Source organism: Halopseudomonas maritima (assembly GCF_021545785.1).
Lineage (GTDB): Bacteria > Pseudomonadota > Gammaproteobacteria > Pseudomonadales > Pseudomonadaceae > Halopseudomonas > Halopseudomonas maritima.
The window spans coordinates 345,782-461,124 of sequence record NZ_CP079801.1; the positions used below are offsets into that span (position 1 = coordinate 345,782).

The following is a 115,343-nucleotide window of genomic DNA, read 5'->3' on the forward strand; positions in this document are numbered from 1 at the left end:
GCGCTTTTTCTCCCAATGCGGCTCACTGTGGCTGGTCTTGACCAGGTGCCCGGCCAGTGGCTCAACCCAGGTCGGATCAATCTTGGCGGCCAGGCGACCATAGAGGCGCCGGGTTTCGGTCAGCTCAGCCACCATGACCCAGGCAGGCTTCTTCTTCGCCAACCCGGAGGATGGATGCAGCAAAAAGCGGCGCTGGCGCGCGCCCAGAAAATCGCCCTCTTCGGTCTTGTTACCCAGGTGGCTGAGCAAGCCGGCCAGCAACGCCTTGTGGACCGGCTCATGGGAGGCCGGCTGGCGGTTCTCTTCCAATCCCAGGTCGCGGCAGGTCAGACGGATCTGGCGATGGGTTTCGCGCCACTCGCGCAGGCGCAGGTAGTTGAGAAAGTTACGCCGGCACCAGCTGCGCAGCTGGCTTTGCGTCAGCGCCTGGCGCTGGGCCTCAAAACCGTTCCACAGGTTGAGAAAAGCGACAAAATCGGTGCCCTCCTCATTCCATTGGGCGTGCGCCTGATCAGCCGCCTGCTGCTTTTCCAGCGGGCGCTCGCGCGGGTCCTGCACGGCCAGTGCCGAGGCAATCACGGTGATCTCGGCCAGCGATTGCTGGGCAGCGCCCTCCAGCAGCATACGGCCAATACGCGGGTCGACCGGCAGGCGCGCCAGTTGGCGGCCGATATCGGTCATCGCACCGCTGCGCTCCACCGCTCCCAGCTCCTGCAGCAGGGTAAAGCCGTCGCTGATCGCGCGCCCGTCCGGCGGCTCGATAAACGGAAAGTCCTCAATCCGGCCCAGACGCAAATGCAGCATCTGCAGAATCACCGAGGCCAGGTTGGTGCGACGAATTTCCGGGTCGGTAAACTCCGGCCGGCCGTTAAAGTCATCCTCGCTGTACAAACGCACGCAGATACCGGGCGCCACCCGGCCGCAGCGGCCCTTGCGCTGATTGGCGCTGGCCTGCGACACCGCCTCCACGGGCAGCCTCTGCACCTTGGAGCGCGGGCTGTAGCGGCTGATACGCGCCTCACCCGGATCAATCACATAGACGATACCCGGCACCGTCAGCGAGGTTTCCGCCACGTTGGTGGCCAGCACCACGCGCCGTCCAGCGTGGGAGGCAAAGATCTTCTGCTGCTCGGCGGCGGACAGCCGCGCATACAGCGGCAAGATTTCGGTGTGTTTGAGATTGGCCTTGCGCAGATACTCGGCGGTGTCGCGAATCTCCCGCTCGCCCGGCAGGAATACCAGCACATCACCCGGCGTCTTGCTCTGGCTGCGCTCAAACTGCTGAATCTCGCTCAGCGCGGCGACGATGCCCTGGTCAATGCTCAGGTCGTCCTCAACGGTATTACCTTCCTCATCGCGCTCGGCACTGAGCGGTCGATACCAGACATCCACCGGGTAGGTACGACCGGACACCTCGATCACCGGCGCCTTGTCAAAGTGCGCGGAGAAGCGTTCCAGGTCGATGGTCGCCGAGGTAATAATGACCTTGAGATCAGGACGTTTGGGCAGAATGGTTTTGAGGTAGCCGAGCAGAAAATCGATGTTCAGGCTGCGCTCGTGGGCCTCATCGATAATCAGCGTGTCGTAGCGGTTGAGGTAGCGGTCGTGCTGGGTTTCGGCCAGCAGGATACCGTCGGTCATCAGCTTGATCAGCGAGCGCTCGGAGGTCTGATCGGTAAAGCGCACCTGATAGCCAACCAGCTCGCCCAGCGGCGTCTGCAGCTCTTCGGCAATACGTGATGCCACACTGCGCGCCGCCAGCCGACGCGGCTGGGTGTGACCAATCAGACCATGCGTGCCGCGCCCCAGCTCCAGGCAGATCTTGGGTAACTGGGTGGTTTTGCCCGAGCCGGTTTCACCGGCAATCACCACCACCTGATGTTCGGCAATCGCCGCCTTGATCTGCTCGCGCTTGTCAGCAATCGGCAACGCATCGGGATAGATGATCTTGGGGATCAGCCGCGCCCGTTCAGCCACCCGCTCGCTGGACGCGTTGAAACGCTCCAGCCAGGCCGCCGCTGCCTTGCCTTGGTCATCGGCCGGCAGCTTTCTGAACTGCTGCTGCAAACGATGACGGTCATTGGCCATGACCTGGCTAAAATCGGGCGCGTTGGCGTTTTTGGCTGACATACAGAATCCTGTGGCATGAAAAACCCCGCCCGGCAATGCCGGGCGGGGCTCTATTGTCGCAAAATCGCGCGGGCTGTTGCAGCTTACTGCTTGCCGAGTTTCTTCAGCTCTTCGTCACGCAGTTCGCGGCGCAGGATCTTGCCGACGTTAGTGGTGGGCAGGCTGTCGCGGAATTCGACGTACTTGGGCACCTTGTAGGCTGTCAGGTTGCTACGCATCTGCGCCTTGACGTCCTCTTCGGTCAGACCGGAATCGGCAGTCTTCACCAGGAACACCTTGATCGCCTCACCGGACTTCTCATCCGGCACACCAATGGCGGCGCACTGTTGCACACCTGGCAGGGCGGCCATCACGTCTTCCAGCTCGTTGGGATAGACGTTGAAACCGGAGACCAGAATCATGTCCTTCTTGCGATCCACAATACGCAGGAAGCCGTCCTCCTGGATGATCGCGATATCACCGGTTTTCAACCAGCCTTCAGCATCCAGAATCTCGTTGGTAGCTTCCTGGCGCTGCCAGTAGCCCTTCATCACCTGCGGGCCCTTGACGCACAGCTCACCGCGCTCACCCAGCGGCAGCTCGTTGCCGTCTTCGTCGATCACTTTGCACAGGGTCGAGGGCACCGGAATACCGATGGTGCCGAGCTGGATGTTGCTGATCGGGTTGACGGTGGCAACCGGGCTGGTTTCGGTCATGCCGAAACCTTCACAGATTTCACAGCCTGTGACCTGCTTCCAGCGCTCGGCGGTCGCCAGCTGCAGCGCCATACCGCCAGACAGAGTGACCTTGAACTTGCTGAAATCAAGCGCGCGGAAGCTGGCGTCATTGCACAGGGCAACAAACAAGGTGTTCAGGCCAACAAAGCCAGTGAACTTGAACTTGGACAGTTCTTTGACAAAGGCCGGAATATCACGCGGGTTAGTGATCAGCACGTTGTGGTTGCCACTGACCATCATTGCCATGCAATGGAAGGTGAACGCGTAGATGTGATACAGCGGCAGCGGACAGATCACCACTTCTTCGCCGTCCGTCATGTTCGCGCCCATCAACGCCTTGGCCTGCAGCATATTGGCCACCAGGTTACGGTGGGTCAGCATGGCGCCCTTGGCAACGCCCGTGGTGCCGCCGGTGTACTGCAGCACGGCAATATCGTCGCCCTTGGGCGCAGCTTCGGCCAGCTTGAGACTGCGGCCCTTGGCCATGGCATCGTTAAAGCGGACCATGCCGGGAATGCTGTAGGGCGGCACCATCTTCTTCAGATACTTGACCGCAGAGTTGATCAGCACGCGCTTGAGCGGCGGCAGCATGTCACCAACTTCAGTGACAATGACCTGCTTTACGCTGGTCTTGGGCACGACTTCTTCGGCCAGGTGGGCCATGTTGGCCAGACATACCAACGCCTTGGCACCGGAGTCGTTGAACTGGTGCTCCATCTCGCGCTTGGTATACAGCGGGTTGGTGTTAACCACTACAAAGCCGGCACGCATGGCGCCGAACACAGCAATTGGGTACTGCAGCACGTTGGGCATCTGAATGGCGATGCGATCACCCGGCTGCAGACCACTGTTGTGTTGCAGGTAAGCAGCAAAATGGCCAGATAAGGTGTAAAGCTCGCCGTAGGTGAGGGTTTTGCCGAGGTTGGTAAAGGCGGGCTTGTTGGCGAACCGTTGACAGGAGTCTTTCAGGACCGCGAGAACGTTGGGGTATGAATCGGGGTCGATCTCTGAAGAAACGCCCGCCGGGTATTTATCCTTCCAGAAATTTTCAAGCATCTAGCCTGCTCCTGAGTCTGCTGCAGTGGGTACGCTGCTGTCTTATCGTTAGGTGCCTTTGGCACTCTTTATGTCGGTCCTGAAACGCCCTTTGCAGGCGCTTCACGGAAAGCAAAGTGCTCGAAGACTAGCAGCTTTTACACAGGCAAACCAGCACCCCGGACCGGGCTCCGGAGCGCGTCAGGGCTGGCGTTGCGGGTGACTGCAAGGTCACCCGCAAACCTTTGCGGTCACTCGTCGCGCAGTTCGCGGCGCAGGATTTTACCCACAGCAGACATGGGCAGAGACTCGCGAATCTCGTACTGCTTGGGCACCTTGTAACCGGTGAAGTTGGCGCGGCAATACTCCTTCAGCTCGTCGACGGTCAGGCTCTTGTCATTGGCCACAACGAACAACTTGACCGCCTCGCCGGACTTCTCGTCGGGAATACCGATTGCCGCTGCGTTGGCGACCTTCGGGTGCGCGGCAACCACGTCCTCGATCTCGTTGGGGTAGACGTTGAAACCGGAAACGATAATCAGGTCCTTAATGCGATCCACGATGGAGACAAAGCCGTCCTCGTCAATCACAGCCACGTCACCGGTGCGGAACCAACCCTCTGCATCCAAGACCTCATCGGTCGCTTCCGGGCGATTCCAGTACCCCTTCATCACCTGCGGGCCCTTGACGCACAGCTCACCGCGCTCGCCAATGCCCTGCTCCACGCCATTCTCGTCGATCACTTTCAGCGAGGTACCCGGCGCCGGCAGACCGACCGATCCGATACGCGCCAGGCCGTCTCCAGGGCTGGAGGTGACTACCGGGGAGCACTCGGTCAGGCCGTAGCCTTCACCAATACGGCAGCCCGTGCGCTTTTCCCAGCGCTCGGCCGTTGCCTTGACCAGCGCGGTGCCGCCGGAACCAGTGCTCTTGAGACGAGAGAAGTCGAGTTTGTCGAAGTCCGGGTGCTCCATCAGCGCCACAAACAGGGTGTTCAGGCCCACCACCGAGGAAAACTGCCACTTTTTCAGCTCGGCAATAAAGCCCGGGATGTCACGCGGATTGGTGATCAGTACGTTATGGTGACCGGCGATCATCATGCACATGCAGTTAACGGTGAAGGCAAAGATGTGGTACAGCGGCAACGGCGCGATAATCACCTCACCCGGCTCACCGGCGAGGGTTTTGCCCTCACGGTCAACCTGCTGCATGTTGGCGTGAACCTGCAACATGTTGGCCACCAGGTTGCCGTGGGTCAGCATGGCGCCCTTGGCGACGCCCGTAGTGCCGCCGGTGTATTGCAACACGGCAACGTCTTCCAGGCTGCGGGTGACGGCGGTCGGGCGCTGGCCCTTGCTACGCTTGAGCGCCGCCTTGAACGGCACCGCCTGGGGCAGCGAGTAGCTCGGCACCATCTTCTTGACGTGCTTGACCGCCGCGTTGATCAACGTGCCCTTGAGACCCGGCAACAGATCGCCCAGCCGCGCCTCAAAGAGAAACTCGATTTCGGTATCCGGCAATACCTGCTCTACCAGATGACCAAACATGTTCATGTAGATAAGCGCCTTGGCACCGGAGTCCTTGAACTGGTGACGCATTTCACGGGCGGTGTACAGCGGGTTGGTGTTGACGACCACCAGGCCGGCGCGCATGGCACCAAACACCGCAATGGGGAACTGCAACACATTGGGCATCTGAATAGCGATGCGGTCACCGGGTTGCAGGCTGGTGTGCTGCTGCAGGTAGGTAGCAAAAGCAGCGGAGTAGCGATCCAGATCCGCGTAGGTCAGGGTTACGCCCATGTTGCTGAATGCCGGCAGCTGAGCGTGTTTGACACAGGCCTGGTTGAATACATCGATAATCGAGCTGTACTGGCTCAGATCGATATCATTCGGAATACCCTGCGGCCGCTTGTCCGCCCAGAAAGACGCATCCATCTTGTTCTCCTTTTCCCCGTTGTGCTTGTTCTTGTTCCGGCGTTGGCCGGCGGCCCTCGTGGGAGCCAGTTACTAGCATGCTAGCGTGACATAAACCTATCAGGCGTCGAGGTAAACACAAAACCCCGGAGTGTTTCATTTGATTTGTGAATGTCGCAGTCTGCGCAGTATGCTGACTCACCACTCACCTGCAGTCATAACAACAACACAAACGGGACAAACGCCCATATGCAGCCTTCCTCCTACCCGCAAACCCTGAGCACCACCGACGGCGCTAACCTGGCTATTCACCAGTGGACAGCCGACGACACCGCCTGCGCGCAACTGGTCATCTGTCACGGCATGGCCGAGCACGGCGCCCGCTATGCCGCTCTGGCTAAGGCGCTGAATGCCCAGGGCATCAGCGTGCAGGCACTGGACCTGCGTGGCCACGGCGCCAGCACCCCCGAGCTGCCGCGCGGCGTACTACCGGCCAGCGCCAGCTGGAGCAGTCTGGTAGCCGATGTTGCCCTGCTGCTGCAACGCACCAAGGCCGCACACCCTGCTCAACCGGTCATTTTGCTGGGACACAGCATGGGGTCGTATCTGGCGCAGAGCGTCTTGATCGAGCACAGCGACCTGGTGGACCTGGCCGTGCTCAGCGGCAGCCACGCCCAACCCGCAGCGCTCAGCATGGCCGCAGGCCTGATTGCACGCATCGAAGGTCTGCTGCGCGGCGCCCAGGCGCCAGCCAAGGTGCTCGATCGACTCTCCTTTGCCCAGTACAACCGCGTCTTCGCTCCCAACCGCACCGCCTTTGACTGGCTCAGCCGAGACCACGAGCAAGTTGACCACTATGTGGCCGACCCCCTGTGCGGTTTTGTACTGAGCTGTCACTACTGGCGCTGCCTTGCACAGGCGCTGGTAAGCATCCAGGTGCCGCAGAAGCTGGCCGCCATACGCCCGGATTTGCCGTTGCTGATTATCGGCGGTGATGCCGACCCCATCAGCGCCGGCGGCGGTCTGGAGAAACTGCAGCGGCGCTTGCGCGCTGCCGGACTGAGGCAGGTAGAATTGCGGCTTTATCCTGGCGCCCGCCACGAGGTTTTCAACGAGACCAATCGAGCCGAGGTTATCGACGACCTTCTCGCGTGGCTGGCCCCTCATCTGACCGCCCTTTCGCAACGGAGCAGCACCCATGCAGAACCTTGAAAACCGCACCTACGAAGAATTGGCCATCGGCGAGCGCGCCAGCCTCAGCCACCAGGTAGAAGAACGCGACCTGCTGCTGTTTGCCGCCGTCTCCGGTGACGTCAACCCGGTGCACCTGGACGAGGAGTTTGCCGCTGCCACCCCGTTCAAGGGGCGCATCGCGCACGGCATGTTCTCCGGCGCACTGATCTCTGCCGCCATCGCCTGCGAGCTGCCCGGGCCAGGCACCATCTATATCGGTCAGGAACTGAGCTTTCTGCGCCCGGTACGCCTGGGCGATACCGTCACCATCGAGTTGGAAATTCTGGAAAAGCTGCCGAAGAATCGGGTGAAGATTGCCACCCGCGTGCTCAACCAAGACGGCAAGCAGGTGGTCGACGGCACCGCCACGGTGATGGCGCCGACCGAGAAAGTCAGCATCCCCCGCCCGCAAGCACCCGCAGTGCAGTTGGGGTAAGCGGCTTGGCCGCAGTGCAAGCTACAAGCAAAAGCTAATGTGCCGAATCAGCCGCCTCAAGCTAGCCCCTGCAGGGACTGCTTGCGGCTTATAGCTTGCAGCTTGACGCTGCGGCGACGAAGTCGCCGCCTACTTGCTGAGATACTTCATCCCGTCTTCCAGACCCTGCAGGGTCAACGGGTACATCTTGTCTTCGATCAGTTCACGGATCAGCTTGGTAGACGAGGTGTATTCCCAGGCGTCCTTAGGATACGGATTGATCCAGATAAGCTTCTTGTACTTCTCCATGAAGCGCTGAATCCAAACGTAACCGGCCTCCTCGTTCCAGTGCTCTACGCTACCGCCAGGCTGAGTGATCTCGTAGGGCGCCATGGCCGCATCGCCGACAAACACCACCTTGTAGTCCGGGCCGTACTTGTGCAGCAGGTCCAGCGTCGAGGTGCGCTCGCTGGTGCGACGCATGTTGTTCTTCCAGACTGACTCGTAAATGCAGTTATGGAAGTAGTAGTACTCCAGGTGTTTGAACTCGGTACGACACGCGGAGAACAGCTCCTCACACACCTTGATGTGCGCGTCCATCGAACCGCCGATATCAAACAGCAGCAGCAGCTTGACCGCATTACGCCGCTCCGGGCGCATCTGAATGTTCAGCAGGCCCGCATCCTTGGCGGTGTGGTCGATGGTGCCATCGATATCCAGCTCATCGTGCGCGCCCTGACGCGCGAACTTGCGCAAACGACGCAGCGCCACCTTGATATTGCGCGTGCCCAGCTCCACCTGATCGTCCAGGTTCTTGTACTCGCGCTGATCCCAGACCTTGACCGCCTTGCCCTGGCGTTTGCCCGCCTCACCGACGCGAATACCCTCAGGGTTGAAGCCGCCAGACCCAAACGGACTGGTGCCGCCGGTGCCGACCCACTTGTTGCCGCCCTCATGGCGCTCTTTCTGCTCTTCGAGGCGTTTCTTGAACTCCTCGATCAGCTTGTCGAGACCACCGAGGGTCTGGATCTTGGCCTTTTCTTCCTCGGTCAGCATGCGCTCAAACTCCTTGCGCAGCCAATCGTCGGGGATCATCGCCTCGATCAGTTGGTCGAGGTTTTCCAACCCCTTGAAGTAGGCACCGAAGGCACGGTCGAATTTGTCGAAGTGCCGTTCGTCCTTGACCATGACCGTACGCGCCAGATAGTAGAACTCGTCCATATCGGCGAACACCACGTGGTGTTTCAGCGCGTTGATCAGGTCGAGCAGCTCACGTACCGAAACCGGCACCTTGGCTGCACGCATTTCATTGAACAGGCCCAATAACATCGGGCACCCCCTTGGCAGGTTGTTGAAACGCAGATGGGGCGGCGCACCTCAGGCATAAAGCCGGGTAACAGTGCCCACGCTGCGCAAGTCGATTATCAACCGCCTGCTAGCGGTTCTGGCGACGGGTCATGAAGGCCAGGCGTTCCAGCAGCTGCACGTCTTGCTCATTCTTCACCAGCGCACCGTACAGCGGCGGAATGGCTTTGGTCGGGTCGCGGTCACGCAGCACGGCCTCGGGGATCTGATCGGCCATCAGCAGCTTCAGCCAGTCGACCAGCTCGGAGGTAGACGGCTTCTTCTTCAGGCCCGGCACCTTGCGCACATCAAAGAAGATATCCATGGCTTCGGACAGCAGCGCGCTCTCGATTTTCGGGAAGTGCACGTCCACGATCTTCTTCATGGTGTCGCGGTCGGGGAAGGCAATGTAGTGGAAGAAGCAGCGACGCAGGAAGGCGTCGGGCAGCTCTTTCTCGTTGTTCGAGGTAATGATGATGATCGGGCGCTGCTTGGCCTTGATGGTCTGATTGGTCTCGTAAACGTAGAACTCCATCTTGTCGAGCTCTTGCAGCAGGTCGTTCGGAAACTCGATGTCGGCCTTGTCGATTTCGTCAATCAACAGAATGGCGCGCTCTTCGGACTCGAACGCCTCCCACAGCTTGCCCTTTTTGATGTAGTTGGCAACGTCATGGACCTTGTCGACGCCCAGCTGCGAGTCACGCAGACGGCTGACCGCGTCATACTCGTACAGACCCTGGTGCGCCTTGGTGGTGGACTTGATGTGCCAGGTAATCAGTTTGGCGCCCAGTGACTCGGCCAGCTGTTCGGCCAGCATGGTTTTACCGGTGCCCGGCTCACCCTTGATCAGCAGCGGGCGTTCCAGTGTGATGGCAGCGTTGACCGCCAGTTTCAGGTCGTCGGTAGCGACGTAGGACTGAGTACCTTCGAACTTCATCGGATATTCCTTGGGCCGGAGCCGTGTTGAACCAAAAAAAGATCGAAAACTATAGCCTGTGGCCATTTGTACTGTAAACGCAGGGGCGGAAACCAAAGGCCGGCTGATGCCCTGTCATCAGCCATGCCGAGATAGGCGTGGGTACTCGTCAGTTGCGGAACATAGAGATCGACCTCGGCGACGATGGCGCCGTGCTCCCAGAACGGACACGGGCGAATTTTGATGTCGGTGCGTTGCAAGCGCACAAGGGGCACTTGCTGCTCACCGTCAGTCTTGGCGATATTGAGCTGATTGAGGCGATAAGCGCCATACCACAGCATGCCTTGGCTTCAGCCAATTGACGTCGATAGTAGCCAAGCATAGGCTGATTGACCCACCCTGCTGCCATTGTTTACAAGGAGTCACTAGCATGAGCCGCGTTTTCGCAGACAACTCGCAGGCCATCGGCAATACGCCGCTGGTGCGTATCAACCGCCTGGGCCCCAAAGGCGTGACCATCCTCGCCAAGATCGAAGGGCGCAACCCGGCCTACTCGGTCAAGTGCCGCATCGGTGCGAGCATGATCTGGGATGCCGAGTCCAGCGGCCGCCTGAAGCCCGGCATGACCATTGTCGAGCCTACCTCTGGCAACACCGGCATCGGCCTGGCCTTTGTTGCCGCCGCTCGCGGCTACAAGCTGGTGCTGACCATGCCCGCCTCCATGAGCCTGGAGCGCCGCAAAGTACTCAAGGCACTCGGCGCCGAGCTGGTGCTGACCGAGCCGGCAAAAGGTATGAAGGGCGCGATCGAGAAAGCCCAGGAACTAAGCGCCCAGCACCCCGACAAATACGTTCTGCTGCAACAGTTTGAAAACCCAGCCAACCCGGCCATTCACGAAAAAACCACTGGCCCGGAAATCTGGAACGACACCGACGGCGCGATTGACGTGCTGGTATCCGGCGTCGGCACCGGCGGCACCATCACCGGGGTATCGCGCTACATCAAGCAAAGCCGCGGCAAGCAAATCGTCTCTATTGCGGTAGAGCCCAGCAGCTCGCCGGTCATCACCCAAACCCTGCAAGGCGACGAAGTCAAACCCAGCCCGCACAAGATTCAGGGCATCGGTGCCGGCTTTGTTCCAGCCAACCTGGATTTGAGCCAGATTGACCGCGTCGAGCAGGTCAGCGATGACGAATCCAAGGACATGGCCCTGCGCCTGATGCGCGAAGAAGGTATTCTGGCCGGCATCTCCTGCGGCGCCGCCATGGCCGCTGCCGTGCGCGTTGCTGAGGAGCCCAGCATGCAGGGCAAGACGATTGTCGTCATCCTGCCCGACTCCGGCGAGCGTTATCTGTCGTCCATGCTGTTCACCGATCTGTTCAGCGAACAGGAAAACGTGCAGTAGTTAGCCCCCTGCGAGACACCGTCGTCACTGCGACGGTGTTGCCGCCCGGGCAACCAACTGGCTATGCTGCGAGCATTCGACCCACAGCTCGCAGGCCCTCCATGTCCCACTCCGCAAACCAGATCGCCCAGCAGATTCTGTCCGGCTTTGACCGCTATCGCCGTATATTCCGCGACCTCACCGCTGGCGCCCGTGCGCGCTTCGAGCAGGCCTGCTGGAATGATATCCAGGAAGCGTCCACCCTGCGCATCAACGCCTATGAAGAGCAGGTACAGCAAACGGCAGATGCCCTCGCCGCCAGCGAGCTGGCCCGCCAAGTAAAAGATGCCGCCGCCTGGCCTGCCATTCGCCTGGCCTACATTCAGCTGATCGACCAGCGCTTTGATGACGAGCTGGCCGAAACCTGGTTCAACTCCATTTTTTGCAGCCTGCACCAGCACGATCAAATCAGCGACGACACCATGTTCGTGCATAGCACCCGGCCCGTCACCCGCCCGCCGTCACGTATCGCCCTGACACGCGGCTTTATCTCGGACGGCTCGCTGCACAACCTGGCCCACCAGATTCTCAGCGAATACAGTTTTGACGTTCCCTGGGAAGACCTGACCCGCGACGTTGAGATGATTGTCGCCGAGCTGCAGCAGGGCCTGCCCGACTGGGCGCAGATGGATCGCGGCCTGACCGCCGAAATGGTGCAGAGCGTGTTCTACCGCAACAAGGGCGCCTACCTGGTAGGCCGGCTGATCAGTCAGCAGGAGCAGTGGCCCTTCGTCCTGCCCCTGGTGCACCGCGAACACCAGGGCATCAGCGTAGACACCGTTATCACTGACGAGTCTGAAGTCTCGATCATCTTCTCCTTCACGCGCTCGTACTTCATGGTTGAAAGCGCCGTACCCAGCGAGCTGATCAGCTTTATCAAGCGCCTTATACCGGGCAAGCACCTGGCTGAACTGTACACCGCCATCGGCTTTTACAAGCAAGGCAAGTCCGAGTTCTACCGCGCATTGATCGCCCACCTGGCCAACACCGACGACCGCTTTATCATGGCGCCAGGTGTACGCGGCATGGTGATGAGCGTATTCACCCTGCCGGGCTTCAACACCGTGTTCAAGATCATCAAGGACCGTTTTGCACCGTCCAAGAACATTGACCGCGCCACCGTGATTGAAAAGTACCGCCTGGTTAAGCGCCACGACCGCGTCGGGCGCATGGCCGACACCCAGGAGTTTGCCGATTTCCGCTTCCCACGTGAGCGCTTCGAGCCTGAGTGCCTGAAAGAACTGCTGGAGGTTGCGCCATCTACGGTAATAGAAGAAGGCGATACCATCCTGATTCGCCACTGCTGGACTGAACGGCGCATGACCCCGCTGAATTTGTATGTAGAAAGCGCCAGTGACATCCAGATCGAACAGGCGCTGTTTGACTACGGCAAAGCCATCAAGGAGCTGGCCGCAGCCAATATTTTCCCGGGCGACATGCTGTTGAAGAACTTTGGCGTCACCCGCCACGGCCGCGTGGTGTTTTACGACTACGACGAAATCAGCTACCTGACCGAAGTGAACTTCCGCGTCATCCCAGAGCCCCTGTACCCCGAACAGGAGCTGGCCTCAGAACCCTGGTATTCGGTCGCGCCCAACGACGTTTTCCCGGAGGAGTTTCCGGTGTTTCTGTTTGCCAATATTCGCCACCGCCGGCAGTTCGCGGGAATGCACGGCGACCTGTTTGAAGCGGACTACTGGAAAAGCCTGCAGAGACAGATAGAAGCAGGCCAGGTCATCGACGTTTACCCCTACCGCAGAGCGGCTGCAGCGCCCTGAAACCGGGGCTTTGCGTGGCCGGAAATTTTTTTTGAACAAGGGTGTGATTTTCTGAATCTGACGTATACTCAATGCTGTTTATTCGCGTCCAAGGACGGCTGTCAAGATCCCTTGACTTGTTGTACTGAAAGGCGCAGAGTGAGCGCGTAGGTTTTCAAGAGATAGAGTTGTAGGCTGCAAACGCACTTCCCAGTACGTAAGTTTGTCATCTCGTAATCTTTGATTCCCACGCTTAATTGAGTGAAAGCTCAAGTATTTCAATCTGATAGGAATTAGCTGAAATGGCAACTGGTACAGTCAAGTGGTTCAACGACACTAAAGGTTTTGGTTTCATCACTCCGGACGGCGGTGGAGACGATCTGTTCGCCCACTTCTCCGAGATCAAGGTTCAGGGCTTCAAGTCTCTGGCCGAGAACCAGAAAGTGTCTTTCGACGTGACCACTGGTCCGAAAGGCAAGCAGGCTGCAAACATTCAGATCATCGGCTAATCCGATGCGCTGAAAAAACCCGGCTCAGGCCTAATGCTGTTCACTTAAGCGGAGCAGCCTTGCGATTTACCGGGTAGCGGGTTTTGGAAATCTTCACCGTCCTTGGTCTTGCTGGCCTTGGGCGGTGATCCAAAAATAACCCTCCGACCCCGCCGCGCAGCTCCGATAGCCTTCTACCTGTTGCCGATACCGGATTCGCTGCAGCCATGACGATGAGCTGGACGGCGATGTACTGACAGGCCGGTTTGAAGCGTATGTCCGAGGGTGCTCGACCAAAGGCCACAGCCGCTTGACTAGCCTCTCGCCGAATGATGTTGTATGCCAGCAACAGCCCCCAGACCTCCTGGTAAACCAGCTCAACCTTCTTGCTTCGCAGTGTTACCGCGTTCTGCTGCATCGAGCTTTTGATGTCGCGAAAGCCGAGTTCAATCTCCCAGCGCTCCAAGTACAGCTCAGCGACGGCCTTTGCGCTGTAGCCCTCGACTGGCAACGAGGTGAGCAGTGACCTGATGTTCCCATGGCTTTTATAGCTGACCTCTCGTACCTCCCAATGCGTAGGTAGACTAGGGTTCCGCTTGCGGGCCTGAGGTGAGACTTTCATCCGAACACGGCGATCGTATTCGCTATAACGCTCGACTTCCTCCATCACGACGTTCTTGCGGGCTGGCGTCAGCCAATGCCGATTGTTGCCTCCATCCACCACGCTTAGCAGCAGATCAGCGCCCCAGAAGCCTTTATCGAACAATGTGACTGAGTTGTCCGGAATCTGACTCAGGAAGGTCTCGGCCAAGCGCATTTCGCTGCCGCGATACGGGCTGAGTTGGGCATCCAGGATCACGTGTGAGCGTACGTTCATCAAGGCAACGAGCCGTAGCATCGGAAAAGGCGTTTGGCGTTCAGTACCTGTGTTGCCAGAGCCAAAGTGCTCCCTCAACTCGGGCGAGTCGGGGGTTCGCAGCAGTGCGCCATCCACCGCGAATACCTGCAACCCTTTCCAGTCATCGCCTTCGTATCGCTCGCATCCCCATTGCTTGGCGGTCTGGCGGAACAGGTGCTCAACCGGATCTGCCCCCAAGCGCTTACGTGCTTCAGTTACGCCGCTTCGAGCCAGCAACTGATCAGAGGCCAAACCTTGGGCGCAAATGTTCAGTCGCCTAGCAACCTCATGCACTGGCTCGTCGCGAAACAGGGCCATACCCAGCACCAGCCAAAGTACTTGGTCACTGGGTAGGCGCCGACGCCTGATGGTGGCTTGCGCCGATAAATTGAGCGCGCTCGCAACCCATTCAACAGGGATGTTCTGAGTGAAGGTGCTGAGGTCAGAGAAGTTGAAGAGCTCGCCGAGGTCGAGCAATTGCTGCTGAATGGGCATAAAAAAATCCGATACCAGAGGACTGATATCGGATTTTCTAGAAACCCCGCCATGGACTCAAATGCTTAAGTGAACAGCATTACGGCTCAGGCCGGGTTTTTTATTGCCTGCACGCCAGAGACGCGCCAAGCAGGCTGCCCCCTCGTTCAGTCATTCGCGGTGTTACAGATAACCAGCGCTGCACGGACGAAATAGCAACATTCCCTTCCCAAAAACCACTCGCCTCCTGTGCCCCAACGGGCTACCCTATGCGCTATTGCATCGGCCATCCAACCCACCCCGGGCAGCCCAGGATGCCGCAACCAGATTACCTCTACACCCTCGCCCCGTGACCTGACCGTCAGCGGCGAGCAGGACAGTCCTTCACAGGGGGTCAGCAGTGGAAAGCACGGTCAGCAGTCAGAACCCGGACGCTCTCAAAGTCATCATTTTCCGCGCCGCGGAAGCCATCGTCAGCGAGCTTGGCGCATCGCAACTCACCTTCGCCAGTTTGAGCGAACGCAGCAAGATTGAAGAAGCCACGCTGCAGCAGATGTTCCCCGACCGGGACGCATTGCTGACCGCCATGATCGAGTATCGACTGGAGCGTTTTCGCGTGCGCTGGGGTGCCTATGAAAGTGTACTGCCAGATGAACCCATGCGCGAACTCAAGGCGCTGCTGTTGAGTAACATGAGCGAGTCGAGCGAAGAGAAAAACCTGGATTCGGCCATTTTCGCCGCCGCCGCCAGCAACCCTGCACTCCTGCAGACCAGCGCCGATGACGTCGAGGGCTTGTTCGACATCCTCGAAAAGTCACCCCTGGGTCTGGCTCAGGCGGCAATTCTGTTCTTTTCAGTACGCGGCTATCGCCTGTTTGAACAGCTGGGTATGTGCCCGATGACGGACGCCCAGCGCACCGATTTTCAAGAGCAGATCATGCGCCTGGCGCGCATGATGCACGAACAACGCAACGGCGACTAACTGGCCTCATCGGCCGGATGGGTACGGCGCCACCAGCGTGTCGCCACCACCCTAACGGCCGCGTAAACCAGCCAGCATACGGCCGCAACCGAGAGCGTTATGCTGATTTCGGCCAGGGCACGGGGGCCATTGTCCCCGGTCGACAGGATGGTATCGAGAAGATAGATGAGAAAGGCCGGTGCATACCAGCCACCGCCCTGCTCCACGGCCATCGGCGTAAACAGCAGCACGGCCATGATCACGCACAACGGCTCCCGCACAAACCACCAGCGCGTCAATGCGGTCAACTTCCACCAGACCAGCCAGCAGCCTGCGGCGGCAGCGATGTAGACCCACCAGACTGACTGATACTCTGCTTCATTGAACATTGGCCGGCACCTAACCCAAAAAATGACCGCGCCATCATAACGGTTTTTACAACATGCGTCCTGAACTGCAAGCCCCTCAAGCACGCCGCGACCTCGGCGGCGACCCCTACCAATGGCTGGAGCAACGTGACAACCCTGAGGTTGTCGCTTACCTGGAGGCCGAGAACCGCCATACCGAAGCCTGGTTCGAACCGACAAACGCCCTGCGCGAGCAACTGTTTGAAGAGATTCGCGGGCGCATTCGCGAAACCGACCTTGGCCTGCCCAGCGTGCGTGGCGACTGGCTGTATTACCAACGCACCGAAGCCGGCGCGGAATACCCACGTTACTACCGCTGTCCGCGACCAGCAGACCAGAGCCTGTGCATTGACGAAAGCAACGAGCAATTGCTGCTCGACCCCAACCAACTCGCTGCGCAGGAAGACTTCCTGGAGTTGGGCGACTTCAGTGTCAGCCCGGATCAAAATTGGCTGGCCTACAGCCTCGACACCCAGGGCAACGAAGTTTATCAACTCCATGTCCGCAGCCTGATCGACGACCAGGCGTACAGTCTGCCGCTGGACAATGCTGCCGGAGACCTGTGCTGGGCCAACGATAACCGCACCCTGTTCGCCATCAGCCTGGACGCCAGCGCCCGCCCCGCCAAATTGTGGCGCCTGCAGCGCGATGCAGCGCCAGAACCGGTGTTCGAAGAAGCCGACCCACTCTTCTATCTTCATGTCTACCGCAGTAGCTCCGAGCGCTATATCTGCGTCGCCAGCGCCAGCAAGAACACCAGCGAGCTGCAATACCTGCCCGCCGATCAACCGAAAGCGCACCTGCAGTGCCTGGCAGCGCGTCGCACGGGCCACGAATATGATGCCGACCACGGCGATCAGGGCTTTGTCATTCGCAGTAACAGCCTGGGAGAAAACTTCGCGCTGCTGCTCTGCGATCCAACCACTCCCGGCGAGCACCACTGGCAGCTGCTGCGTACCGTCGATCAAGCGCGCACCCTCGAAGGCGTGGAACTACAGCGCAGCGCACTGATTCTGCAGTACCGCAACGCCGGCTTGATTCAGTTGGAGGTGCAACCCAACGACGCGCCGAGCTATCTGGTGCAGATGCCGGATGCGGTCTACAGCCTGCACGTTCAAGGCGGCGAAGAGTACAGCAGCGCGCGGGTACGCTTGCGCTACGAGTCACTCAATCGGCCCGCCGAGATCCGCGCACTGACGTTGGCAGATGGTGACCAGCACGTGCTCCGCACCACCCCCGTAGAAGGCCACTTTTCACCGGACGATTACCGCGTGGAGCGCCTGTGGGCAGTCGCCAAAGACGGCGCACACATCCCCATCAGCCTGATCGAGCCACTAGGCGTTGAAGGCACCGGCCCCCTTTACCTGTATGGCTACGGCGCCTACGGCGCCAGCATGGATCCCTGGTTTTCCCACGCCCGGCTGTCACTGCTGCAACGCGGCTGGCGGTTTGCAATTGCCCACGTGCGTGGCGGTGCCGACATGGGCGAGCACTGGTATCAACAGGGCAAGCTGGAACACAAGGAAAACACCTTTAGCGACTTTATTCGCTGCGCCGAACACCTGATTGAACAAGGTAAGACTGACCGTCAGCAACTGGTCATTGCAGGCGGCAGCGCTGGCGGACTACTGATTGGCAACGTGATTAATCGGCGCCCCGAGCTGTTTGGTGCAGCCGTGGCAGACGTCCCTTTTGTCGACGTCTGGAACACCATGAACAACCCCGAGCTACCGCTGACGATCGGCGAGTACGAAGAATGGGGCGATCCGTCCGAAGCTGACGTGGCTGCACGCATCAAAGGCTACGCGCCCTATGAAAATGTTCAGCCACAGGCCTACCCTGCCCTGCTGGTGACCGCTGGCTACCACGATGTACGCGTACAGTACTGGGAGGCCGCCAAGTGGGTCGCTCGCCTGCGCGCCACCCGCAGCAACCACGCTCCGCTATTGCTGCGCACCCAAATGAGTGCCGGCCACGGCGGCGCCAGCGGGCGCTATCAGGCGATGCGAGAAGTGGCGGAGGAGTATGCGTTTTTGTTGAGCGTTATACCCTCAGCACGCGATTGATCCTACAGAAAAACCACAAAACTGCTTTACAGGTAAATGGGGAAGCGCCCGCCGACTGATGGCTTTGCATCGAGCCGTTGCCGAGTCGGCCTTTCTCCTTTTACGGCGAGCCAAGGGGGGCTGCTTGCCCAGCCCCCCTTAGCGATCCCCCGGGGCACCCGACTACGCGGCCCTTCGGGTTCGCTGCGTTGCTCGGTCTGACGGGGAGCGGCAGAACTCGTCGCTTCGCTCCTCAGACATGCTGCCGCTCTTTTTCCCGCCAGCCCTGCGCTACTCGCCCGCGTAAACGGGACCAACCCCTGGTGCACACTCCACCATGGAATAACGGCAGCCATTTGGAAGAAAAGCCTGTGACCTCGGCACTGGATAAAAATCACAAAAAAGCCCGCCCGGTGCATCGCACCGAGCGGGCTTTTTATCCAGTCAGACGTTAAAAGCGCGACTTCATATCGTCAAACTGTGCTTCTACCTGCGCGGAAGGTGCAGGTGTCAGCAGGGTGACAACCACAATGGCGATAGTCGCCAGGATAAAGCCCGGGACGATCTCATACAGGCCACTGCTGTCGACCTGCTTCCAAACCACCACAGTCACGCCACCGACAATCACACCAGCCAGGGCGCCAAAGCGGTTCATACGGCGCCAGTACAGCGACAGGATAACCGCCGGACCAAAGGCCGCGCCGAAACCAGCCCAAGCGTAGGACACCAGACCCAGTACGGTGCTGTCAGGGTTAAAGGCCAGCATCAGCGCGATAGCTGCGATACCCACGACCGCCACACGACCCACCCAGACCAGCTCCTGCTGGGTTGCATCGCGGCGGAACAGCGCCTTGTAGAAGTCCTCGGCCAGCGCAGAGGACGATACCAGCAGCTGCGAGTCCGCGGTCGACATGATGGCCGCCAGTACAGCCGCCAGCAGAATACCGGCAACCAGCGGATGCATCAGTGCCTGCACCAGCGACAGGAAGACGGTTTCAGCATCGGCCAGACCTTCTTCACCGAAGTAACCGATACCTACCCAGCCGATGACCAGCGCCGCCAGCAGGCAGACACCGGACCAGAGCACGGCGATACGACGTGCGGTCGGCAGCGCGGCGTCGCTTTCAACCGCTTTGAAACGAGCCAGAATATGCGGCTGGCCAAAGTAGCCCAGCCCCCACGCCAGCAGCGAGACAATGGCGATCACGCCAAGCGGCTTGCCTTCCACATCGGTCCACATATTCAGCAACTCGGGGTTGCGGGCCTCCATGGCACCATGAACCGCTTCCCAGCCGCCCATGATATTGAGCGCCATGACCGGCACCACAATCAACGCAGCCGCCATCAGCAGCCCTTGAATCACATCGGTCCAGGATACCGCCAGGAAACCACCAAAGAAGGTGTAGGAGATGATCGCAAGCGTGCCGACGATAACGGCAATGCTGTAACCAAAACCAAAAGTGCTTTCAAACAGCTTGCCCGCCGCCACCAGGCCAGAGCTGGTGTAAAACAGGAAGAACAGCAGAATGAATACCGCCGAGATCACCCGCAGCAGACGACTGCTGTCCTCGAAGCGATTTTCAAAGTAGGCCGGCAGGGTCAGCGAGTCGTTGGCCACATGCGAGTAGACACGTAGCCGGCGCGCCACAATCAGCCAGTTGGCCCAGGTGCCGGCCAGCAGGCCCATGGCAATCCAGGAAGCCTCGTAGCCGGCAGACAGTGCATAACCCGGCAAACCGAGCAGCAGCCAGCCGCTCATGTCCGAAGCACCGGCAGACAACGCCGCAGTACCCGGGCCCAGCGAGCGACCACCGAGGATGTAGTCCGACAGGTTGGTGGTGCGCTTGTAGGCGATATAACCTAGCGCAAGCATCACCCCGATATAGACGATGAACGTCGCCGTAACGACTGCAGTATTTTCCATTTTTGTTCTCTCTCTCAGAGATGCGTGGTGTCTTCCCGCTAGTAGGCGGCGGGTTGCCACTATTGTGGCAACCCTGATTCAACCTTGCATCCTCGGTTGCTGAACTATCCCTGCTGCTGATTCGTCCCTGTTGCTGCTCTGCCTGTCTCCCGGTGCCTCAAGGCTCCCCATCACCGAGGGACAACAGACTGGCGTTACCACCCACAGCGGTGGTGTTGATAGTACGGGTGCGTTCGGTCACAAAGCGCAGCAGGTAATGCGGGCCGCCCGCCTTGGGACCGGTGCCGGACAGGCCCTGACCACCAAATGGCTGCACTCCGACAACCGCGCCGATCTGGTTGCGATTGATATACACGTTACCGATGCGAACCCGTGCATCAATGTGCTCGGCGGTGTCTTCATTGCGGCTGTGCACGCCCAGAGTCAGACCAAAGCCGGTCGCATTGATGTCGTCGATGACCTTGTCCAGATCGCGGTTACGCCAGGTAACCACGTGAAGAATCGGCCCAAAATGCTCCTGGGTCAATTCGTTGATACTGTCCAGTCGGAAGGCGACCGGAGCAATAAAGTGACCATCCAGGCCCGGCGGAATCGGCGTCTCGGCAATCAGGCGCCCTGCCTGCTTGAGCTCGCGCACGTGCGCCAGCAACCCTTCACGCGCTTCGGCATCAATCACCGGACCTACATCGGTATCGCGACGCGCCGGGTCGCCGACATGCAGCTCAGCCATGGCGCCCTTGAGCAGTTCGATAACGCGCTCGGCGATGTCTTCCTGCACAAAGAGTACGCGCAAGGCAGAGCAGCGCTGACCCGCACTCTGGAACGCGGAGTGCACCACATCCTTGACGACCTGCTCCGGTAGCGCGGTGGAGTCGACAATCATGGCGTTCTGGCCGCCAGTCTCGGCAATCATCGGCGCAATGGCACTGTCGCGCGCAGCAAGGGCGCGGTTGATGATATGCGCGGTCTGGGTCGAGCCGGTGAAGGCAACCCCGGTTATCCGCGGATCGGAGGTAACCACACTACCCACCTGCTTGCCGTCACCGGGCAGCAGCGCCAGCACATCGCCCGGCAGCCCCGCTTCGTGCATCAGTTCAACGCAGCGCACCGCCACCAGGCTGGTTTGCTCGGCCGGTTTGGCGACCACCGTGTTACCGCATACCAGCGCCGCACTGACCTGGCCCAGGAAAATCGCCAGCGGGAAGTTCCACGGGCTGATACAGGCGAATACGCCGCGGCCTTGCAGATAAATCTCGTTGCTCTCGCCGGTTGGCCCCGGCAAGGTAATAGTGGCAAAGCGCTGACGGGCCTGCGCCGCGTAGTAGCGGCAGAAATCCACCGCCTCGCGCACCTCATCAATACCGTCCTGCAGCAGCTTGCCCGCCTCCAGCGTGCACAGCGCCATCAGCTCGGGCATGTGCTCTTCCAGCTTGTCGGCCGTGCGCTCCAGGATCGCAGCGCGCTGATCTACCGGCGTGGCATTCCAGCGCACAAAGGCGCTGCTCAGGCCGTCGATAGCCTCGCGGGTCTGCTCGGCACTGGCCCAGACCACCTCACCCACCTGGTGCGAGAGCTGGTACGGGCACATGACCGGACGAACGTCACCACTCAGGCGCTTGCCGTTAACCAGCGGCGCGCCGCTCCAGCGGCTGTTCCACCAGCTATCGAGCTGCTCCTTCAACGGCAGCCACTCGCACAGCACGTTCATGTTGACCCCACGGGAGTTACGACGCCCTTCACCGTAAATAGCCGGCGGCAACGGGATACGCGGGTTGGCCAGCACGCTGTGACGCTGCAGAGTGGTCACCGGATGCGCAGTCAGCGTCTCAACCGGCACACGCGGATCAACCAGCTTGTGCACGAAGGACGAGTTGGCACCGTTCTCCAGCAATCGACGTACCAGGTAGGGCAGCAGATCCTTGTGGGCACCGACCGGCGCGTAGATGCGCACAGCACAGCCGGCCTGCTCGATGACAGTGTCATACAGAGCATCGCCCATGCCGTGCAGGCGCTGGAATTCAAATTCGCGGCCATTGGCCATGGCCAGAATGCAGGTCACGGTGTGCGCATTGTGCGTCGCGAACTGCGGGTAGATCTGGCCGTCAGTCACCGGGCTGAGCAGAAAGCGCGCGCAGGCCAGGTAGGAAACGTCGGTGGCTTCCTTGCGGGTAAACACCGGGTAGTTCGACAGGCCGGCCTGCTGCGACCACTTGATTTCCGAGTCCCAGTAGGCGCCCTTGACCAGACGTACCGGAATGCGATCGCCCTGCGAGCGCGCCACGAGGGTCAGCCAGCACAGCACCGGCAGCGCACGCTTGGAATAAGCCTGAACAACCAGACCAAAGTTACCCCAGCCCTGCACGTCAGGATGGCGATAAACCTTCTCGAACAGCTTGAGCGACAGCTCCAGGCGGTCTGCTTCCTCGGCATCGATGGTGATACCCACATCACCCTTGCGCGCCTGGCGCACCAGCTCCAGCACACTTTCACCCAGCTCTTCGATCACCTGCTCTTCGCGGGCAACCTCGTAATGCGGGTGCAGCGCCGACAATTTGATGGAGATGGTGGGCTTGGGGCTTGAGCCCTTGTACTTGTCATCGACCAGCGCAGCGATGGCCTTGCTGTAATCGGCAAAATACTTGGCCGCGTCCGTGCGCGTCAGGGCCGCCTCACCGAGCATGTCGAAGGAATAGGTGTAACCCTGGTCACGCTGCGGCTTGCCGTTCTTCAACGCTTCAGTGATGGTGCGGCCAAGGACAAACTGGCGGCCCATGATCTTCATAGCCTGCATCATGGCGCTGCGGATCACCGGCTCGCCGCTGCGCTTGACCAGGCGGCCAAGCACGGTGCCCGGCGTGCCATCGTGGCGCTTATCCAGGTTAACCACCTTGCCTGTCATCACCAGACCCCAGGCGGCAGCGTTGACCAGGGTGTGCTCGCTCTGCCCCACGTGGCGGTCCCACTGGGCGGCATTGAGTTTGTCACGGATCAACGCATCAGCGGTGTCAGCATCCGGCACGCGCAGCAGCGCTTCGGCCAGGCACATCAGCATGATGCCTTCCTGGGTATCCAGACTGTACTGCTGCAGCAGCGCGTCAATGCTGTCAACCGCGTTGTCCCGCTTGCGCACATCAATGATCAGCTGGTTGGCCTTGCGCGAGAGAGCCGCAAGGTCCTGTGCTTGTGCCAGCTCGATCAACTCGCGCAGGTAACTGTCTTCATCAACGGCGTAATTGGCACTGACGGTGTGCAGAAATTCACTGGGCTGGCTGCGCAGGAAATCACCCTGCAGCGCCTGGCTGGCTTTAAACATTCTGGCATGCTCCCGGATCGACCCGCGCTCTGCAGTGAGCCATCGGGCTGTGAATTCGCCTTACTACAACCCTAGACCATCAGGGCGCGTAGGACGAACCATCCACTTTGTTGTGATGTAATTTCGCCACTGCCAGAGCGGCAGGCGCGATCGTCGACTGTAGAAGCAGAACTCGCAGGAATCTTGCAGAAAACTCTGGTCTTTTTGCGAAAAACTCGGAAATCAGCCGCCAATACGCAGCGCGCGCGGTGTCTGTCCAAGCTGGCGGCGCAGCGCGTGGGTCAGCGCACTTTGACTGGAGAAGCCGCAGCGACTGGCCACCTCGGCAACCGGCAGCGTGCTGTCACGCAGCAAGTGGGCGGCCTCGCGCACCCGCAGGGCCAATACATGCTGGTGTGGCGTCATGCCGGTTGCCTGACGGTACAGGGCGTGAAAATGACTGCTGCTGACGCATACCTGAGCGGCCAAAGAGGCAACGCTAAGCGGACGATCCAGATTGGCCAGCACATAGGTTTCTAAGCGCTGCAGCTCCTCTGGGCTGAGCGCGCCGCGCGCTCGCTGCGCGCCCGCATCAACACCCAGACGCCGCTGCAAGGCGGCCAGCAGCACGCCACCCAGATGCCAGTTGAGACCGTCCTGCTCAAGCTGCGGCGTGGCGACCGCATACTGGGCAAAGTCCAGCAGCCCCTGAAGCTGGTGATCCAGCTGGACAAAACGCGGCCGCTCGAACAGCCGCTCCGCAGCATTGCCACCCAAGGCCCCGGCCGCCGCACTCGGCAGGTCCATGATCAGCATGTGGTTATGCCCCCGACCGGAAAAGGCGTGCGCCTCCCCACCGGGCACCACACAGGCGTGCAAGCGGTTGACCGCCCCGCCCTGCCCCTGCACCTCAAAATCCGCACAGCCACGCAGCCCGATCACCAGCTGGTGCTCAGGGTGGGCGTGGGTCGCGGTTTGAACCGGCAGATCGAGAATGCGTGTGCGCATGCAGGGCCATCCATCAAAGCAGACGCCCATGCTGCCACAAGCGCTCAAAAAAAGCCGCTATTGAAATCGCTCACGGCCGCCGCAATCTCTGCAGCATGAACCACTGAAAAGGCCACACCATGAGCGATCAGGATTCAGACTACATAGAACACAACGCAGAGGTCTCCAGTCAGGCCAATAGCACCGGTCTGGCAGTGCCGGACCAGCAGTTGCCCAAGACATTGCATCTACTGCCCATCAACAACCGCCCCTTCTTTCCTGCCCAGGTCATGCCGGTGGTGGTCAACGAGCAGCCTTGGCATCAGACCATTGAGCAGGTGGCTGGCACTGAGCACAAGGCGCTGTCGCTGTTCTATGTCGATGGCCCGCTAGACGCCGACGGCCGCCTGGACCCACAACAGCTGCCCGATACCGGTTGCGCGGTGAGAATTCACCATGCCGTGCGGGAGAACGGCAAGATCCAGTTTATCGCTCAGGGCCTGACCCGAGTGCGCATTACCCGCTGGCTGAGCGACACACCGCCGTACCGCGTCGAGGTGGAGTATCCCAAGGCACCAGCCGATGAGCGCGATGAAGTGCGCGCCTATGCCATGGCACTGATCAACGCGATCAAGGAGCTGCTGCCGCTCAATCCGCTGTACAGCGAAGAACTGAAAAACTACCTCAATCGCTTCAGCCCGAACGACCCGTCACCGCTATCCGACTTTGCCGCCGCGCTCACCTCAGCCAAAGGCGACGCCCTGCAGGATGTGCTGGACACCGTCGGCATTCTGCGCCGCATGGAGAAGGTACTGGGCCTGCTGAAAAAAGAGATCGAGGTGGCCCGACTGCAAGGCGAGATTACCGCAGAGGTCAACCGCAGCATCAGCGAGCACCAGCGCGAGTTCTTCCTGAAAGAGCAGTTGAAAATCATCCAGAAAGAACTCGGCCTGTCCAAGGATGACCGCACCGCAGACATCGAGCAGTTTCGCGAACGGCTGGACGGCAAAACACTGCCCGACGATGTCAGCAAACGCATCGACGAGGAGCTGAACAAGCTCTCGGTACTGGAAACCGGCTCGCCCGAGTACGCCGTCACCCGCAACTACCTGGATTGGGCCACGGCCCTGCCCTGGGGTATTACCCATCCTGACCGGATCGACCTGGCCCATGCACGCAAGGTACTCAATCGGGACCACGACGGCCTTGATGACGTCAAGGCGCGCATTCTGGAGTTTCTGGCGGTGGGCGCCTTCCGCGGCTCGGTAGCCGGCTCGATCATTCTGCTGGTAGGCCCGCCCGGCGTTGGCAAGACCAGCATCGGCCGCTCCATCGCCGAGAGCCTGGACCGCCCCTTCTATCGCTTCAGCGTCGGCGGCATGCGCGATGAGGCAGAAATCAAGGGGCACCGCCGTACCTACATCGGCGCCATGCCCGGCAAGTTTGTGCAAGCGCTCAAGGATGTTGGCGTGATGAACCCGGTGATCATGCTCGATGAGATCGACAAGCTCGGTAGCAGCCACCAGGGCGACCCGGCTTCGGCCCTACTGGAAACCCTTGATCCGGAGCAGAACAGCCAGTTTCTCGACCACTATCTGGACCTGCGCCTGGATTTGTCGAAGGTACTGTTCGTCTGCACCGCCAACACGCTCGACAGCATCCCCGGCCCATTGCTGGACCGCATGGACGTGATCCGCCTATCCGGTTACATCACCGAGGAGAAGCTCGCCATCGCCAAGCATCACCTCTGGCCGCGCCAGCTGGAGCGCGCCGGGCTGCGCAAGAGCCAGCTACGCATCACCGACAAGGCGCTGCGCGAGGTCGTCGAGGGTTACGCCCGCGAGGCTGGGGTACGCAACCTGGAGAAACAGCTCGGCAAGTTGGTGCGCAAATCGGTAGTGCAACTTCTGGAGGAGCCGGACCAGCGCATCAGCATCAGGCCTGCCGATCTAAAGGCGCTGCTGGGCACACCCGCCTTTCGTACCGAGAAGCAGCTCAAGGGCACGGGCATCATCACCGGCCTCGCCTGGACGTCGATGGGCGGCGCTACCCTGCCGGTCGAAGCTACCCGTATTCACACCCTCAACCGCGGCTTCAAGCTAACCGGGCAACTCGGTGATGTGATGAAGGAGTCGGCAGAAATTGCCTACAGTTACCTGTGCGCGAATCTGGCGATCTACAAGGCCGACCGCAGTTTCTTCGACGAGGCGTTCGTACATTTGCACGTTCCGGAGGGAGCCACGCCGAAAGACGGCCCCTCCGCCGGCATCACCATTGCCAGCGCATTGCTCTCACTGGCACGTCAGCAGGCGCCACGCAGCGGCCTGGCGATGACCGGTGAAATCACCCTGACCGGCCACGTGCTGCCCGTTGGCGGCATACGTGAAAAGGTCATCGCCGCACGTCGTCAGGGCATCCACGAGCTGATTCTGCCAGAGGCCAACCGGGGCGACTTTGAGGAACTGCCTGACTACCTGCGAGATGGCATGACCGTGCACTTTGCCAAGCACTTCCGGGACGTCGCGAAGCAGCTTTTCAGCTGAACCTGAGGCACAAAAAAAGGCGACCCGCATGGGTCGCCTTTTTTTTATCCAGCACGCTTAGCGCTTGGAATCTTCGCGCTCCAGATGATTGAACGAGTGGTGCTCGTCCAGCTCCTCAATTTCCGGAAACTCGTGCAAACTGCTCTCGAAGGGCTCATTGTCCATCGCCTCATCTGCCCCTTTACCAGCCTTGCGTGACGGCGCCGGGGTCAGCCCCTCAATCAGATCCCAGTCCGGGTCCAGGGTGAAATCGTTGAGGTTCATCGGCGTGTCGCCAGCATCCAGGACATCACCCTGCTCGGCGGAGCCCAGCTCACCGTCAGCCAGCACATCCTCAACAGTGTCCAGCGGCGCGCCACTGGACGTTTCAAGTTGCGGGTAGCGCGCTTTCAATTGATCAACACGCTGCATGTCGCCATCCAAACGCGCAATAGCCGACGCCTGCTCAGCAAACCCCTGGGCATCTCCCAGCTCACCGGTCACACGTGCCTGCTTGAAGCGCAGTTCCAGGTTATCCGGGTCATCGGCAATCGTCTTGTCCAGCAGCTCTCGCGCCTCAGCAAAGCGACCGTAGGTGATGTAGAGATCGACACCCTCAGCACTGTCTTCAAACGCCCCACCGGCGGAGGCGCCGGCAACGCCGGCGGCAGCCGCAGCGCTGACGCTGGTCACGGGAGCATCACGGCCGGATAACGGCGCAGTGCTGCCTGGCGCCGGTGCTGACGGCCGCGGCTTGCCGCGCAGGCGAGATACCGCCCAACCCACCAAAAACGCCAGCAGACCAACCAGCAGAGACCACCACAGCATGCCGGAGGACTTGGACTCTTCCGCGGCCGCAGGCATTTCAGCCGCGATGGCCCCAGCGGCCGGATCGTCGCTACCGTAGGGGGAAGCATCAGAACCGCCACCACCACTACCAAGGGAGCCGGCTGCGCCGGCCAGGGCCGCAGCCTGCTCCTGCTCTGCCTCACGCGCCGCGCGCAGCACTTCCAGCTCAGCCTGAAGCGCTGCAATTTGACGATCGCGGGCATCCAGCTCGCTCAGCAGCGCATTGAATCTGCCCTCCAGGTCAGTCAGGCGGCTCTGCAACTGCGCTGATTCAACTTCTGCTTCGCTCACGTCGTCTTCTTCAATGCGCAGACGGGCTTCACTGTGCTGCGCTACCTCTAGTGCCGAGGGGCCCTCATTCTGTGATGCCCCATCAACCTGTTCACCAGTGCTCGCCTGACTGCTTTGCAACGCCATGCGCTGCTGCGCTCCGGCATCGCCATCAGCGGCATCGGAAGCCTCAGCAAGGCTGGCGGGAGCCTGATCACCCGCGCCGCCGCCCAACTGCTCGGCCGTAGGCAGAATCAGGGTCTGGCCGAGCTTGAGACGGTCGATATCGCCATTAACAAAAGCACCGCGGTTCAAGGAATGGATCGCGGTCATGGTCTGGTTAATGGAGACGACCGGCGTCGGGCGGGTACGTTCAGCGATAGTCCACAGCGAGTCGCCAGATACCGTGGTGTAGCTATCAGCACCTGGCTGCGGCGTGAGGTCGGGCAATGTGGCGGCTTCTGGGCGCGGAGCGGACTCCGCGGGGCGAGCGGCCACGCGGGAACGTGGCGGCGGTGCGCTGACTACCGGATTGACGGCCACCGGCGCAGCTTCGGAGTACAGCGGCGGGTCAAGCAGCACCGTATACTCACGCAGCAGCGTGCCACTTGGGCGTCGCAGTTCAACGAGGAAATTCAGGTACGGCTCGCGCACCGGCTGGGTCGAGCTGACACGCACCGTCAACTGCCGATTTTCCACCACCGGAGTGAACTGCAACCCGGTCAGGAAATAGGGACGGTCGATACCAGCCGCATCAAAGGCAGAGGAATCCGCCAGTTTGATTACCACGTCGGTCGGCCCCAGGCCTTCTGCCCCTTGCAAGGCAATCACCGCATTCAATGGCTGGTTCAGAGCTGATTTTAACTGGATCTCCCCGAGGCCCAGCGCATTTGCAACTCCGGCGTAGAGTACCGCTAACGAAGCGGCCCCAAGAACTATTTGGCGTTTGGCAGCCATACCCTTTCCTCGTTTGCCTGTGGGTAACAGAGCTGAAGCTCTTTCACCCGGTGCGTCCATTGCTATTAGAATCAGCGGTTGAGCCCGTGCAGTCCGGGGCAGGTGCCGCATATGTCGGCATTATGCCACCAGCCTTGCGCAAATCGAATGGCACAAACCACCCTGCAGTCAAAAAAACAGTGAAAAAGATCAGCCCAGACTCGCAAAGCCAATAATTTGGCCATGTGACACAGTGCGCATTTCTCCGGTCAGTCAAGCAACCTACCTGCCATCCTGTCAAGCCTGCTAGAATGCGCGCCCCAGCCAGCAACACGGAAATTCGACATGTCTGAGGTCGACAACCTGTTCGCCAACCCCTTTAGCAAGGTCAACGATTTCACGTTTGACCATGCTGTGGCGCGCGTTTTCCCGGACATGATCAAGCGTTCCGTGCCCGGTTACCCAACCATTATCGAGAGTATCGGGGTAATCGCCGGACAATATGCCCAACCGGGCACCCTGATCTATGACCTTGGCTGCTCACTGGGGGCAGCCACCCAGTCGATGCGCCGCCAATTGCCACAGCAGGGCAATCATATCCTGGCTGTGGACAATGCCGAGGCCATGGTGGAGCGCTGCCGTGAATACCTGACGGCGCAGGACGCCATGCTGGAAGAGCGCATTCCGACCGAGGTGGTCTGCGCCGACATCACCGAGCTGGAGCTGCAACCCTGCTCGCTGGTGGTGCTCAACTTTACCCTGCAGTTCGTGCCGCCAGCCCAGCGGCTCGCGCTGCTGGCGCGCATTCGTCAGGCGCTTTTGCCCGGCGGCGTGCTGATTCTGTCTGAAAAGCTGACCTTTACCGACAGCCAGACCCAGAACAGCCTTGAAGCCCTGCATTACGCTTTCAAGCGTGCCAACGGGTACAGCGAGCTGGAGATTGCCCAAAAGCGCACGGCTATCGAAAACGTGATGCGTCCCGACCCGCTGGAGGTACATCAGCAACGCCTGGATGAGGCTGGCTTCAGCCACAGCCACCTCTGGTTTCAGTGTCTCAACTTCTGCTCGATGATTGCCCACGCGTGATTGATTACAGCCCCCTGCTCGACACCCTGGTCCGCTCGCCGCTCGCCCATTGGCACACTCCCTTGGCCGAAGGCCTGCAGGCCCGCCTGGAAGGACTGCACCACGGAGACCTGGAGCGCTGGCAGCAGAGCCTGCACAGCCTGCCGCCGGTTGAAGGCGTCATCTGCGACCTCAGCCAGGGCGTTAGCCTGCGCAGCGCCGAGCCGCTGGATGCCAGCACCAGTGCCCAACTGCGCGATGCCCTGCAAGGGCTGCACCCCTGGCGCAAGGGGCCGTTCGATCTCTTTGGCGTACACGTGGATACCGAGTGGCGCTCGGACTGGAAATGGCAACGGGTGGCGCCGCACATCGACCTGACCGGCAAGCGCGTGCTGGACGTTGGTTGTGGCAACGGTTACCACATGTGGCGCATGTGGCAGGCCGGTGCAGAACTGGTGATCGGCGTCGATCCGAACCTGTTGTTTCTCAATCAGTTTGAAGCCGTAAAGCGCTATTTACCGCAGGCGCCGGTATGGCAACTGCCCTTCACCCTGGAAGACCTGCCCGAACCCACGGCGGCGTTCGACACCGTGTTTTCCATGGGTGTGCTCTATCATCGCCGCTCGCCAGTCGACCACCTGCTGCAGCTCAAGGCATGCTTGCGCCCCGGCGGCGAGCTGGTTCTGGAAACCTTGGTGATCGAAGGCGACGAGCACCACTGCCTGCTACCCGAAGACCGGTATGCACAGATGCGCAACGTCTGGTTTCTGCCCTCAGTCCCTATGCTGGAGCGCATGCTGCGCCGCGCGGGCTATAGCGACGTGCGTTGCGTGGACCTGAACCGTACCAGCGTCGATGAGCAGCGCAGCACCGACTGGATGCGCTTTCAGTCGCTACCGGCCTTCCTGGACCCGGCCGACAGCAGCAAGACCATTGAAGGCTACCCGGCGCCATTGCGTGCTACCTTGGTGGCGCGGAAGTAAAGGGCTGTTCGCGAAGAATAGCGAGAGAAGGCTCTCCACTGGATGGCGCTCTTTCGTTCTCGCGCTAAGCCAATCTGGTGGACAACAGGCAGCCGTTATATGTCTCCACATTGCGTTGCCAGCAAGTCCGCCTTTCGCCTTCCCGGCGAGCCAAGGGGGGGGCTGCTTGCCCAGCCCCCCTTAGCAATCCCCCCGGGCACCCGACTACGCGGCCCTTCGGGTTCGCTGCGTTGCTCGGTCTGACGGGGAGTCGCAGAACTCGTCGCTTCGCTCCTCAGACATGCTGCGACTCTTTTTCCCGCCAGCCCTGCGCTACTCGCCCGCGTAAACGGGACTAAATTCCGTGCACACTCCACCATCCGAGCAATCAACAAACTCTCGCTCAACCCAGCCCTCGCACAATTTCCCGAGCAACCCGGTCAACCGTCCCTGCCAGCAGAGCGTCAGATGCTGGATCACCCGAACACCGTAACCGTCTGGCGACTGATCGCCACCAGCTCTCCAGCCGGGTTCCAGATCATCGCCGAGCAGTGGCCGTAGCCGTCACGTGCGTGCTCGATGCTCGCCTTGTATAGCAGCCAACCATCCGCCCCGACCGGCGGCTGAGGCTGAACAAACTCGATGGTCCAGGTCAGGGAACTGGCCGGTGCCCGCTCTTTCAGGTGCGGCAGTACCGCTGGCGGCCACACATCGACGAGCCCCACCAGATGCACCTCGTCAAAGTGCTCAAATTGCTCATCAAAGCGCATCCAGCCGCCCATTTCGCGCTTGCGGCTATTGGTGCAGGGGTAGTCACCAAAGGTCCAGCGGGTATCGAAGTAACGTAAGAAATTGGGCAGCACGCCCTCAACGAAGGGAGCACGCTGGCATGCCTCAGGCGCAGGCGCGCTGGGCGCCGGTTCAGCCGCCACATCCACACTGGAAGGCCGCCCCGCGCCAAAGCTGCCTTGCACGATGCACATGGTCTGGCCATTTTGCACCGCACGGCCCAGCACCTGGGTCACGGCGCGCCCTTCACGAAGGATCTCGGCCTCTACCTGCAGCGGCTCACCAGGCTGCACCGGACCGACAAAGGTAATTGCCAGTGAACGCACCGGTCGCGGCTCGCTGAGACTAGCCCGCATCCCGCGCAGAACCAGGGCAGCAACCAATCCGCCATAACCGGCGCGGCCCTGGGCCCACTCTGGCGGAATGGTCAGACTGCGGTCAGGGGATTGGTCAAAGGCGGCAAGCAGAGCAGCAAAATTCATGGTCGTTTTCCAGGCAAGCAAACAAAGCCGGCCATTATAAGCGATCTCAGAAGCCTATTGCCGCCTCCTTATCCCGTCAGTGGGGCGCCTGATGCTGCAGGCGTAAGCCACATAGCCAACCCAGGGCAAGCCAGGCCGGCGGCATGTCCGGCCAGTCTGCCGCGCCAATATTCAACAACTCGAAGCCAGGCTCGCCAGCTCGCGCCATCAGCCTCTCGTACCACCAGACCAGATAAAACCCCTGCCCGGCCGCATGCTGACCGGCCAGCTGAGCCCGCAGGCGCATGGGCAGCGAGGCAAACAGCAACTCATCCAGGGCGCTGAAGATACGTTGCTCATTCTCCAAGTAAGCGGCCTGGGCGGCGGACTGCAGACCCATTTGCGCGGCCAGAATGACCAATTGAGCCGCGTACTCGCGGTGCGTTGCCAAGGGGTTGAGCTGGCTGCGCCAGTCCAGCTGGGCGCGTTCGATGGCTTCCAGCAGGGTATTTGGCCCCGCGCTGGGAGCATCCAGTAACGCCGCCAGCCAACGGCGCTGAAAACCCGGCAATTGCCCTATCCACACCAGCAGTTCCGCGCTGCTTGAGCCAGCTTGCGGCTGCCAGTTCACGGTTTCCTGTTCGCTCAGCTCGGCTACCCGCTGCATGCGCCGCTGCCAGCTGGCCGGCAGCAACTGCTCACGCAATGCGTTCCAGCGCGCACCAAGTTGCGCTTGTTTGTCCGCCAGCCAGCGCTCTGCCAGCCAACGCCGTCGCGACTTATAGGCGCCCATCGTTCAGTTGCCCCAGTCGTTCTTTCATCATACGAATAATGCCCTTGTTATCCTCAACCAGCATCTGCGCCTCGGCTACCGGCACCGCGCGACACAAGTCCAACGTAAAGTGCCCCAGCCGCGAGCTGTACAGACCAACCCCAACGCCCTGCCCTACCCGCGCCGCCAGCTTCTCCAGCAAGCCCGACAACAGCGAGTCACTGAGCGCACTGACCGCCACCTCGGTGCCGCCCGCCAAGGCGATATTACGCAACACATGCCGTGCCAGCCGCCAGCGACTGAGGCGGCCGATCGGCAGTCCGTAGCACACCGCCACCCGTTGCATCAGACGAATATTGCGCCACACCACCAGCAGCAGATCGACCGCAACCCATGGGCTGGACGCCACCAGCACGCCGGTGCTGACCGACTCCTGGCGAATGATTTGCCGGGCACGCTGGTCGATCGGCTGATAGAACTGCAGATTCAGCCGCTGACTGATCTCACGCGCGTCGTGGGAGCCATCCAGATCGGCGCAGGCACGGGCCAATAGCGGGGCAAGCGGGCTGTCCGCGTAGACACCCTGCAGGCGATCCAGCCAGTCCACTGCTACCCGCTGGCCGGGCTCACGCAACGCCTGCTGCATTTCGCCACGCAGTTGCTCCAGCTCACTCAGGCGATGGCGCTGGCGCCGCAGATCGCGCCAGGCCAGCAGCCCGCTGCCCGCTAACGCGACACCCACAGCGCCCACCAGCGCGCCCCATAGGGGCTGCCATTGCCAGGCCTGCCAGGTCCACTCACCCCACTGCAGGGCAGCGCCCCCCAAGGCTACGCCCAAGCCCAGCCCCCACAGTCGGCGTGGCCACCGACTCGGCGGTGGCGCATTGAGCGTAGACGGCAGCTCAGGTACGTCCCGGGGTTGCTCGCCGGGCAAGGCATCGGCGGCGCCCAGCAGCTCGGTGCGGCGCGTCGGGTCTTCAGTAGCGCTCTGCCAGGTATCGAGAATCCGGGTCTTCTGGTCACTACTCACGGCTCGGCTCCTTCAATCAACCAGGCAATCAGGTCGTCCATACGGTAGTGCGGGAACGGTTCGGCACGGTGCAGTCCTGGCGGCGGACGCAGCGGCAGCAGGTCCGGGCTGCTGACTTGCAGTGACTGCGGCAGGTGCGCAGGAATGTCACCGGGCCGGTAACGCACCCAGCCCTCCTCCCCCTGCAGGCCTGCCACCAGCGCCTCGCCCTCCTGCCGCGTCGCGCGAATCGCTGACAGCGGCAGGCCACGCACCTCAACACCGCCGTGCCGCACGTCAGCCAGACGGTCCACCATCAGGTCCTCCAGGCATTGCTGCACTGCCCGCTGCTGTTCGGGGCTGACCTTATCGACCTTGGTGGCACAAAACGCCAGCCGACCGATACGCGGCCGAAAGCGAAACAAGCGGGCAAGCAAGCTGCTACGGCCGTAATCAAAACTGGTGAGTACCGCCTCCAGGGCGTCGCGCAGATCGGTCAGCGCCGCCTCGCCGGCGTCCATGGGCCCCAGCATGTCAACCAGCAAAATCTGCTGATCAAGATGCCGAAAGTGCTGCTCGAAAAAGCCACGCACTACGAAATCACGGTAGTAATTAAAACGCGCCTGGCACACCGCCCACCAACTGCCCTGCTCGCCCGCGCTGTGCCGATTGGCCTGTAGCAAGGGTACAAACTGCAGCATCTGCGGCGCGACATCGCTGCCCGGCTGCAGAAAGCGTGCCGGCTGATTGCGCGACAGGCCCGCCTCGCTGCGACAGCGCTGCAGAAACTGCCGCCACTGCTCGGTCAGCTCGGCAAGCAGCGCAGGGTCCTCCGGCGCCGCAGGGTCCAGGTTCATCAGGGTGTCGCGCAACGGGCCAGCGAGCGAGCGGCGGGGCTCAGCCTCCAGCCATTGGCGCATCTGTTCACACCACTGGCCATAGTCCAGCTGCAGTAGCGGCAAATCCAGCAGCCATTCGCCGGGGTAGTCAAGAATTTCCAGACGTAATTGGCGGGTTGATTGCAGCTTGCGCAGCAGCCCTTGCGGGCGAAACCGCAAATCGATCACCACCCGCGACAGGTCGCTGGTGGACTCCGGCCAGCGCGCCGGCTGGGCCGACAAGGCGCCGAGCGACTCCAGATAGGGAAAGGCGCGCTCCACATCATCGCGCTGCCAACGTACCGACTCGAGCCGGTCAAAGGGTGCACGCCGGGCCAACAGGCCCTTGCTGTGGTTCTCCAGCTGGTTAATCAGACTGGTGATAAAAGTCGTCTTGCCGGCCCCGCTGAGGCCGGTGACGCCAATGCGCAAACGCTGCTGACCCAGGCTCTCGGCACGTTGTGCCACTTGCTTGAACCAGTTCGCAGAATTATTTGCCACGCTGCAGGCACTCCAGAAATCATTTATGGTCTATGACCAGTATTACACAACCACCCAATGCAAAGAGGCACTCTAATGGCGTATTCGGACTCCCACAGCAAGGCTATCGGCTACCTTCTCTGGATTTTCGGATTCATGGGTGCACACCGCTTCTATTACGGCAAACCCTGGACGGGCACCCTGTGGTTTTTCACTCTGGGGCTGTTCTTCATCGGCTGGATCATCGATCTGTTTCTGATTCCGAGCATGGATCGCGCCGCTGACCGCCGCTTCCGCACCGGGCGAATCAATTTCAATCTGAGCTGGATCCTGCTGACCTTTCTCGGCATCTTTGGCGCCCACCGCCTATACATGGGCAAATGGATCACCGCCATCATCTACTTCTTCACCGGCGGCCTGCTGCTGGTCGGCGTGCTCTATGACTACTGGACCCTGAACGAACAGATCTCGGTCGAAAATATGCGTCGCGAGTGGTAGCTCCTTCCGCGCAGGACACAAAAAAGCCGTCGTTTAACGACGGCTTTTTTGTGTCCAACCCGCCTTACAGTGGGTCGTTGCGGGTCAACAGCTCCTCGGGCAGGTGCTGAATATAGTCTTCCTGCTGCGGCGGCATCTGCACGTGGAACCCTTGAGACTGCAGGTTTTCCAGCACCTTGAGAACATCCTCCTGGGCCAGCTTGCGCTCGGGCCCCAGTTCCAGGTCCAGCGCATGTTCCAGCCTGCCGATGTAGTGGCGCAGCCCCTCCGGCAGCTCATCCAACACCTGGTCCCGCAACACGTACAGATACATGCCCTGGCGTTTGCAGCTGCGATAGACCGAGCAAGGCAGCGTCATTCTGTTACCTCCACAACATTATTGGCAGCATTCAACAATGCCTCTCCCAGTAGCTCACGCCGCCACCCGGTCAACTCGTCAGGAAGCCGATAGGGGCCGTCCGGGTAGCCAGTGCGCACCATCGCTTCCAGCACCTTCTTGCGCAACATGATCTCAGGGGCGATGCCCCGGCGCTCAGCTTCGAGTTGTCCTACCTTTCTCAGCCGCTTCAGCAGTCGATTGGCGGCCGCGGGCAAGGGCTCGGGCAACCGCGCCGGATAATCGGCCGGCGCCACGTTTTGCCCTTCACGGATCAATTGCAACAGCCTCTCGCCCTCTTGCCGGACCGTACGCGGGTGCATGTCCTCAATGCGCGACAACGCCTGGGTCGTATCCGGACGACGCTGCGCCAACGGGCAAAGCGTGCGTTCGCGCAGCAGACGGTTGCGCGCTACGTCCCGCGCACGGGCTTCGCGCTCGCGCCAGGCCGCAAGCACCTGAACAATCGCCAAATCGGCAGGCTCCAGACGCCACGCCTGTTTGACCTGCTGATAGGCCAGCTCAGGCTCAGTCACCTGCGTGCTGGCCGCAACCTGCTCGGCGGTGTCGGCCAACAGCCAGTCCGTCAGCCCGGCAGCGTCCAGCCGTGGTGCCATGATCTGGTAGAGCTCGGCCAGGTGCTGAGCATCGCGGGCGGCGTACTCAATTTGCGCGGAGCTCAACGGGCGTTGCAGCCAATCGGAGCGGGTTTCATCCTTGGGCAGGTCAATACGCAGCAATTCGCTGACCAACCGGGAATACCCCATTGAAAAGTCCATACCCAGAAACGCGGCGGCCAACTGAGTATCAAACAACGGGGCCGGCAGCGCGCCGCACAGGCGGGAAAACACTTCCAGATCTTCGCTGCAGGCGTGCAGCACCTTTACTACTGTCGGGTCTTGCAGCAACGTAACCAGGGGTGTCCAATCACCGATTGCCAACGGGTCAATCAGAAAGGCGCGCTCACCATCTCCGACCTGAATCAGGCCGGCAATCGGATAGAATGTTTCAGTGCGAACAAACTCAGTATCAACCGCAACAAACGGCAGGGTTTGCCAGTGCGCACAGCAACGAGCCAGTTCGGCGTCGCTATCAATCATCAGGGGTTTTGCCAACGGCGTAGTCATGGGTGACCTTATTTGTAAACTGCGCGCAGTATAACTGATCAACTACCGCTCTGCCGCGCCTGACAGAGCGCTTCAAGTTTGACCGCAATCAACCGATATAACACAAAGACAACGGATACTGGCGCCTCAATGGGGCCAGTCTGCCGACCGCTTCCGTTCCCATCGTGCTCTGGAGTATGCATGCGTTTTCTTCAAAACCTGCCACTGAAATACAAGTTTTGGGCAGTCAACGGTGTCGCTTTTGTCGCTACACTGGCCTTGGTCCTGGTTGCTCTCGGGGTTGAGCAGCGCAGCATCGAACAGCAACGGCAACAGTTGGCTCAGGCCATCGCGGCCAGCCCGAGCACCCAGGCCCAGACCGAGGGCATAGAGTGGATCACCGCCCCGGGCGGACAAACCGGCAGCACTCGCTGGCTGGACGCCAGTCAGCTCGGCGCCCAGGCAGAGCGCTATACCGGCGCGTGGCTGGCAGGTGACGGCAAAGCCCTGGCGGTAGAGCGCCAGGATTTCACGCACTTGCTGCTGGCCAGAGCTCCCCTGTACGCCGCAACGGTATTGGTGCTGATGCTGCTGGTGCTGCTGGTGTCGCAACTTCTTATCACCTTTATCACCCGGCACATTCTGGCACTGCGGGATGTGATGATTGCGGTGCAGAACAGTGGCGATCTGACCCTGCGCGCGCAGTCTGACTCACAGGACGAAGTCGGCTCCATGGCGCGAGCCTTCAACGCCATGCAGCAGGCTCAGCAGCAGGTAGTATCCTCTGTACGCCAGGCCGCGCTGGAGCTGGATCAGGGCGCGATGGCGCTGGCCGGCCTGATGAGCCAGGTACGCGATGGCATGGTCTCCCAACAGGGAGAAACCGACCAGGTGGCTGCAGCCGTTAACGAAATGAGCGCCACCGTGCAGGACATCGCCGGCAGCACCGCGCTGTCACGCGACCAGTCCACCCAGGCCAACAGCCTGGCCACCCGCGGACGTGATCAGGTGCTGCAAGTACGCCAGACCATTACAGGTCTTGTCACCAGTATCGACCGCTGCACCGAACACATGCATCAGCTGTCGAGCCACAGCCAGGAAATCAGCGGCGTAGTACGCGTGATTAGGGAAATCGCCGAGCAGACCAACCTGCTGGCCTTGAATGCCGCCATCGAAGCCGCCCGAGCGGGCGAGTCGGGCCGTGGGTTCGCGGTGGTCGCAGACGAGGTGCGCGCACTGGCGCAACGGGTACAAAGCTCGACCGATGACATTCAACGAATGATCGAGGCGTTGCAAAATGGCACTGAAGTGGCGGTTGAAGACATGCAGGCCAGCGCCGGCCTGACACATGCATCAGTTGAACAGGTGGCCGATGCCGGCGAATCACTGCAAGAAATTGCCGCTGCGGTCAGCCAGATCAGCGAGGGCAACAGCGAGATCGCCTCGGCGGTCGAGCAGCAAAGCCAGGTCGCCGATGCCATTACCCAAAGTGTGGTAGAGATTCGTGACGTCACCGAGCGCACCGTAGAGCAAACCGTCTCCAGCGCAGCAACCAGCGAGCAGCTGGCTCGCCTGGCGCACCAGTTGACCGAGGCAGTCAGCCGCCTGCGCAGTTGAGGAAGCGAAATTAATCAGTGCTTCTTTAAAGCGCATCGGGCGGCGCACGCAGCCCGATGCAGCTACCCGCCTATTCGAGCACAATGCGTTCTGCGTTGTTACTCAGGGTGCTGGCGCCGATCCCCTTTACCGCCGCCAGTGACTCTACCGAGCCAAAGGCGCCATGCTCATCGCGATAGGCGACGATAGCTTCGGCCTTGGCCTCACCTACGCCTTGCAGCACCTCGGCCAGCTCAGCCGCACTGGCCGTATTGATGTTGACGGTTGGGCCTGCCCCCTCTTGCGCCCAGGCTGGCGAAACCAGCAGACAGCTCATGGCCAGCGTCATTGCAGTCAGCAGTTGTCGCATCTTCACTTCCTCCATGTGGTTGATTAATGCCGCACTGAAGGAACAGACTTCAGCCACTATCCCTGCGGCCTCCGAAAACTAGAATAAAAAAGACCGCAGAGCGATACGCCCTGCGGCCTTGGTGTGACCTGACTCGCAGCTTGCCTTGCAGATTACCCTTGAGCGTCAAACCCCCGCTGCAAATCAGCCTTCAGGTCATCGACCTCCTCCAGCCCGATAGCCAGACGAATCAACCCGTCACGAATGCCCGCCGCCGCACGCGCCTCAGGCGTCAGCCGCCCGTGGGTTGTGGTGGCTGGATGGGTAATGGTGGTCTTGGCATCGCCCAGGTTTGCCGTGATCGACACCAGGCGAGTGGCATCAATAAAGCGCCAGGCTGCATCGCGACCGCCCTTCACTTCGAAGCTGACGACCGCGCCGAACGCCGATTGCTGCGCCTTGGCCAGCGCATGCTGGGGGTGTGACGGCAAGCCGCTGTAATAAACGTGCTCCACCTCAGGCCGCTGCTCCAGCCACTCGGCGATTTGCTGGGCCGCCTCGCAATGCGCACGCATACGCAGGCGCAGGGTTTCCAGCCCCTTGAGAAAGACCCAAGCATTGAAGGGGCTCAGGGTTGGACCCGCTGTCCGCAGAAAGCCAACCAGCTCCTGCATATGCTCACGGCGCCCAACCACTACACCACCGAGGCAGCGTCCCTGCCCGTCGATGTACTTGGTTGCCGAATGCACCACAACATCCGCCCCCAGCTGCAGGGGCTTTTGCAGCGCAGGCGTACAGAAGCAGTTGTCGACCACCAGCAGTGCACCCTGCTCGCGCGCCAGCGCGCCCAGCGCGCAAATGTCCGCCAGCTCGGCCAACGGGTTGGACGGCGACTCGATAAACAGCATGCGGGTGTTGGGCTTGAAGGCGGCGCGCCAGGCATCCAGATCAGAAAGCGGCACATAGTCCACTTCTATGCCAAAACGCTTGAAGTACTTGTCGAACAGACTGACGGTCGCACCAAATACGGCGCGCGAGACCAGAATATGATCCCCTGCCGAGCACAGGCTCATGACAGTCGCCATGATGGCCGCCATGCCCGAGGCTGTTGCTACCGCCTGTTCGCCGCCCTCAAGCTGCGCCATGCGCTCTTCGAAGGTGCGTACAGTCGGATTCATGTAGCGCGAGTAAACATTACCCTCTGCTTCACCCGCAAAGCAGGCAGCGGCGTCGCTGGCACTACGAAAAACGTAGCTGGATGTCAGAAACAGGGCCTCGCCATGCTCCGCTTCAGGGGTGCGCCGCTGGCCGGCACGCACGGCCAGGGTGTCGAAGCCGGCACCGTCCAGGTCACTGTCCAGGCGGCCGGGCTGCCATTGATCACTCATCTAAAAACCTCTGTGTGCAGCGGCCCGCGCCGCCGCTCTCAATTGTTGTGCAGGTCGATGATGGCGCTCACGCGCTCTACCGTCGACTTGGCGGCATCGTTGCGCGCCTGCTCGATGCGGTCCAGATACTGCTCATTAACGTCGCCCGTGACGTACTGGCCGTCAAACACTGCGCAGTCAAAGGCGTCGATCTTGATCTTGCCACCACCCACGGCCTCTTTCAGGTCATCCAGATCCTGATACAACAGCCAGTCTGCGCCAATCAGCTCAGCGACTTCTTCGGTGGTACGCCCATGGGCAATCAGCTCGTGGGCGCTTGGCATGTCGATGCCGTAGACGTTGGGATAACGCACCGCAGGTGCCGCCGAACAGAAGTAGACCTTCTTCGCACCGGCTTCACGTGCCATCTGAATGATCTGCTTGCAGGTGGTGCCGCGCACGATGGAATCATCCACCAGCATCACGTTCTTGCCGCGAAACTCCAGATCAATCGCATTGAGCTTCTGACGCACCGACTTTTTGCGCGCGGCCTGCCCCGGCATGATGAAGGTGCGGCCGATGTAGCGGTTCTTGACGAACCCCTCGCGGAACTTAACACCCAACTGGTTGGCCAGCTCCAGCGCCGAGGTGCGGCTGGTATCGGGAATCGGGATCACCACGTCAATGTCATGCTCGGGACGCTCACGCTGAATCTTTTCAGCCAGCTTCTCGCCCATGCGCAGACGTGCCTTGTAGACCGAGACGCCGTCCATCAGAGAGTCCGGACGCGCCAGATAGACATGCTCAAAGATGCACGGCGAGTACTGCGGGTTCTCCGCACACTGGCGGGTGAACAGCTGGCCGTCTTCGGTGATATACACCGCCTCGCCGGGCGCCAGATCGCGGATCAGGGTAAAGCCAAGCACGTCCAGCGACACGCTTTCAGAGGCGATCATGTACTCAACGCCCTGATCGGTATGACGTTGCCCGAAGACGATCGGACGAATGCCGTGCGGATCACGGAAGCCGACGATACCGTACCCGGTGATCATGGCTACAGAGGCGTAGCCGCCGACACAGCGACGGTGCACCTGGCTGACTGCAGCGAATACATCCTCTTCGGTCGGCTGCAGTTTGTTGCGTACCGCCAGCTCGTGGGCAAAGACGTTAAGCAGCACCTCGGAGTCCGAGGTGGTGTTGACGTGACGCAGATCCGACTCGTAGATCTCGCGAGACAGGCGCTCAACGTTAGTCAGGTTACCGTTGTGCGCCAGGGTAATGCCGTAGGGCGAATTGACGTAGAACGGCTGCGCCTCGGCGGAACTGGAGCTGCCCGCGGTGGGATAACGCACATGGCCAATCCCCATGTTGCCAACCAGGCGCTGCATGTGGCGCTGCTGGAAGACGTCCCGGACCAGGCCGTTGTCCTTGCGTAGAAACAGCCGACCATGCTCGCAGGTTACAATGCCGGCGGCGTCCTGGCCGCGATGCTGCAGGACGGTCAAGGCATCATAGAGCGCCTGATTGACGTTCGACTTGCCCACTATGCCAACAATGCCACACATGCCTGAGTACCTTCTTGATTAGGAGGCGGTGCCGTCCGGGACACCCGGATCAGCGTCCCGCCATTTGCAGAATGAGGTTTTTCGACCAGTCCGCGACCAGCAGAAAATGCGGAATGACGACGGACTCGCGCCACCAGATGTCAGCTTCGACTGGCGCCAGACTCAGCAAGCCCACCGCCACCACCACCAGCAACGCGCCACGTGCGGCGCCGAAAACCATGCCGAGAAAACGGTCGGTGCCGCTCAACCCGGTCACTTTTACCAACTGACCGATCAGGTAGTTGATCAGCCCGCCGAGCAACAGTGTCATGACAAATAAGATGGAACAGGCGGCAATGACGCGCAGCGACGGCGTTTCGATGTAAGGAACAAACAGCTCGGCCAGCGCACCGCCAAACAGCCAGGCTACCAGGCCGGCGATCACCCAGGTCAGCAGCGACAGGGCTTCCTTGACGAAACCTCTGGTCAGACTAATCAGGGCGGAAACCACAATGATGGCGACGATTGCCCAGTCAACCCAGGTCAAAGACACGATGAAATACCCTGCTCAACAAAGGCCGACATTCTAACAGAGCTGTCCGCGCCATCGAAACAGGCAAACACCAGCGCCTGTTACCTATTTGCCTGCCTGACCGCCGCCTCCAGGCTTAGCCGCGCCCGCTTTCCGCGTCATACGCCACTACCAGCCCTTTGCTACCGCGCTTGCGCTCTAGCTCGTCGCGCAGCCGATTGGCCGCCTCCCGGGTCGCCAGCGGGCCAACATACACTCGGGTAATGGATTTGCCTTGCACCGTGGCAGCGTGGGTATAGGCATTATAGCCCTGGGTACGCAGGGTCTGGCTCAACCCTTCGGCGTTGGCCGCGCTGGAAAAGCTACCCAGCTGAATCACCCAGTCGCCGGCAGCAGGTGGCGTGGCCGGCGCGGGCGCAGCCGGCTCAGGCTCAGCTACCGGTTCCGGCTCGACGACCGGGGCCGGGGCGGGTGCCACGGCAGCGGTTTGCGGCGCGGACACCTGCGGGGCCGGCTCCAGCGTCTGCGGCAGTTCGGCTACCGTCGGGGCCGGCGGCAGCTCGGCGGGCTGCACCGGGGCAATAGGCTCACGGTCTAGCAGCGGCGCCTCAGGCACCTCTACCTCAACCTGCACGGTTTCATCCTGCCCCGACAGCAACATCGGCAGGAAAACCACGGCGGCAACAATCAATACGACAGCACCAATGATGCGCTGTTTCAGGCGTTCATCCATCCCGCGATACCCCGGCTAATTACGATAGCCAGAGTATGGCGTCGGCGACGCAGAAAAACGACCCGAAAATGACAATTTCAGTATCGGCAGAGGTGTCGATCAGCGCCTGCTCAAGCGCAGCAGCGACCGAGGGCGCAGTCTTGACGGTAGCGCCCTGCTGCTCAAGTACCCGCTGCAGCTCAGCAGCCGAGCGGCTACGCGGACTTGGCAAGGGGGCAACAAACCAGCCGTCAAACAGATCAAGCAGCGGAGCCAGCACACCTTCCAGATCCTTGTCTGCCAGCAGGCCGAATACCGCCACCCGCCGGCGCGCACCTTGCTGGCGAAGGGACTCGGACAGAAATGCGGCCGCGTGCGGGTTGTGCCCCACATCCAGCACCAGCTCACGCTGCGCACCTTGCCAGTCAAGTGAGCGTGACTCCAGGCGGCCGGTGGCCGAGGCAGCCGCCAACGCCTCACCCAAGGCCTGATCGGACATATCCAGCCCGGCTGCCCAGAACGCCTGCAGAGCGACAGCAAGGTTGTCGCGCGGCAGGCGCACCGGCGGCAAACCGAGCGCGCGAGACGCCCCTAACCCGCCCTGCCCGGTAAGACGCCATTGGCCGTCGGCAAGCACATCAAGTCTGAAATCACGTTCGCGCTGCACCAGCGGGCAACCGAGGCGCTCGACCACCTGCACAAAGGTCTCCGGCAACGCCCGTTCGCCGCTGATCACCGGGCGGCCCGCTCGCAGAATACCCGCCTTCTCGGCCGCTACCGACTCGCGAGTGCTGCCAAGGTACTCCTGATGATCAATGCCGATACTCGTAACTACGGCGACACTGGCATCCACAACGTTCACCGCGTCCAGCCGGCCGCCCAGCCCCACTTCAAGCACCACGGCATCAAGCCCGGCGCGCTTGAACAGCCAGAGCGCCGCCAGGGTGCCAAACTCGAAATAGGTCAGGGAAATATCGCCGCGCGCCGCGTCAATGGCAGCAAAGGCTGCGCACAAGTCTTCGTCGTCGGCCAACTGGCCATCCAGGCGAACGCGTTCGTTGTAATGCACCAGATGAGGTGAGGTATAGCAGCCAGTGCGCAGGCCGGCATGGCGCAGCAGCGAGTCCAGCGCGGCGCAGGTTGAGCCCTTGCCGTTGGTACCTGTTACCGTAAAAACCAGCGGGGCTGGCGCGAGTACGCCAAGTCGCTCGGCAACCACGCGTACCCGTTCCAGCCCCATATCGATTTCGCTGGGGTGCAGCCCCTCCAGCCGAACCAGCCAATCGGCCAGACTGCGTGCACTCATGTCAGGCCTCGTCAGCCTCCGCACTGTCTTCCTTGGCCGGTGCCGGGGCGCCGGTCAACATGGCCAGAATGCCAGCCAGACGATCTCGCATCTCGCTGCGCGATACAATCATATCGAGCGCGCCGTGCTCCAGCAGGAACTCACTGCGCTGGAACCCGGGCGGCAGTTTCTCACGTACCGTCTGTTCGATCACGCGCGGGCCGGCAAAACCGATCAGCGCATTGGGTTCAGCGACATTCAGGTCACCCAACATCGCCAGACTGGCAGAAACGCCGCCATAGACCGGGTCGGTCATAACGGAGATAAAGGGAATACCCTCTTCACGCAGGCGGGCCAGTGCGGCGCTGGTCTTGGCCATCTGCATCAACGAGAACAGCGCTTCCTGCATGCGCGCGCCGCCGGAGGCAGAAAAGCAGACATAAGGGATGCGCTCTTTCAAGGCAATCTCGGCGCCACGCACAAAACGTGCACCGACGACACTGCCCATCGAGCCGCCCATGAAGCTGAACTCAAACGCACTGGCTACGATCGGCGATCCTTTGAGTGCACCCTGCATCACGACCAAGGCGTCTTTCTCACCGGTTTCCTTCTGCGCAGCGGTCAGACGGTCCTTGTATTTCTTGCTGTCGCGGAACTTCAGACGGTCAACCGGCTCTAGTTCGGCGCCGATTTCCTGGCGACCCTCGGCGTCGAGGAAGATATCCAGGCGGCGACGCGCACCAATACGCAGGTGATGGCTGCACTTGGGGCAGACATCCAGATTTTTCTCCAGCTCCGGCCGATACAGCACCGCATCACAGGACGGGCACTTGCGCCAGAGCCCTTCGGGTACGCTGCTTTTCTGTGCTTCGGAGCGCACAATGGAGGGAATCAGTTTGTCCACCAACCAGTTGCTCATCGCCTTTCCTTCTTTGTTGTCAGCTCAGTCAACGCTGCCTGCGGGCAGCGGACGTTGTTCAGCGGTCCATAGCGCCGCGCATATCGGCGATGATCGCCGAAATCGCCTTGCGCGCTGCGTCTGGATTGTCGGCATTGGCCGCAATCTGATTGACCAGCACAGACCCGACCACCACGCCATCGGCCACCTCGGCAACCGCTGCGGCTGAAGCGCCATCGCGGATGCCGAAACCAACGCCAATCGGCAAGTCGGTTACCGTACGCAGCATGTCCAATTTGTTTGCTACATCGGTGACGTCCAAAGCACTGGATCCGGTCACACCTTTCAGAGAAACATAATAGACATAGCCGCTGGCCTGCTGACAAATCGAGCGCGCGCGCTCGGCCGTGGTCGTTGGCGCCAACAGGAAAATCGTATCCAGCCCTCGTGCCTTGAACAGCGGCACTACCTCAGCCGCCTCCTCCGGCGGCAGGTCGACGGTCAGCACACCGTCAACACCCGCCTCGGCCGCCTCACGGGCAAATTCATCATAGCCCATGCGCTCGACCGGGTTGAGATAGCCCATGAGTACAACCGGCGTTTCGTTATCACGCTGGCGAAACTCGGCAACCATCTCCAACACCTGCCGCAGGCTGACCTCATGGGCCAGGGCGCGCTCCATCGCCAACTGGATGACCGGACCATCTGCCATCGGATCGGAGAACGGGATGCCCAGCTCAATAACGTCGGCGCCGGCGGCGACCAGGTCATGCATCAGTGGCAGGGTAACCGCCGGGGCAGGATCACCGGCAGTAATGTAAGGGATCAGCGCCTTGCGGCCAGCGGCCTGCAGGGCGGAAAAACGGGCTTGAATTCGGCTCATGGATAACAACTCGACTAGATGCTGATGCCGTCGATGCCGGCGACGGTGTGAATGTCCTTGTCGCCGCGACCGGACAGGTTGATCACGACAATCTGCTCAGGGCTCATGCTGGCAGCCAGCTTCATGCCATAAGCAATTGCGTGACTGGACTCCAGCGCCGGCATGATGCCTTCGACGCGGGTCAGCTCGCGGAACGCGTGCAATGCCTCATCGTCTGTGGCATCCACGTATTCAACCCGACCGATATCCTTGAGCCAGCTGTGCTCAGGGCCCACGCCCGGGTAATCAAGCCCGGCCGATACCGAGTGGGTTTCGATGATCTGACCGGCTTCATCGGACATCAGATAGGTGCGGTTGCCGTGCAGCACACCCGGCTGCCCAGCGCTCAACGGCGCCGCATGCTCGCCAGTAGCGATGCCGTGGCCACCCGCCTCAACCCCGTACATGCGTACGCCTGCATCATTCAGGAATGGGTGGAACAGACCGATGGCGTTGGAACCACCACCGACGCAGGCGACCAGCGCATCAGGCAAGCGGCCGGCCTGGGCCAGACACTGCTCGCGCGCTTCGCGGCCGATGACGCACTGAAAGTCACGTACCAGCTCAGGGTAAGGATGCGGGCCTGCGACGGTGCCGATGATGTAGAAGGTATCGTCGATGTTGGTGACCCAGTCGCGCATGGCCTCATTCATCGCATCTTTGAGCGTACGCGAGCCAGAGGTGACCGGAATGACTTCGGCACCCAGCAGCTTCATGCGGTACACGTTCAGCGCCTGACGGCGAACATCCTCGGCGCCCATGTAAACCTGGCACTTCAGGCCCAGACGCGCAGCGACCGTCGCCGTTGCCACGCCGTGCTGTCCGGCACCGGTCTCGGCGATCACGCGCGGCTTGCCCATATGCTTGGCCAAGAGCGCCTGACCAATGGTGTTGTTCACCTTGTGCGCGCCGGTGTGGTTGAGATCTTCGCGCTTCAGGTAGATCTGCGCGCCACCCACTTTTTGCGTCAGCCGCTCGGCCAGATACAGCGGCGATGGACGGCCAACGTAGAAAGCCAGATCCCGGTCAAACTCAGCCTGAAAAGCCGGGTCATCAGAGAGCTTGCGGTACAGACGCTCCAGCTCATCCAGCGCGTCCATCAGCGTCTCGGACACAAAGCGACCGCCGTAGGGGCCAAAATGCCCGCGCGCATCAGGCACTGCGGAAAAATCGATGGGGTTGGACTCAGACACGCTTCACCTCTTGAACAAACGCGTTAATTTTTTCCAGATCCTTGATGCCCTTGGCCGCCTCAACGCCACCGCTGACGTCTACCGCCCAGGGCTGCATTTCATCAATCGCCTGACGCACGTTGGCAGCCGTCAGGCCGCCGGCCAGTACCAGATTCCAGTCGCGCTCGCGCGGCACCAGGCGCCAGTCAAATACTTCACCAGTGCCACCCGGCACGCCCGGCTTGTAGCTGTCGAGCAAAATACCACTGGCACCAGGCCACTGGGCAGCCACATCCTGCAGTTGGTCAGCGCTGCGTACCCGCACCGCCTTCAGATAAGGACGGCCGAACTGACGACAGTAGTCGTCACTCTCCTCGCCGTGAAACTGCAACACATCTAGCGGCACCTCAGCCAGCACCGCACGCACCGCGTCGGGCTCAGCGTCAACAAACAGGCCAACGGTGGTCACAAATGGCGGCAGGGCAGCGACTATGCGGGCAGCCTGGCGGGCGTCGACGGCGCGGGGGCTCGGCGCGTAAAACACCAAACCAATGGCATCGGCACCCGCAGCCGCTGCAGCGAGCGCATCCTGCTCACGAGTGATGCCGCATATCTTGATTCGAGTCATTGCCTGCGCCGTTTCAAAGGGAGTCGATGTTAGCAGATAGGGCCACAGGCGTCAGTCCAGCACATCCGGCAACGCGGACAGAAAGTGCGGCCCCAGATAGCGCTGCGGCAGCTCAAAATGCGCCGGGTAGGTCACATCGACCAGGTACAGGCCGTAGGCCGGCGCGGTCAGACCGCCCTGGGCTCGGTCACGGGCAGCCAGCACCTGAGCCGCCCAATCTACCGGCTGCTCACCACAGCCAATCTGCATCAGCACACCCGCGATATTGCGCACCATGTGGTGCAAAAAGGCGTTGGCGCGGATATCCAGCACGATAAAACGGCCAAACTCGATCAGCTCAAGGTGATGAATGGTCTTGATCGGTGATTTGGCCTGACAGCCGACCGCCCGGTAGGAGGTGAAATCATGCGTGCCCACCAGCACCTTGGCCGCCGCGCGCATGCGCTCGAGATCAAGCGGGCGATAGTTCCAGGTCACCTCGTGAGCGAGGTGGGCCGGCCGTATCGGGTCGTTGTAGATCACATAGCGATAGCGCCGCGCCTCGGCAGAAAAGCGTGCGTGAAAGTCCTGACCGATAGGCATTACCCAACTGAGCGAAATGTCCGGCGGCAGATTGGCGTTGGCACCGTGGATCCAGTTACGCGGCGAGCGCACCGCATCACTGTCGAAATGGATCACCTGGCAGGACGCGTGCACACCGGCATCCGTGCGACCGGCACAGAATATCTGTACTGGGTGGTTGGCAACCCGGCTGAGGGCTTTTTCAACCGCCTCTTGCACACTGGGCACCCCTTTCTGCTGGCGCTGCCAGCCGCGATAGGCGCTGCCGCGGTATTCCACGCAAGCGGCGACCCTTGAAACAACAGCGGCCGCCCCGGGGGCGGCCGCTTGGCTTACTGCGTTGTCTACCATCAGTCAGTCAGGCGCTCCATCATGCTGCGCGCTTCCTGCTGCTGCTGCTCAGTGCCTTCCTCAACAACCTCGTTGAGAATGTCACGAGCACCTTCCTGGTCACCCATATCGATATAGGCACGGGCCAAGTCGAGTTTGGTGGCACATTCGTCGGTGCCCGACAGGAAATCAAACTCATCGTCTTCATCCAGAGAATCGCCCACTGCTTCCTCCGTAGCACTGTCAATCGGGGTGAGATCAGCGTCGCTGAGCTCGGGCAGCTCGAACGCATCCAACTCCTCGCTCGACTCATCAGCCGCAGGAAACTCCAGATCATCCAGGGCGTCAGTGGGCGACAGTTCAGCGTCCAACGAAGCCAGCTCGGTGTCTGACAGCGCCAGCGACTGCTCAGCCGCCGGCTCGCTGTCGACCTTGGCAGGCTCGTCCATCGCCTCAAACTCGGCAATCAGGTTATCGGCCTCAAGCTCTTCGGTCATCGACAGATCAAAATCGCTATCCAGCGCCGCGCCTTGCGGTGCTTCCGGCGACTCCGGCAAGTCAAGGCTGTCGGTGTCCAGCTCAAAGTCCGACAGATCAAACTCGTCGGCACTCCCAGAGGTCAGCGGCTCGGGTTCTACCGGCTCAGTCACGGTGGTTTCCGCGGCCGGCTCGTCCAGATCAAAGTCCAGATCAAAGCCGTCGTCGCTGCTTGTGCTTTCTTCTGCCGGCTGTTCTACCGGCGCCTCAGCCAAGACATCTTCCAGGGGGACCGCCGCCTCGGACCCGCTGGCGTCATCACCCAGATCAAACTCGCTGAAGTCAAAATCCATGTCTTCTTCGACAGGTGCCGGCTCAGCCGACGGCTCAGGCGACAGCAGCAGCTCGTCGTCATCCTCCAACACGACAGCCGCGACGCCCGCCGCGGCCGCAGCCATCAGCGGGAAGCGCGCGTCCAGCTCGGCAATGCGATCAGCCTGGTTACCCTGGGCCTCCAGCACTGCACGCTGCTCACGGTAGCTCTCAGCGTTTTCCAGCAGGCCTTCGACTTCCATCAGTTTCAGGCGCAGGTCGCTACGCTCGGAGTCGGCCGCAATGGCGTCCACCAGTACGTCGCGGGCTTCCTGTGGCTTGCCATAGGCCAGCAGTGCGTCCGCTTCAACCAAGGGATCAGCAGCCAAGCTCAGGTCATCCTGGTCACCATCTTCAATACCAGCCAGCGCTACGTTGAAGTCATCCGCCTCCTGCGCATCCAGATCCGACTTGTCGTCGGCGGCGTTAGCAATGAAGTTATCGGCCATTTCAGCTTCACGTCGTGCGTTGCGACGCGACAGCGACATCAACACCAGCAGCAGTAGCAAAATCGCGACGACACCGCCGCCGATCAACACCATCTGGTTCTGCATCAAACCTTGCAGCACGGAGGCAGGATCCTTGGGAGCTGCGACGGGTTCTGCCGGCGTGGCGGGCTGCTGCGGCTCAGCCTGCTCTGGCTCAGCGGGCGCTTCGGTGACAGGCGCTACCACGGGCGTCTCGCTGATGTCAGCCTCGGCCTCTGTAGCCACCTGCTCTTCGCCCAGCGCATCGCCCTGTTCAAGCTCGGCAGCAGTTTCAGCCGCGTCGGCTTCAGCAAGGTCTTGCGCGGCATCTGCGGCGGCATCGCTATCAAGCTCGGCAGCAATCGCGTCGAGCGCTGCCGCTTGCTCCTCGCTGTCAACGATGTCTTGCAGATCAGCCTGCGGCTCGGGCGTCAGCTCGGTGTTGTCACCACCGTCAGCGACCTGCTCCTGCAGGGCTGCCAGTTGGGCGTCCTTCAACTCCAGCAGGCGCTGCAGGGTTTCAACCTGGCCCTGCACGTCGCCAAGACGATCATTCAACTCGGCCTTTTCACGCTCGGCTGAATCCAGTTGCTCCTTGGCGCGATCAAGCGCGTCACGCAGCTGGGCGTCTTCGGCAGCATTACCAGCGGCAGCATCACCGCCGCCATCGGCCGCATTGTCATCAGCACCTGACACCAGGCGCAGGGAGTCTTCTGTATTGACCGCCTCGGGCGCAGCGCCTGCGCTCTCACGCGGACGAGCGTCCAGCTGGGGTGCGCTGGCCTCAGCCGCGGCCGGAGCACGCCCCTCACGCCAGGCGCGGTTTTGCGCGGCAACCTCGGCCACCGCTTCGCTGTTGCTGCGACGGCTGGCCTGCTCGGCTGACGGCATGGTCAGGGTCTGCCCAGCCTTGAGCTGGTTAATGTTGCCGTTGCTGAAAGCCCCGGGGTTGAGATCCTGAATGGCCAGCATGGTCTGATGGACACTGGCGCCCTGAGGGCGATTGCGCAGCGCCAGATCCCACAACGTGTCAGAACGGCCTGTGCGCACCTGACCGTCACTGGCTGGGGCCGGTGTGCGGCTGGCAGTACTTTGCGTAGCCGGTGCTGACACCGCAGCGGCAGACGCCAAGCCCGCCGCACTGGGCCGCGCAGGAGCTACTCGCGGCGCAGGCATTGCACCGCTGCTGGACGGCGCACGCACCGAACTGCTGCTTATAACGGGGGTAGGCTGGTACAACGGCGGATCAAGCAGGACGGTAAACTCACGCAGCACCTTGCCAGAGGGCCAGCGCACTTCCATCAGGAAATTGAGGAAAGGTTCGCTGACCGGACGATTGGAGGTCACGCGGATGACCGAACGGCCATTGGGTTTGACGATGGGCTGAAACTTGAGGTCAGTCAGAAAAAAGGGGCGCTCAATGCCGGCCCGCCCGAACTCATCGGGCGAAGCCAGAACAGTGCGAATTTCGTCGCTGGAGAGGTCGCGGACTTGAACCAGATCGATTTCCGCTTGCAGCGGCTGGTTCAGTGACGATTGCAGATGGATATCGCCTACCCCCAACGCGTGAACCATTCCGGACGACATCACGGCACTTGCTGCGGCGACAGCGATAACCAATTTGCGAACCATAGCGAAAATCCTTTGCTTTTATCGTTTTTTCACGCTTCGACGTACCTGTTGCGACAAACCGGCCACTTGTTCTATTTCCCCACCCGGTCTGTGCTTGGTGCAGTCACGACGGCCAAACGGTTTCAGTTCCTGCAAACCTAACCTGCTTGATACAAAAACACTAGCAAGTATCGATTACAAATAGCCTTTTATCAACAAGTCGGCAACCATCAGACTGTTAAGTGCGACACCTTTACGCAAATTATCAGACACAATCCACAAATGCGTAGTGTTCGCCTGGTTGGCGTCCTGGCGCACACGCCCCACCCACACCTGATCGGACCCTGTGGCGTCGGTCACCGGCGTCGGATAGCCACCCGCCTCAGCCTTGTCCAACACCTTGATGCCCTTGGCTCGGCGCAGCACGTTAATGACCCGCTGGCTGTCCAGCGGCTCGGCGGTAGTCACCTGCATCATCTGCGCAGTGCCGTAAAACAGCGGCACCATGACACAGTTGGCCAGCACCGGCAGCGACGGCAGGCCCAGCACCTCGGTAATACCCGCCACCAGATCGCGCTCTTCGCGACTGGCGCCCGTCTCGTCCAGGTCACTGACGCAGGGCTGCAGGTTGAATGCAGACTGCTTGGCCAGCGCACCACCCTTTTCGATCGGCTGACCATTGAGCAAACGGCCTGTTTCCATTGCCAGCCCCTCAACCGCAGGCTTGCTGTGGGTCGACATGGATTGATAGGTCGCCACGCTGACGCGCTGCACCGGCGACATGCCATCCAGCGCCTTGAGCACCAGCGCGCTCTGCAGCACCTGGCTGTCCGGACAGGCAACGACCCGTCGCTGCACCGCATCAGCCAACACCTGCGAATTGACCTCGGCAACAACCGTGGCGCCCTGGCCAGTCAACAGCCCGGTGGTATCGACCACCAGTGCGCCAGCCTCACGAATAGCGCCGATACACTGCAGACCAAAATCACGATCGCCGGCCACAATGGCCAGCTTGACGCTGGCAAAGTCGAAGCTGCTCAGCGCCTCTACCCGCACACTCTGGCCATTGATCATGCGGCGCTCGCCGGCCTCGTCATCCACGTCCACCAGACGCACCTGACCAAAGGGGTAGCTGTGCTCTTCCAGCACGTTGACCAGCATGTCACCGACCAGGCTGCTTACCCCTACAATTGCTATATCCGCTACGTTGCTCATTGCCCTGCCCTGCATATTCATGTTGCGCAAATACAAAGGGCACCCCGCCACCGGCGGGATGCCCTGTTTAACATCAGCCCAGAGGCCTCAGCCTTCCTGCAGAATCCTCAGCATCCGGCGCAGCGGCTCGGCCGCGCCCCACAGCAACTGGTCACCCACGGTGAAGGCGGACAGATACTGCGAGCCCATGTTGAGCTTGCGCAGGCGGCCAACCGGCACGCTCAGCGTGCCAGTCACGGCAGTCGGCGTCAGGCCGGCCAGGGTGTCTTCCTTGGTGTTGGGGATCACCTTGGACCACGGGTTGTGCTCGGCCAGCAGCGATTCGATATCCGCCAGCGGCACATCCTTGTTCAGCTTGATGGTCAGTGCCTGGCTGTGGCAACGCATGGCGCCAATGCGCACACAGATGCCATCTACCGGGATCGGCCGGCCGCTACGACCAATGATCTTGTTGGTCTCGGCCTGTGCCTTCCACTCTTCACGGCTCTGGCCGCTGGGCAGCTGCTTGTCGATCCAGGGGATCAGGCTGCCGGCCAGCGGCACACCGAAGTGCTCCGCCGGAAAGCTGTCGTCACGCAAGGTGGCGGCCACGGTACGGTCGATGTCCAGAATTGCGCTGGCCGGGTCGGCCAGTTGATCAGCAACCGAGGCGTTGATGGCGCCCATCTGGCCAATCAGCTCGCGCATGTTCTGGGCACCGGCACCGCTGGCTGCCTGGTAGGTCATGGCGCTCATCCACTCGACCAGCCCCTGCTCGAACAGGCCACCCAGGCCCATCAGCATCAGGCTGACAGTGCAGTTGCCGCCAACGAAGGTTTTCACGCCATCACGCAGCGCCTGATCGATATTGCGACGGTTGACCGGGTCCAGGACGATGACGGCTTCATCTTCCATGCGCAACGCCGACGCGGCATCGATCCAGTAGCCCTTCCAGCCCTCGGCACGCAGCTTGGGATACACCTCTTTGGTGTAATCGCCACCCTGGCAGGTAATGATGACGTCCATCGGCTTGAGAGCTTCAAGGTCAAAAGCGTCCTTGAGCGCAGGAATATCCTTACCAATATCCGGACCCTTGCCACCTACGTTAGAGGTGGTGAAAAACACCGGATCGATATCGGCAAAGTCATTCTCATCGCGCATGCGTTGCATCAGCACAGAGCCGACCATGCCACGCCAACCAACCAAACCAACTTGCTTCATAACAACACCCCCCGTGGGGTAACAGATTCAAAGACACATACGCCCGGCCGAAGCCGGGCGCAAATGGATAATCAGACAGATTACAGGTTTTTCAGAGCCGCGACCACGGCGTCACCCATTTCCGCAGTGCCAACCTGACGGCAACCTTCGGACTGGATATCACCGGTACGCAGGCCCTGATCAAGCACCTGGCTGACCGCCTGCTCAATCGCATCGGCAGCCGCCACCTGAGCAAAGCTGTAGCGCAGCATCATGGAGACCGACAGGATAGTCGCCAGCGGGTTGGCGATGCCCTTGCCCGCAATGTCCGGCGCGCTGCCGTGACAGGGCTCGTACATGCCCTTGTTGTTCACATCCAGCGAGGCAGACGGCAGCATGCCGATCGAACCGGTCAGCATGGAGGCCTGATCGGACAGGATGTCGCCAAACATGTTGTCGGTGACAATCACGTCAAACTGCTTGGGCGCACGCACCAGCTGCATCGCCGCGTTGTCGACATACATGTGCGACAGCTCGACTTCCGGGTAGTCCTTGGCCACCTCTTCGACCACTTCACGCCACAGCTGGCTGGAGGCCAGCACGTTGGCCTTGTCGACCGAACAGAGCTTTTTGTTACGCACCATCGCCATGTCGAAACCGACCTTGGCAATGCGGCGCACTTCGCTCTCGCTGTAGGGCAGCGTGTCGTACGCCATGCGCTCGCCGTTTTCCAGCGTAGTGCGCTCGCGCGGCTTGCCGAAGTAGATACCGCCAGTCAGCTCACGCACGATCAGGATATCCAGGCCAGAAACCACTTCCGGCTTGAGCGTGGAGGCTTCAGCCAGTTGCGGGTACAAGATCGCCGGGCGCAGGTTGCCGAACAGGCCCAGCTCAGAGCGAATTTTCAGCAGGCCGCGCTCAGGGCGCAGGGCCGGATCGATAGTGTCCCACTTGGGGCCACCAACGGCGCCCAGCAGCACCGCATCGGCTGCGCGAGCACGCTCCAGGGTTTCGTCTGCCAGCGGCGAGCCGTAACGGTCGTAGGCGGCGCCACCCAAATCATCGAAGCTCAACTCATAGCCCAGACCAAACTTGTCATTGGCCAGATTCAGCACCTTGACGGCCTCGGCCATGATCTCAGGACCAATGCCGTCACCCGGCAGAATCAGAATCTGTTTGCTCATTACATTCCTCGTGATGTGCATGCGCAGGACATTGCCCTGCGCCGAATAAAAAACGCCTCAGGCCTCGCGGAACAGCCAGGGCTGCCGCTGGCGATGACCGTCTTCGAAGGCGCTGATGGCATCGCTGTCCTGCAGCGTCAGACCAATATCGTCCAGGCCATTGAGCAGACAATGCTTACGGAAGGCATCCACCTCAAACGCGTATTGTTTGCCGTCCGGGCGCGTTACCGTTTGCGCAGCCAGATCGACCGTCAACTGATAGCCCTCGGTCGCCTCGCACTGGGCAAACAACTCGTCCAGCACCTCATCCGGCAGGATGATCGGCAGCAAGCCGTTCTTGAAGCTGTTGTTGAAGAAGATGTCGGCAAAGCTCGGGGCAATCACCGCGCGGAAACCGTATTCGTCCAGCGCCCAGGGGGCGTGTTCACGGGACGAGCCGCAGCCGAAGTTTTCCCGCGCCAGCAGCACGCTCGCACCCTTGTAGCGCGGAAAGTTCAGTACAAAGTCTTCGTTGATCGGGCGCGTCGAACAATCCTGATTCGGCTGACCGACATCCAGATAACGCCACTCATCAAACAGGTTCGGACCAAAGCCGGTGCGCTTGATCGACTTGAGAAACTGCTTGGGGATGATCTGGTCAGTGTCGACGTTGGCACGATCAAGCGGGCAAACCAGGCCAGTGTGTTGGGTAAAGGCTTTCATCGGGATGCTCCTCAGGCCTGCATCAATTCACGGACATCAACAAAGTGGCCGGCGACCGCAGCAGCGGCGGCCATGGCCGGGCTGACCAGATGGGTACGACCACCATTGCCCTGACGCCCTTCGAAGTTGCGGTTGGAGGTAGAGGCGCAATGCTCGCCACTTTCCAGGCGGTCCGGATTCATCGCCAGACACATGGAACAGCCCGGCTCGCGCCATTCAAAACCAGCGTCGATAAAGATCTGATCCAGGCCTTCCTGCTCGGCCTGCGCCTTGACCAAACCGGAACCCGGCACCACCAGCGCCTGTTTCACGGTCGCAGCCACCTTGCGGCCCTTGGCAACGGCAGCCGCTGCGCGCAGGTCTTCAATACGCGAGTTGGTGCAGGAGCCGATAAACACGCGGTCCAGTTTGATATCGGTGATCGGCTGATTGGCCGTCAACCCCATATATTTCAGGGCGCGCACGATGGAGCCGCGCTTGACGGCATCAGCTTCAACCTCTGGGTCCGGTACGTTCTGATCGACAGCCAGCACCATCTCCGGAGACGTGCCCCAGCTAACCTGCGGCTTGATGTCTTCAGCGCGCAACTCGATCACGGTGTCGAAGTGCGCATCGGCGTCAGACACCAGATCCTTCCAGGCTTCAACAGCGCGATCCCAGTCCGCACCCTGCGGTGCAAACGGGCGACCTTTGACGTAATCGATGGTCTTCTCGTCAACCGCGACCATGCCGACCCGCGCACCCGCCTCAATGGCCATGTTGCACAGGGTCATGCGGCCCTCGACCGACAGCTCACGAATCGCGCTGCCAGCAAACTCCATGGCGTGACCGTTACCACCAGCGGTGCCAATCTTGCCGATCACAGCCAGCACGATGTCCTTGGCTGTTACGCCGAACGGCAGTTGCCCCTCAACGCGCACCTGCATGTTTTTCATCTTCTTGGCGACCAGGCACTGGGTCGCCAGCACATGTTCAACCTCGGAGGTACCGATGCCGTGGGCCAGCGCACCAAAGGCGCCGTGGGTGGAGGTGTGTGAATCACCGCAAACCACCGTCATGCCCGGCAGGGTTGCGCCCTGCTCCGGGCCGACCACGTGCACGATGCCCTGGCGCACATCGTTCATCTTGAATTCGAGGATGCCAAAGGCGTCGCAGTTCTCGTCCAGGGTTTTAACCTGAATCCGCGACACCTCATCGGCAATCGCCTCCAACCCGCCCTGACGCTCGGCTTTGGTGGTCGGTACGTTGTGGTCCGGTGTGGCGATATTGGCATCGATACGCCACGGCTTGCGGCCAGCCAGACGCAGCCCTTCAAATGCCTGCGGCGAGGTCACTTCATGGAGGATGTGACGATCGATATAGATCAACGCAGAACCGTCATCCCGCTCTTTTACGAGATGGTTGTCCCACAATTTGTCGTACAGCGTTTTTGCAGACATGGGTAACTCCTGGCATCAGACTCTGGCCACCGTCCCCTGCGAATACAGGCCCTGCGGCGGCTCTTCTAGGGGCACAGAATAAATTTTGCCCGAAGATAAAACAAAGGAATATTATTCATAAAACAGATAACCAACTGGAATTCGAGATGGACACAGCAAATCTGCAAGCCTTCTTAGCGGTTGCCGATACCGGCTCGTTCTCGCGGGCGGCCGAACAGCTGCATCTGACCCAGCCAGCGGTCAGCAAGCGTATTGCCATGCTGGAACAGCAGCTGGATGCGCGCCTGTTCGATCGCATCGGCCGTCACGTCTCGCTGACCGAGGCCGGCCTTGCCCTGCAACCAAGGGCCCAGCAGGTGCTCAGCCTGATGCATGATACGCGCCGCGCCTTGAGCAATCTATCGAGCGAGGTGTCCGGCCGTCTGAGTATCGCCACCAGCCACCACATCGGCCTGCATCGCCTGCCACCGGTGCTGCGCGAGTTCACCCGCCGCCACCCGCAGGTGTCCTTTGACATCCAGTTTCTGGATTCGGAGGTCGCCTACGACAAGGTACTGCATGGCGAGATTGAACTGGCTGTGATCACTCTGGCACCGGAGGTTGCACCACCGGTGATGAGCGAACTGATCTGGGATGATCCACTGGATTTTGTCATCGCGCCGGAACACCCGCTTGCCCAGCAGCGCAACCTGCAACTGTCCCAGCTGGCGGGTTACCCAGCGGTATTTCCGGGCACCAACACCTTTACCCACAAGGTGGTGAGCGACCTGTTCGAGCAGTATCACGTCCAACCACAAATCAGCATGAGTACCAACTATATGGAAACCATCAAGATGATGGTCGCCATCGGCCTGGCCTGGAGTGTGCTGCCGCGCAGCATGCTTGATGCCCAGGTCAGCGTGCTCGACCTGCCAGACATCCGCTTGGAGCGTCGCCTGGGCTGCATCTGGCACAGCGGACGGACTCAGTCCAACGCGGCGCGGGCATTGATCGAGCTACTACGCGCAGCCCGCACCAGTGATCAGAACAGCAGTTAACCACTCGGCTGGTCGACCAACGGCACCGCCACCTCACCTTGTTGAGCCGCCCACCAGCGACTAAGGTTAACAGGTAGCGCTGCCCGTCAGCGGGCGCCCCAGTGCGTGCGCCAGGGGGGCCGGCACCGCGCAGCCAGGACAGGCAGCGCCTGCCCGCATACAGGACGATGCCAGGTGCATGCGTGCAATGATTCGATGCACTGCGCACAAGGAAACAGCCGGGCAACGAGGTCGCCACCTAACGGGGCTTTGCCTGGCAACGAGGGGTGCCACTCAGGCACTCATAATGGACAAGGACCTCATGCCAGGCACAACCGACGTCGCATCTCCGGACGCCAACCGTGACGGAGACTCTTCCTTCCAGCTGCTATTTCACGGCATGCCCGGCCCTGCGCTGCTGGTAGACACGCAAAACGAACACATCCTCGACCTCAACCCGGCCTTTGCCCAGGCCCTGCAATACGACCGCGACGCGCTGCTGGGACAGCACGCGGGGCGTTTTCCTTTTTGGGGGCACCCACGCCGCTGGCGAGCCCTGATCCGCAGCCACAGCCGACAAGGCCCGCTGCACCAGCACCCTATTGACCTGCTGCGCCGGGACGGCACCCTGTTGTGCTATCACCTCAGCACCATCAGCCTGAGTGGCAGCGGCCGCGCCCGCCTGCTGATGTGCCTGCAGCCGCGTACCGAAACCGACGCCGACCATAAAGCCGCGCAGCGCTACCACCAGGCCTTCATGCACAGCGGCGAAGCCCAGTTGATCGTTGACCTGAACAGTCGCCGTCTGCTGGAAGCCAACCCTCGCTTCGAGCGCCTGACCGGACTACCGGCCAGCCAGCACCGTCTGCGCACGCTGGACGAACTAGGCTTCCTGCCAGCCGACACCAGCGATTCGCTATTTCACCGCGTGCTTGCCGAAGGCGCCCTGGAGCACGAGCAGATCCGCGTGCAGCTGCCCGGCGGCCGGGCCTTCGAGGTGCTGTTGTATGCACGCATCGTACAACTCGACGGGCGCCGCTGCCTGCTGATTACCGCCCGCGACATCACCCATCAGCTAACACGCGACCGTGCGCTGGAAGAAAGCCGCACGCGCCTGAAGATGGCGCTGGATGCAGGACAGATGGGCATCTGGGACTGGCAGATTCGCAGCGACTCACTGCACTGCTCTGCCCGCAGTGCAGAGCTGCACGGCTACGCCGCAAACGACTGGGACGGCTCATCCGGCCACTTTCTACGCAGCGTTTTGCCCGAAGATCGGCGCGCCATTCGCCGCGCCTACGTTGCCATCTGCCGCGGCGGACAACCGCGCTACCAGCTCACCTACCGGGTGCTTGCCGGCCAACAACTGCGCTGGTTGCAAGCCACTGCCACACTACACCTCGATGAGCACGGCCGGCCGGCCCGCATGGTCGGCACACTGATGGACATCAGCGATCAGCGCCGCAACCAGACCGCCCTGGTAGAAAGCGAAGCCAAATTCGCCATGCTGTTTCAGAACGCCCCCGACCCCTACTGCCTGGTCCAAAGCCAGGGCCAGCGAATCATCGAGGTCAACCAGAGTTTCGCCCGGACCTTTGGCTACCCCGCTGCCAGCCTGATCGGCCGCACCCCCGAAGACATTGGCCTGTGGAGCCACCACCCAGCGCACCAGAACCTGCAGATGGCAGCACGCGGCGAGCGGGAACTGCGCGACTGCGCGGAGACTTTCGCCACCAACAGCGGCCGCGTGCTGCTCTGCGAGATCGCCACCACTCGCCTGCGCATCAATCATCAGCAGTGTGTGCTATTCAGCTTTCGCGACATCACCGCTCGCACCCAGGCAGAATCAGCGCTGCGCGCCTCCGAGGACAAGTTTGCCCGTGCCTTTAAAGGCAGCCCCGACTCAATCAGCATCAGCGAGCTGAAAACTGGCCGTTACCTGGAGGTCAACGACGGCTTCTGCCGCCTGAGTGGCTATCAGGCAAACGAAGCCATCGGCCGCACCTCCCTGGAGCTCAACCTGTGGGCCGATAGCTCCGAGCGCAAGGAGCTGGTACAGCTGATGGCACAGCATGGCAGCGTACACCACCGCGAGATGCGCATGCGCGCTCGCGACGGTCATCAGTTGATGGTCGCGGTGTCCGCCCAGCCGCTAACCCTGGACGGCCTTGACTGCATGCTATTGACCGTGCGCGACATCACCGAGCAAAAACGCATAGAAGCCCGCGTCAAGCACCTGGCCTACCACGATGCCCTGACCAACCTGCCCAACCGCCTGCTGCTCAGTGACCGCCTGAGCCAACTCAACGCGCTGTATCAGCGGCACGCCCTGCGCGGCGCCTTGCTGTTCTTTGACCTGGACCATTTCAAGCACATCAACGACTCCCTTGGCCACTCCTGCGGCGACGCCGTGCTGCAGGAGGTGACACGTCGTCTGCTCAGCCGGGTACGAGCCGAAGACACGGTGTCGCGCCTGGGGGGTGACGAGTTCGTTGTGCTGCTCAGCGGCTTCAGTAGCAGCGGTGCCGCTCTGGCGCAGGAGGTGGAGCGCGCCGCCCGCGAACTGCTGGTTGCCATCTCGGCCCCCATGCAGGTCGAAGGACACACCCTGCAACTGAGTGCCAGCATTGGCATCGCCCTGATTCCCGACCATGGCGACAGCGCAGAAGACCTGCTCAAGCGGGCTGATATCGCGCTATACCGCGTCAAGGAGCGCGGCCGCGACGGCATCGCGTTCTTCGAGCAATCCATGCAGGTGGCCGCCAGCGAGCGCCTGGCCATTGAGTCCGAGCTGCGTCGCGCCATCAGCGAAGGACAGTTCTGCCTCTACTATCAGCCACAGTTCGACTACCGAAACCGCCGTATTCAAGGCGCCGAATCACTGCTGCGCTGGAACCATCCCAAGCGCGGCCTGATTGGCCCCGGCGCCTTCATTGATGTACTGGAACAAAGCAGCCTGATGCTGGAAGCCGGTCGCCAAATCCTCCACCAGGCCTGTGCCTTCATCTCGCGACTGCTGGACCAGGGCCTGATCGACTCGCAGTTCAGCCTCAGCGTCAACATCAGCCCGCGTCAGTTCCGTCACGCCAGCTTTGTCGACGACGTGCTGGGCGCCATCAATGAGTACCAGGTGCCTACCAGCTGCCTGAATCTGGAAATTACCGAAGGCATCGTCATCGAGAACATCAACGACACCATCGACAAGATGAATGTGCTGCGCAGCCACGGCGTGCACTTTGCCATCGACGACTTCGGTACCGGCTACTCATCGCTCACTTATCTCAAGCGCCTGCCGGTCGATTTGCTGAAGATAGATCAGTCCTTTGTCAACGAATGTACCCACAACGCCAACGATGCCGAGATCATCCGGGCCATCATCGCCATCGCCTCAAGCCTGCACCTGGGGCTGATCGCCGAAGGGGTTGAAGAGCAGGCACAACTGCATTTTTTATACAGCCAGGGCTGCGAGCAGTTCCAGGGCTACCTGTTTGGTCGGCCGATGGAGGCCGAGCAGTTCAGCCTGCTACTGAGCAACCCACCGGACTACGATCAACTGTGAAGGAAAGCCTGATGAATTGCGCAGACCCGCTGACCTTCATCAGCGCCGTCTGAATCGCCAACCGGATCACAAAGCCGCCCGACGCGGCAGGTGTGGCGGAACCGCCTGCACACTTTTGTGTCCATAGATGCATGGACCGCAGCAGCGTGCTGCGGCATCAGGTCATAGACACAATAGGAGCAATCATCATGAACAAGTCTATGTTGACGGGTATTCTGGTCGGTGCCGCCGTCGCCACGGCTGGCGGTGCCATTGCCGGTTACACCGCCTTTGCGGATAAAACCCCTACCGAGGCTGAAGTTCTTGATGTCGCCGAAATCAAGGAAACCCAGCGCACTCCGCGTGAGGTCTGCAACGACGTAGCCGTCACCCGCCAAAAGCCGGTGCAGGATCAAAACCGCATTCTCGGCACCATCGCCGGGGCGGTAGTGGGTGGCGCCCTGGGCAACCAGGTTGGCGGTGGTAGCGGCAAGAAGATCGCCACCGTAGCTGGTGCCGCCGCAGGTGGCTACGCCGGTAACCGCGTGCAGGAAAACATGCAGAACAACAGCACCTACACCACCACAGAGCGCCGCTGCGAAACCGTTTACGACAGCCACGAAAAAGTGGTTGGCTACAACGTCCAATACCGCATTGGCGATGAGACCGGCAGCGTGCGCATGAGCCACGATCCGGGCAGCAGCATCCCACTGCGCGATGGTCAGCTGGTGCTGAGCAGCAACTGATCAACTGAGTGCAACAGAAAAGCCGTGGCGCGAAAACGCCACGGCTTTTTTGATTGCGACAAGAGCACACCGCCCAACACCCCTGCCCCACGCAGGCGGCCCCTCCTTCCGGGCCGCGAAAAGCCTGACTACTCCAACGCCTCCGCACTCTCGCGACACAACTGCAGCCAGCGCTCCACACCCGCACTGCGAAACTTCTGTCGGTGCAGGGCAAAGTAAAAACGACGGTGAAAGTTACGTTGCGGCACCGGCAGCGGCACCAGGCGCCCACGATTGAAAGCGTCCACCAGCGTGATCTCAGACAGACACCCCAGCCCCAACCCAGCCTCCACTGCACGCTTGATCGCCTCGGTATGCTGCAGCTCCAGCTTGATATCCAGACTGGACAACAGCCCGTGCATGGCCCAGTCGAAGTGCTGACGTGTGCCGGAGCCAGACTCGCGGACCACCCAGGCCGCGCTCAATAAATCCTCATCAGACAGCCAGGGCTTGCCGGCCAGCGGATGGTCTGGCGCGCAGAACACCACCAGCTCGTCATCGCGCCAATGCACCATATCCAGATCAGGATGGCGGCTTTCTCCTTCGATCAGGCCAAGATCGAGTTCAAAGTTAGCCACCTTGCGCACAATGGCCTCGGTGTTGCCCACCTCCAGCTCGACACGGGCGCCCTCTTGCTCGCCCATGTAGCGCGCCATGATTTCTACAGCCAGGTAGTTACCGATGCTCAGGGTCGCCCCAACCCTCAGGTGCCCCGTGCCCTGATGCCGGGCCAGCGCACCTTCGAGGTTGCGCGCCTGTTCCAGCAGCGCCTGGGCCCGGGGGCGGATACTTTCCCCCAGAGCGTTGAGCTGCAGTCGCTTGCCAACCCGATCAAACAACTGCACGTCGAACTGGCTTTCCAGATCCTTGAGCGCGCTACTGGCCGCGGACTGCGACATCGACAGGCTGGCGGCAGCCCGCGTCAGGTTTTCGTAATGCGCCGTGGCCAGAAAAATCTCCAATTGGCGCAAGGTGTATTTCATAATCGATTTTACCGAATAGCTATATAAGAATAATTCTCTTTAACACAAAAGCGTACCGCGCGTAGACTCGCCTCCCAAGAGATGTTCACTTCTGGAGGCGTCATGGCAGGTTTCAACACCGAAAAGGTACTTAGTGTGCACCACTGGACAGACACCCTGTTCAGCTTCAAGCTCACCCGTGATCCAGGTTTTCGTTTCAAGAACGGACACTTCATCATGATTGGCCTGGAAGTGGAAGGTCGCCCCCTGATGCGTGCCTACAGTATCGCCAGCCCCAACCACGAAGACACCCTGGAGTTCTTCAGCATCAAGGTACAGGACGGCCCGCTGACCTCGCGCCTGCAGAACATTCAGGTGGGCGATCAGATCATGATCAGCCGCAAGCCCACCGGCACCCTGGTGCTGGATCATCTGATTCCCGGTCGCAACCTGTATCTGCTGAGCACCGGCACGGGCCTTGCGCCCTTTATCAGCATCATCCAGGACCCGGAGACCTACGAGCAGTACGACAAGGTAATCCTCACCCACGGTTGCCGCAACGTGCGCGACCTGGCCTATGAAGAGCTGATTACCGAGACGCTGCCGAACAACGAGTTCTTCGGCGATCTGGTGCGTGAAAAGCTGATCTACTACCCCACCGTCACCCGCGAACCGTTCCGCAACGAAGGCCGCCTGACGGATCTGATGAGCAACGGCAAGCTGTTTGAAGATATCGGCCTGCCGACGTTCGATCTGGAGCAGGACCGCTTCATGCTCTGCGGCAGCCCCAGCATGCTCAAGGACTGCTGCGAAATCCTCGACGCCCACGGCTTCCAGGAAGCCCGCCACGGCGACCAGGGTCACTACGTGATCGAGCGCGCCTTCGTCGAGAAGTAACCCCCGCGTTAATACAAAAGGCCCGGTGCGTATCTCACGCACCGGGCCTTTTTGCTAACTGCAGCCAACTAGGAGGTACTGCTCTTGGGCCCGGCCACAAACCAGATAATCAACCCCAGCAGCGGCAGCAGCACCACCAGCAAAATCCACAGCAGCTTGGCGCCGGTACTGGCACCACTTTGCAAAATGTTGATGATGGCCCAGATATCGCCAATCAAAATCAGCAAACCAACCAGCCCACCGCCCGTATTGAAGTTCATGCAGCCCCCTCTTTTTTATGTGTCGCCCCAGTATAGGAAGCAAAAACCAATCTCGCCGTCAAATTTCCAAGGGCGCCAGGTTTACCAGCGTCGACACCGCAACGGGGGCATAGATCAACGCGTTTTCGTTGTCGGCAGTATCCACCCAGCAGCCTGTCTGGCCTGGCGTCGGCAAGATGCACTGCTGCAGGCCAGCCGGCAGTATCAAGCGGTCGCCCGCCCCTAGCGCAAGCAGCAGCACCCAGCCCTCACTAGCCAGGCAAAGTCGCACATGCCCCTGCTCTATCCGACGTTCCAACGCGCCGCAAGCAAAGACCTCGGCAGCGTCGATGCGCTCATCCGGCTGCTCATAGGCCGGCGCACCACGGCGCTCGTGCCGCTGCTGAACGCCAACCGCTGCCGGCGCCCCGTCCGCCAGCAAGGTGATGCCGTTAGCGGACAACTCAGCCCGGATATCCTGCTCGTGAGTCAGTACTCGGCGCGGACAGAACAGATCATCCGCGCTATAGACCGCCAGTATGCTCATCCAGCCCCCTTGGTTGATTGGTCACGCAAGCGCATCAGCAACAACAGCATGCCGGCGAAGGCCGCCAACGCGGCAGCTGCGAAAGTCAGCGTGGGGCCCAGGCCTGCCCAGGCGTAACCAGAACACAGCGCGCCCAGCGCCCCACCAATACCCGCCAGCGTGGCATAAAGTGCCTGCCCCTGTCCCTGATACCTTTCGCCAAAGCGTTGCTGAACCAGATGGATCGAGGCCACGTGAAAAGCGCCGAAGGTTGCCGCATGCAGTACCTGCGCAAACAGCAGCACCGCCAGATTGTCAGCCAACTGCCCCAACAGCAGCCAACGCAGCGCCGCCAGGCCGAAACTCACCACCAGCAACTGTCGCAGAGTGACCCAGGTCAGCAGCCGATGCATGAACACAAACAGCACAATCTCGGCCAGTACACCGAGCGCCCAGAGCATGCCGATCAGTCCGCGGCTGTAGCCGAGCGCCTCCAGGTGGATACTGAGAAAGGTGTAGTACGGGCCATGCGATAGCTGCATCAGTGCTACCGCCACAAAGAACGCGGGCACACCCGGCTGACGCAAACGGCGCATAAAGCCGTCCCCTGGGATGGCAGTGGTTGCCGCCTGCCTCGGCGGCTGCGGCACCAGCGCGCTGCACAGCACAATCAGCAGCATGATGCCGAACATTGCCAGCGGATAGGCTCCCATGCCAAGGCGCTGCAGCAGCAGGCCCAGCAGCACCACGGTGAGAATAAAGCCGACCGAGCCCCACAGCCGCAGCTGACTGTAGCGCGCCGACTGGGCGCCCAGGTGAGCCAGTGTGATGGCTTCAAACTGCGGTAGCACGGCATGCCAGAAAAAGCTGTGCAGCGCCATGATCGCCGCCAGCCACCAATAGTCCTGACGCAGAAAGATGCCTGCGAAAAACACCGCTGTGAGCAGCGCGCCCACCCGCACGATCAGCAACCGCTGCCCGGTGGCATCGCCCAGCCAGCCCCACAGGTTGGGCGCGATACAGCGCATCAGCATGGGGATTGCCACCAGCTCACCAATGCGCGCCGGCGCAAAACCCAGTGACTCGAAATACAGGGACAGGAAAGGCGCCACACCACCCAACAGGGCAAAGTAGGCGAAATAGAAACCGGACAGCCGCCAATATGGCAGCTGCCCCGCAGTCCGGACGCTCACGCCAGTGGCCGGCTTACAGCTGCCCCAGTACCGGGGTGCTGACCTTGACGTCAGCGTTCTGTGCGCGGTGACGCAGCAGATGATCCAGCAGCACCAACGCCATCATCGCCTCGGCAATCGGTGTTGCGCGAATACCCACGCAGGGGTCGTGACGGCCCTTGGTAATAACGTCCACCGGCTCGCCATTCACGTCGATGGAACGACCGGGGGTGGTGATGCTGGACGTAGGCTTGAGCGCCAGGCTGGCGACAATCGGCTGACCGGACGAGATACCGCCGAGTACACCACCGGCCTGATTGCTGACAAAGCCTTGCGGCGTCAGCTCGTCACGGTGCTCAGTACCGCGCTGGGCAACAGAGGCAAAGCCGGCACCAATCTCGACACCCTTGACGGCGTTGATGCTCATCAGCGCGTAGGCCAGTTCGGCATCCAGACGGTCGAAGATCGGCTCGCCCAGCCCCGGCGGCACACCCTCGGCAACCACGGTGATCTTGGCACCCACCGAGTCCTGATCACGGCGCAGCTGGTCCATGTAGGCTTCCAGCTCGGGGATCTTGTCCGGATCTGCGCTGAAGAAGGCGTTATCGTTCACGCCGTCCCAGCTTTTGAAGGGAATCTCGATCGGCCCCAGCTGGCTCATGTAGCCGCGCACCTGAATGCCCTGGGTAGCCAGGTATTTCTTGGCAATGGCGCCAGCAGCAACGCGCATGGCGGTTTCCCGCGCCGAAGAACGGCCGCCGCCACGGTAGTCGCGCAGGCCGTACTTGTGGTGGTAGGTGTAGTCGGCGTGGGCCGGACGGAACAGATCCTTGATCGCCGAGTAGTCCTTGGACTTTTGATCGGTATTGCGAATTAGCAAGCCAATCGGGCAGCCGGTGGTCACCCCCTCAAATACCCCGGACAGAATCTCGACCTCATCGGCCTCCTGACGCTGGGTGGTGTGGCGGCTGGTGCCGGGCTTGCGGCGGTCCAGATCACGCTGCAGGTCTTCGCCGGACAGCGGCAGACCGGGCGGGCAGCCATCAACAATGGCGACCAGCGCCGGGCCATGACTTTCGCCAGCCGTGGTGACAGTGAAGAGGGTACCGAGCGTGTTTCCAGACATACCAAGAACCTGAGCTAAACGTGGGCAGTGCGGCAGTATACCCGCTGGCCGTTGGCGGTGACAGCCTGCGGCCCGGCGGGTAGGCTACGCCCTCACCTTCAATGCCGGAGCCACCATGAGCGAGCTGCTGCCGTTATTGCTACCCGACAACCTGGCTCCGCACTGGGCGATGATCCTGATCCTGGCAGCCGCTCTCACCTCCGCCGTGACCGCTGCGATGGGCGCCGGCGGTGGTGTCATGTTGCTGGCGATCATGGCCCTGATCATGCCGGCTGCGGCGATTATCCCTGTCCACGGCATGGTGCAGCTGGGGTCCAACGCCAACCGCGCACTGATGACCTGGCGCCACATCAACCTGCGGGTAATCGCCTGGTTCGCGCCGGGCGTGGTGCTGGGCGCACTGGCGGCCAGTGTGCTGTTGGTGCGCCTGCCGCTGGCAGTGGTGCAACTGAGCATTGCGCTGTTTATCTTGCTGCTGTGCTGGGGCCCGGCCATCCCCAAGGTCGCCACCGGCCCGATAGGCACCCTGCTCGCCTCAGTGATAACCAGCTTTCTCAGCCTGTTTGTCGGTGCCACCGGGCCGTTGGTAGCCGCCTTCATTAAGCAGCAACAAGCACACCAGCGGTTGCAGACAGTGGCCACCTTTGCCGCCGCCATGAGCTTGCAGCACCTGCCCAAGGCCTTTGCCTTCAGCGCCGCCGGGTTTATCTTCCATGATTGGCTCGCCTTGATGGCTGCCATGATCGCCGCTGGCGCACTCGGCACCTGGCTGGGCCTGCACCTGCTCAAGCGCATGAGTGATCGACACTTTGGACGGCTGTTCAACCTGACACTCAGCCTGCTGGCCGCTCGCCTGATATGGGAGGCTCTGCGTAGCGGTTGGTGACATTCATTACAGATTACCGTCATCCGGCCGATACAGGCTGGAGAGGTGCGTAAGCACCTGAAGTCCCGTAGTCGCGTAGTCCCAGGGTGAACGCATGACCTCAACTGACGTATTGGCCGACAGCAACAACCCGGAGCAAAGCGCCCCGAGGGACCCGTTCGCCCGCACCAAACCGTCGGATTCCTACTGGGTACAGCTCAAACCCGTATTCAAGGCGCGCATCCTGGTACACCCGGAAAAGCTCGCCCAGATCGCAGTGACCCAGGAGCAGGCGGGCGTGCTGGAGCTGCTGCGTCTACAGGTGCGATTTGAGGGTGAGCCACTGCCCGAGGCTGGCAATCGCATGGAAGTGCTGGTGGACCACAAACGCCGGCGGGTGCGCTTTGGCCCCGTCGAGGGCGTGCACATTCAGCCAGCTCAGCGCGGGCTGGGCACCTTCATGCTGGCACAGCTGATTCACTGGTGTCAGCGCTACTGCGGTGACTACGCCGTTACGCCTATCACCTTGCGCGCCACCGATGCCGCCACTGAAGACGCGCGCAAAGCACGCGATGCGATCCTCAGCCACGCGGGCTTTATCATCACCCCGCTGGACGCCGCGGCCGGTACCGCCCTGGCCCAGGCCAACCGAGTCAACGACCTGATTGGCAGCTGGAACACCGAGCGCATCCAACCGCTGCAGGTCAACACGCTACTGGCCCAACTGCGCGAACATGAAGGTCTGAACCAGAAGCAGAGCGCCCAAATCAATCAGCTGGAGTCTGCCATCGCCAGTTACAAGCGCGCTGACCTCGGCAACCGTTTCGCCATCGGTTGCCTGATCGTGTTTTCGATCTTTCAGGCGCTCATGCTGCTATGGGTGGTGCTGCACTGATCAGCCGGCAAACAGCGCCTGAAAATGGCGACACTGCTCGGCGCTGAGCACAAACACCCCGTGGCCGCCATGACGGAACTTGACCCACTCAAAGTCCACCTCGGGCCACTCGGCCATCACATGCACCATGCTGTTACCCACTTCAATCACCAGCACACCGTCTTCACTCAGGTAGTCCGCTGCCTCAGCCAGCATGCGGCGTACCAGGTCCAGACCGTCCTCCCCCGCTGCCAGGCCCATCTCCGGCTCGTGGCGGTACTCATCCGGTAGCGTATCCATGTCTTCGGCATCGACATAGGGCGGGTTGCTGACGATCAGATCAAACCGCTCGCCGGCCAGCCCATCAAAGCCGTCAGACCAACGTGCCTCTACCCGCTCGGCCAGCGCGTGCAGTTCGACATTCTGCTCAGCCACCGCCAGCGCGTCAGCCGACAGATCAGCCAGCACCACCTCGGCCTCCGGAAAGGCGTAGGCGCAGGCAATACCAATGCAGCCGCTACCGGTGCACAAATCCAGAATGCGCGCGGGTTCGCGCTCCAGCCAGGGCTCAAAGCGCCCTTCAATCAGCTCGGCGATAGGCGAGCGCGGCACCAGCACACGGTCATCCACCACAAAGTCCAGCCCGGCAAAGCGCGCATGGCCTGTCAGGTAGGCCGCCGGCATGCGCAGGCGGATACGCTCTTCCAGCAGCGCAACCACGGCCTCGCGCTCTTGCTCGGTTACTCGACACTGCAGGTACTCCTGCGGCGTTTCCCAGGGCAGATACAACGCGTGCAGCACCAGCAGCCGCGCCTCATCCCAGGCATTGTCGGTGCCGTGCCCAAAAAACAGCTCAGCCTGATGGAAGCGGCTAACGCCCCAGCGGACGAGATCCTGAATGCTGTGCAGTGCAGAGTGTTCGCTCATGGATAATCCTTGTTCAGTACAGGCGGCCATTCTACCTCGGCGCGCGCTGGCGACCAGCAGGCTGGCAACATCCGCGGTAACGCAGGGGCTCATTCGCAAGCGGCTGCTGGTACACTGCGGTTTTGCACGATGGCCAGCAGCATGACACAGGATTTCTCCTCCGACGACGATCTCGACCTTTTCCGCCAGGCCGTGCAGGGCGCCAAGCGCTTGAAGCACGACCGCGCCGAGGTCGGCAAAGCGCCCCGCGACCGCGCCAACATCGCTGCCAGTCGCCAACGCGCCACCCTCAAAGACAACGCCATTGTGGTGGATGGCCTGTCTGATCAGTTTGTCATTGATGTCGACCCAGAGCAGGAGCTGGCCTGGGCAGCCAACGGCGTGCAGGATGCCCAGCTGCGCAAGCTCAAGCTCGCCCAGATCCCTTTTGACGGCTCGATTGATCTGCATGGCATGAGCATCGAGCGTGCGCGCGAGCTGCTCTGGGACTTTCTGGCCGAAGCGGTGAAGCAGGAGATTCGCTGTGTGCGAGTCACCCACGGCAAGGCCCGTCGATTAGATGGCCGCAAGCCGCTGATGAAGAGTCACGTTAATACCTGGCTGCGCCAGCACGACAAGGTTCTGGCCTTTACCTCGTGCGTCGCACGCCACGGCGGCACCGGCTCGGTGTATGTGCTGTTGCGACGGACCATGCTGGAGGGGCGCGACGACTGAGCGCTATCAGTCACTCGCCGTTTTAACATCGCGCTTGAGTACCAGCACCACCAGATAGAGCAGCGAGAACGGCGGGATAAACGCCAGCACAAAGCCCAGAATCGAGCCCAGTACCGGCGTTTGCGTCTTGCGTACGCTGAGGTAAGCCGACAGCCCCGTTGCCAGCACAATCCAGCCGGCCAGTACCTGCCCCAACAGCGCGATATTGATATTCATGGCGCCCCTGCTCCCTGCCTGTGCGAAAGACGCCACCCTGCCTGAACCAGCCCGGCGGCGCAAGCAGGGCGCTAGTCGGTAAAGCCTACGAAGTTGGCCACATCGGTCACCTCGCGGCGCCGCGATACCACCGCATTGGCCGGGAAGCTGTCATCGGGATAGCCCATTGCAACGCAGATAATGATCACCTGATCATCCGGAATGCCCGCATGCTCGCGCACCACCGGTGAATGCATGATGCCCTGGCTGTTGACCACACAGCCCAAACCGCGTGACCAAGCCGCGTTGACCAGACCATTGACCAGCGCGCCGCAGTCAAACTGAGCGATATCGCCCTCACGCAGATCGCGGTCGTAGGTCACCACGATAGAAACCGGCGCATCAAATTGACGAAAGCCACGCAATACCCAGTCCTGTCGCTTCTCCTTGTCGTCCCGGGCAATACCCATGGCCTCAAACAACTGCACGGCGATCTCTACCTGGCGTTGGCGATGCAAGCCTTCGTAGCTGCCGGAGTCACGGGTTTCCTTGGAGGGTTTTACCCCGGTCACCATGCGCTCGGTATTCTCGGCGCGAATGCGGTCTAGCGGCTCACCTGTCAGCACATGAAGGTGCCAGGGCTGAGAGTTCATCGACGATGGCGCGCGCGTCGCCAAACCAATCACCTCTTCCAGCACGCTGCGCGGTACCGGCTCAGGTTTGAATGCACGAATACTGCGCCGTCCCAACACCACCTCGTCGTAATTCACCACCGTTCTCCTCATTACTGTGCGCCGACTATTGCTGAGCGCCGACGTTAGCACAGCACCCACCCGGCTTGGCGACGGTCAGCAATCGGCTATGCAGGGGTATTCAGCAGACCAAGAATGGCGCACCTTAGCGCTCAGCCCATCTGGTTAAACCAAATACGATTGCTAAACGGATCAACCACACCAAAGCCCTCGTCTCCCCAGGCGGCCACCTCCAGGCTGGGGCGGCAATAGGCATACTCACGGCCTTGCAACTCGGCCAGCAAAGCGCGTGCATCACTCACATTCACAAACAGCTTGCTGCCCGGCGTGCAGTCGCCAGAATGCTCGCTCAGATGCAGTACCAGACTGCCCTTGGATACCTGCATGTAAATCGGCAAACCCGGCTCAAAGCGGTGTCCAGAGTCATGCCGAGAAAATCGAGGTAAAAATCACGCGCCTTCTGTTCATCAAAAATGCGCACAATCGGGATGGTCTGAAAATCCATTAGCCGCGCCTTGTTGGCAACGCCTGTTGAGAAAGTCCAGAGTTTAACCTGCGCTCAAGCAGACAGCTTGAGCACGGAGCGCTGCAACGCGCTGAATGCACCACCAACAGCGCGCATTATCCTGATGGCGCTCGCGCTCAGCCTGACGTTCACTGTATGCGCCCCCTGCCAAACGAGACGCCCCATGCAGCAACATCACGACCGCCCAAACATGCTGATCACCGTGCTGTGCGCCATGCTCAGCGCACTGGTCGTGATTGGCTTTGGCCGCTTGGCCTACGGCGTGATTCTACCCTCAATGCGCGCTGACCTCGGCCTGAGCTATCAGCAGGCCGGCATGCTCAGTACCGTGACCGCGCTCAGCTATGTCTGCTTTGTGCTGGCCGGCGGGCTGGCGGCCGCTCGCTGGGGCGCCAAGGCATCGATTCTATTCGGCATGCTCACCGTACTGTTTGGCTTCACCGGGCTGGTCTGGGCCTCGAACTTCTGGCTGGCGGTGCTCTGGATGGGGCTACTGGGCTTTGGCTCAGCCTTTGTGTTCGCCCCCATGGTGTCGCTGCTGGCCTCCTGGTTCCCGGAGCGGCGCGGCCTGGCCATTGGCGGCATGAGCAGTGGCGTAGGCATTAGCACACTGATTACCGGCATGCTGGTGCCCTACCTGCTGGCCCAGTTTGGCAACCAGGGCTGGCGCATCAGCTGGGGGCTGTTTGCCGTCGTTGCGCTGCTGGTCACGGCGCTGATCGCCCTGTATATCCGTAACCCGCCGCAACCGGCACAAAGCAGCAACGGCAAACTCTCAGCCCTGGAGAAACAGCGCATCTACCGCAACCCGCGCGTGCTAATCGTCGCCTGCGCCTACGGCGCCGTGGGCCTGGGCTATATCGTGCAAACCGTGTTCATGGTCAGCTACATGGCAGAAAGCGGCCACAGCGCTGCGGTGGCCGGGCGTTACGTGGCGCTTATGGGGTTGTTATCGATTGGCGCCTCGCCGGTGTGGGGCTGGCTGTCGGACTATACCGGGCGCGGCACCGCACTGGCCCTGTCGCTGCTGATGGTGATCGGCGCCATGGCGCTGCCGCTGATCGACCAGTCCCTACCCTACTTCTTTGTGCATTATCTGCTGATGGGGATTTCAGTGAACGGCGTGTTCTCCATGGTGCAGACCAGCGCCACCGAACAGGTCGCCCCGCGCTACATCCCCGTCGCCTTCAGCTTTGCCACCCTGTTCTTCGCCGTGGGCCAGTTTCTTGGCCCGGCCATCGCCGGCTGGCTGATCGAAACCACCGGCGGCTTTGTCGCCGCCTTCGGCTACACCATCGCAGTGCTGAGCGTGGGCTTTGTGCTGGCAGTGCTGATCAGCCGGTTTCCGGATCAGGTGGCGGTGGATGAACTTGAGTGACGAAATAACCCGGTGCAACGCAAAGGGGCCCGTGCCCTGCTGAAGTTTGCGTAAGCTTAATCTAACCCCACATATTGCGTATCCACACACCTGTCATCCTCGCGCAGGCGAGGATCCAGACGGGCTCCGGCGCCTCGAAAACTGGCGTCACGAAAACTAACGCATGGCCAAATCAGCATGTCTGCTGAAGTGCAGCGGAGGCATACGGCATTGAGCCACGGAAGGAAAAGGCGCGGGCTGCATCCGCCGGGCGAAACAGCCACACAATAGCATTACGACGATTGTGGCATCGCACACAGCTCAAGCGTCCCGCCCTGCAAGTACACCGGGTGCAACGCTAATAATTGATGCAGCTCGCTTACATCTTCCGCTTCAAAACGCATAAAGCCCGCAACGCTATCGGTGGTCGCGCGGACACCTTTGCTGCCGATCTGGGCAGCCCCTGCGATTTCGCTGCCACCCAAAAACAGCCCGCTCTGATTTGCCGCCGCAAAAAAAGCATCCCACTGCGCCGTGGCGGGCAGGTCTGTGTTGTTGTGGATGAAGAGGATGTATTCCATGGCTTTGGCCTGCGTGAATTTTATCTGCCCGATCTTATCCGAGCTTTTGCCAGCCACCTTCAGCCGAGAGGCAAAAGGCAAGACCTGCCCCCAGAGTGTGTGTGTTATGGCGAAATGGACTTAACGATGTGTTTTAAAAGTTCATCTTCTGACACCTCCAGTCCAGCCAAATTTAATGTACCGTTTTTCTCCTTCGCAATATGTCTGGCGAGATGCACGAACAGCCCAGTGAATATTTCCGTATAGCGAGTTATTAGCTCAAAGAGCTCTTCAATAAAAGCCATGCGTTCCTTTTCATCCACCCCTCTGGAAATATACTCTTTATGAAAATTGTGAACAAATGTGTTTCGCATAACCAGTAGTTTCGAAAACTCATCAGTATCAAATACGGGTATTTCCTTCCTAATTGCAGCCATTAGGGTTCCGAGAGTCTGTTTATACGAAACTGACAAGTTTAAAACATCTTCTATTTTCAGGTTCTTTATAGAAGAATGTCGAGCCTTTGCCTCAGCGTCAAACAAAGAAATGCAGATTTTAAGAATGATTTCAAAATACTGAATCTTTACTAAAGTCTTTCCATAAGCAGCAAACTCATTCTCTAGTATGTTCATTTAGCCCCTACTTCCGTGAACAAAAGGCTGACTCGTAAGCTATCGCCAATGTTTGAGCCATAACCGCCCCGCTAAACGGCGAGCGTTAGCGAGTCCGGTGTAGGCCACGTTTTTTTGTGGCCGAAACGAATTTGAGCGGCTTGTTAAATCCATATAGATAGATCTGCATCAAACCCCGCCTTTTTTCGGGAATGGGCATGCGCAATGGCGATACCAACACTTGTCAATTCGAGGCTATTGAACGCAGACTTGCTTGCATCTTCAATGAATTTTTCAAATTTTGGGCAAATCGATTTAAGATAATCAGTAGCTTCCTTTCTGTTCATCATATTTTGATTATTTATCTGGATAAGTTTGGTTGTGCCTTCCTCCGAAATACCGTTCCTGGTACAAATAGTTTTTATCACCTCGTCGTCCATACCACCAGCCTGGAAAAGATTGATATTGTGAGGGTTAGGAATGACCACGCTCCAAATATTAGGATCATTTTCAGCTATGTCATTTAGCATGTCACGCTCAAAGCCCTTACTGAATATAGCCTTGTAAGTTTGCATCAGGATATTTACGACATCTCTTGAACCAGTTCTTATTGATGCACAACCAACATACTCAAGATGCCGATAATTGGAGTCTTTTTCGCCTACCGCATCGGAGAAGATAAGTACTGCATTATTTAAGTAATCGGCGAACATCTGAGGATTTCGAATATTAAGCCTTCTTGTGTATGCGAAGTTGAAACAACAGGACAAAATATCCAGCTGTGTAGCATTTAATTTGGGAGCGATTGATAGAGATTCATTAAGTACAACTTGCAGAAGACTTCGTTCCTCCTCTTTGGAACGATCAACCAATATGTCTACCAGAATATCTCCTAGCTCTTTATCTCCGCATCGCGCATATTCTTTTTGGGCTTGGAATAGTGAATGCTGGAAATCAGGATCTTCTGAGGCTTTTAGACCTTCTGGATTTTTTTTCGCAAGTTCTTCTAGAAATTGGTCAGTTATCTCTTTTGCTCTTTCATCAGCCGTTTCTTTGGCTATACCTGCAAGCTTGTAAAAATTTCCCTCAAAGACCTCAAGAGCGATCTCTTTGACGTGGGCTATTGAAAGACCTGCATTGACTGTAAGATTTTCTGCTTGGACATTTACGGAATGATCACCACCCTTTTGGGATGTCTTATTTATCTCCATGATCTTCGTCCTTAGGTGACACTGAAAAATCACCACCTACTTGGATATTAGTGGAGCCCTTTCCACCTTTCTGCCTCATGTTTGACCCGGTAGATTTACGTAGGAGAAACCAAGATATAACAGCAACTCCAATACCACTGAAAATCCATTCCTTGTTATCGATTATGTACTCTAGCACTTGCCTCTCCACCTAAAGATTTAACAGCTGATTGGACCGAAGGCTTTATGATTGCATATCAGCGATTTCCGCATATCAACGCCCTCTCGCCCAACTAAATCCATAAAAAAACAACGCCTTGGCAACACAGCCCGTATTCGCTTGACCGCTTCTTTTTCACGCCAATCATCACTTCCGCCCCATACAGCAAGCTGCACGCGCGCGACCGCGCCGAGCGCATGAACGCCGGGGTCAGGATGCGAGGGGGAGTTGGGGTTGGGTATTGCTGCGGGGGTGGTGGCCATCCGTTGGTCCTGTTGCTGGCGTCATGCCTGCATTGAACTTAGCGCTATTGTGGTGCGCGGTAAAGAGACGCTGGAAGGTTATTCAGCCTTCCAGCTGACGGGGTAAAGCATCTCTTCGCGGTAGCCGCTGAGGACGCGGCGCAGGCCGCTGAGGTCAGTGTCGAGTTGGCTATCGCCGGTGTCCACCAAAAACGGGCGGCCGGCGAGGCTGCGGAGTTTGGTTTTGGTGGCGACCACCAGCAGGTTGTCCAGCCCGACGGCGCGGATGATGCGGGGTGACAGTTGCTGGTTACCGCGCCCGAGTATGTGGCCCTGGCCGCCGATGGCGGTGACCAGTATGCGCCAGTCGCCGCCTTGCTCTACCTGCTCCCACAGTTGCTGCTCGGTGGCATCGCGCAGGATGAGCTCGCCATCCTTGAGCACGTCCACGCCTAACAGGGTGCCTTCCAGCCCCATGGCTTCCAGCAGGCCGAGGGTGGTGGAGCCGGGACCGAGTATCCAGCTGGTGTTGTCGTCTTGCTCTTCCTGCAGGCCGGCGGCGATGTCGTCGAGCACCAGGGTCTCTACTTCACGGCCGCCCTGTTTGACCTGCTGCACAAAGCGGCCCTCTTCCGGCACGGCCAGTTCACCGTAATGGCGTGTGCGCACCTGGCCGTTGCGAAAGGCCTGCTCGTCAATGTCGCGCACGTCGGCTTCACGCAGGCGCACCAGCTCGCCCTGCACCAGCAGCGCAACCAACTCGCCAGCGGCGCGGGGGTTAACGGCGTAAACGCCGGAGTGAATTTTTACCCCGGCCGGAATGCCCAGCACCAGTTGAGTGCTGTCCAGCTGGTTGCAGATGTTGCGCGCGGTGCCGTCGCCGCCGGCAAACAGCAGCAGATCGACGCCTTGCTGGTGCATCTGCTTTGCGATGGTTTCGGTGTCTTCGGCGCTGGTATGAGGCGGGTTGGCCAGCTGACCAACCGCCTGTGCATCAAAGCCCATGTCTGCCAGCAGGTCGGCGCCCATGGGGCCGGGGGCGCTGAGGATCTGCAAGCGCTCGCGCAGGGGTAACAGGTGCTCCAGCGTCTGGCGCACGCGGTTGTGGGCCTGTGGCTCGACGCCCATGGCGAGGGCGTCGTCGGCAACACCGTCCGAGCCCTTTAAGGCCGCGCGGCCACCCAGGCCGGCCAGGGGGTTGATGATCAGGCCGAGCCTGAAGCGGGTGTTGGGTGTGCTGTTTGTCATGTCACAAATCCGTCATGCCAGTGCCATATCCTGCCTGCAACTGGCGATCAACTTGGGAGAAAACCATGAATGTGCATGCTCTGAAACCGTGCCGTGAAAGTGCCGACATCCTGATTCATCCGTCCCATTGCGTGGGCGGCCATCTAATCGACGAAGACGGCCGCGAGATTGCCATCACCGAACAGATGATCCAGCAGGCCTGCAAGGAGCTGGAACAACAGTGGGTGCCGGCGCGCCCGCGCTTCAGCGCCTGAATCCGGCGGCGGCCAGCAGCGCCGCCGCATCTTCACCTTCGCTGTGCCGCACCTCAACCTCGGGGCATTCGCGGCGCAGCGGGTATCCCTTACGCAGTGCATCAAACGCCTGAGCGGTACTCTGCCCGGCCAGCGGCAGCATGGCTGCACGAAAGCGGGCGTCGTCATCGCGCACATCGTAAACCTGTCTGAGTGAACGTTCGAGCAGCCATTGCGCCGGGGTGCCGGCGGCAAACTGCAGTTGCGCCCTGCCGGCCTCAGGGGCCAGGCTGTCGAGGCTGAGCGGTGCGCTCTGGCCCAGGCTGGCGCACAGGGCGCGGTAGATCTGCTCGGTGCCGCGCAGCTTACCGTCCAGGCTGTAGCCGGCAATGTGCGGGGTGCCCAGCGCGCAGCGTTGCAGCAGCTCGCAATCGACTTGCGGCTCTTGCTCCCAGACATCCAGCGCCACCTGCAGATCAGGCCGCTCGGCCAGTACGGCCTTGAGCGCATGGTTGTCGATCACCGGGCCACGGCTGCTGTTGATCAGCCAGGCGCCGGGGCGCAGGGCGACCAGGCGGCCAGCATCCAGCAGGTGCCAGGTGGCATCGGCGCCAGTGCGGGTCAGGGGCACGTGACAGCTGATGACGTCGCATTCGGTGAGCAATTGATCCAGCGGCGCAAAGCCGCCCTCACCAAGGGCAGCGCGCGGCGGGTCGCAGAGCAGGCAATCAACCCCAAGGGCGGTGAGCGTTTGCGCCAAGCGCCCGCCCACCTCGCCCACGCCGACAATACCCACGCGGCGCGTGCGCCAGTCCAGCCCGGTGCGTTCACTCAGGGTCAGCAGACAGCTGAGTACATACTCCACCACGCCACGGGCGTTGCAGCCCGGCGCGCTGGCGACGGTGACGCCGGCAGCGTCCAGGCCGGGCAAGTCCAGGTGGTCAGTGCCGATGGTGCAGGTACCGACAAAGCGCACCGGGGTGCCCGCCAGCAGTTGCGGGTCTACCCGGGTGACCGAGCGCACGATGAGCGCGTCGGCGGCGGTCAGGTCCTGGTGGCTGATCTGCCGGCCGGGCAGACGGGTGATGCGGCCCAGCGGGGCAAAAAAGGCGTCCAGCAGGGGGATGTTTTCGTCAGCAACAATATGCATGAAAGGTCACTTGAGCAGGCATGATGGGCCATTGTCGAGGGGGCGATGCGCGCTGTCCAGCCGGGTGGCGCTGACAGTGTCTCCGCAGAGCAAATGCAGTTTGTCGCATTGATGCAACATCACCCTTGCGTCGAGACAGCGGCGCTGCTTAACTGCAAGTCAGAGTCTGGATGTGACTTTTCAGTCCGATAACCATTCCAAGCGTTTTTTCGAGGGACACCCTCGTTTTTGCAGGACCTGCCTGAGTACCGGAACGCACCGCGCACCGCCCACTGCGCCGCGCCCGGGACTGTCCTCACCACCCTGTCGCCACCACAACAATGCTCAATTTCCGGCGCTGCCGCTGTGCGCCCGGCGACCTTCTGCGTTTGCGCCAAGGCCCTTTGCCTGCACTGCCCTGTATCGCTCGTCCGCCGGGTCGAGCCACGCCAACACTGGAGACAGGGAATATGAAAGCAGAACACGACGTTGTGGAAACCCTGGGCGGCTTGCGCGTCCACACCCACTACTACAGCAGCCCGGCGCCGCAAGGCACGGTGATTCTGGTCAATGGTTCGCTGGCCACCACGGCCGCCTTCGCCCAGACCGTGCGCTACCTGCAGCCGCACTTTAATGTGGTGCTGTTTGATGAGCCCTACGCGGGACAGTCCAAGCAGTACAACAGCAATCGCCGACCGATTACCAAGGAGCAGGAGGCGAGCATCCTGCTGGAGCTGATCGAGCGCTACCGGGCCGATCACCTGATGTCCTTTTCCTGGGGCGGCGCTTCTGCCCTGCTGGCCCTGGCGCAGCGCCCGGCACGTATCCGCAAGGCGGTGGTGCTGGCGTTCTCGCCGCTGATCAACTCGGCGATGCGCGACTATCTGGAGCGCGGCATCGATCTGCTGCTCAACTGCGAGCGCCGCGAGCTGGGCGAGTTGCTCAACAGCACCATCGGTGAGCATCTGCCGTCGCTGGTCAAGCGCTTCAACTTTCGGCATATCGTCAGCCTGGACGAGCACGAGTATCACCAGATGGCCTTTCATGTGAGCCAGGTGCTGACCCAGGACACCCGCTGCTATCTGCGCGGCAGCGCCGATATCGAGACGCCGATTCTGTTCGTCAACGGGGATCTGGACCGCTACACCAGCCCGGAGGATGCGCGGCATTTCAATCGCTATATCCGCCATTGCCGCTTTGCCACCGTACGCGGCGCAGGGCATTTTCTGGATATGGAAAGCCGCGAGGCCTGGGCGCAAACCCGTGATGCGGTGCTGGGTTATCTGGCGCCCAGCCTGGGCACCGGCGCGGAGCCGGCCGAGCGCATCAGCAGTATCGGCGGGGCGCGGGTGGTGCCGTTACCGGTATGAGGCTCAGACCTCGTCCAGCAAGGCAGACCAGGCTACGCCGGGACGGTAATGGGCGAGCAGCGCGGCACTGTAACGCTGCGGGCGCTCGCCCAGCCCACCGCTGAGATAGGCTCGGGCCTGCTCGCGCACGCGGGCGCGAAACGGCGCCGGGTCGGTGGCCTCGCCACTGAGGTTGTCGGTGCTCACATCAAAGCGATGGCCGGCGGCCAGACAGAAAATCAGCTCCAGCGCCTGGGGCTTTACCTCTACCTGCTCAAAGGTGCGCTGCTGCTCGGCGCTGCGGCCATCCGGCGCATACCAGTAACCAAAGTCCGGCAACAGCCGGCGCTCGGGCCCGGCCACACACCAGTGTGCCACCTCATGCAGCGCGCTGCGGAAATAATCACGGGTAAAGAGAATACGGTGATGCGGTTCGCTAGCATCGGCGGGCAGGTATTCCGGCTCCGGGTAGCCGCCGCGCAGGCAGGTGTTGTAGTCCGCCAGAAAGCAGTCATCAAACAGCGTGATCAAATCCTGATAGTGATGCGGCATGGGGCTGAGTACGAATAAAAAGTTGGCTGGACAATAACGGCTAAATTGCTAGCATGGGCGGTTTTTCTCGGCAGCCAGTCAACACATGAACCAGACACCTCCCCAACCCGCCAGGGCGCGCATTGTAACAGAGCTGCGGGCATTGATTGTGCTGGTGCTGCCGATCATCGCTGCGCAAATGGCGCACACCCTGCTGGGCTTTGTCGACACCGCCATGGCAGGGCGCGTCAGTGCCGAAGCGCTGGCCGCCGTAGCACTGGGCAACTCGTTCTGGATTCCTACCCTGCTGTTTCTGACCGGGGTGATGATGATCCTCACCTCCAAGGTGGCCGCTGCCAGCGGTGCCGGGCGCGTCAGCGAGACCGGCGCACTGGTGCGTCAGGGTGCCTGGCTCGGGCTGATCCTCGGGCTGCTGTGTCTAGTGTTTCTCAACCTGATGCAGCCGGTACTGGTGTGGATGAAGGTCGAATCGCAGTTGGTGCCGGTCACGCTGGATTACCTCCTGGCAATCTCGTTGGGCTTCCCTGCGGTGGGACTGATGCTGGCCCTGCGCGGGCTGACCGATGGCCTGTCGCGCACCAAACCGGCCATGCTGATTGGCTTTATCGGGTTGGCGATCAACGTACCAGCCAACTACGTGCTGGTGTACGGCAAGTTCGGCTTTCCGGCCATGGGCGCCGTGGGCTGCGGCGTCGCTACCGCACTGGTGATGTGGGCGATGCTGGGCTGCATGCTGTTTCACCTCAAGCGCGCGCGCCTTTATCAACCCTGCGGGCTGTTCGAGCGCTTTGACTGGCCACACGCGCGCACCCAGGGCGAGCTGATCGGCCTGGGCTTTCCCATCGGTATTGCGCTATTTGCTGAGACCAGCATGTTCGCTGTGATTGCCCTGTTGATCGGCAGCCTGGGTGCGGTGGTGGTGGCCTCGCATCAGGTCACCATCAACTTCTCCTCGCTGGTGTTTATGGTGCCCTTCAGCCTGGGCCTGGCCATCACCGTGCGCGTGGGCCACAACCTGGGCCGCAGCGGCGCCCGCGATGCCATGCTGGCGACCAAGGTGGGGCTGGTCTTGGCGCTGGTGTTTGCCGCACTGGCCGCGACCGCGATGTACACCCTGGCGCAGCAGATTCCGCAGATCTACACCCAGGACCGCGACGTCATCAGCCTGGCCGCCAGCCTGCTGGCACTGGCCGCGTTGTATCAATTCTCGGACGCCATTCAGGTTGCCTGCGCCGGCGCGCTGCGAGGTTTTCAGGACACCCGGCTGCCAATGCTGCTGACCATGATTGCCTACTGGCTGATCGGCCTGCCTACCGGCTGCATTCTGGGACTGACCGACTGGCTGGGCCCGGCGCGCGGGCCGGCTGGCTTCTGGCTGGGCCTGATTGTGGGCTTGAGCAGCGCAGCGCTGTTTCTGGGTTTGCGTTTGCGTGCGGTCAGCCGCAAACCCGACCTGCAAAACGGCCTGGCGCAACGACAGACGGACCTTTAAGGCCGAGCTTCTCTATACTCTGCCCATGCGCCTGGCCACCTTTTTTTTCACCCTGCTGAGCACGCTGCTGCTGACCGGCTGCCAACCGCAACCGGCTGCCGAGCAGCAGATGGACAATTACCTGGATCGCCTGGCCCGGGTGCTGCGGCAAGACTGGCAGCCCTTTCCCGCCGACAGCCTCAGCCGCTACCGCCTGCCCGAGCGCCGCGACAGCCTGTACAGCATCCCGTCAGAGCGCATCGGCCTTTTGGAGCTACTGGTAGACGTGAACCCCTGTCGGCCGCTGCAACAGCGTGTGGCCGAGCGCAACAGCGTGCTGGGCAAGGTAATGCCCTGGAGCAGCCGCCTAGCCTATGAAGGTGAGCTGCTGCGCGCCATGGAGCAGTGCCTTGGCACCCTGAGCGAACCCGACCAGCAACGACTGCGCAACGAGCTGAGCGCCATTGCCGAGCGCAAGCGCAGCCAGTTGCCGCAGGTCTACTGGAACACCATCAATACCAGTAGCGAGTTGGCCGGCTATCTGCGCTTTGCCGATACGCCGTTACCCGTGCAGGAGCAGCCGCTGGATGACACCGCCGCGCTTGCCGCGCTGCAGCAATTGACCGCCATCGGTGTCGGCCTGCCAGTGCAGCTACCGCCAGCACTGGAGAGAATCGAGCAGCCCCTGCAAACTCTGCAGCGCAGCCCCAACGGCAGCCAGTTGATCACTGCCCTTGCCCAGACCCGTCACGGCCTGCAACAGGCCACTGCCATGCTGCAGGCCCAGCCGGCGCGCTACCTGTGCCCCATGGGCACGCCGTCGACGCGCTCCAAGGTGCTGCTCAATGTGTTTGTGCAGTTCTATGCGGGCGAGATACAGCCGTACCTGGCGCAGCTGCAGCGCCTGGGGCAGCCCTGGTCAGAATCCATCATCGCGCTGAGGGCGGTGCCCGGCATACCGCCCGCCACCGCGGCTGCGCTGGATCGGCTGGCGGGCACACCGCAGAGTCTCTGGGAGCAATACCAGGCCGCGCTCAGCGCCCACACCGACGCCTGGCAGCAGCAACTGGGCGCGTGCCAGTCACAGCCGGGGCAAGCAGGCTGGGAGCAAAGAGATCAGGGCAACGCAGACTGATTCGGCCTCAGTCCGCCTTGCGAATCAGGTAATGAAAGATGCCGTCGGCCTCGTGCTGCTCCAGCAACTCATGGCCGAGAAAACTGCAAAAACGCGGAATATCGCGCTGGGTAGAAGGGTCGGTGGCCAGCACCTGTACCAGCTCACCGGCAGCCACATCGCGCACGGCGTTGTGCAGCATCATGACCGGCTCCGGGCAGGTCAGCCCACGGGTATCCAGGGTCGTAGCGGCAGAATCGGACATGACAAGGCTCGGCTGAATCAACAAGCTGGCGATTATCCCGCAATCATCCCGGGCTTGCCAGACGCACGGCGGCGGCCGACACTGGAGTTAGAGTCACAACACCCCCTGCCGGGTAAGGAAGCAAGATGATCAAAGTGTTGATTGAACGTGTAATTGCAGAAGGTCTGGAACAACCCTACGAAGACGTAGCCCGCCGCGTGCTCTCTGCGGCCGTGCAGTCCCCCGGCTTTATTTCAGGCGAATCATTCCGTGATATGGAGCAGCCCAACCGCCGCATCATCATGGTCACCTGGCAGAACATGCACTCTTGGCAGCGCTGGGAAGACTCCGAAGCCCGCCGCGACAGCATCAGCGGCTTTGCGCCGATTCTGCTGGAAGAAGAAAAGATCAGCCTGCTGGAACCGTTGTAAGTCCCTGCAGGTTATTGCCCGGCAAAATGCGCACTGCATCGCCTTTTGCCGGGTCGGCCCCTGCCAAACCCTAGCGTAATCCGTAACCTCAGCTCACGCATTATCTGCCGAGGAACAACGGATGTTCTCCCCCGCCAATCAGGCGCACTTCAGCCTCGAAATTGACGGCGCCGCACATGACTTCAAAGTGTTGGAGTTCACTGCCCGTGAGGCGCTCAACCAGCCCTATGCGGTGCTGCTGACGCTGGTCAGCGAACGTCCGGATATTGACCTCTCAAGCCTGCTGCACCTGCCAGCCTGGCTGGATACCGGTGCCGGTAGCGGCTTTCACGGCTTTATCGATCAGCTCACCCAGGGCGAGTCCGGTCGCCGGCTGACGCGCTATCAGCTGCGCCTGCAGCCGCAGTTGGGGTACCTGCAGCACCGCATCAACCAGCGAATCTTTCAGCACCGCAGCGCCGCCGAGATCATTGCGGCTGTGCTGCAGGAGCACGGTATCCACAGCGACGCCTATCGCTTCACCGTCAATACGCCGCTGCCCGCGCGCCGCTACTGCACCCAATACGATGAGAGTGATCTGCACTTTATCCAGCGCCTGTGCGAGGAGGAAGGGCTGCACTTTCACTTTGAGCACCAACGTGACGGCCATACCCTGGTGTTTGGTGACGATCAGACCTGCTTTGCACGCCTGCCCGAGATCGGCTACAGCCAGGGCACCGGCCTGGTGGCAGATCAACCCGTAGTCAAACGCTTCAGCCTGACTGCCGCCACCCGGCCTGATCGGGTCGCCCGCCGCGATTACGACTTTCTGAAGCCGCGTCTGCACATGGAAGCCGAGGCCCGGCTGGAAGATGGCGCGCCCCAGCCGGCACTGGAAGACTACGACTATCCCGGGCGCTTTAGCGACCGCGAACGCGGCAAGCATCTTAGCCGCATCCATCTGCAGCGCCACCGTAGCCATCAATTGCAGGCTAACGGTGAGAGCGATCAGCCTGGCCTGCGCAGCGGCTATTTTCTACCGCTGACCGGCCACCTGCGTGATGACTGGAACGACCTCTGGTTGCTTACCAGCATTGAGCATCAGGGCAAGCAACCGCAGGTGCTGGAAGAAGCCGTCACCAGTGACACCAGCAAGCAAGACGGCTTTACTCAAGGCTACCGCAACCGCTTTATCGCCACCCCCTGGCAAGCCATCTGGCGCCCCGCACTGGAGCACCGCAAGCCGCGCATCGCCGGCAGTCAAAGTGCGGTAGTTACCGGGCCAGAGGGCGAAGAGATTCACTGCGACCCGCACGGCCGCGTGAAGGTGCAGTTTCACTGGGACCGCGAAGGCCAGGCCGACGACACCACCAGTTGCTGGCTGCGGGTTGCCACCGGCTGGGCCGGCGACCGCTACGGCGCCCTGGCCATTCCCAGGGTTGGCATGGAAGTGCTGGTGAGCTTTCTTGAAGGCGACCCGGATCAGCCCTTGATCACCGGCTGCCTGTACCACGCCGAACACGTGCCCCCGGTGGATCTGCCTGCCCACAAGACCCGCAGCACCTTCAAAAGCCTCAGCTCCCCCGGCGGCGAGGGCTACAACGAGCTACGTATTGAAGACAAGAAGGGTGCCGAACAGATCTACCTGCACGCCCAGCGCGACTGGGACCAGCGCATCGAGCACGATCAACGCCTGCATGTGGGCAATGAACGGCACGACCACATCGTCGCCAACCACTACAGCGAGCACCTGGCCGAGGTACATCGCACCGTCCACGCCAACCGCCTTACCGAACTCAAGGCCAACGACCATCTGACGATTACCGAGAGCCAGCACACCCGCATCGGCCAGCGTCAGCTGACCGAAGCCGGACAGGAAATTCACCTGGCCAGCGGCCGCAAGATCGTGATCGACGCCGGCATGGAAATCACCCTCAAGGCCGGCGGCAGCTTTATCAAGATCGACCCCAGCGGCGTCACCATCAGCGGTCCCAGTATCCGGGTAAACACCGGCGGCAGCCCCGGCAGGGGCACAGCGGCTGCGCTCATCCTGCCGGGTGATGTGGTCCAAGCCGATGCAGCCACAGCAGGGCAACCGCTGGAAGCACTAATCAAACAACGGCGGGTATTTCTACAGGCACTCAGTGGCTTGTGCGAGGTCTGCGAGGCCGCCCAAGCCGACGGAGCAACGCATGAACAGTAACGGCGCTCTGCTGTTTGACGGCGCATCGCGTCGGCAAGCGCTGATCTGGCTTGCCAGTGAATATCCCGAACACAGCCTGTTTCCGTTACTACAGGGCACCGCCTATGCCGCCCTGGCCGACATCGGCCCGATTCTGCTCGATGCCGACCCAGATAGCCCGCTACACACCGCCTGGTCCCAGGGCCAGCCAGGCCTGCAGCACAGCGTCTGGCTACGTACCTGCCTGCAGCCTGATGAACTGGCCAGCAGCTTGCGCCGCCGTCTCCGGGTGCGCTCACCGGATGGTCGAGAGTTTTGGCTGCGCCTGGCTGACGCACGCCCCCTGCTGAACGCCTGGCAAACCAGTCAGCACTGGCCGACCGGCTTCTGGCATGGCGTCAGCGAAATCTGGCTGGGCAGCGCCAATGGCCCGCTACAGGCATGGCAGAACGATGCGCCCGAGCAAGACTGCACACCCCCCGCCAGCACGCTCAACGCCCAGGTCAGGCTCGACTGGCCACTGCTCACCGCCCTCGCCCAACCCTACGCCGCCCCGGAGCCAAGCCACCCATGACCCAGCCAGCCGCCCACCCGGAAGGTCTGCAACCTGCCGCCTGCCCCCTGCTCGCTGCCGTGCTGCCGGTGCGCTACGCCATCGGCCCGGTAGACCCGCGTCACCCCAGTAGCCTGAATGGGGCAACGCTGGGGCTACCGGAACTCAATGGCAACTTTCCTGACTTGGGGCCAGATCACCCACAACTGCAAGACGCGCCTCTGGGCTACATACCTCGGATGTTGCGCGACGGCTATCTGTACCTGTGGGATGAAACCTTGCAGGAGTTGAGTGAATACCGTGTTGAAAGCGCGCGGCTCAACATGACCGATCGTGGCGACGGGCTGAAGGGCCAGGCAGCGAGCGCCTACCTGATGCTCGCTGCCGGCGCCCCGGTAAGGCTTAGCTGGTCGCCCTGCGCTTGGTCCGACGACTGTTTTGGTCGCATTGAGCAGGAGCCCGCCTTGCGGCAGCGCATGATGCGCGAGCTGACGCCCGGCGCCCCACCTTTTAGCGGGCAGGTGCAGGTGTTGCACCCGGAAATTGGCGATGTAAAGCCGGAAAACTTTGGCTGGAGCTGCGCACCAGATCCGTCCTACTGGCTACTTGAAGACCCGCCGCTCAAGCGCATGCGGCGCTGTGAACAACAGCACTTCGCGCTGGTCGATGACCCCTGGGGCGTGCTCATAGACACGGCCGGTTTGATACGCGCCCGCAACCATGCCTTTGAAAAGCTCAGCGCACACCGCGACGAATGGTCTATTGCCGCTATCGTGCAGTCGATGGGCGAGAGTGATACAAAAATTCGCCAGCAGATAGCGTCCAGCATCGATCAATCGTTATTGCAACGCGCACTGCGCGAGCAAGAACGCGAGACCAGCGCGCATGCAACGGACATCCTGCGCCTGGCAGACATCTGGGCCGCCTGGTTTGAGACCTTTGAGGGGAGCACCGCCGCGAGCCTGGAAAGCGCTTGTGAAAGCTTCGACATCCGGCTGCCCGCCACCCGCGAGATGCTGGAGGTCAGCTTTGCCGCCGCCTGCCTGGGCCCGGCAGCCACGTCACCCGGCGTCAAGGTGATAGAAAGGGCGCTGGATCTGGAGCAGGTAAAAGGTCAGCCCTGGCTGCTCTGGGCCGTACTGGGGGTAAAAGACCGGCTGGATGGCGGCCATTTGCAGCGCATCTTGTCGCTGCCTGACAGCCTGCCAACGGTAACGGAAGATGCAGGCGAGGCGGCGGCCCGCTGGGCACGGATCTCCGCGCTGGCAGCGGCGCTCAACCTGGGCGCAGACAACCTGGAGAAACTGCCACTGGCAGGCGGTGGTGAGCCCCTGTTTGCCGCCGTATCCACCGTCATCGGTGGCCGCCTGGCATCGCTGAGTGAACAGATACATCAGCAAACCTACATCCTGATGATTGCCATGCTGGCGCGCAGCAAGCAACGCTTTGACGCCACTCGGCTAACGCCAGAGGAGGCCATGCGCTGGGTCAGCGAGCAGCTAGGGACCGCGCACAACAACAACCAGAAACGCAGACTGGAAAAAGAGAGAGCCCGCCTGGAGCGCCAACAGCGCCACGCTGAGCAAGGCACCGCTGCCGCCGCGGTGAGTGCTGCTGTCAAAAACCGGCTGTCATCTGAGGTAAAACGAGCGGTGCCATTACTGCACTTGGTACCCAAACCCACGGTTTCCACCACCGCGCCCAGCACCGCGCCAGGCCAGGTTACGCCACCCAGCCCTGCGCGCCCGGCCCCAGCAATCAGCGCTTCGCCGGCGCTACCTCGCCTCGGTGGCCATGCAACAGGTATTGAACTGCCAAGCATACGGGACCTGCTTAACGAGGCGCCGCTGAAAACGCTGATTGCGTTGGTGTCGGTGTGGAACTTGAAGGAAGCCATGCTGCACGCACAGGGCGAGAGGTCTGCAGTCAACCGTATCGCGGCCGGTAGCGCATTCTGGACCACAGTCTCTGCCTCAACGGCAGTGCTACAACAGCTCGCCGAGGTGAGATGGGAAACGCGCGTGGCGAATGCAGGACACTTTAGTCCACTCGCCCAACAATCCTTGGTTCGTGCTCTAGGTTTGAGCTGGGCTGCCATGCTATTCCAAGCCCTCGCAGCCGGTCTAGATGTATTTTATTTCGGCTGGAAGGCCCTGATAGCCTACCGTCTAGGAGACTTGGATAGCGCAGGAGTTTACGTTGGCCTGACCAGCGCCAACCTTGCATTGACCGGCGCGTCGTTGAAAGCCGTGCGCGCCTTGCACATCGCCCGCGCTGCGGTGCTGGCCGGCGAGGCGCAGGCGCTTCTCACCGGGGTTCGGGTACTGTCACTGCCCCTGCGCCTTACCCTGGTGGGGCTTGCTGCCACCATTCTGGTGGGCTTAGTGGGGCTGTTTTTTACCGAAGACGAACCGCTGGAACAGTGGCTCAAGCAACTCTTTTGCGGTACGCGCCCAGCCACTTGGAGCGGGAATCTGACAAAAACCTTGCAGCAGCTATATCAGATTGTGTTGCCGGTCAGCCTCAAACTGGAACGCTGGCACGACATCAACCCACGCACAGGGCAGCTGGTTGAAGAGTTGCGTCTGGTGCTGGAGTTGCCCGGCCAGCGAGAATACCGTCAGGGCATGGTCAGTTTTGAAGGCACGGAGCACTGGCAATACAGCTCCGGGCTGTTTGGCCTGGGCGGCAGCGCCCAATGCCTGCGGTTGGCATGGTGTGAGAACGACACACTGCCCTTCTATCCGGACATCAGTAACCCTGCGCCAGCGTCCGCCAACGGCCTGCGACTGTGCCGCGCCTACCACGAGACCAACGGCGCGCGTCTGGTTGCCATACGCGGCAGCCTTACGTATCAACCCATCGAAGAGCTATACCTGCCCGCCATTGACATAGATATAAGCTAACCATGACCACACCACGCCCCCACCCCCTCGCCCAACGCTTGGCTAAAGCGCTGGACGCCCATCCGCTGCAGGCCGACCAGCCCACCGGTGCGCCCTTGATGTGCATGCCTGAGGTGGAAGAGCAAACCGAACACTATCTATCGATTGAGCATGGTGACAGCGCAGACCGAGGCATGCTGACCGGAGCGCTGGGGGGCATGGGAACGGCTTTCTTTGGCTTTCTGGCACTGTTGGACCTTTGGGATGGGCACCCTGACTCTGCAGTTATCAACGCGCTCATAGCCGTCGTCTGCTTTGTACCCGTCTTCCTCTGGGAGATCCTCCATCCCATGCCCCTGCCCATTCTGTTTAACCGCCGCACCCGCGAAGTCTATTTCGAGCAAGATGGCGAGCTGTACCACACCGCCTGGGACGATATTGCCGCTGCAGCCTACAGCGTCAGTACCGTAGGCCCCTATACAGGCCGCATGGGCCATGCGGCACTGGAAGCACTGTTACACCGCTTTGGTCACCCCAAGGAGACGGTACTGATCAATCTGGGTTCGCCACTGGGCAAGCGGCTGGAGATGCAGCTCGGTTTCTGGGAATACCTGCGCGCCTATATGAACAACGGCCCCTTTTTTGATGAGCACGGCAATAACTCCGATTCACGCGAGTTTGTCGAGATTCAGCAGCAGGTGCGAAACAGTAAAGGGCAACATATACGTCTCGCCTTGAGCGAGATAAAGGAAGAATACAAAACCAATAACGGTCGCAACTACCTCAGTGGAATTGACCTTGTATTGTTATTAGGTGGAGTGATGCTCTTGCCGATGAACGCCACCCAAAACTTCACCTACGCCATCGCCAAACGCCGCTCCCGCAGCCAGTGGCCCAAGCTGATCCGCGAACGCCTTGACCCCAACGGCCCCACCACCCGCCTGGTCGATCTGGAGCAGGCTGGGCAGGCTGGGCAGGCTGGGCAGGCTGAGTGAGCATGGTACCAAGCCGCGCTGGCCACCCAGCGAGCAGCTATACCTGCCCGCCATTGACATAGATATAAGCTTGCCATGACCACACCACGCCCCCACCCCCTCGCCCAACGTCTGGCCAAAGCGCTGGACGCCCATCCGCTGCAGGCCGACCAGCCCACCGGTGCGCCCTTGATGTGCATGCCTGAGGTGGAAGAGCAAACCGAACACTATCTCTCGATTGAGCATGGTGACAGCGCGTATCGAGGTATGTTGACTGGGATGTTGGGCGGAATGGGAGCAGCTTTCTTTGGTTTTCTCGCACTGCTAGATCTATGGAATGGCTACCCTGACTCTGCAGTTATAAACGCGCTCATAGCCGTCGCCTGCTTTGTGCCCGTTTTCCTCTGGGAGATCCTCCATCCCATGCCCCTGTCCATTCTGTTTAACCGCCGCACCCGCGAAGTCTATTTCGAGCAAGATGGCGAGCTGTACCACACCGCCTGGGACGATATTGCCGCTGCAGCCTACAGCGTCAGTACCGTAGGCCCCTATACAGGCCGCATGGGCCATGCGGCACTGGAGGCACTGTTACACCGCTTTGGTCACCCCAAGGAGACGGTACTGATCAACCTGGGGTCGCCACTGGGCAAGCGGTTGGAGATGCAGCTGGGGTTCTGGGAATACCTGCGCGCCTATATGAACAACGGCCCCTTTTTTGATGAGCAGGGCAACAACTCCGATTCACGCGAGTTTGCCGAGATGCAACAGGAAGTGCGCAACAGCAAGGGACAGTCCGTGCGCCTTTATTGGGGCTTGATAAAAGAAGCATACAAAGCCAACAACGGACGTAATTTTCTCAGTGGAATTGACCTTGTATTGCTGCTGGGCAGTATCGTTTTCTTGCCCATGCACGCCACCCAAAACTTCACCTACGCCATCGCCAAACGCCGCTCCCGCAGCCAGTGGCCCAAGCTAATCCGCGAACGCCTTGACCCCAACGGCCCCACCACCCGCCTGGTCGATCTGGAGCAGGCTGGGCAGGCTGGGCAGGCTGGGCAGGCTGAGTGAGCATGGTAACAAACCGTGCTGGTCACCCAGCGAGCAGCGATACCTGCCCGCCATTGACATAGATATAAGCTAGCCATGACCACACCACGCCCCCACCCCCTCGCCCAACGTCTGGCCAAAGCGCTGGACGCCCATCCGCTGCAGGCCAATCAGCCAACCGGCGCGCCCCTCATGTGCATGCCCGAGGTGGAAGAGCAAACCGAACACTATCTCTCAATTGAGCATGGTGACAGCGCAGACCGAGGCATGTTGACCGGCGCGCTGGGGGGTATGTTGGGTAGCTTTTGGATCGTTATGGGACTGATTGCCTATATTGATGGATCCACTCAGCTTGCCCTCAAGGCTTTTGCAGTCGCCGTAGTGTGCGCGGTTGTGCCTTTTCTGTGGGAAGTCCTCCGCCCCATGCCTTTACCCATTCTATTTAACCGCCGCACCCGCGAGGTCTACTTTGAACAGGATGGCGAGCTGTACCACACCGCTTGGGACGATATTGCCGCCGCGGCTTATAGCGTCAGTACCGTAGGCCCCTATACAGGGCGCATGGGCCATGCGGCACTGGAGGCACTGCTACACCGCTTTGGTCATCCCAAGGAGACCGTGCTGATCAACCTGGGTTCGCCACTGGGCAAGCGGCTGGAGATGCAGCTGGGTTTCTGGGAATACCTGCGCGCCTATATGAACAATGGCCCCTTTTTTGATGAGCACGGCAATAACTCCGATTCACGCGAGTTTGCCGAGATTCAACAGGAAGTGCGCAACAGTAAGGGACAGTCCGTGCGCTTGTATTGGGGGTTGATAAAAGAGGCATACAAGGCCAATAACGGTCGCAATTTTCTCAGTGGTGTTGATCTGGTATTGCTGCTGGGCAGTATCGTTTTCTTGCCCATGCACGCCACCCAAAACTTCACCTACGCCATCGCCAAACGCCGCTCCCGCAGCCAGTGGCCCAAGCTAATCCGCGAACGCCTTGACCCCAACGGCCCCACCACCCGCCTGGTCGATCTGGAGCAGGCTGGGCAGGCTGAGTGAGCATGGTAACAAACCGTGCTGGTCACCCAGCGAGCAGCTATACCTGCCCGCCATTGACATAGATATAAGCTAGCCATGACCACACGCCCCCACCCCCTCGCCCAACGTCTGGCCAAAGCGCTGGACGCCCATCCGCTGCAGGCCGACCAGCCCACCGGCGCGCCCCTGATGTGCATGCCTGAGGTGGAAGAGCAGACTGAACACTATCTCTCAATTGAGCATGGCGGGAGCGCAGACCGAGGCATGCTGACCGGAGCGCTGGGGGGCATGGGAGCGGCTTTCTTTGGCTTTCTGGCACTGTTGGACCTTTGGGATGGGCACCCTGACTCTGCAGTTATCAACGCGCTCATAGCCGTCGTCTGCTTTGTACCCGTCTTCCTCTGGGAGATCCTCCATCCCATGCCCCTGCCCATTCTGTTTAACCGCCGCACCCGCGAGGTCTACTTTGAACAGGATGGCGAGCTGTACCACACCGCCTGGGACGATATTGCCGCTGCAGCCTACAGCGTCAGTACCGTAGGCCCCTATACAGGCCGCATGGGCCATGCGGCACTGGAGGCACTGCTACACCGCTTTGGTCACCCCAAGGAGACGGTGCTGATCAATCTGGGTTCGCCACTGGGCAAGCGGCTGGAAATGCAGCTGGGGTTCTGGGAATACCTGCGCGCCTATATGAACAACGGCCCCTTTTTTGATGAGCACGGCAATAACTCCGATTCACGCGAGTTTGCCGAGATGCAACAGGAGGTGCGCAACAGTAAGGGACAGTCCGTGCGCTTGTATTGGGGGTTGATAAAAGAGGCATACAAGGCCAATAACGGTCGCAATTTTCTCAGTGGTGTTGATCTGGTATTGCTGCTGGGCAGTATCGTTTTCTTGCCCATGCACGCCACCCAAAACTTCACCTACGCCATCGCCAAACGCCGCTCCCGCAGCCAGTGGCCCAAGCTGATCCGCGAGCGCCTTGACCCCAACGGCCCCACCACCCGCCTGGTCGATCTGGAGCAGGCTGGGCAGGCTGGGCAGGCTGAGTGAGCATGGTAACAAGCCGCGCTGGCCACCCAGCGAGCAGCTATACCTGCCCGCCATTGACATAGATATAAGCTAACCATGACCACACCACGCCCCCACCCCCTCGCCCAACGTCTGGCCAAAGCGCTGGACGCCCATCCGCTGCAGGCCGACCAGCCCACCGGCGCGCCCCTCATGTGCATGCCTGAAGTAGAAGAGCAAACCGAACACTATCTCTCGATTGAGCATGGTGACAGCGCAGACCGAGGCATGTTGACCGGCGCGCTGGGAGGTATGTTGGGTGGCTTTTGGATCGTTATGGGACTGATTGCCTATGTTGATGGATCCACTCAGCTTGCCCTCAAGGCTTTTGCAGTCGCCGTAGTGTGCGCGGTTGTGCCTTTTCTGTGGGAAGTCCTCCGCCCCATGCCTTTACCCATTCTATTTAACCGCCGCACCCGCGAGGTCTACTTTGAACAGGATGGCGAGCTGTACCACACCGCCTGGGACGATATTGCCGCTGCAGCCTACAGCGTCAGTACCGTAGGCCCCTATACAGGCCGCATGGGCCATGCGGCACTGGAGGCACTGTTACACCGCTTTGGTCACCCCAAGGAGACGGTGCTGATCAATTTGGGTTCGCCACTGGGCAAGCGGCTGGAGATGCAGCTGGGGTTCTGGGAATACCTGCGCGCCTATATGAACAACGGCCCCTTTTTTGATGAGCAGGGCAACAACTCCGATTCACGCGAGTTTGCCGAGATTCAGCAGCAGGTGCGAAACAGTAAAGGGCAACATATACGTCTCGCCTTGAGCGAGATAAAGGAAGCATACAAAACCAATAACGGTCGCAACTACCTCAGTGGAATTGACTTTGTATTGTTATTAGGTGGCGTGATGTTCTTGCCAATGAACGCCACCCAAAACTTCACCTACGCCATCGCCAAGCGCCGCTCCCGCAGCCGGTGGCCCAAGCTGATCCGCGAGCGCCTTGACCCCAACGGCCCGACCACCCGCCTGGTCGACCTGGAGCAGGCGGGGCGGGCGGGAGCTGAATAGCAGTTTTAGCGCAACGCGCGAATATGGCAGGTCACTTCTTCACGGTCGGTATACAGCTGCTTGCAGCCGATCTCGGCGCGCACACCCGCTTCATCCAACGCGTCCTGAATGTGCCCGAGGCACTGCATCACTTCCTGGTAGCGCTGTTTCATCGGCAGCTTGAAGTTGATGATCAGCTCGCGACAGTAGCGCTGACCGATCCACTTGGCCGCCAGGGCGCTGCTGCGGGCCGGCTTATCAACGATGTCGCAGACCATCCAGTCGACTGTGCGCTTGGGGCGGTACATGTAGCCGTCGCCCTGCACGTGCTCTACCTGGCCGCTGTCCATCAGGCGGCGATCCATGGGGCCGTTATCGACCGCCGTGACGTTCATCAGGCGGTTGACCAGTTGCCAGGTCCAGCCGCCGGGCGCGGCGCCCAGGTCAACGGCGGTCATGCCGGCCTTAAGGCGACTGTCCCAGTCATCACGCGGAATAAAGTGGTGCCAGGCCTCCTCCAGCTTCAGGGTCGAGCGGCTGGGTGCCTCACGCGGGACTTTCAGGCGCGGAATCCCCATCGGCCAGGGCGCACCGTTGTCAGCCCAGGACCAGCCGACAAACACCTTCTGGCCGCTCTGAAAGCACAGGTGCAGACGCGGAAGCTCGGGTTTGTTGGGGCGAACAAAGCGGGTCTTGGTGAGCGAGCGCTCCAGCGGCCCTTTCAGCTTTTTGGTCAGCGCCGCCAGCGCCTTGCCGTCGTTGGTGTCAGCGGTTTCCAGCCACATCAGCGAGGCAATGTAGCCCTGGGCGCAGGCGGTGATGATGGGGCTGACGCGGTCTTCCGGGTCCAGCTCCAGCCAACTGCCGACCGCCCACTGGCGGGTGAAGATCAGTTGCTGAAAGTCGACGGCCCGCATCAGTTGCTCGGCCTCGCCCTGCTCGGGGCAGACAAAACGCACCTGAGCGCTGCCATCCTGGGTCACCGGATAACCGGCAATACCCTGCTCGCCGGCCAGCTCCTGCATCTCGGCGGCCGCCTCCCCTTCAAAGCCCGGACGGCAATGTAGCAACAGTTCCTGCATGTCTCGCTCCCGCTGGATAATCGGGCGTACTGTACAGGCAGCAGCGGGTCGGTTGAAGTAGCAAGTCAGCCGGTACAGCAACCGGCAGCGGCGGACGCCCCCAAACGTCGCCGCACCGGCAAGCCAGCAACATGAGTCGTCCTAATGTTCTTTTGAAAAGTGTTCATTTTTTCTCAACAGGAGTCCCTGCCTACAATACGCACCATTCCAGGCCACAACGCGACCCTGCGGCTTGCTCTCAGACACCAGGACACCAGATTGCGATGACTACCGAATTTACCTTTGCCCTCAAGAGTATTCCGTTCGACGAGGACTATCGCCCCGCCGACAACACCCGTATTACCACCAACTTCGCCAACCTGGCGCGCGGTGAAAGCCGAGAGCAGAACCTGCGCAACACCCTGGCCATGATCAACAACCGCTTCAATGCACTGGCGCAATGGGACAACCCCAAAGGCGACCGCTACGCTGTCGAGCTGGAAATCGTGTCCGTCGAGCTGACGGTCAAGGCCGACAACAACGGTGCCAGCTTTCCGGCCATTGAAGTGCTGAAGACTCACATTCTTGATCGCAAGACCAATCAGCGTATTGAGGGCATCGTTGGCAACAACTTCTCGTCCTACGTACGCGATTACGACTTCAGTGTGCTGTTGCTGGACCACAACAAGGGCCAGTCTTCGTTCAGCATTCCGGACAACTTTGGCGACCTGCACGGCAAGCTGTTCCAGCACTTCATCAAGTCGCCCACCTATCGAGAGCACTTCAGCAAGCCGCCGGTAATCTGTCTCAGCGTCTCGGACAACAAGGTCTACCAGCGCACGGACAACCTGCACCCGGTGCTGGGCTTTGAATACGAGCCAAACGAGTCTTCACTGACCGAACAGTACTTTAAGAAAATGGGCCTGCAGGTGCGTTATTTCATGCCGCCAAACAGCACCGCGCCGCTGGCCTTCTACTTCTTTGGTGACCTGCTGAATGACTACACCAGCCTTGAGCTGATCAGCACCATCAGCACCATGGAGACTTTTCAGAAGATCTATCGGCCCGAGATCTACAACGCCAACGCGTCGGCAGGCCAGTGCTACCAACCCAACCTGAAGAATCAGGACCACTCGCTGACCAAGATTGTCTATGACCGCCAGGAGCGCAGCCAGCTCGCCATCGAGCAGGGCCGCTTTGCCGAAGAGCAGTTCATCAAACCCTATCAGCGCGTGCTTGAGCAGTGGTCTGCCAGCTACACCCTTTAACCCGGACACCGTCAACAAACATGAAAAAGCTACTCCCTACCTCGACCGCAGGCAGCCTGCCCAAACCGGCTTGGCTGGCTCAACCCGAGACCCTGTGGTCGCCCTGGAAACTAGAAGACCAGGCCCTGCAAGAAGGCAAGCAAGACGCCCTGCGCGTATCGCTGCAAGAGCAGCTGCAAGCCGGCATCGACATCGTTAGCGACGGCGAGCAAACCCGCCAGCACTTTGTCACCACCTTTATCGAGCACCTCGACGGAGTGGATTTCGAGCAGCGCGAAACCGTCCGTATCCGCGACCGCTATGACGCCAGCGTGCCCACAGTGGTCGGCGCAGTGACCCGGCAAAAGCCGGTGTTTGTTGAGGACGCCACATTTCTGCGCAAACAAACCAGCCAGCCGATCAAGTGGGCCCTGCCAGGTCCGATGACGATGATCGACACCCTGTACGACGCGCACTACAAGAGCCGCGAAAAACTCGCCTGGGAATTTGCCAAGATCCTTAACCAGGAAGCGAAAGAGCTGGAAGCGGCGGGCGTGGATATCATCCAGTTTGATGAGCCGGCCTTTAATGTGTTCTTCGATGAGGTCAACGATTGGGGCGTGGCGACCCTGGAGCGCGCCATCGAAGGCCTGAAATGCGAAACCGCCGTGCACATTTGCTACGGCTACGGCATCAAGGCCAACACCGACTGGAAAAAAACCCTCGGCTCCGAGTGGCGTCAGTATGAAGAGGCCTTCCCCAAGCTGCAGCAGTCCAAGATCGACATGGTTTCGCTGGAGTGTCACAACTCCCACGTCCCCATGGAGCTGATTGAGCTGATTCGCGGCAAGAAGGTCATGGTCGGCGCTATTGATGTGGCGAGCCACACCGTTGAAACGCCCGAGGACGTCGCCAACACCCTGCGCAAGGCGCTGCAGTTTGTTGATGCCGATAAACTCTACCCCTGCACCAACTGCGGTATGGCCCCCCTGCCCCGCGAGGTGGCGCGCGGCAAGCTGAATGCGCTGGCCGCCGGTGCCGAGATCGTCCGCCGGGAGCTGCTGGCCTGACGCAGCAGCGGCGCCGCAAACCCGGCGCCGCCCTATCCCAACGCCGGCAGCGCGCCGGCCGCAGTTTGCTACAGGATTGACTATGACACGCCCCACGTCGGTTATTGAGCCACTCAACTTTCGCGAAGCCCTTGGCCACTACGCCTCCGGCATCACCGTGATTACCTCGCAGGCAGATGGCGAGCCGCTTGGCTTCACCTGCCAGTCGTTCTACAGCGTCTCAATGACTCCGCCGCTGGTCTCTTTCAGCGTTATGGCCAACTCCTACAGCTATCCAAAAATTCGGCGCGCCGGCCGCTTTGCGGTGAACGTGTTGTCCGGCGAACAGGCGCATATCTCCAACCAGTTCGCCCGGCAAGGTGGCGACAAATGGCAGGGCGTCGAGTGGCAAACATCGCCGCTGGGCAACCCGGTGATTGGCGGCAGCCTGCACTGGTTTGATTGCGAAATACACGCCGAGCACGCCGCCGGAGACCACCTGATCGTGATTGGTGAAGTCAAAGCCCTCAACCTGCAAGACGCTCCGGCCAGTGAGCCACTGCTGTACTTCAAGGGCCAATACCGCAGCCTGGCGGAACACAGCGCGGCCTGAGCGGTGCGACAGGGGTCAGGCACCTGAATCCTGCTCATCTTTGCCGTGTTATAGTCCGGTTTTTCTCATGCTCCTGGTCCTGTCATGCTTGAACTCCGCCACCTGCGTACCCTCAGCACCCTGCGCGACGCCGAAAGCCTGGTTGAAGCGGCCGAGCGCCTGCACCTGACCCAATCCGCGCTGTCCCATCAGCTCAAGGATCTGGAAGAAAAGCTCGGCATGAGCTTGTTTGTTCGCAAGACCAAGCCGGTACGCTTTACCAGCGCCGGGCTACGACTGTTGCGACTGGCCGACAACCTGCTGCCGCAGGTGCGGCAGGCCGAGCGCGACATTCAGCGGCTGGCTGGCGGTCAGGCCGGGCGCTTGCACATGGCCATTGAGTGCCACAGCTGCTTCCAGTGGCTGATGCCAACCATCGACCAGTTCCGTAACGCCTGGCCCGAGGTAGAAGTGGATTTTGCCTCCGGCTTTTTCTTCGCCCCTCTGCCCGCGCTGGCGCGCGGCGACCTGGATCTGGTGGTCACCTCAGACCCGCTGGATATTGACGGCATTACCTATGTGCCGCTGTTTACCTATGAGGCGCTGCTGGCGGTCAGCAATCAGCACCCGCTGAGCACCGCCCACCATGTACGCCCGGCTGATCTGGCAGGCGAAACCCTGATTACCTACCCGGTCGAGCGCGAACGGCTGGATATCTTCAAACAGGTCCTCGACCCTGCTGGCATCGAGCCCGCTGGCGTACGCACCGCCGAGATGACCGTGATGATGATGCAACTGGTCGCCTCCGGCCGTGGTGTCTGCTGCCTGCCCAACTGGGCCATGGCCGAGTACCTGCACAAGGGCTATGTCAGCGCCCGGCGTCTGGGGCCGGACGGACTGTTCGGCACCCTGTACGCCGCCGTGCGCGACGACATGATGGAAATGCCCTACCTGCAGGACTTTCTGCTGACCGCCAAAGACATTTCCTTTGCCACCTTGGAAGGCGTGAGCGCCCGCAGCAACGACTGAACCGGCGATGCCGCTACACCCATGCGGGTGAGGCGGCATTGCACCCATGCCCCTCTTAACGAACAAAAGCGCCACAAAATCAGCAGCTTGCTGAACACTCTTCTATCTCATCCGATAGATAGCCACCTGCAACTAACCCATACAGGCGACTTTACGCCCAGCACGAGACATTTACCTTGACTGTCTTGCAAGTGGGATTACATACCCCTCTGCATGTACTCCGGACAACAAACAGAAAAAGGATACAGTCATGAAAGCACCCCTGTTCAAGCTGGCCGCCCTGACCCTGGGCATGTCCCTGTCCAGCGTCGCCCTGGCCACCAATCCCGGTGGTGGCGGTGGCGGCAGCAACCCGAATACCGGCACAGGCTTCCCGGGCGTCAGCAGCTTCAGCGCCGATGGCTCCTTCTCCACCACCAGTGGCAGCGCCGGCAGCAGCTGCACCGTGTTCCGCCCGTCTACCCTTGGCGGCAACGGTCTCAAGCACCCGATCATCGTCTGGGGCAACGGCACCACCGCCTCGCCCAGCACCTACAGCGGCATTCTCGAGCATTGGGCCAGCCATGGTTTTGTGGTCATCGCCGCCAATACCTCCAACGCCGGCACCGGCCAGGACATGCTCTCGTGTATTGATTACCTGACCACCCAGAACAACCGTAGCACCGGCACCTACGCGGGCAAACTGGACCTGAACCGCATCGGCGCAGCCGGCCACTCCCAGGGCGGTGGCGGCACCATCATGGCCGGCCAGGACTACCGCATCAAAGCCACTGCCCCCTTCCAGCCCTATACCATCGGCCTGGGTCACAGCAGCAGCTCCCAGTCCAACCAGAACGGCCCGATGTTCCTGATGACTGGCAGCAGCGACACCATCGCCAGCCCGACATTGAACGCCTTGCCGGTCTACAACCGCGCCAACGTGCCGGTGTTCTGGGGTGAGCTGTCTGGAGCCAGCCACTTTGAGCCGGTGGGTAACGCCGGTGACTATCGTGGCCCGTCCACCGCCTGGTTCCGCTATCACCTGATGGATGACGCCAGCGCCGAGGACACCTTCTACGGCAGCAACTGTGACCTGTGTAGCGACCGCGACTGGGACGTGCGCCGCAAGGGCATCAACTAAGCGCAGCGTATGCAGCCATCCCGGCAGCCAAGCTGTCGGGATGGTGACAGCGTGCTGCGCCCGCGCTGGTGTATCCTCTGGCCAGCCCAGACAACAACAGAGGAACCCCCATGACAGCGTCTCCCTTCAAGGTCGCCCTGGTGACCGGTGCCGGCACCGGCATTGGCCGCGCTACTGCCATTGCCCTGCTCAAGGCTGGCTACCGCGTCGCACTTACCGGACGTAACATCGACAAGTTGCAAGCCACCCTTGAGGGCCTGGATGATCTGGCTGACAACGCACTGGCTATTGCCAGCAACGTGCGTGACCCGGCATCGGTCGAGGCTGTGTTTAGCGAAATAAGAAACCACTGGGGTCGCCTGGACCTGCTGTTCAACAACGCGGGCACCGGCGCTCCACCCTTGCCCCTCGAAGAGCTGAGCTACGAGCACTGGCAGGCCACCCTGGAAACCAACCTCAGCGGCGCCTTTCTGTGTACTCAGCAAGCGTTTCGCATCATGCGCGAACAAACCCCGATGGGCGGGCGCATCATTAACAATGGCTCGATTTCTGCCACTGCCCCACGTCCCAACTCAGCACCCTATACCGCCTCCAAGCACGGCATGACAGGGCTGACCAAGGCCACCTCACTGGACGGACGTAAATACAATATCGCCTGCGGCCAGATTGATATCGGCAACGCCGCCACCGAGATGGCCGCTCCCATGGCGCGCGGCATCCCGCAGGCCAATGGCGAGATCGCCGTGGAGCCAACCATGGACGTCGAGCATGTTGCCCAGGCGGTACTACACATGGCCGAGCTACCACTGGAAAGCAATGTGCAGTTCATGACCATTATGGCCACCAAGATGCCCTTTATTGGCCGCGGTTGAGTCAACCGGGCAACACGCACGGGTCGGGTGCCCACTGGCCACACGTATCGCCACGAGACGGCTGATACGTTTTTTTTGCACCCGCCCCTATGCGTCTCCTACGACTAAAGTCTGATACCTCGTCCACGCTTCAATCTTCTGTTACCAATGATGCAGGCACGGGACACTTTCAATCTTGGTATCACCATTGTTACCATGGCGGCGGGTACAACAACGCCCCCGCTATCTCGCTATGGAAAAGACAATGACAAGCCAGCAGACGCCGCTCTCCCTCGCCCTCTCCAAACGTAAATCCGAAGAACGCGCCACCCCGATCACGGCCTTTCGCATGGCCCGCAGCTGGTGGCTGGAAGGGCGCCGTCTGAACTTGTCGCAATTGGCCGAGGAGCTGGGCATTGGCCGCGCCACCCTGATGCGCTGGGTAGGCAACAAGGACCTGCTGATGGGCGAAATTCTCTGGTCGCTGTACAAGCGCATCTATGACGACGCCATCGCCCGCGCCGAGCAGACTCCCGGCCTCAAGGGCATCGACTTTCTGACTCAGATCTATGAAGACATCAACGTCGCATTGATCAGCGCACGGCCCATGTACGATTTTCTGCAGGCCGAGCCGCAGTGGGGCCTACAACTACTGACCGCACGCAGCTCCGGTCTGCAAGAGCGCCTGATCGGCACTTGGGAAAAGATGTTTGAAGACGCCATTGCCGCCGGACAGATCAAACCGGAGATGGACCCGCAGAGCCTGGCGCTGTACATCGTGCGCATCGGTGAGAGCGCGATCTACTGCGACCTGATCTGCGGCCGCAAGCCCGAGCCAGGCCCCGCCACCACCGCCTTCCGCTTGCTGGTCAACGGGCATCAGAACTGAGCTGCGCTGCGGACAGGGTGATGGCCTTGGTGGAGAACGTCACCGCATCACCCACCACAGCCCCGCTCGTAGGGCGGAGAACGCCGCAGGCTTCTCCGCACGTTGGCAAATGAGGCCACGGAGAACGCTGCGCGATTCTCCATGCTACGACGCCTGGCGCAACGGCCAATCAATGATAAAGGCCGCGCCGCCCAGGTCACGGGAGCTTTCCACCCGCGCGTAGCCGCGATGCCAATAGGCGATCCGCCGCACGATCGACAACCCCAGCCCGTAGCCGCCACTGGCACGCGTGCGGCTGTCGTCCAGACGCAGGAACGGCGTGAAAATCCGCTCGCGATAGGCCTCGGGAACGCCCGGGCCGTCATCTTCGACAATCAGCCGGCAACGCCCGTTGACCACCCGCGTGCTGATGCGCACCTGGCTAGCGGCATGACGCGCTGCGTTGCTGACTAGGTTGGTCAGCGCCCGGTGCAGGTAACGGGGTTCAGCATCAACCGCATGCGCCCGACCGTTGGAACGATCGACATGGCTGATGCGCACCCTGCTGGTCAGCGGCTCAAGTTCCAGCATTACCTGATCTACCGTCGCCAGCACATCCACCGCCTGCAGGGCCAGCGCTGGCGCCCCCTGCTCCAGACGGGCGTAGGTCAGAATCTCGTCAACCAACTTGTCCAGCTCGGTCAGGTCGCCATCCATACTGTCCATATAGCGACGCTTGGCATCACCGCTATCGGCGGTTTCAACCATCTCCAGACCAAAGCGCAGCCGCGCGACCGGTGTGCGCAACTCATGTGATACCGCGCGGATCATCTCCTGCTGGATTTGCATCACCCTCTGCAGGTGCTCGGCCATATCGTTGAAGGCACGCGCCAGGCTACCTACCGAATCCGTACCTATCACCTCGGCGCGGGCATCGAGGTTGCCGCGTGCAATATGGGTCGCCGCCGACTCCAGGTTCATCAGCCGCTGTTCCAGCTGCCGCACCAGCAGGTAGATAAGCAGGCCACTGAGCGACAACGCCAGCAAGCCGGTCATCAGCAACATCTCGGGCGGATACTCCTCCATCTGATAGACCGGCCCGAGGCTGAGCACCCAGTTGGTATCGGGGATTTTCATGTACATCATCATTGAGTTGCCGTCCGGGCCCAGACTGAGCACGGTGTCAAACTCGTCCAGCCGGCGACGCTGATCCACATCCAGGTCGGTTTCATTCAGGCGGGTCAGATTCAGCGGAAAGCCGAAGCCCTTGTCGCGACGCAGGCGCTGCAGCCAGCTGGGCATATCCGCCTCCGGATGGCGCACCAGCTCGTCGGCAATCAAGAACAAGGTGGCCCGACCCAGCTGCTCGGAGATACGCTCGATGTCGGCGGTCAAAACCTGCTGGCGGCTCAGGTCTACCAGGCTATATACCCGCACCTCTGACGGCCCGTAGCTGCGCACCAGCACGCGCCCCTGGATCAGCCGAGCCCAGCTGGCAGACTCCAGCGCCAGGGCATCCAGCGAATGCAACTCCAGTGGCACACCAATCAGCCGCATCCATACCGTCATGGCCTTCTGCCGCTCGGCATCGTCCATCGGCTCAAGGTTATCGGCCATCAGGCGGAAGGTGCCGGTAGCCACCCGCTCACGAAAGTCTTCGGCGCGCACATCGTTGATCATGCGAATGCTGACCAGCGCCAGGCAGGAGACGGCGATCAGCACCAGCAGCATGCCGCCATAGATGCGCAGAAAAATCGAGTTCACGCCTGATCCGGGCCAGGCGCTACAAACAGATAGCCCTTGCTACGCACGGTTTTGATCAGGCGTGGCATGTCCGGGTCATCGCCAATCTTGGGACGGATGCGCGAGATACGCACATCAATGGAGCGATCCTGCCCGTCATATTCGATACCGCGCAGGGCGATAAATATCTCCTCACGGCTGAGAATGCGGCCAGCATGGCTGGCCAGCAGCCAGAGCAGATCAAACTCGGCGCCCGTCAGCTCGATCAGCTCGCCGCGTAGCCAGGCTTCGCGGCGGTCGTTGTCGACCACCAGCTCGCCAAAGGCCAAACGACTGGGCGCGGCGCTGCTGTCACTCTCGCCGCTGCGACGCAACAGGGCGCGGATACGTGCCAGCAATACCTGTGGGCGTACCGGCTTGTTAACGTAGTCGTCGGCGCCCAGCTCCAGACCGGAGATATGGTCATCGTCTTCGCTGCGTGCCGTCAGCATCAGTATCGGCCGCGAAAATCCGGCTTCGCGGACTCGCCGGCAAATCGACAGGCCGTCTTCACCGGGCAGCATCAGGTCCAGCACCACCAAGTCCGGCTGGCTGTCGAGAATACGTTGCACCGCCAACGCCCCGTCCGCCTCGATTGCGACTGACAGACCCTGGGCCTGCAGAAACTCGGCAATCAGGCCGGCCAGTTTCTGGTCGTCCTCCACAATCAGGATGTCACTGCTGTCTGTCTCCACCCCTGCTCCCCGGCTACTCGACTACTGCAAACAGCCGGCGATTGTAGCACCGGCCCAACGCTCGACGGCAATGCCAGGAAGAAACACTGATTTCCACTACAGGCGCAGCTGCCAATCCGGGTACAATATCGGCCGTCATTTCCGGCAAATCCAACGCGCTGGAGGCTTGACAAAATTCATTGCGCAGAACCCGTCACAGATTCAAAAAAAGCTGCCAAACGGTTGAAACTGCCCCTAGCCCGCAGCATTGCTGCCTTGCCGGCTGGCAGGCCATTCTGCCCCTCAAAAAAACCACTAAATAGTCACTTGCCTCTAGGCAAAACACACACTATCTTGTGTCGAACTCGATGCCAATCACCACATATTGATCAATTTATCGACACCGCCACGCACAAAAATTGATCAACCAGGCACCGCAAAAGAGCACTAGCGCCCCTCACCAGGCGCAAAACGAACAGTATCTTGTGTCCACGACCACAAAGGAGTTTGTCATGCAGGTCAACCCGACGCCCCCCTCTACCGCTTCCAGCAACCTGCATACCGAGCAGCAACAGGACGCCGACCTGCAGCTGAGCGCTCCCGGCCAGTTGCGCGTCATCAAGCGCAACGGCACGCTGGTGCCCTACACCGACGACAAGATCCGCATCGCCATGACCAAGGCCTTCCTGGCCGTAGAAGGCAGCCAGGCTGCGTCGTCCTCGCGCATTCGTCAAACCGTCGACGAACTGACCGATACCATCAGCGCCATTTTCAAGCGTCGCCTGCCCTCCGGCGGCACCCTGCACATCGAAGAAATCCAGGACCAGGTCGAACTGGCCCTGATGCGTTCCGGTGAGCAGAAGATTGCCCGCAGCTACGTGTTGTACCGTGAAGAGCACGCCCGTCAGCGCCAGGAGCGCCAGGCTACTGCGCCGGCCGACGCACACCCGAGCATCCGCGTAACCCTGCCCGATGGTAGCCGTCAGCCGCTGGACATGGGCCGCCTGCGCACCGTCATCAGCGAAGCCTGCGACGGCCTGGCCGAGGTTGATGCCAACCACATCGAACAGGAAACCCTGAAGAACCTGTACGACGGCGTGACCCAACTGGACGTCAACACCGCCATGGTGATGACCGCCCGCACCCTGGTTGAGCGCGAGCCCAACTACAGCCAGGTGACCGCTCGCCTGCTGCTGGACAACCTGCGCGCCGAAGCCCTGAGCCACCTGCAGGTTGCCGCCAGCGCAACCCACAGTGACATGGCCACCCTGTACGCCACCGCCCTGCCGGTCTACATCAAAACCGGTATCGAATACGAACTGCTCGACCCCAAACTGGGCGAGTTCGACCTGGAGCAACTGGGCGCCGCGCTGGACCACAACCGTGACCAGCAGTTTGGCTACCTGGGCCTGCAAACCCTGTACGACCGTTACTTCCTGCACCGCGACGGCACCCGCATCGAGCTGCCGCAGTTCTTCTTCATGCGCGTAGCCATGGGCCTGGCGATCGAAGAAACCGACCGCAACGCCCGCGCCATCGAGTTCTACAACCTGCTGTCCAGCTTTGACTACATGGCGTCCACCCCGACCCTGTTCAACGCCGGCACCCTGCGCCCGCAGCTGTCCTCCTGCTACCTGACCACAGTGCCTGACGACCTGTCCGGCATCTACAAGGCCATCCACGACAACGCCATGCTGTCCAAGTTTGCCGGCGGTCTGGGTAACGACTGGACGCCTGTTCGCGCCATGGGCGCCTACATCAAGGGCACCAACGGCAAGAGCCAGGGCGTTGTCCCCTTCCTGAAAGTGGTCAACGACACCGCGGTTGCGGTCAACCAGGGCGGCAAGCGCAAGGGCGCAGTCTGCGGCTACCTGGAAACCTGGCACCTGGACATCGAGGAGTTCCTCGAACTGCGCAAGAACACTGGTGACGACCGTCGCCGTACCCACGACATGAACACCGCCAACTGGATTCCTGACCTGTTCATGAAGCGGGTATTTGAAGACGGCAACTGGACCCTGTTCTCCCCGTCTGACGTACCGGACCTGCACGACCTGACCGGCAAAGCCTTTGAAGAGCGCTACGAGTACTACGAAGCGCTGATCGAGTACGGCAAGCTCAAGCTGCACAAGACCATCAAGGCCGCCGACCTGTGGCGCAAGATGCTCAGCATGCTGTTTGAAACCGGCCACCCCTGGCTGACCTTCAAGGACGCCTGCAACCTGCGCAGCCCGCAGCAGCACGCCGGTGTGGTTCACAGCTCCAACCTGTGCACCGAGATCACCCTGAACACCTCGGCCGATGAAATCGCCGTGTGTAACCTGGGCTCGGTCAACCTGCCGCAGCACATCGTCGACGGCAAGCTGGACACCGCCAAGCTGGAGCGCACCGTACGCACCGCTGTACGCATGCTCGATAACGTTATCGACATCAACTACTACAGCGTGCCGCAGGCGCAGAACTCCAACTTCAAGCACCGCCCGGTCGGTCTCGGCCTGATGGGCTTCCAGGATGCCCTGTACCTGCAGCACATCCCCTACGGCTCCGACGAGGCTGTGAGCTTCGCCGACCAGTCAATGGAAGCCATCAGCTACTACGCCATCCAGGCCTCCTGTGACCTGGCCGACGAGCGCGGCAGCTACTCCACCTTCGACGGCTCGCTGTGGTCGCAAGGCATCCTGCCCTACGACTCGCTGGACATCCTGGCCGAGCAACGTGGCGCCAAGTACATGGAAGTGGATCGCAGCACCACGCTGGATTGGGAGCCGGTACGTCAGCGCGTCAAAAGCGGTATCCGCAACTCCAACATCATGGCCATCGCACCGACCGCGACCATCGCCAACATCACCGGCGTATCGCAGTCCATCGAGCCGACGTACCAGAACCTGTACGTCAAATCGAACCTGTCGGGCGAGTTCACCGTGATCAACCCCTTCCTGGTCCGCGACCTCAAAGCACGCGGCCTGTGGGACTCGGTCATGGTCAACGACCTGAAGTACTACGACGGCTCCGTACAACAGATCGACCGTATCCCGGAAGACCTCAAGGCGCTGTACGCCACCGCCTTTGAAGTGGATACCAAGTGGATCGTTGAAGCCGCCAGCCGCCGCCAGAAGTGGATCGACCAGGCTCAGTCACTGAACCTGTACATCGCCGGCGCCAGCGGCAAGAAGCTGGACGTGACCTACCGCATGGCGTGGTTCCGTGGCCTGAAAACCACCTACTACCTCCGTGCCCTGGCCGCCACCAGCACCGAGAAGTCCACCGTCAACACCGGCAAGCTGAACGCCGTTGCCAGCGGCGCCGACAGCGCCCCGGCCGCCGCACCCGCCGGCCCGGCACCCGTGCCGCAGGCCTGCTCGATCGACGATCCGGACTGTGAGGCCTGCCAATAAAAGCTGGCTGAAAGCTGGAGGCTAGAAGCTGGAAGCAGTTCGCGGCATCGCCCGTAGCTGCTTCCAGATCACCTTCAGCAACAGCGCTCAGACCGCAGAAAACACAGCGTCATTCCCGCGAAGGCGGGAATCCAGAAAAGCCCAATAGCCGCGCCGAGCAAGTCTCAAGCAGCACTCGCCGCCGCCATACAGAACAACCTCCAGCTTCAAGCCTCCAGCTTCAAGCTGTCGACCAAAGGGAGACCCCACCATGCTCAGCTGGGACGAATTCGATAGCGAAGACACCACCCCTGCCACCAAGCCTGCGCAGGCCAAGCCGGCCGCGCCGGTTGCCGACGATCCGGCGATGGAAAACGTCGCTGAAAGCTCGGTAGAAGATGCGCGCCAGGTCAGCGCCGATGACTCCGCCGCCATTGCTCGCGCCAAGGCCGCGCTGGACGAACTGGACATTCAGGAAGGCCTGGATGATCTGGAAGGCTCCGCTGCCCGCGTGCAGGTGGGCGACAAGCAGATGATCAATGCCCGCGCCGACCTTAACCAGCTCGTACCCTTCAAATACGAGTGGGCCTGGCAGAAATACCTCGACGGCTGCGCCAACCACTGGATGCCGCAAGAGGTCAACATGACCGCCGACATCGCCCTGTGGAAAAGCGCCGACGGCCTGACCGAAGACGAACGCCGCATCGTCAAGCGCAACCTGGGCTTCTTCTCCACCGCCGACAGCCTGGTTGCCAACAACCTGGTACTGGCCGTGTACCGCCTGATCACCAACCCCGAGTGCCGCCAGTACATCCTGCGTCAGGCCTTCGAAGAGGCGATCCACACCCACGCCTACCAGTACTGCATCGAGTCTCTGGGCATGGATGAAGGCGAGATCTTCAACATGTACCACGAGATCCCGAGCGTCGCGAAGAAAGCCTCCTGGGGTCTCAAGTACACCCGCTCGATCTCCGACCCGCAGTTCAACACCGGCACGCCTGAAACCGACCGCCAGTTCCTGCGCAACCTGATTGCCTACTACTGCGTACTGGAAGGCATCTTCTTCTACTGCGGCTTCACCCAGATCCTGTCCATGGGTCGCCGCAACAAGATGACCGGCACCGCCGAGCAGTTCCAGTACATCCTGCGTGACGAGTCCATGCACCTGAACTTCGGCATCGACGTGATCAACCAGATCAAGATCGAAAACCCGCACCTGTGGGATGCCGCCATGAAGGATGAAGCGACGCAGATGATCCTGCAGGGCACCCAGCTGGAAATCGAATACGCCCGCGACACCATGCCCCGCGGCGTACTCGGCATGAACGCGGCGATGATGGAGGACTACCTCAAGTTCATCGCCAACCGTCGCCTGACCCAGATCGGCCTGAAAGAGGAATACCCGGGTGCCACCAACCCCTTCCCCTGGATGAGCGAGATCATGGATCTGAAGAAAGAGAAAAACTTCTTCGAGACCCGCGTAATCGAGTATCAAACTGGCGGTGCGCTGACCTGGGATTGAAACCCGCCTCAGCGCAGCACTGATTGACGAACACAGGTGTGGTAGGCCAAGCGCGCAACGCGTCTTGGCCTCCCCCTGACGCTGCAGGCCTGACTTGGCAACAGCGCCGTACCACAACGCTCAGCCAGTATTCGTGCCACACGGCAACGGCGTATCGCACCGTCATCGAGAAACACCGGCTTAGCGGCACCTCCCCCGTCAATCAGTGATGCCTTGTACTCTCCGACTCTCGCCCCCCCCAGCCTTGGCAATCAGCCCCCCGTACGACGCCCCTCAACGATCAAGCTGTAGCGCAGCTGAAACACAAATCGCGCCACACGCGCCTTTGTTTCAACTCTGAGACACCTTCGCCGCAGGACATACACCTGCACCCCGCATGGGTTTGGCGGCCACTCCCACCTCCTCTGGCCCGCCTGGCTGTCTCTTCAAATTAACACCGCCACCGTCTCCCCTTGAGCAAAAACAAAGCAAGCCATTGATTTTAAATAATAAATTTTATTGGCACAGACTGTGCTCTGGTATCCATACAAAGAATGCGTATGGTGGATCAGGAGCACTGTCATGGACAGATCGGTATGGATCAGCACCACCGTTGGCCTACTCGCCATGGCGCAGGCGATGGCGTTTCAAGCCGCACAGGCTGCCGATGGCGATATCATCATCCAGCGTCAAGTTCAGTCACGCATAGCCACCCGCGCTCCCCTGCTCCCAGACCCCAACCCCGAGATAGTCAACCCTGGCACTGATGCACGTCGCATGGCCGCCGAAATGAGCGACGCCGACTTCGCCAATGTCGCCAGCGGCGCAGCACTACGCGGTCACTATGTCGAGAGCCAGATCACGCAAGGCTTGGTACCCAACCACTCTGGCAGCGTCCTGGCGGGTCCCCAATCGGGCACACAAACTGTCGGCGGCGGCGGCGGTGGTGGCGGCGCGGTGTCCGGGCCTGCCATCTCGGGGACCATCAATCAGAGCATCAAGCAGGGGCTTGGTCCACTTAACGCGATCGGGAGTAAGTGACCATGTGCTCCAGACCGATGCTCTGCTGTCTGTTGGTGCTCGCCAGCCCTGCACTATTGGCCGATCAGGTGCGCCAGGAAACACAGGCCACCATCACCGACAGCGCAGCGAATTACCTGGGCAACCTGAGTGTCAATCAGGCCGCCGGCACCGCTCACCAGCAAATTAATAGTCGCGCCATAGCAGCTGGCGACAGCAGCACTACCAATACCCGCATCACCCAAGTACGCGCCAGTCTGCCCGCATCGGCAACCGGCTCGGACGCGGTGGCGCGTATTCAAGGGGCTTCCTTCAGTAAAGGGAGTGGCATTCTGGGGCTCAACCAGAGTGCTGGAGCCGGTAACCAACACAGCAATGTGGTGGGTATATCGCTCAATAGCACACCGGACAGCCTGGATGACACCGTGCTTTCCCAAAGCGCGGCCCCTACATCAGTCTCCGGAGCAGTTGCACCGCCTAGCGGTGAGCGCATCGCCGATATTGACGATCGTGCGTTTGCCGACTCACGCGGCGTGGTGCAACTGAACCAGAGTGCCGGGGTTGGCAACAGCAGTGCCAACAACCTCAGCATCAGGGTCGCGGATTGACCCTGAAATATGCAAAAACGCTAAACACTCTTGTGTAAGGAGATTTACCATGAAAACCGAAATGATCCTGAAGCCTGTGGCCTTCGCCATTGCAGTGGCTCTTTCTGGAAGCGTTATGGCTGGGGGGGGCGGACACTCGGGCAGCTCGAGCAGCAGTGGTGCGTCGGCGACTGTCAATGATGTCCAAGACAACCAGTACAACGACGTAGACAACGAGTCGACCATCAACGGCGCCAGCGTTTCAGGCTCGCTGAACGGGTCGTCCGGCAATGTCGGCGCCAACGTCGCTGCCGGTGACAATAACCAGCAGGCCAATGCCGCTGCCATTGCAACCTCCGACGCCTTCTTCGTCTTCGGCGTGGGCGCAGGCCTTGAAGCCAGCGCGAGTGTCAATGTGAAGCAGTACAACGCCAACAACGAGGTCTCTAACGAGGGCACCCAGAACAGCGCAAGCCTGGTCAACTCCGGCAGAAACGTCAGCGGCAACACTGGTATCAACATCGCCGCCGGCACCTCCAACCAGCAGAAGAACGACCTGGCCATTGCCTCCTCGGAGACAGCTTTCACCGCCAGCGCGTCGGTTGATATGGAGCAATTCTCCAACAACAACTACACCGACAACGCTGTGGGCGATCTCTACGAGCTGGGCGAAGCAGATGAAGGGGCCTCCGGCCTGGGTGAGACCAGCGGACAAACCTTGTCGTTCTTCATCCCGCCGTGGGGTGGTGGTGGCAGCGACGACGATCCGCAAACTCCGGTGGTCAACAACGCCAGCATGTCCAACTCGCTCAACGGGGCATCCGGCAACGTAGGTGTGAACATTGCAGCTGGCTCCGGCAACCAACAGGCAAACAGCCTGGCCATTGCCCGCGGCTGCAGCGCTTGCGTACCTGACCTGTAAAGCACTGCCAAAAGGCATTGGGCCGGTCCAAGACCGGCCCAATTGCTTGGAGGAGATTTCCATGTCCCCTTGGCTCATCTGGTTTTCAGCCGTGCTCATGTCTGCCTCAGTGATAACCCAGGCTGCAGAGATCGGCATACCTGCCTTACCCAACGGGACGCTGATCTACAAGCCGGTTGTCAGCATGCAAGAACGGCGCTTCCAGAATCTGGTTGAGCAGCGTACCGACTTCAGCTGTGGTGCGGCCGCCTTGGGCACCATTCTCAACGCCGCCTACGGCTGGGACCTGGAAGAAGAAGACGTCATTCGGGGCATGCTGGTGAACGCGTCCCCTGACCTGGTTCGCACCCAGGGCTTTTCCATGCTGGACATGAAGCGCTACGCCGAAACACTCGGCCTGCGGGCACGCGGATATCGCATAAGCGCAGACAAACTGCCAGAGCTCAGAGTGCCCACCGTCGTCCTGCTTGATGTCCGCGGCTACAAGCACTTCGTAGTATTACAACGGGTTTTCGGTGGTTTCGCCTATGTTGGCGATCCTGCATTGGGTCACAAGAAACTGCCGCTGGAAGAGTTCGCCGCCGGCTGGAATGGCATTGTCTTTGCCCTGATTGGCCCAGGATACGACCGCAACAACGTGCTGCTTTCCCCCCCCGAACAACTGACCGCCAAGCACCGAATAGACAGTTTCAGCCCACTTGAGGATGCAGAACTAATGGAGTTCGGCTTCATTCAAAGCGATTTTTTCTAGCCATGAATGGGGAGGCTCCGGGAGATGAACATGAACGCTAAATACCGGTATGTCACCGCATTGATGCTAGTGTGCACTGCTGCACCCGCGGCCAGCCTGTTCAGCCCGGCGGAGGTGAGTGACACCGAGCTCGCCCAGCTCCGAGGTCGCTACGTCTTGCCCGACCGGATCATCAGTTTTGGCGTGGTCATGAACTCATCCTGGCAAGCCTCATCGGGCCAGGTCATCGGTGCTCAGGTTTCTCTGAACATCGCTCAGGGACAGTCCCAGCCCAACCTCAGCATCAGCATGATCGACCAAACCGGCTCGGCAGGAGGGCTGAGCACCGGCACCGGCCAGGTCATCGGCGGTGCGGGCCTGGATAGCGTTCAAGGCGTGGTACAAAGCGTGCGCACTGCCGGAGACTTCAACACGGGGCGCAACGATCTGAGCATTGACATCAGTTACGGCGCGGCGCCAGCAGGTACTGGTGTTGGCGGTTCCTTCAGCGGCCCTCAGTCCTTCAGCAACGGCGCCGGGAGCGTTCAGGTGGGCGCGGTGAATGGCGGGCTGCAGATCGCCCTACAGGCAGCCAATGGTCAAGGAACCAGTCTGCAGCAAATAGGGGGCGGCTCGATTGCGCAGCAGGCGAACATCGGCGGCACCCTGAATGAGGTACGCAACCTGGCCACCCTGAGCGTCGCGCTGCGCAGCCCGCTCAACAACCTCAACCTGGTCAGTTGCCTGGAGCAACTCAAAGGCCTGAAACAAAACGGTCTTTGAACTACGCTTACTAAAAAATAGAACAAAGAGGTTCGCCATGCGTCAGTTGCCCCCCGCTGTTCTGAGTTCGCTGGCTGCACTCATGCTGTTCCCAACAGCCACCCACGCACAGCAACAGCCAGCGGAGGTCAGAGACCTGCAGGCGGAACTGCAAATGCTGAAACAGCGCTACGAGGCACAGCAAAACGCCTTGATGATTCTGGAGCAACGCTTGCGCCAGATGGAAGCCAGAGGCAGCACTTCAGCCTCGCCGACGCAGCAGGTTGCTCGCGCCAGCGATCAGCCACAGGGCACTGGCAGCGGCTATGGCTCTGAACTCAAGGACAGCTCCCGCCCGCCGGACAGCGTACAGAACCTGTACTCCGAAGCCAGCGGCTTTTTTGGCGGCGGCAGATTCAGCATCGAGCCGGGCATCACCTATACCTACTATGATTCAAGGCAACTGTTTCTCAACGGTTTTCTGGCGCTGGAC

Annotated in this window: 101 protein-coding genes and 1 pseudogene (2 of these 102 running past the window's edge); 48 read left to right on the forward strand and 54 right to left on the reverse strand. The window is 60.8% G+C overall.

Going from position 1 to position 115,343, the window contains the following annotated elements:
* The 3 genes from hrpA to HV822_RS01565 form a co-directional block, all read right to left on the reverse strand.
* Positions 1 to 2,130 carry the 5' portion of an ATP-dependent RNA helicase HrpA gene (gene hrpA, locus HV822_RS01555; RefSeq protein WP_238871913.1) on the reverse strand. Its footprint begins 1,779 nt before the window's first position, so 2,130 of the gene's 3,909 nt are visible here — the first part of the coding sequence; the start codon lies at positions 2,128 to 2,130; its stop codon lies beyond the left edge, outside the window.
* 83 nt (positions 2,131 to 2,213) lie between these two features.
* Positions 2,214 to 3,902: a long-chain-fatty-acid--CoA ligase FadD1 gene (gene fadD1 / locus HV822_RS01560; RefSeq protein WP_238871914.1), complete on the reverse strand. Its 1,689-nt coding sequence runs from the start codon at positions 3,900 to 3,902 to the stop codon at positions 2,214 to 2,216.
* Between the two features lie 230 nt (positions 3,903 to 4,132).
* Positions 4,133 to 5,818, reverse strand: coding sequence for a long-chain-fatty-acid--CoA ligase (locus tag HV822_RS01565; protein ID WP_238871915.1), 1,686 nt, complete (start codon positions 5,816 to 5,818; stop codon positions 4,133 to 4,135).
* A gap of 228 nt (positions 5,819 to 6,046) precedes the next feature.
* On the opposite strand from HV822_RS01565, the gene HV822_RS01570 reads away from it, so the two are divergent.
* Positions 6,047 to 7,009 carry an alpha/beta hydrolase gene (locus HV822_RS01570; protein ID WP_238871916.1) on the forward strand — a complete coding sequence of 321 codons (963 nt, stop codon included), beginning with the start codon at positions 6,047 to 6,049 and terminating at the stop codon, positions 7,007 to 7,009.
* Positions 6,996 to 7,466, forward strand: a complete 471-nt coding sequence (locus HV822_RS01575) for a MaoC/PaaZ C-terminal domain-containing protein (RefSeq protein WP_238871917.1) — start codon at positions 6,996 to 6,998, stop codon at positions 7,464 to 7,466. The genes HV822_RS01570 and HV822_RS01575 overlap by 14 nt, the downstream gene beginning before the upstream one ends.
* A 129-nt stretch (positions 7,467 to 7,595) precedes the next feature.
* Here the strand turns inward: HV822_RS01575 and HV822_RS01580 are convergent, their stop codons facing one another.
* The 3 genes from HV822_RS01580 to HV822_RS01590 form a co-directional block, all read right to left on the reverse strand.
* Positions 7,596 to 8,774 carry a vWA domain-containing protein gene (locus HV822_RS01580; RefSeq protein ID WP_238871918.1) on the reverse strand — a complete coding sequence of 393 codons (1,179 nt, stop codon included), beginning with the start codon at positions 8,772 to 8,774 and terminating at the stop codon, positions 7,596 to 7,598.
* A gap of 106 nt (positions 8,775 to 8,880) precedes the next feature.
* Positions 8,881 to 9,726: an AAA family ATPase gene (locus tag HV822_RS01585; RefSeq protein ID WP_083727458.1), complete on the reverse strand. Its 846-nt coding sequence runs from the start codon at positions 9,724 to 9,726 to the stop codon at positions 8,881 to 8,883.
* On the reverse strand, positions 9,723 to 10,046 hold the full coding sequence (locus HV822_RS01590; RefSeq protein ID WP_238871919.1) for a hypothetical protein: 324 nt from the start codon (positions 10,044 to 10,046) through the stop codon (positions 9,723 to 9,725). Before HV822_RS01590 ends, HV822_RS01585 begins: the two co-directional genes overlap by 4 nt.
* An 89-nt stretch (positions 10,047 to 10,135) precedes the next feature.
* Between HV822_RS01590 and cysK the strand changes: the two genes are divergently transcribed.
* The 3 genes from cysK to HV822_RS01605 all read left to right on the forward strand — a co-directional run bounded on the left by cysK (position 10,136) and on the right by HV822_RS01605 (position 13,415).
* Positions 10,136 to 11,110, forward strand: coding sequence for a cysteine synthase A (gene cysK / locus HV822_RS01595; RefSeq protein WP_238871920.1), 975 nt, complete (start codon positions 10,136 to 10,138; stop codon positions 11,108 to 11,110).
* A gap of 101 nt (positions 11,111 to 11,211) precedes the next feature.
* Positions 11,212 to 12,927, forward strand: a complete 1,716-nt coding sequence (aceK, locus tag HV822_RS01600) for a bifunctional isocitrate dehydrogenase kinase/phosphatase (protein ID WP_238871921.1) — start codon at positions 11,212 to 11,214, stop codon at positions 12,925 to 12,927.
* Positions 12,928 to 13,208: 281 nt separating this feature from the next.
* Positions 13,209 to 13,415: a cold-shock protein gene (locus tag HV822_RS01605; protein WP_083727464.1), complete on the forward strand. Its 207-nt coding sequence runs from the start codon at positions 13,209 to 13,211 to the stop codon at positions 13,413 to 13,415.
* Positions 13,416 to 13,455: 40 nt separating this feature from the next.
* Here the strand turns inward: HV822_RS01605 and HV822_RS01610 are convergent, their stop codons facing one another.
* Positions 13,456 to 14,787 carry an IS4 family transposase gene (locus HV822_RS01610; protein ID WP_396264818.1) on the reverse strand — a complete coding sequence of 444 codons (1,332 nt, stop codon included), beginning with the start codon at positions 14,785 to 14,787 and terminating at the stop codon, positions 13,456 to 13,458.
* Between the two features lie 379 nt (positions 14,788 to 15,166).
* Here HV822_RS01610 and HV822_RS01615 point away from each other — a divergent pair, with 379 nt between their 5' ends.
* Positions 15,167 to 15,748 carry a TetR/AcrR family transcriptional regulator gene (locus HV822_RS01615; RefSeq protein ID WP_238871922.1) on the forward strand — a complete coding sequence of 194 codons (582 nt, stop codon included), beginning with the start codon at positions 15,167 to 15,169 and terminating at the stop codon, positions 15,746 to 15,748.
* On the opposite strand, the gene HV822_RS01620 is transcribed toward HV822_RS01615, so the two are convergent.
* Complete coding sequence (locus tag HV822_RS01620; RefSeq protein ID WP_238871923.1) at positions 15,745 to 16,116, reverse strand: MFS transporter; 372 nt, start codon at positions 16,114 to 16,116, stop codon at positions 15,745 to 15,747. The genes HV822_RS01615 and HV822_RS01620 overlap by 4 nt on opposite strands.
* 53 nt (positions 16,117 to 16,169) lie before the next feature.
* Here HV822_RS01620 and HV822_RS01625 point away from each other — a divergent pair, with 53 nt between their 5' ends.
* Positions 16,170 to 18,200, forward strand: a complete 2,031-nt coding sequence (locus tag HV822_RS01625) for a S9 family peptidase (RefSeq protein ID WP_238871924.1) — start codon at positions 16,170 to 16,172, stop codon at positions 18,198 to 18,200.
* A gap of 430 nt (positions 18,201 to 18,630) precedes the next feature.
* Here HV822_RS01625 and putP read toward each other — a convergent pair whose 3' ends face one another.
* The 3 genes from putP to HV822_RS01640 all read right to left on the reverse strand — a co-directional run bounded on the left by putP (position 18,631) and on the right by HV822_RS01640 (position 24,403).
* Positions 18,631 to 20,103, reverse strand: coding sequence for a sodium/proline symporter PutP (gene putP, locus HV822_RS01630; RefSeq protein WP_238871925.1), 1,473 nt, complete (start codon positions 20,101 to 20,103; stop codon positions 18,631 to 18,633).
* 157 nt (positions 20,104 to 20,260) lie between these two features.
* Positions 20,261 to 23,416, reverse strand: coding sequence for a bifunctional proline dehydrogenase/L-glutamate gamma-semialdehyde dehydrogenase PutA (gene putA, locus HV822_RS01635; protein WP_238871926.1), 3,156 nt, complete (start codon positions 23,414 to 23,416; stop codon positions 20,261 to 20,263).
* 222 nt (positions 23,417 to 23,638) lie between these two features.
* Entirely contained in the window at positions 23,639 to 24,403 is a 765-nt protein-coding gene (locus HV822_RS01640; protein WP_238871927.1) for an AraC family transcriptional regulator, read from the reverse strand.
* Positions 24,404 to 24,522: 119 nt separating this feature from the next.
* Between HV822_RS01640 and lon the strand changes: the two genes are divergently transcribed.
* Entirely contained in the window at positions 24,523 to 26,925 is a 2,403-nt protein-coding gene (lon, locus tag HV822_RS01645) for an endopeptidase La (RefSeq protein WP_238871928.1), read from the forward strand.
* A 57-nt stretch (positions 26,926 to 26,982) separates the two neighbouring features.
* On the opposite strand, the gene HV822_RS01650 is transcribed toward lon, so the two are convergent.
* Positions 26,983 to 29,091 carry a type IV pilus assembly protein FimV gene (locus HV822_RS01650; RefSeq protein WP_449555751.1) on the reverse strand — a complete coding sequence of 703 codons (2,109 nt, stop codon included), beginning with the start codon at positions 29,089 to 29,091 and terminating at the stop codon, positions 26,983 to 26,985.
* A 213-nt stretch (positions 29,092 to 29,304) separates the two neighbouring features.
* On the opposite strand from HV822_RS01650, the gene cmoA reads away from it, so the two are divergent.
* A complete protein-coding gene (gene cmoA, locus HV822_RS01655; RefSeq protein ID WP_238871930.1) occupies positions 29,305 to 30,045 on the forward strand; it encodes a carboxy-S-adenosyl-L-methionine synthase CmoA in 741 nt (246 codons plus the stop codon).
* Positions 30,042 to 31,007, forward strand: a complete 966-nt coding sequence (gene cmoB / locus HV822_RS01660; protein WP_238871931.1) for a tRNA 5-methoxyuridine(34)/uridine 5-oxyacetic acid(34) synthase CmoB — start codon at positions 30,042 to 30,044, stop codon at positions 31,005 to 31,007. The genes cmoA and cmoB overlap by 4 nt, the downstream gene beginning before the upstream one ends.
* A 455-nt stretch (positions 31,008 to 31,462) precedes the next feature.
* Here the strand turns inward: cmoB and HV822_RS01665 are convergent, their stop codons facing one another.
* From HV822_RS01665 to HV822_RS01680, 4 genes are all read right to left on the reverse strand, one after another.
* Positions 31,463 to 32,257: an acyl-CoA thioesterase gene (locus HV822_RS01665; RefSeq protein ID WP_238871932.1), complete on the reverse strand. Its 795-nt coding sequence runs from the start codon at positions 32,255 to 32,257 to the stop codon at positions 31,463 to 31,465.
* A gap of 76 nt (positions 32,258 to 32,333) precedes the next feature.
* The gene (locus HV822_RS01670; RefSeq protein ID WP_238871933.1) at positions 32,334 to 33,029 is read right to left on the reverse strand and encodes a hypothetical protein; all 696 of its coding nucleotides are present in this window, start codon (positions 33,027 to 33,029) and stop codon (positions 32,334 to 32,336) included.
* On the reverse strand, positions 33,016 to 34,038 hold the full coding sequence (locus HV822_RS01675; RefSeq protein WP_238871934.1) for a TIGR01620 family protein: 1,023 nt from the start codon (positions 34,036 to 34,038) through the stop codon (positions 33,016 to 33,018). Before HV822_RS01675 ends, HV822_RS01670 begins: the two co-directional genes overlap by 14 nt.
* Positions 34,035 to 35,396 carry a YcjX family protein gene (locus tag HV822_RS01680; RefSeq protein WP_238871935.1) on the reverse strand — a complete coding sequence of 454 codons (1,362 nt, stop codon included), beginning with the start codon at positions 35,394 to 35,396 and terminating at the stop codon, positions 34,035 to 34,037. The genes HV822_RS01675 and HV822_RS01680 overlap by 4 nt, the downstream gene beginning before the upstream one ends.
* Before the next feature lie 75 nt (positions 35,397 to 35,471).
* Here HV822_RS01680 and HV822_RS01685 point away from each other — a divergent pair, with 75 nt between their 5' ends.
* The gene (locus tag HV822_RS01685) at positions 35,472 to 35,873 is read left to right on the forward strand and encodes an NINE protein (protein WP_238871936.1); all 402 of its coding nucleotides are present in this window, start codon (positions 35,472 to 35,474) and stop codon (positions 35,871 to 35,873) included.
* A gap of 64 nt (positions 35,874 to 35,937) precedes the next feature.
* Here the strand turns inward: HV822_RS01685 and HV822_RS01690 are convergent, their stop codons facing one another.
* Complete coding sequence (locus tag HV822_RS01690; protein ID WP_238871937.1) at positions 35,938 to 36,231, reverse strand: YcgL domain-containing protein; 294 nt, start codon at positions 36,229 to 36,231, stop codon at positions 35,938 to 35,940.
* Complete coding sequence (gene rnd, locus HV822_RS01695) at positions 36,228 to 37,376, reverse strand: ribonuclease D (RefSeq protein ID WP_238871938.1); 1,149 nt, start codon at positions 37,374 to 37,376, stop codon at positions 36,228 to 36,230. The genes HV822_RS01690 and rnd overlap by 4 nt, the downstream gene beginning before the upstream one ends.
* Before the next feature lie 180 nt (positions 37,377 to 37,556).
* Between rnd and HV822_RS01700 the strand changes: the two genes are divergently transcribed.
* Positions 37,557 to 38,972 (forward strand): methyl-accepting chemotaxis protein, encoded by a 1,416-nt coding sequence (locus HV822_RS01700; protein ID WP_238871939.1) that lies wholly within the window; start codon positions 37,557 to 37,559, stop codon positions 38,970 to 38,972.
* Positions 38,973 to 39,042: 70 nt separating this feature from the next.
* Here HV822_RS01700 and HV822_RS01705 read toward each other — a convergent pair whose 3' ends face one another.
* From HV822_RS01705 to leuC, 17 genes are all read right to left on the reverse strand, one after another.
* Complete coding sequence (locus HV822_RS01705; protein WP_238871940.1) at positions 39,043 to 39,321, reverse strand: ComEA family DNA-binding protein; 279 nt, start codon at positions 39,319 to 39,321, stop codon at positions 39,043 to 39,045.
* A 152-nt stretch (positions 39,322 to 39,473) separates the two neighbouring features.
* A complete protein-coding gene (locus tag HV822_RS01710; protein ID WP_238871941.1) occupies positions 39,474 to 40,688 on the reverse strand; it encodes an O-succinylhomoserine sulfhydrylase in 1,215 nt (404 codons plus the stop codon).
* A 38-nt stretch (positions 40,689 to 40,726) separates the two neighbouring features.
* Complete coding sequence (gene purF, locus HV822_RS01715) at positions 40,727 to 42,232, reverse strand: amidophosphoribosyltransferase (RefSeq protein ID WP_238871942.1); 1,506 nt, start codon at positions 42,230 to 42,232, stop codon at positions 40,727 to 40,729.
* Between the two features lie 49 nt (positions 42,233 to 42,281).
* Positions 42,282 to 42,764, reverse strand: a complete 483-nt coding sequence (locus HV822_RS01720) for a CvpA family protein (protein ID WP_238871943.1) — start codon at positions 42,762 to 42,764, stop codon at positions 42,282 to 42,284.
* Between the two features lie 115 nt (positions 42,765 to 42,879).
* Positions 42,880 to 43,476, reverse strand: coding sequence for an SPOR domain-containing protein (locus tag HV822_RS01725; protein WP_238871944.1), 597 nt, complete (start codon positions 43,474 to 43,476; stop codon positions 42,880 to 42,882).
* 19 nt (positions 43,477 to 43,495) lie between these two features.
* Positions 43,496 to 44,761: a bifunctional tetrahydrofolate synthase/dihydrofolate synthase gene (gene folC, locus HV822_RS01730; protein ID WP_238871945.1), complete on the reverse strand. Its 1,266-nt coding sequence runs from the start codon at positions 44,759 to 44,761 to the stop codon at positions 43,496 to 43,498.
* A 1-nt stretch (position 44,762) separates the two neighbouring features.
* Complete coding sequence (gene accD, locus HV822_RS01735) at positions 44,763 to 45,659, reverse strand: acetyl-CoA carboxylase, carboxyltransferase subunit beta (protein WP_238871946.1); 897 nt, start codon at positions 45,657 to 45,659, stop codon at positions 44,763 to 44,765.
* 58 nt (positions 45,660 to 45,717) lie between these two features.
* A complete protein-coding gene (trpA, locus tag HV822_RS01740) occupies positions 45,718 to 46,521 on the reverse strand; it encodes a tryptophan synthase subunit alpha (protein ID WP_238871947.1) in 804 nt (267 codons plus the stop codon).
* A 14-nt stretch (positions 46,522 to 46,535) separates the two neighbouring features.
* Positions 46,536 to 47,753 carry a tryptophan synthase subunit beta gene (gene trpB, locus HV822_RS01745; RefSeq protein WP_238871948.1) on the reverse strand — a complete coding sequence of 406 codons (1,218 nt, stop codon included), beginning with the start codon at positions 47,751 to 47,753 and terminating at the stop codon, positions 46,536 to 46,538.
* On the reverse strand, positions 47,746 to 48,360 hold the full coding sequence (locus tag HV822_RS01750) for a phosphoribosylanthranilate isomerase (RefSeq protein ID WP_238871949.1): 615 nt from the start codon (positions 48,358 to 48,360) through the stop codon (positions 47,746 to 47,748). The genes trpB and HV822_RS01750 overlap by 8 nt, the downstream gene beginning before the upstream one ends.
* A gap of 51 nt (positions 48,361 to 48,411) precedes the next feature.
* Positions 48,412 to 49,272 (reverse strand): tRNA pseudouridine(38-40) synthase TruA, encoded by an 861-nt coding sequence (truA, locus tag HV822_RS01755; protein WP_238871950.1) that lies wholly within the window; start codon positions 49,270 to 49,272, stop codon positions 48,412 to 48,414.
* Positions 49,272 to 52,199, reverse strand: coding sequence for a FimV/HubP family polar landmark protein (locus HV822_RS01760; RefSeq protein WP_238871951.1), 2,928 nt, complete (start codon positions 52,197 to 52,199; stop codon positions 49,272 to 49,274). The genes truA and HV822_RS01760 overlap by 1 nt, the downstream gene beginning before the upstream one ends.
* A gap of 174 nt (positions 52,200 to 52,373) precedes the next feature.
* Positions 52,374 to 53,393 (reverse strand): aspartate-semialdehyde dehydrogenase, encoded by a 1,020-nt coding sequence (locus HV822_RS01765; protein ID WP_238871952.1) that lies wholly within the window; start codon positions 53,391 to 53,393, stop codon positions 52,374 to 52,376.
* Between the two features lie 87 nt (positions 53,394 to 53,480).
* Positions 53,481 to 54,593: an aspartate-semialdehyde dehydrogenase gene (gene asd, locus HV822_RS01770; RefSeq protein ID WP_238871953.1), complete on the reverse strand. Its 1,113-nt coding sequence runs from the start codon at positions 54,591 to 54,593 to the stop codon at positions 53,481 to 53,483.
* Positions 54,594 to 54,673: 80 nt separating this feature from the next.
* A complete protein-coding gene (leuB, locus tag HV822_RS01775) occupies positions 54,674 to 55,756 on the reverse strand; it encodes a 3-isopropylmalate dehydrogenase (protein WP_238871954.1) in 1,083 nt (360 codons plus the stop codon).
* Between the two features lie 57 nt (positions 55,757 to 55,813).
* Positions 55,814 to 56,458 (reverse strand): 3-isopropylmalate dehydratase small subunit, encoded by a 645-nt coding sequence (gene leuD / locus HV822_RS01780; protein WP_238871955.1) that lies wholly within the window; start codon positions 56,456 to 56,458, stop codon positions 55,814 to 55,816.
* 11 nt (positions 56,459 to 56,469) lie between these two features.
* Positions 56,470 to 57,897, reverse strand: coding sequence for a 3-isopropylmalate dehydratase large subunit (gene leuC / locus HV822_RS01785; protein WP_238871956.1), 1,428 nt, complete (start codon positions 57,895 to 57,897; stop codon positions 56,470 to 56,472).
* Between the two features lie 146 nt (positions 57,898 to 58,043).
* On the opposite strand from leuC, the gene HV822_RS01790 reads away from it, so the two are divergent.
* The 3 genes from HV822_RS01790 (at position 58,044) to HV822_RS01800 (ending at position 63,197) form a co-directional block, all read left to right on the forward strand.
* The gene (locus HV822_RS01790; RefSeq protein WP_238871957.1) at positions 58,044 to 58,934 is read left to right on the forward strand and encodes a LysR family transcriptional regulator; all 891 of its coding nucleotides are present in this window, start codon (positions 58,044 to 58,046) and stop codon (positions 58,932 to 58,934) included.
* 301 nt (positions 58,935 to 59,235) lie between these two features.
* On the forward strand, positions 59,236 to 62,472 hold the full coding sequence (locus tag HV822_RS01795) for a bifunctional diguanylate cyclase/phosphodiesterase (protein ID WP_238871958.1): 3,237 nt from the start codon (positions 59,236 to 59,238) through the stop codon (positions 62,470 to 62,472).
* 188 nt (positions 62,473 to 62,660) lie between these two features.
* Positions 62,661 to 63,197 carry a glycine zipper 2TM domain-containing protein gene (locus HV822_RS01800; RefSeq protein ID WP_238871959.1) on the forward strand — a complete coding sequence of 179 codons (537 nt, stop codon included), beginning with the start codon at positions 62,661 to 62,663 and terminating at the stop codon, positions 63,195 to 63,197.
* A gap of 128 nt (positions 63,198 to 63,325) precedes the next feature.
* Here the strand turns inward: HV822_RS01800 and HV822_RS01805 are convergent, their stop codons facing one another.
* Positions 63,326 to 64,219: a LysR family transcriptional regulator gene (locus tag HV822_RS01805; protein ID WP_238871960.1), complete on the reverse strand. Its 894-nt coding sequence runs from the start codon at positions 64,217 to 64,219 to the stop codon at positions 63,326 to 63,328.
* A 102-nt stretch (positions 64,220 to 64,321) separates the two neighbouring features.
* Here HV822_RS01805 and HV822_RS01810 point away from each other — a divergent pair, with 102 nt between their 5' ends.
* Positions 64,322 to 65,095 carry a ferredoxin--NADP reductase gene (locus HV822_RS01810; RefSeq protein ID WP_238871961.1) on the forward strand — a complete coding sequence of 258 codons (774 nt, stop codon included), beginning with the start codon at positions 64,322 to 64,324 and terminating at the stop codon, positions 65,093 to 65,095.
* Positions 65,096 to 65,163: 68 nt separating this feature from the next.
* On the opposite strand, the gene HV822_RS01815 is transcribed toward HV822_RS01810, so the two are convergent.
* The 4 genes from HV822_RS01815 to aroC are packed head-to-tail and all read right to left on the reverse strand — an operon-like array spanning position 65,164 to position 68,158.
* A complete protein-coding gene (locus tag HV822_RS01815) occupies positions 65,164 to 65,355 on the reverse strand; it encodes a PLDc N-terminal domain-containing protein (protein ID WP_238871962.1) in 192 nt (63 codons plus the stop codon).
* Between the two features lie 58 nt (positions 65,356 to 65,413).
* Positions 65,414 to 65,881, reverse strand: coding sequence for a hypothetical protein (locus HV822_RS01820; RefSeq protein WP_238871963.1), 468 nt, complete (start codon positions 65,879 to 65,881; stop codon positions 65,414 to 65,416).
* Complete coding sequence (locus tag HV822_RS01825; protein ID WP_238871964.1) at positions 65,878 to 67,053, reverse strand: MFS transporter; 1,176 nt, start codon at positions 67,051 to 67,053, stop codon at positions 65,878 to 65,880. Before HV822_RS01825 ends, HV822_RS01820 begins: the two co-directional genes overlap by 4 nt.
* Before the next feature lie 13 nt (positions 67,054 to 67,066).
* Positions 67,067 to 68,158 (reverse strand): chorismate synthase, encoded by a 1,092-nt coding sequence (aroC, locus tag HV822_RS01830; RefSeq protein WP_238871965.1) that lies wholly within the window; start codon positions 68,156 to 68,158, stop codon positions 67,067 to 67,069.
* Between the two features lie 115 nt (positions 68,159 to 68,273).
* On the opposite strand from aroC, the gene HV822_RS01835 reads away from it, so the two are divergent.
* Positions 68,274 to 69,044, forward strand: coding sequence for a sulfite exporter TauE/SafE family protein (locus HV822_RS01835; protein ID WP_238871966.1), 771 nt, complete (start codon positions 68,274 to 68,276; stop codon positions 69,042 to 69,044).
* 94 nt (positions 69,045 to 69,138) lie between these two features.
* Entirely contained in the window at positions 69,139 to 69,918 is a 780-nt protein-coding gene (locus HV822_RS01840) for a hypothetical protein (RefSeq protein WP_238871967.1), read from the forward strand.
* On the opposite strand, the gene prmB is transcribed toward HV822_RS01840, so the two are convergent.
* Positions 69,919 to 70,824, reverse strand: coding sequence for a 50S ribosomal protein L3 N(5)-glutamine methyltransferase (gene prmB / locus HV822_RS01845; RefSeq protein WP_238871968.1), 906 nt, complete (start codon positions 70,822 to 70,824; stop codon positions 69,919 to 69,921).
* 141 nt (positions 70,825 to 70,965) lie between these two features.
* On the opposite strand from prmB, the gene HV822_RS01850 reads away from it, so the two are divergent.
* On the forward strand, positions 70,966 to 71,538 hold the full coding sequence (locus HV822_RS01850; protein WP_238871969.1) for a Smr/MutS family protein: 573 nt from the start codon (positions 70,966 to 70,968) through the stop codon (positions 71,536 to 71,538).
* 6 nt (positions 71,539 to 71,544) lie between these two features.
* Here the strand turns inward: HV822_RS01850 and HV822_RS01855 are convergent, their stop codons facing one another.
* From HV822_RS01855 to HV822_RS01865, 3 genes and pseudogenes are all read right to left on the reverse strand, one after another.
* Complete coding sequence (locus HV822_RS01855) at positions 71,545 to 71,754, reverse strand: hypothetical protein (RefSeq protein ID WP_238871970.1); 210 nt, start codon at positions 71,752 to 71,754, stop codon at positions 71,545 to 71,547.
* 71 nt (positions 71,755 to 71,825) lie between these two features.
* Complete coding sequence (locus HV822_RS01860) at positions 71,826 to 72,503, reverse strand: nitroreductase (protein ID WP_238871971.1); 678 nt, start codon at positions 72,501 to 72,503, stop codon at positions 71,826 to 71,828.
* Between the two features lie 134 nt (positions 72,504 to 72,637).
* Positions 72,638 to 72,990: pseudogene (locus HV822_RS01865) on the reverse strand (glyoxalase superfamily protein).
* Between the two features lie 184 nt (positions 72,991 to 73,174).
* Here HV822_RS01865 and HV822_RS01870 point away from each other — a divergent pair.
* Positions 73,175 to 74,389: an MFS transporter gene (locus tag HV822_RS01870; protein ID WP_238871972.1), complete on the forward strand. Its 1,215-nt coding sequence runs from the start codon at positions 73,175 to 73,177 to the stop codon at positions 74,387 to 74,389.
* Positions 74,390 to 74,661: 272 nt separating this feature from the next.
* Here HV822_RS01870 and HV822_RS01875 read toward each other — a convergent pair whose 3' ends face one another.
* The 4 genes from HV822_RS01875 to HV822_RS01890 form a co-directional block, all read right to left on the reverse strand.
* The gene (locus HV822_RS01875; protein WP_238871973.1) at positions 74,662 to 75,030 is read right to left on the reverse strand and encodes a hypothetical protein; all 369 of its coding nucleotides are present in this window, start codon (positions 75,028 to 75,030) and stop codon (positions 74,662 to 74,664) included.
* A 23-nt stretch (positions 75,031 to 75,053) separates the two neighbouring features.
* Positions 75,054 to 75,560 (reverse strand): hypothetical protein, encoded by a 507-nt coding sequence (locus HV822_RS01880; protein ID WP_238871974.1) that lies wholly within the window; start codon positions 75,558 to 75,560, stop codon positions 75,054 to 75,056.
* 143 nt (positions 75,561 to 75,703) lie between these two features.
* Positions 75,704 to 76,750 (reverse strand): LPO_1073/Vpar_1526 family protein, encoded by a 1,047-nt coding sequence (locus HV822_RS01885; RefSeq protein WP_238871975.1) that lies wholly within the window; start codon positions 76,748 to 76,750, stop codon positions 75,704 to 75,706.
* Positions 76,751 to 77,290: 540 nt separating this feature from the next.
* A complete protein-coding gene (locus HV822_RS01890) occupies positions 77,291 to 78,439 on the reverse strand; it encodes an ATP-NAD kinase family protein (RefSeq protein WP_238871976.1) in 1,149 nt (382 codons plus the stop codon).
* A 65-nt stretch (positions 78,440 to 78,504) separates the two neighbouring features.
* Here HV822_RS01890 and HV822_RS01895 point away from each other — a divergent pair, with 65 nt between their 5' ends.
* Positions 78,505 to 78,693: a PA1571 family protein gene (locus tag HV822_RS01895; protein ID WP_238871977.1), complete on the forward strand. Its 189-nt coding sequence runs from the start codon at positions 78,505 to 78,507 to the stop codon at positions 78,691 to 78,693.
* On the opposite strand, the gene pdxB is transcribed toward HV822_RS01895, so the two are convergent.
* The gene (gene pdxB, locus HV822_RS01900; protein ID WP_238871978.1) at positions 78,683 to 79,822 is read right to left on the reverse strand and encodes a 4-phosphoerythronate dehydrogenase PdxB; all 1,140 of its coding nucleotides are present in this window, start codon (positions 79,820 to 79,822) and stop codon (positions 78,683 to 78,685) included. The genes HV822_RS01895 and pdxB overlap by 11 nt on opposite strands.
* Positions 79,823 to 80,271: 449 nt before the next feature.
* On the opposite strand from pdxB, the gene HV822_RS01905 reads away from it, so the two are divergent.
* A complete protein-coding gene (locus HV822_RS01905) occupies positions 80,272 to 81,171 on the forward strand; it encodes an alpha/beta fold hydrolase (protein WP_238871979.1) in 900 nt (299 codons plus the stop codon).
* Positions 81,172 to 81,174: 3 nt separating this feature from the next.
* Here HV822_RS01905 and HV822_RS01910 read toward each other — a convergent pair whose 3' ends face one another.
* Positions 81,175 to 81,702, reverse strand: a complete 528-nt coding sequence (locus tag HV822_RS01910) for an elongation factor P hydroxylase (protein ID WP_238871980.1) — start codon at positions 81,700 to 81,702, stop codon at positions 81,175 to 81,177.
* Between the two features lie 85 nt (positions 81,703 to 81,787).
* On the opposite strand from HV822_RS01910, the gene HV822_RS01915 reads away from it, so the two are divergent.
* Complete coding sequence (locus tag HV822_RS01915; protein WP_238871981.1) at positions 81,788 to 83,194, forward strand: MATE family efflux transporter; 1,407 nt, start codon at positions 81,788 to 81,790, stop codon at positions 83,192 to 83,194.
* Positions 83,195 to 83,219: 25 nt separating this feature from the next.
* Complete coding sequence (locus HV822_RS01920) at positions 83,220 to 84,308, forward strand: DUF3080 family protein (protein ID WP_238871982.1); 1,089 nt, start codon at positions 83,220 to 83,222, stop codon at positions 84,306 to 84,308.
* 7 nt (positions 84,309 to 84,315) lie between these two features.
* On the opposite strand, the gene tusA is transcribed toward HV822_RS01920, so the two are convergent.
* Positions 84,316 to 84,552: a sulfurtransferase TusA gene (gene tusA, locus HV822_RS01925; RefSeq protein WP_238871983.1), complete on the reverse strand. Its 237-nt coding sequence runs from the start codon at positions 84,550 to 84,552 to the stop codon at positions 84,316 to 84,318.
* A 125-nt stretch (positions 84,553 to 84,677) separates the two neighbouring features.
* On the opposite strand from tusA, the gene HV822_RS01930 reads away from it, so the two are divergent.
* The 9 genes from HV822_RS01930 to HV822_RS01970 all read left to right on the forward strand — a co-directional run bounded on the left by HV822_RS01930 (position 84,678) and on the right by HV822_RS01970 (position 95,702).
* Positions 84,678 to 84,962: an antibiotic biosynthesis monooxygenase family protein gene (locus HV822_RS01930; protein WP_238871984.1), complete on the forward strand. Its 285-nt coding sequence runs from the start codon at positions 84,678 to 84,680 to the stop codon at positions 84,960 to 84,962.
* Between the two features lie 121 nt (positions 84,963 to 85,083).
* Positions 85,084 to 87,144 (forward strand): type VI secretion system Vgr family protein, encoded by a 2,061-nt coding sequence (gene tssI, locus HV822_RS01935; protein WP_238871985.1) that lies wholly within the window; start codon positions 85,084 to 85,086, stop codon positions 87,142 to 87,144.
* Entirely contained in the window at positions 87,134 to 87,697 is a 564-nt protein-coding gene (locus HV822_RS01940) for a DUF4123 domain-containing protein (protein WP_238871986.1), read from the forward strand. Before tssI ends, HV822_RS01940 begins: the two co-directional genes overlap by 11 nt.
* Complete coding sequence (locus tag HV822_RS01945; RefSeq protein WP_238871987.1) at positions 87,694 to 90,582, forward strand: toxin VasX; 2,889 nt, start codon at positions 87,694 to 87,696, stop codon at positions 90,580 to 90,582. Before HV822_RS01940 ends, HV822_RS01945 begins: the two co-directional genes overlap by 4 nt.
* Before the next feature lie 2 nt (positions 90,583 to 90,584).
* Complete coding sequence (locus HV822_RS01950) at positions 90,585 to 91,556, forward strand: DUF6708 domain-containing protein (protein WP_238871988.1); 972 nt, start codon at positions 90,585 to 90,587, stop codon at positions 91,554 to 91,556.
* A 75-nt stretch (positions 91,557 to 91,631) separates the two neighbouring features.
* Positions 91,632 to 92,603 (forward strand): hypothetical protein, encoded by a 972-nt coding sequence (locus tag HV822_RS01955; RefSeq protein ID WP_238871989.1) that lies wholly within the window; start codon positions 91,632 to 91,634, stop codon positions 92,601 to 92,603.
* A 75-nt stretch (positions 92,604 to 92,678) separates the two neighbouring features.
* Positions 92,679 to 93,632 (forward strand): hypothetical protein, encoded by a 954-nt coding sequence (locus tag HV822_RS01960; RefSeq protein WP_238871990.1) that lies wholly within the window; start codon positions 92,679 to 92,681, stop codon positions 93,630 to 93,632.
* A gap of 75 nt (positions 93,633 to 93,707) precedes the next feature.
* Complete coding sequence (locus HV822_RS01965) at positions 93,708 to 94,667, forward strand: DUF6708 domain-containing protein (protein WP_238871991.1); 960 nt, start codon at positions 93,708 to 93,710, stop codon at positions 94,665 to 94,667.
* 75 nt (positions 94,668 to 94,742) lie between these two features.
* The gene (locus tag HV822_RS01970; protein WP_238871992.1) at positions 94,743 to 95,702 is read left to right on the forward strand and encodes a hypothetical protein; all 960 of its coding nucleotides are present in this window, start codon (positions 94,743 to 94,745) and stop codon (positions 95,700 to 95,702) included.
* A gap of 5 nt (positions 95,703 to 95,707) precedes the next feature.
* On the opposite strand, the gene rlmM is transcribed toward HV822_RS01970, so the two are convergent.
* Positions 95,708 to 96,763, reverse strand: coding sequence for a 23S rRNA (cytidine(2498)-2'-O)-methyltransferase RlmM (gene rlmM, locus HV822_RS01975; protein ID WP_238871993.1), 1,056 nt, complete (start codon positions 96,761 to 96,763; stop codon positions 95,708 to 95,710).
* A gap of 263 nt (positions 96,764 to 97,026) precedes the next feature.
* Here rlmM and HV822_RS01980 point away from each other — a divergent pair, with 263 nt between their 5' ends.
* The 7 genes from HV822_RS01980 to HV822_RS02010 all read left to right on the forward strand — a co-directional run bounded on the left by HV822_RS01980 (position 97,027) and on the right by HV822_RS02010 (position 103,519).
* A complete protein-coding gene (locus HV822_RS01980; protein ID WP_238871994.1) occupies positions 97,027 to 98,010 on the forward strand; it encodes a DUF1852 domain-containing protein in 984 nt (327 codons plus the stop codon).
* A 20-nt stretch (positions 98,011 to 98,030) separates the two neighbouring features.
* Complete coding sequence (locus HV822_RS01985) at positions 98,031 to 99,059, forward strand: methionine synthase (RefSeq protein WP_238871995.1); 1,029 nt, start codon at positions 98,031 to 98,033, stop codon at positions 99,057 to 99,059.
* 82 nt (positions 99,060 to 99,141) lie between these two features.
* A complete protein-coding gene (locus tag HV822_RS01990) occupies positions 99,142 to 99,651 on the forward strand; it encodes a flavin reductase family protein (protein WP_238871996.1) in 510 nt (169 codons plus the stop codon).
* Between the two features lie 84 nt (positions 99,652 to 99,735).
* Positions 99,736 to 100,659, forward strand: a complete 924-nt coding sequence (locus HV822_RS01995) for a LysR family transcriptional regulator (RefSeq protein ID WP_238871997.1) — start codon at positions 99,736 to 99,738, stop codon at positions 100,657 to 100,659.
* Positions 100,660 to 100,909: 250 nt separating this feature from the next.
* The gene (locus tag HV822_RS02000) at positions 100,910 to 101,779 is read left to right on the forward strand and encodes an alpha/beta hydrolase family protein (protein WP_396264977.1); all 870 of its coding nucleotides are present in this window, start codon (positions 100,910 to 100,912) and stop codon (positions 101,777 to 101,779) included.
* 110 nt (positions 101,780 to 101,889) lie between these two features.
* Positions 101,890 to 102,651: an SDR family oxidoreductase gene (locus tag HV822_RS02005; protein ID WP_238871998.1), complete on the forward strand. Its 762-nt coding sequence runs from the start codon at positions 101,890 to 101,892 to the stop codon at positions 102,649 to 102,651.
* A gap of 244 nt (positions 102,652 to 102,895) precedes the next feature.
* A complete protein-coding gene (locus HV822_RS02010) occupies positions 102,896 to 103,519 on the forward strand; it encodes a QsdR family transcriptional regulator (RefSeq protein ID WP_238871999.1) in 624 nt (207 codons plus the stop codon).
* 144 nt (positions 103,520 to 103,663) lie between these two features.
* Here HV822_RS02010 and HV822_RS02015 read toward each other — a convergent pair whose 3' ends face one another.
* Both HV822_RS02015 and HV822_RS02020 read right to left on the reverse strand, forming a co-directional pair.
* Entirely contained in the window at positions 103,664 to 105,262 is a 1,599-nt protein-coding gene (locus HV822_RS02015) for an ATP-binding protein (RefSeq protein WP_238872000.1), read from the reverse strand.
* The gene (locus tag HV822_RS02020; protein WP_238872001.1) at positions 105,259 to 105,975 is read right to left on the reverse strand and encodes a response regulator transcription factor; all 717 of its coding nucleotides are present in this window, start codon (positions 105,973 to 105,975) and stop codon (positions 105,259 to 105,261) included. The genes HV822_RS02015 and HV822_RS02020 overlap by 4 nt, the downstream gene beginning before the upstream one ends.
* A gap of 491 nt (positions 105,976 to 106,466) precedes the next feature.
* Between HV822_RS02020 and HV822_RS02025 the strand changes: the two genes are divergently transcribed.
* The 8 genes from HV822_RS02025 to HV822_RS02060 all read left to right on the forward strand — a co-directional run.
* Positions 106,467 to 109,349, forward strand: a complete 2,883-nt coding sequence (locus HV822_RS02025; protein ID WP_238873666.1) for a ribonucleoside-diphosphate reductase subunit alpha — start codon at positions 106,467 to 106,469, stop codon at positions 109,347 to 109,349.
* 250 nt (positions 109,350 to 109,599) lie between these two features.
* On the forward strand, positions 109,600 to 110,850 hold the full coding sequence (locus tag HV822_RS02030) for a ribonucleotide-diphosphate reductase subunit beta (RefSeq protein WP_238872002.1): 1,251 nt from the start codon (positions 109,600 to 109,602) through the stop codon (positions 110,848 to 110,850).
* 561 nt (positions 110,851 to 111,411) lie between these two features.
* The gene (locus tag HV822_RS02035; protein WP_238872003.1) at positions 111,412 to 111,870 is read left to right on the forward strand and encodes a hypothetical protein; all 459 of its coding nucleotides are present in this window, start codon (positions 111,412 to 111,414) and stop codon (positions 111,868 to 111,870) included.
* A 2-nt stretch (positions 111,871 to 111,872) separates the two neighbouring features.
* On the forward strand, positions 111,873 to 112,457 hold the full coding sequence (locus HV822_RS02040) for an adhesin (protein WP_238872004.1): 585 nt from the start codon (positions 111,873 to 111,875) through the stop codon (positions 112,455 to 112,457).
* A gap of 49 nt (positions 112,458 to 112,506) precedes the next feature.
* Positions 112,507 to 113,358, forward strand: coding sequence for a hypothetical protein (locus tag HV822_RS02045; protein ID WP_238872005.1), 852 nt, complete (start codon positions 112,507 to 112,509; stop codon positions 113,356 to 113,358).
* A 61-nt stretch (positions 113,359 to 113,419) separates the two neighbouring features.
* Positions 113,420 to 114,109: a C39 family peptidase gene (locus HV822_RS02050; protein ID WP_238872006.1), complete on the forward strand. Its 690-nt coding sequence runs from the start codon at positions 113,420 to 113,422 to the stop codon at positions 114,107 to 114,109.
* 30 nt (positions 114,110 to 114,139) lie between these two features.
* Complete coding sequence (locus HV822_RS02055; protein ID WP_238872007.1) at positions 114,140 to 114,871, forward strand: hypothetical protein; 732 nt, start codon at positions 114,140 to 114,142, stop codon at positions 114,869 to 114,871.
* Between the two features lie 82 nt (positions 114,872 to 114,953).
* Positions 114,954 to 115,343: the beginning of a transporter gene (locus HV822_RS02060; protein ID WP_238873667.1), read on the forward strand. The gene runs 819 nt beyond the window's last position; 390 of the gene's 1,209 nt are visible here — the first part of the coding sequence; its start codon is at positions 114,954 to 114,956; its stop codon lies off the right edge, out of view.

Bases quoted from the DNA above. Each gene is read 5' to 3' on its own strand.
- fadD1 (WP_238871914.1), bottom strand. From the start codon at position 3,902: ATGCTTGAAAATTTCTGGAAGGATAAATACCCGGCGGGCGTTTCTTCA.
- HV822_RS01565 (WP_238871915.1), bottom strand. From the start codon at position 5,818: ATGGATGCGTCTTTCTGGGCGGACAAGCGGCCGCAGGGTATTCCGAAT.
- HV822_RS01570 (WP_238871916.1), top strand. From the start codon at position 6,047: ATGCAGCCTTCCTCCTACCCGCAAACCCTGAGCACCACCGACGGCGCT.
- HV822_RS01575 (WP_238871917.1), top strand. From the start codon at position 6,996: ATGCAGAACCTTGAAAACCGCACCTACGAAGAATTGGCCATCGGCGAG.
- HV822_RS01580 (WP_238871918.1), bottom strand. From the start codon at position 8,774: ATGTTATTGGGCCTGTTCAATGAAATGCGTGCAGCCAAGGTGCCGGTT.
- HV822_RS01585 (WP_083727458.1), bottom strand. From the start codon at position 9,726: ATGAAGTTCGAAGGTACTCAGTCCTACGTCGCTACCGACGACCTGAAA.
- HV822_RS01590 (WP_238871919.1), bottom strand. From the start codon at position 10,046: ATGCTGTGGTATGGCGCTTATCGCCTCAATCAGCTCAATATCGCCAAG.
- cysK (WP_238871920.1), top strand. From the start codon at position 10,136: ATGAGCCGCGTTTTCGCAGACAACTCGCAGGCCATCGGCAATACGCCG.
- aceK (WP_238871921.1), top strand. From the start codon at position 11,212: ATGTCCCACTCCGCAAACCAGATCGCCCAGCAGATTCTGTCCGGCTTT.
- HV822_RS01605 (WP_083727464.1), top strand. From the start codon at position 13,209: ATGGCAACTGGTACAGTCAAGTGGTTCAACGACACTAAAGGTTTTGGT.
- HV822_RS01610 (WP_396264818.1), bottom strand. From the start codon at position 14,787: ATGCCCATTCAGCAGCAATTGCTCGACCTCGGCGAGCTCTTCAACTTC.
- HV822_RS01620 (WP_238871923.1), bottom strand. From the start codon at position 16,116: ATGTTCAATGAAGCAGAGTATCAGTCAGTCTGGTGGGTCTACATCGCT.
- HV822_RS01625 (WP_238871924.1), top strand. From the start codon at position 16,170: ATGCGTCCTGAACTGCAAGCCCCTCAAGCACGCCGCGACCTCGGCGGC.
- putP (WP_238871925.1), bottom strand. From the start codon at position 20,103: ATGGAAAATACTGCAGTCGTTACGGCGACGTTCATCGTCTATATCGGG.
- putA (WP_238871926.1), bottom strand. From the start codon at position 23,416: ATGTTTAAAGCCAGCCAGGCGCTGCAGGGTGATTTCCTGCGCAGCCAG.
- HV822_RS01640 (WP_238871927.1), bottom strand. From the start codon at position 24,403: ATGCGCACACGCATTCTCGATCTGCCGGTTCAAACCGCGACCCACGCC.
- lon (WP_238871928.1), top strand. From the start codon at position 24,523: ATGAGCGATCAGGATTCAGACTACATAGAACACAACGCAGAGGTCTCC.
- HV822_RS01650 (WP_449555751.1), bottom strand. From the start codon at position 29,091: ATGCGGCACCTGCCCCGGACTGCACGGGCTCAACCGCTGATTCTAATA.
- cmoA (WP_238871930.1), top strand. From the start codon at position 29,305: ATGTCTGAGGTCGACAACCTGTTCGCCAACCCCTTTAGCAAGGTCAAC.
- HV822_RS01665 (WP_238871932.1), bottom strand. From the start codon at position 32,257: ATGAATTTTGCTGCTCTGCTTGCCGCCTTTGACCAATCCCCTGACCGC.
- HV822_RS01670 (WP_238871933.1), bottom strand. From the start codon at position 33,029: ATGGGCGCCTATAAGTCGCGACGGCGTTGGCTGGCAGAGCGCTGGCTG.
- HV822_RS01685 (WP_238871936.1), top strand. From the start codon at position 35,472: ATGGCGTATTCGGACTCCCACAGCAAGGCTATCGGCTACCTTCTCTGG.
- HV822_RS01690 (WP_238871937.1), bottom strand. From the start codon at position 36,231: ATGACGCTGCCTTGCTCGGTCTATCGCAGCTGCAAACGCCAGGGCATG.
- rnd (WP_238871938.1), bottom strand. From the start codon at position 37,376: ATGACTACGCCGTTGGCAAAACCCCTGATGATTGATAGCGACGCCGAA.
- HV822_RS01700 (WP_238871939.1), top strand. From the start codon at position 37,557: ATGCGTTTTCTTCAAAACCTGCCACTGAAATACAAGTTTTGGGCAGTC.
- HV822_RS01705 (WP_238871940.1), bottom strand. From the start codon at position 39,321: ATGCGACAACTGCTGACTGCAATGACGCTGGCCATGAGCTGTCTGCTG.
- HV822_RS01710 (WP_238871941.1), bottom strand. From the start codon at position 40,688: ATGAGTGATCAATGGCAGCCCGGCCGCCTGGACAGTGACCTGGACGGT.
- purF (WP_238871942.1), bottom strand. From the start codon at position 42,232: ATGTGTGGCATTGTTGGCATAGTGGGCAAGTCGAACGTCAATCAGGCG.
- HV822_RS01725 (WP_238871944.1), bottom strand. From the start codon at position 43,476: ATGGATGAACGCCTGAAACAGCGCATCATTGGTGCTGTCGTATTGATT.
- folC (WP_238871945.1), bottom strand. From the start codon at position 44,761: ATGAGTGCACGCAGTCTGGCCGATTGGCTGGTTCGGCTGGAGGGGCTG.
- accD (WP_238871946.1), bottom strand. From the start codon at position 45,659: ATGAGCAACTGGTTGGTGGACAAACTGATTCCCTCCATTGTGCGCTCC.
- trpA (WP_238871947.1), bottom strand. From the start codon at position 46,521: ATGAGCCGAATTCAAGCCCGTTTTTCCGCCCTGCAGGCCGCTGGCCGC.
- HV822_RS01750 (WP_238871949.1), bottom strand. From the start codon at position 48,360: ATGACTCGAATCAAGATATGCGGCATCACTCGTGAGCAGGATGCGCTC.
- truA (WP_238871950.1), bottom strand. From the start codon at position 49,272: ATGGTAGACAACGCAGTAAGCCAAGCGGCCGCCCCCGGGGCGGCCGCT.
- HV822_RS01760 (WP_238871951.1), bottom strand. From the start codon at position 52,199: ATGGTTCGCAAATTGGTTATCGCTGTCGCCGCAGCAAGTGCCGTGATG.
- HV822_RS01765 (WP_238871952.1), bottom strand. From the start codon at position 53,393: ATGAGCAACGTAGCGGATATAGCAATTGTAGGGGTAAGCAGCCTGGTC.
- asd (WP_238871953.1), bottom strand. From the start codon at position 54,593: ATGAAGCAAGTTGGTTTGGTTGGTTGGCGTGGCATGGTCGGCTCTGTG.
- leuB (WP_238871954.1), bottom strand. From the start codon at position 55,756: ATGAGCAAACAGATTCTGATTCTGCCGGGTGACGGCATTGGTCCTGAG.
- leuD (WP_238871955.1), bottom strand. From the start codon at position 56,458: ATGAAAGCCTTTACCCAACACACTGGCCTGGTTTGCCCGCTTGATCGT.
- leuC (WP_238871956.1), bottom strand. From the start codon at position 57,897: ATGTCTGCAAAAACGCTGTACGACAAATTGTGGGACAACCATCTCGTA.
- HV822_RS01790 (WP_238871957.1), top strand. From the start codon at position 58,044: ATGGACACAGCAAATCTGCAAGCCTTCTTAGCGGTTGCCGATACCGGC.
- HV822_RS01795 (WP_238871958.1), top strand. From the start codon at position 59,236: ATGCCAGGCACAACCGACGTCGCATCTCCGGACGCCAACCGTGACGGA.
- HV822_RS01800 (WP_238871959.1), top strand. From the start codon at position 62,661: ATGAACAAGTCTATGTTGACGGGTATTCTGGTCGGTGCCGCCGTCGCC.
- HV822_RS01805 (WP_238871960.1), bottom strand. From the start codon at position 64,219: ATGAAATACACCTTGCGCCAATTGGAGATTTTTCTGGCCACGGCGCAT.
- HV822_RS01810 (WP_238871961.1), top strand. From the start codon at position 64,322: ATGGCAGGTTTCAACACCGAAAAGGTACTTAGTGTGCACCACTGGACA.
- HV822_RS01815 (WP_238871962.1), bottom strand. From the start codon at position 65,355: ATGAACTTCAATACGGGCGGTGGGCTGGTTGGTTTGCTGATTTTGATT.
- HV822_RS01820 (WP_238871963.1), bottom strand. From the start codon at position 65,881: ATGAGCATACTGGCGGTCTATAGCGCGGATGATCTGTTCTGTCCGCGC.
- aroC (WP_238871965.1), bottom strand. From the start codon at position 68,158: ATGTCTGGAAACACGCTCGGTACCCTCTTCACTGTCACCACGGCTGGC.
- HV822_RS01835 (WP_238871966.1), top strand. From the start codon at position 68,274: ATGAGCGAGCTGCTGCCGTTATTGCTACCCGACAACCTGGCTCCGCAC.
- HV822_RS01840 (WP_238871967.1), top strand. From the start codon at position 69,139: ATGACCTCAACTGACGTATTGGCCGACAGCAACAACCCGGAGCAAAGC.
- prmB (WP_238871968.1), bottom strand. From the start codon at position 70,824: ATGAGCGAACACTCTGCACTGCACAGCATTCAGGATCTCGTCCGCTGG.
- HV822_RS01850 (WP_238871969.1), top strand. From the start codon at position 70,966: ATGACACAGGATTTCTCCTCCGACGACGATCTCGACCTTTTCCGCCAG.
- HV822_RS01855 (WP_238871970.1), bottom strand. From the start codon at position 71,754: ATGAATATCAATATCGCGCTGTTGGGGCAGGTACTGGCCGGCTGGATT.
- HV822_RS01870 (WP_238871972.1), top strand. From the start codon at position 73,175: ATGCAGCAACATCACGACCGCCCAAACATGCTGATCACCGTGCTGTGC.
- HV822_RS01880 (WP_238871974.1), bottom strand. From the start codon at position 75,560: ATGAACATACTAGAGAATGAGTTTGCTGCTTATGGAAAGACTTTAGTA.
- HV822_RS01885 (WP_238871975.1), bottom strand. From the start codon at position 76,750: ATGGAGATAAATAAGACATCCCAAAAGGGTGGTGATCATTCCGTAAAT.
- HV822_RS01890 (WP_238871976.1), bottom strand. From the start codon at position 78,439: ATGACAAACAGCACACCCAACACCCGCTTCAGGCTCGGCCTGATCATC.
- HV822_RS01895 (WP_238871977.1), top strand. From the start codon at position 78,505: ATGAATGTGCATGCTCTGAAACCGTGCCGTGAAAGTGCCGACATCCTG.
- pdxB (WP_238871978.1), bottom strand. From the start codon at position 79,822: ATGCATATTGTTGCTGACGAAAACATCCCCCTGCTGGACGCCTTTTTT.
- HV822_RS01905 (WP_238871979.1), top strand. From the start codon at position 80,272: ATGAAAGCAGAACACGACGTTGTGGAAACCCTGGGCGGCTTGCGCGTC.
- HV822_RS01910 (WP_238871980.1), bottom strand. From the start codon at position 81,702: ATGCCGCATCACTATCAGGATTTGATCACGCTGTTTGATGACTGCTTT.
- HV822_RS01915 (WP_238871981.1), top strand. From the start codon at position 81,788: ATGAACCAGACACCTCCCCAACCCGCCAGGGCGCGCATTGTAACAGAG.
- HV822_RS01920 (WP_238871982.1), top strand. From the start codon at position 83,220: ATGCGCCTGGCCACCTTTTTTTTCACCCTGCTGAGCACGCTGCTGCTG.
- tusA (WP_238871983.1), bottom strand. From the start codon at position 84,552: ATGTCCGATTCTGCCGCTACGACCCTGGATACCCGTGGGCTGACCTGC.
- HV822_RS01930 (WP_238871984.1), top strand. From the start codon at position 84,678: ATGATCAAAGTGTTGATTGAACGTGTAATTGCAGAAGGTCTGGAACAA.
- tssI (WP_238871985.1), top strand. From the start codon at position 85,084: ATGTTCTCCCCCGCCAATCAGGCGCACTTCAGCCTCGAAATTGACGGC.
- HV822_RS01940 (WP_238871986.1), top strand. From the start codon at position 87,134: ATGAACAGTAACGGCGCTCTGCTGTTTGACGGCGCATCGCGTCGGCAA.
- HV822_RS01945 (WP_238871987.1), top strand. From the start codon at position 87,694: ATGACCCAGCCAGCCGCCCACCCGGAAGGTCTGCAACCTGCCGCCTGC.
- HV822_RS01950 (WP_238871988.1), top strand. From the start codon at position 90,585: ATGACCACACCACGCCCCCACCCCCTCGCCCAACGCTTGGCTAAAGCG.
- HV822_RS01955 (WP_238871989.1), top strand. From the start codon at position 91,632: ATGACCACACCACGCCCCCACCCCCTCGCCCAACGTCTGGCCAAAGCG.
- HV822_RS01960 (WP_238871990.1), top strand. From the start codon at position 92,679: ATGACCACACCACGCCCCCACCCCCTCGCCCAACGTCTGGCCAAAGCG.
- HV822_RS01965 (WP_238871991.1), top strand. From the start codon at position 93,708: ATGACCACACGCCCCCACCCCCTCGCCCAACGTCTGGCCAAAGCGCTG.
- HV822_RS01970 (WP_238871992.1), top strand. From the start codon at position 94,743: ATGACCACACCACGCCCCCACCCCCTCGCCCAACGTCTGGCCAAAGCG.
- rlmM (WP_238871993.1), bottom strand. From the start codon at position 96,763: ATGCAGGAACTGTTGCTACATTGCCGTCCGGGCTTTGAAGGGGAGGCG.
- HV822_RS01980 (WP_238871994.1), top strand. From the start codon at position 97,027: ATGACTACCGAATTTACCTTTGCCCTCAAGAGTATTCCGTTCGACGAG.
- HV822_RS01985 (WP_238871995.1), top strand. From the start codon at position 98,031: ATGAAAAAGCTACTCCCTACCTCGACCGCAGGCAGCCTGCCCAAACCG.
- HV822_RS01990 (WP_238871996.1), top strand. From the start codon at position 99,142: ATGACACGCCCCACGTCGGTTATTGAGCCACTCAACTTTCGCGAAGCC.
- HV822_RS01995 (WP_238871997.1), top strand. From the start codon at position 99,736: ATGCTTGAACTCCGCCACCTGCGTACCCTCAGCACCCTGCGCGACGCC.
- HV822_RS02000 (WP_396264977.1), top strand. From the start codon at position 100,910: ATGAAAGCACCCCTGTTCAAGCTGGCCGCCCTGACCCTGGGCATGTCC.
- HV822_RS02005 (WP_238871998.1), top strand. From the start codon at position 101,890: ATGACAGCGTCTCCCTTCAAGGTCGCCCTGGTGACCGGTGCCGGCACC.
- HV822_RS02010 (WP_238871999.1), top strand. From the start codon at position 102,896: ATGACAAGCCAGCAGACGCCGCTCTCCCTCGCCCTCTCCAAACGTAAA.
- HV822_RS02025 (WP_238873666.1), top strand. From the start codon at position 106,467: ATGCAGGTCAACCCGACGCCCCCCTCTACCGCTTCCAGCAACCTGCAT.
- HV822_RS02030 (WP_238872002.1), top strand. From the start codon at position 109,600: ATGCTCAGCTGGGACGAATTCGATAGCGAAGACACCACCCCTGCCACC.
- HV822_RS02035 (WP_238872003.1), top strand. From the start codon at position 111,412: ATGGACAGATCGGTATGGATCAGCACCACCGTTGGCCTACTCGCCATG.
- HV822_RS02040 (WP_238872004.1), top strand. From the start codon at position 111,873: ATGTGCTCCAGACCGATGCTCTGCTGTCTGTTGGTGCTCGCCAGCCCT.
- HV822_RS02045 (WP_238872005.1), top strand. From the start codon at position 112,507: ATGAAAACCGAAATGATCCTGAAGCCTGTGGCCTTCGCCATTGCAGTG.
- HV822_RS02050 (WP_238872006.1), top strand. From the start codon at position 113,420: ATGTCCCCTTGGCTCATCTGGTTTTCAGCCGTGCTCATGTCTGCCTCA.
- HV822_RS02055 (WP_238872007.1), top strand. From the start codon at position 114,140: ATGAACGCTAAATACCGGTATGTCACCGCATTGATGCTAGTGTGCACT.